Source organism: Bacillus sp. sid0103 (assembly GCF_019219025.1).
In genome coordinates this window covers 115,343-230,685 of record NZ_JAHUWN010000002.1, presented here as the reverse complement: position 1 = coordinate 230,685, position 115,343 = coordinate 115,343, and the positions used below count along the sequence as shown (strand labels likewise).

Sequence of the window (115,343 nt, the reverse complement as noted above, 5' to 3'; positions counted from 1 at the left end):
AAAGGGAGGATTCAGTAATGACATTGACTGTAGGAATAATCGGAGCTGGACGTATTGGGAAAATACATGTTGATAATTTGAGAGGCATTCCACGCCTTAGAGTAAAAAGTGTTTCAGATGTTGCAATCGGACATCTTGAATCATGGGCAAAAGAGAAGCAAATAGAAGTTTTGACAACAAGTTACCTTGACATCCTAAATGATCCGGAAATTAATGCTGTATTTATTTGTTCGCCTACCAATACACATGCAAACATTATTAAAGAAGCTGCAGCAGCAGGAAAACATATTTTTTGTGAAAAACCAGTCAGCTTTACTGTGGAAGAAACGGAAGAAGCACTTGCAGCTGTAGAAAAAGCTGGTGTAAAGCTTCAAGTTGGATTTAATCGCCGATTTGATCCCAACTTCCGTAAAATCCGTGAGCTCGTTCAAGATGATAAAGTTGGCCAACCCCATATTTTACGCATTACATCCCGTGACCCGGAGCCACCAAGTGTTGATTACATAAAGTCGTCAGGCGGATTATTCATGGACATGACGATACATGATTTTGATATGGCCCGTTATATTATGGGCAGTGAGGTTGTGGAGGTTTCTGCAACCGGGGCGGTACTTGTAAATCCAGCTATAGGTGAAGCCGGTGATATTGATACTGCTATTATTACGTTAAAGTTTGCAAACGGCGCTCTTGGCGTTATTGAAAACAGTCGGCGTGCTGCCTATGGATATGACCAGCGCTTAGAAGTGTTTGGTGATAAGGGTGCCGCACAAGCGGATAACAATCGCGCTAACAATGTGGAGCTTTCCACTGCAGAAAGTGTTTTAAAAGAGAAACCACTATACTTTTTCCTAGAACGCTACACACAAGCCTATACCGATGAGGTAACCGAGTTTGTTACTGCCGTTCTTGAAAATCAACCAGTAAGCTGCAGCATTTTTGATGGCCTCCAGGCAGAGCGGATTGCCCATGCGGCTAAAAAGTCACTTGCAATTGGAGCGCCAGTTCAGTTGCAACAGGTTGGTCAATCGGCAACTGTCTAGTATTAGGAAACTAAACGGAAGGATGGAAGTTATATGAACCCGCTCAGATTTAATCAAGACCGCCCCCTCGATCTTATTGCAGTGGGCCGGCTCTGCATTGACTTGAATGCCAATGAGACGAACCGTCCGATGGAGGAAACGCGAACGTTTACGAAGTATGTTGGCGGTTCACCTGCAAATATCGCGATTGGTTCAGCTAGGCTTGGCCAGAAGACTGGTTTTATCGGAAAAGTATCGGACGACCAAATGGGCCGTTTCATTACAAATTACTTAGAAAAGAATTCGATTGATACAACAGGTGTGAAGATTGACTGCACAGGAGCCGTAACGGGCCTTGCTTTTACAGAAATCAAAAGCCCAGTAGATTGCAGTATTTTGATGTACCGAGACAATGTAGCGGATTTGAAGCTGCACCCATCTGAAGTGGATGAAGAGTATATTAAACAGTCAAAGGCACTATTAATCTCTGGAACTGCGCTTGCAAAAAGTCCGTCTCGTGAGGCTGTATTTGTTGCACTAGAATATGCAGTTAAACATGACGTAACGGTCTTCTTTGACCTTGACTACCGTCCGTACACTTGGGCGGATGAAGCAGAAACAGCTGTTTATTACAACTTGGCAGCTGAGAAATGTGATGTCATTATTGGGACTCGAGAAGAGTTTGACATGATGGAAAAACTGTTAAATATTGTGGAATCAGATGATCCGTATACAGCTTCTCGCTGGTTTTCATACCGCGCCGAGCTCGTTGTGATTAAACACGGAGGCGCAGGGTCGATTGCTTACACAAAAGATGGAGCATCCCACAGAAGCGGTATTTACCGGACGAATGTATTAAAAACCTTTGGTGCAGGGGACTCCTACGCATCAGCATTCATTTTCGGACTCATGAATGGGCAAGACGTATCAGAAGCGATGAAAATGGGAAGCGCCTCAGCATCGATTGTCATTTCCCGTCATAGCTGCTCGGATGCGATGCCAACACACGAAGAACTTCTTGGTCATATGGAAACAGCAGTTTATGAACTTGCTTAAAAGTGAGATTAATAGATTTTTAAATAGAAAGGATGATTCTCAGATGACAGTGACTACTGTAAAAACCTTAAAAAACTATATTGGCGGCGAATGGGTAGAGTCAACATCAGAAAAAACAGAGGTAGTTTATAATCCCGCAACGGGAGAAGAGCTTTCTATCGTACCACTTTCTACAAAAGAAGAAGTTGATCATGCTGTTCAGGCAGCAAATGAAGCATTTAAAACATGGTCTCAAGTTTCCGTTCCAAAACGTGCACGTATTCTTTTCAAATACCAGCAGCTTCTCGTGGACAACTGGGATGAACTAGCAAAGCTCGTTACAAAAGAAAATGGAAAAAGCTATTCAGAAGCCTATGGTGAAGTCCTTCGCGGTATTGAATGTGTGGAATTTGCTGCAGGTGCACCGACATTAATGATGGGTAAACAGCTTCCTGATATTGCAACCAATATCGAATCCGGCATGTACCGTTATCCGATTGGTGTTGTTGGTGGTATTACGCCGTTTAACTTTCCAATGATGGTTCCTTGCTGGATGTTCCCGCTAGCGATTGCTTGTGGAAATACATTCGTATTAAAGCCATCAGAGCGAACACCGATTCTTGCAGCCCGTCTTGCAGAATTGTTTGAAGAAGCAGGGCTTCCAAAAGGTGTATTGAATATCGTAAATGGTGCACATGATGTCGTTAATGGGCTTCTTGAACATAAGCTTGTTAAAGCGATTTCGTTCGTCGGTTCACAGCCGGTGGCAGAATATGTATACAAAACGGGTACAGCTAACCTAAAGCGTGTTCAGGCACTTGCTGGTGCAAAAAATCACTCGATCGTATTAAAAGATGCCAATCTTGATATAGCATCAAAAGAAATTACTAGTGCTGCTTTCGGTTCAGCAGGTGAGCGCTGTATGGCTGCGGCTGTTGTGACAGTCGAGGAGTCTATCGCTGATGAGTTGCTTGCGAAACTAAAGAAGGCTGCCGATGAGATTGTAATCGGAAATGGACTTGATGAAGGAGTCTTCCTTGGACCGGTTATTCGTGAATCTCACAAAGAACGTACGCTTGGTTATATTGAATCAGGAGTTGAGCAAGGGGCAACGCTCGTCCGTGACGGTCGTGAAGATGATGCAGTAAAAGGAGAAGGCTACTTTGTTGGGCCAACTATCTTCGATCATGTGACCCAAGAAATGAAAATCTGGCAGGATGAAGTTTTTGCGCCAGTACTTTCCATTGTCCGGGTTCAAGATTTGACAGAAGCAGTTGATTTTGCAAATGCATCGCCATTCGCAAATGGCGCCTGCATCTATACAGACAGCGCATCAGCTGTTCGTCAATTCCGTGAAACCATCGATGCAGGTATGCTTGGTGTTAATGTGGGTGTTCCGGCTCCAATGGCGTTCTTCCCGTTCTCAGGCTATAAGGATTCTTTCTATGGTGATCTACATGCGAATGGAACAGATGGTGTTGAATTTTATACAAGAAAGAAAATGCTGACTGCTCGTTATGTAAAGTAATTCTAGAAATAAAAGGGAAGTGGTGGGATGGAGACAGTCCGTGCTGCATCCCTTTTTCTTTTTTGAAAAAAAGCCATATCTTACTGAATGAGAGGGGATTAAATAGTGGGTACGATTCGATTAACAACAGCACAGGCTCTAGTGAAATTTTTGAACGCACAATATGTAGAATTTGATGGTAAGCAAGAAAGATTCGTAAAGGGAATCTTTACGATTTTTGGCCATGGAAATGTGCTAGGACTTGGTCAGGCATTGGAAGAAAATCCAGGTGAGTTAGAAGTCTATCAAGGCCGGAATGAACAGGGAATGGCGAATGCAGCGATGGCTTTTGCCAAGCAGAAACACCGGAAACAGATTATGGCCTGTACCTCTTCAGTCGGACCGGGAGCAGCCAATATGGTGACGTCTGCAGCAACGGCAACAGCGAACAATATTCCTGTTCTTTTGCTTCCTGGTGATGTGTTCGCCTCTCGACAACCTGATCCAGTATTGCAGCAAATTGAACAGACTCATAATCTATCTATTTCCACGAATGATGCCTTCCGTGCAGTGAGTAAGTATTGGGATCGTGTCAATCGTCCAGAGCAGCTAATGTCTGCACTCTTGAACGCGATGCGTGTTTTAACCAATCCAGCTGATACTGGTGCGGTAACGATTGCGCTGCCACAAGATGTACAGGGAGAAGCATGGGATTATCCAGAACGATTCTTTGATAAGCGAGTTCATCGAATCGAGCGCCGTCAGCCGTCGACTGAAAGTGTCCGTGATGCAGTGAAAATCATTCAAACGAAGAAGAAGCCTTTACTAATATTAGGCGGAGGCGTGCGCTATTCTGAAGCCGCTGATAGTTTCTTACAATTTGCGGAAAAATTCCATATTCCCTTTGGAGAAACACAGGCTGGAAAAAGCGGTGTCGAAAGCACTCATCCCCTAAACCTGGGTGGACTTGGTGTTACAGGTAATTCGGCAGCGAATTCCATTGCACAAGAAGCGGATTTAATTATTGCGGTAGGCACTCGCTTTACTGATTTTACAACAGCTTCTAAGCAATTGTTTGGTGAGGCTGAAATTCTAACCATTAATATTTCAGAATTCCACGCAGCGAAATTAGATGCGGTGAAGGTGGTCGGTGATGCAAAGGCTGGGCTCGAAATGATTGGCTCTGCACTTGGAGACTACGTTTCCGGATATGAAAATGAAATCGTCGAAGCGAAGCGTGTCTGGGGGGAAGAATTAAATCGTCTTTATGGCATTACATATGGAGAAAACTTCATCCCGGAAATCACAGGTCATTTGGATGAAAAGCTGTCTGAATATAAAGAAGTTCTTCATTCCGAACTAACCCAGACACGTGTGATTGGCAAGTTGAATGAGATGCTTGATGACAATGCCGTGATTGTTGGGGCAGCAGGAAGTTTGCCTGGCGACCTGCAGCGGATGTGGGTATCGAAAACACGTAACACCTATCATATGGAATACGGCTATTCTTGCATGGGTTATGAGATTGCCGGCGCTTTAGGTGCGAAGCTAGCGGAACCAGACAAGGAAGTGTATGCGATGACTGGGGATGGTAGTTATCTAATGCTGCATACTGAACTGGTTACTAGCCTTCAAGAAGGTAAAAAAATTAATGTCATCCTGTTTGATAACTCTGGATTCGGCTGTATTAACAATTTGCAAATGGGAAATGGCATGGGCAGCTTTGGTACAGAATTCCGCAAAAGGAATCAAGTAACAGGAAAATTGGACGGCCCGGTCATGGCAATTGATTATGCCAAGGTAGCAGAAGGCTACGGAGTAAAAACGTATTCTGTTAGAACAATGGAAGAACTTGAAGCAGCTGTGAATGATTCGAAAAAACAAGCGGTCAGTACGCTGATTGACATCAAAGTACTTCCTAAAACGATGACAAATGGCTATAACGCTTGGTGGAATATAGGTGTAGCGGAAGTTTCTAAAAAAGAAGGCATCCAAGCCGCCTATGAAAGAAACCAAACAAATCTAAAAAAAGCACGTGCATATTAAGAGGGGGAACGAGGATGTTTGAGGGAGATCAAGTTAAGTTGGCGATTGCGCCAATCGGATGGACAAACGATGATATGCCAGAGCTTGGCGGTGATGTGACATTCGAGCAATGTATTAGTGAAATGGCGCTTGCAGGATTTTCCGGCAGCGAGGTCGGCAATAAATACCCTCGAATTCCAGAGGTTTTACAAAAAGCATTGTCAATTCGGGGCTTAGAAATCGCGAGTGCTTGGTTTAGCAGCTTTTTAACCTCTAAACCATATGAGGAAACAACAAGGGAATTTATCAAACATCGAGACTTTTTACATGAAATGGGTGCGAAAGTCATTGTCGTTTCTGAACAAGGCAATAGCATTCAAGGTCAAATGGAGACAGCGCTATTTGATCATAAGCCTGTTTTTACAGAAGGAGAATGGCAGCTTTTAGTCAAAGGGTTACATCTTCTGGGCGACCTCGGAGCTGAAAAAGGGATGAAAATTGTCTATCACCATCACATGGGTACAGGGATCCAAACGACAGATGAAATTGACCGCTTGATGGCGGAAACGGATCCTAATAAAGTATCACTTCTATACGATACAGGCCATCTTGTTTTTTCCGGTGAAGATCATTTACACGTACTAAATAAACATATGAGTCGTATTCATCATGTTCATTTAAAAGACGTACGAATAGATGTGGCTAATACGATTCGTGAAGGGAAATTGAGCTTTCTACAAGCCGTTAAAGATGGAGTATTTACGGTGCCTGGAGACGGAGTCATTGACTTTAAACCAGTTTTTGAAGTATTAGATACTGCTGGTTATAAAGGCTGGTTTGTTGTAGAGGCTGAACAGGACCCTGCAGTTGCTAACCCATTTGAATATGCATTAAAAGCACGAAAATATATTCGTGAAACGAGTGGACTGTAAAGGAGAACGACCATGACATTAGTAAAGATGAAAGATATCTTGGCACACGCTGAGGAGAATCAATACGGTGTAGGTGCCTTCAGTGTAGCGAGTATTGAAATGGTGAAGGGAGACAATATATATGTATGAAAAACTTGGTGAATTCAAACATGGCTATACTACGATAGCTGATATGGAAAGCAAACATCCCGATATGATGCAGGATATCGGTATTTACACGTTGGCTGAGAGTGAAGTAGAGTCGCTATTTGACGGTAGCAAAGAAACTGCCATCCTTCTTCTTGAGGGAACTGTCCGCATAGAATGGAACGGCGAATCCCGTGAGATTAAGCGCGACAGTGTATTTGAAGAAAATCCGTGGTGTCTGCATATACCAAAAGAGGTAGAAGTGAGGGTCACTGCACTTAAGAGCAGTGAGATACTAGTTCAAAAAACGGATAATGAGAAACGATTTGAAGCGAAGTTATATACTCCGGAGGATTGCGAGAGCACGATTGCTGGAGAAGGAGTTTGGGACGGAACGGCTGAGCGTGTGATCCGTACTATTTTTGATTATAATAATGCTCCTTATTCCAATTTGGTAATTGGAGAGGTTATTTCCTACCCTGGCCGCTGGTCCAGCTATCCGCCGCATCACCATGATCAGCCTGAGGTATATTACTACCGTTTTGATAAGCCTCAAGGCTTTGGATGTGCAATGGTTGGGTCCGAAGCTTATCGTGTCGAACATAACAGCTATATTACGATTCCAGGTGATCTTGACCATCCGCAAGCAACTGCACCAGGTTATGCGATGTACTTTTGCTGGATGATTCGCCATCTCAAAAACAATCCTTGGACTGACCGGATCATGGAGGAAGAGCATAAATGGCTGCTCGAGCCAGACGCGAAAATCTGGCCTGAAAAATGAGATTGTAGCCACCTTTCGTAAAAAAATATATCTTCTATAGATATGGGGCCAGCCCCCTCTGAAAACCGTGAGATAGTTTCTTACGGTTTTTTTGCTCTTATTGTTCATGGATCTATGTGTCCGAACTATCGATGTCCTAAGCTTATGGGTAGATGAAAAGTGAAAGGCCAAGTTTGCAAAATTCCTGCTTAAAAGATATAAATAGGTAAGTTTAGTTAGGAAGATAAAGCATTTAACTACTCGGAGGATATAAAAATGTTAATAGACAAAATAATAAAATTTGAAAATAATTTTGCAGAGGTTCAATCTAAAGTTATAGAAAAACCTTTTGGTAGAATCTTTTATGATAAAAGTAATCCTTTATCATATGATAGCAATCATGCATTCATTAATGATGATTCTGACTATGAATTCGCAATAAATGATATTGTGAATTTTTATCAATCAATAGCTATAACTCCACGAGTGTATACATTTTCAAGAAATATAAGTAAAGTTGGTCAATATTTAGAAAGTAAAGGATTTAAGAAATCACTAGATAAAATTTGTTTCTTTGTCCAAAAAAATAAAAAAATAATAGATATTCCTCAGACCCTTCATGTTAAAAGGTTAATCCATATAGATGAAACAATAAATGAATTACTCTGCTCTGATAAAGAACAAGGTGAGTGGGGGTATAAATCTCTGTTAAAGTCGATAGATAACGAAAATTTTTATTTGTTTGGTGGATACGTTGATGGAGAATTAGTTTGTATAGCTTCCTTGTACCACAAGAATGATATTTCTAGGGTAAATGATGTATTTACTAAAAAAGATAAAAGAGGTAAGGGTTATGGCAGCCAATTAATTAACTTTATTACTGATTTTAATGATAAGACACTAAAAACAGTAAGTTATTTATATGCTCATAATCCTAATGCAATAAAAGTATATAAAAAAGCTGGATATGAGGAAATAAATGCAATTGTGAGAGGCTGTTACTGGTTAGAATAATACCCGTGCCAGTCATGCCCATAGTTTGAATAAAGTGAGGTTTATGAATGATTTTTACCTATGCTATTACACAAGATAACCAGTTGATAATAGATGTAAAGATGGAGGAATTAAGGTCCGATCGATTCAAATTTTATTGGGTGGATTTTGAGGAACCAACTAATGAGGAAACAAAGTTGTTAAGTGAATTTTTCCACTTTCATCCCTTGGCGATTGAGGATTGTCTGCATTTTATCCAGCGCCCCAATATGAATCATTATAATGGCGTCCTTTTCTTTATTTTGCATTCATTAAGTAAAACAATAAGGTGCGAGGAGATAGATGTTTTTGTAGGAGAAAACTACGTCGTGTCTTTTCATAAGGAGAAGGATCAGGCGATAGACATGGTCAAGCAAAAATTATCTGCAAGTAAAGAAATGGAAAAAGTGGGACCGTTATATATTCTTCATAGCATTATTGATGAATTAGTAGATTGCTATTTTCCAATTTTGCATCAAATTGAGGATAAACTAAATGAATATGAAGAGAAGGAAGCAAGCAGCAAAAAAATCATCGAAGAGGTTTATGAGATTCGCAGAGATCTGATTCGTTTGCGGAAAACGATCATTCCGATGAGAGATTTGTTATACCGGATGATAAACTCTAAGCGGATTCAGGACACAAAACAAATTCACCATTATTTTTCCGATATATATGATCACATGCTGAAGTTAACGGATATGATTGCTAATAATCAAGACGTTACTTCGGATATGAGGGAGAATTACATGTCCATTCAATCCAATCGAATGAACTCCATTATGATGACACTAACCGTTATAACAACCATTTTTATGCCACTTACATTTATTGTGGGAGTGTACGGAATGAATTTTGATCATATGCCAGAGTTACATTGGAAATACGGCTATTTTTTCACGCTAGGGGTTATGGCGATAATAGTAACTGTAATGATTTTATGGTTTTACAAAAAAGGCTGGTTATTTAAAAAATAACCAACAACCAATGAAGAATGTTTATGAGGTTGTTAAAAAATATATTTCTACGATGCAAAGTAAATAATCTAGTAAAATAAGCAAACACCCTTGTCCAAGAAGTAGACAAGGGTGTTTGCTTTAAGTGGAAATTAGGTTATTTATTTTTTGGCTGGAACTTTAATTTATTCTTCCCTTTTACCAAATGTCGTTCCAGTTTATAGGATTCACCATTTCCCTTGGCGAATGTGGCGTATTCAACAACTGGTTGAAGGGCTAGATTATCTACTAATAACGCTTCACTGCTGTTGGATTTTAGCGTAAGAGTAACCTTATGCTTTTAGATGTGCCTGGTAACGGAATCTTTGGGGATTGTCTGATTACTGTAAATCCTAATTTTTCCCTTTTATAAAAAGCAACAACTTTTCAGTAAAGTAACTTCAAATCATAGGCCTTTCTTGTAATCGGCGAGGACCTCATCGATTAGGCGGCGGGCTACACCGGCGAACACGGGGTTGCTGTTTTGGTAGTAAGGAAGAGCAATCAGTCCTACTGACAATGCCCAGCCGCGCCCTCGTGCCCAGGTTGAGTCGTCAACTGAATTCGCTGCACGCAACATTTCCCGGCTTTCGACAGAAAGCAAATTCCACGCGAACATCCAGTCAGTTGCGGGATCTCCCACGCCAAGGCCACCGAAGTCGATGACAGCAGTGAGTCTCCCTTGCTCGACAAGCAGGTTCCCAGGAAGGAGATCTCCGTGGATCCAGACGGGCGGTCCGTCCCACACGGGTGTCTGGAGAGCTGCTTCCCACGCTAGGGTTGCCGCATCGGTATCAATCGTGTTGTGCAGATTTGAAATTGCTTCGCGGACACCATCGTCTCTCATTGCCAGTGGCAGGCCGCGTCCAAAGTTGTGATGCCCTGGGGGTGGACCGCCGTCGGGATCGATCTGCTGCAGGGCAGTTACGAATTGAGCCAGTTCGGTCGCCGCTTGGTATGGATTGTCAATGTGCCCTATAATCGCGTTCTCACCCTCGATCCATCGATACACGGACCAGCGCCAGGGATAACCCTCGGCGGGCATTCCAAACGCTAGCGGTTCAGGGATGGTAAGCGGTAGGTGCGGGGCAAGGATTGGCAGCCACCGCTGCTCCTTCTCGACCTGCTGGATGGCCCAATCGCCTCGGGGTAATCGCACGAACATATCCTCACCAAGCCGATAGATAGCGTTCTCCGTCCCGGAGGAGTTGAACGGTTCAAGGGAAAGGTTTGTCCATTGCGGAAATTGCCCGGAAATCAACCGTTTCACGAGAGATAGGTTGATTTCTGGTGCATGATTTGAATTGGTCATGAAGGAACCTCCTAGTGAATGCGTTTCTAAAAAACATATATAAAGCATGCTTTTATCAGAAAGCGGCGTAAAACGTTTATTTAGAAATATCTAAATCAAAATGAGAAGAATTCATAATATCCTTTAAAACTTCAGCCGGATTTTTATGAGTGGTGTCGTAAAGATGTTTCGTATTTGCTGGTGAATTCTCAAGTTGATTTAGCAAAAATAAGGAGCGGTCAATTAAAAATTGATCTCCGCGCTTATTTAAACGTTCAATTAACTTGTTCTCATCTGCTCGTAAGACTATATACTTCATCTTCAGATTCAGATAAGCAAAATGATTGCAGAACCACTCTAACTCATCTTCCACAACAATATCGATAATCACATTGTAATCATGTTGGATCAATGTTTGTGTAACCGAAAGTATGTTTTTCCACATAATGACAAGATTTTCTTCCCAAGGTGGCGCAGAGCCTTCCTCAAACATGGAGAGGAAGTCATCTCCTTTAATAAGGGCACTTTTCTTTACTGTTCGAGTTAGTTCTTTTGCAAGAGTGGATTTACCCACTCCGCAAGGTCCAGAAATAATATAAATGGTTTTCAAATGATTCACTCCGATGATTATTGTTTTTTCTTAGCAGTGGACTCTCTTATGATTAATTTGGTTGGTAACAGGATTTCCTGGATCGGTTCTTCTTTGTTTTCCATTCTCCAGCAAAGTTGTTCGACTGCCTTTTTACCGTAATAATTTAAATCGATATCCATTGTTGTAATCATAGGGGTTGCAATTTGTGACAATTGCCCATTATCAAAGCTACATACAGAGGCATCTTCGGGTACTTTGAAACCTCTTTGCTGCAAAATGGATGTAACTAGGAAACCTTTACCGTCATTCACACAAAACCATGCTGAAGGCATGTCTTGAAGGCCGTTAAGAAATAAATGGATATCATGCTGATTTTCCTGTGTGTTTGTTAATATAAAATCTTCATTAGGGCTTATCCCGTATCTTTTTAAAGCTAGCAGGTATCCTTCTAATCTTTCTTGATAGCTAGGAGAAATGTCCACATTACCTACAAACGCTATTTCGCGATGCCCTAATTGAATTAAATGTTCTACAGCAGTGTAGGCTCCGAACCGATTATTTGTCAGGATCGAATCAGCCTCTAGGTACGGTTCATGATGATCAATTAATACAGTAGGGATACCAGTATTTATTATCGTAGAAATATAGTCGGTACTGATATGAGATAGGATTAAAATGCCATCAATTTCGTGATTTGTTAATAAGGAAGGCAGCGTTAAATTATTTTTGGCTTCGCTATCAATCGATTCAATAAACAAATTCATCCCGCGAGCTCTAAGCTCTTTTTCAACACTTAAGTAAATTTCACCAAAAAAGCTTTTAAGTGAAAAAGCATAATCAGAAGCAATTAGAGCGATGTTTTTTAGTGTCTTTTTTTCAACTTGCTTTTGATTCCTACTATTAGAATAGGAATAACCTAATTCATCGGCAGTATTTTGTACAAGCCTTCGGGTATCTTCACTAACTCCCGGCTTTCCAGATAATGCTTGGGAAACCGAGTTTTTCGAGATATTTAACCGATCAGCTATATCCTGCATGGTCACTTTTTTTTCCATTTCTTTGTTCTCCCTTAATCTATATCTTAATAATAAAGTGTCATTGTTTGTAATTATATTGTAACGTTACAAGGTAACAATTACAAGAGTGGTGTAGATGACAAATATGGTAAGTAATTTACTTTCGACTTTAGAATTCTAGTAATTAATGATTGACATCATGGAAGTAAGGTGTAATAATTACGTTTGTAAGGTAAGTAATAACGTTATTGAATAATTATTTCTAATTTTGTAATTCTATCATTGCTGTTGAGAAATGAGGGATTTCGGTTAAATAGTCTATTTTTGACTGTGATTACAACTATTATACTTTTTTTAAAAGCTCAATGATAGCGCTGTCAAATTAGGTAAATGCATCATGGGATAAAAAAAAAAAAATGAGTGTTTAACATGTTGTTTAGGGCATTACTATTTTTATAGCAAGTGTTTGGATTAGATATTAAACAATGGAGGAATATAAGATGAAAATGAAAAAAGCGGCATCAATCTTATTTGCAGCTTCTCTTACTGTTTCTGGTCTTGCTGCCTGTTCTACAGGTAACAACAAAGAGCAAGAAACAGGAAAAAAAGATGGAGTAACAACAATTGAATTCTGGGCTGCTCCTAACCCAACACAGCAAGTATATTGGAAGGATGTCGCAGCAGAGTTTACAAAGGAAAATCCTAAGATCAAAGTTAATGTAAGTCCGATGAAGGAAAGCCCAACATCTGAAGCGAGTATCCAATCTGCGATTGCTGGTAAAAGCGCGCCTACCATGTCTGAAAATATTAACCGTGGGTTTGCCGCTCAATTATCTGAAAGTAAAGCGCTTGTACCTTTAGATACGTTAGACGGCTGGGATGATGTAAAGAAAAGCCGTAATATGACTGAAACAATGAAGGGCTGGGAATTTGCTGACGGTCACCAATACGTATTGCCAATTTACTCCAATGCCATGTTATTCGGCTGGAGATTAGACATCTTAAAAGAGCTTGGCTACAACGAGCCGCCAAAAACCTATAGCGAAATGCTAGATGTAGCGAAGAAATTAAAAGCAAAATATCCTGATAAATATCTATGGGCAAAAGCAGACCTAGCCGATCCAACAGCTTGGAAAAGATGGTTCGACTTCTTCATGTTGTATGATGCAGCGTCAAACGGTAACAAGTTTGTGGAAGGAACGAAATTCACTGGCGATCAAAAAGCCGGCGAACAGGTTCTTGGTTTAATGGATGATCTTCGTAAATCCAATGCCTTATTAACAAGACAGGCTAAAGATCCGTTTGAAAGTGGCTTAGGAATCTTCGTCGATGTTGGTCCTTGGACTATTCCATACTGGGCAGAAAAATTCCCAGATATGAAATTCAACGAAACGTATACTTTAGCAGCACCACCTGTTCCAGATGGTATGGATACAACCAATGTTAAAACGTTTGCTGATACAAAAGGTCTAGTTGTTTACGCTTCTGCGACAAAAGAAGAACAAAAAGCAGCGATGGAATTCATGAAGTGGGTGTATTCAAAACCTGAAAATGATGTGAAATGGCTTGAAAAGACAAGCTTACCACCTGCCCGTGATGATTTAACATCAAACGATGCGTTTAAAGCGTTCTTTGACAAAAATCCAGCATTACAACCATATGCAGCCGCCGTTCCAAACGGTATCCCGCCGATGGATAACTCAAAATACAATGATATCCAGACTTTAATTGGTCAACATGCTTTCAATCCAGTGGTAAAAGGTGAGAAAGATCCAAAAACTGCCTGGAAGGACATGCAAGAAGCAATTGAGGGGGCTCTGAAATAATGAGCACAAAGCAAGGAAGGATGGGCTGGCTATTTGCCAGTCCTTATCTTATATATGCGGTCGTTTTCTTTCTGATTCCACTAGTGTGGTCACTGTTTTTATCGGTAACTGATTGGAATTTAATTGCTCCAACTTTTACTTTCGTTGGATTTGATAATTACATGCAGGCTTTCAAAAGCCCAGGTGTCCAGAGTGCATTTTTTGTATCCTTTAAATTTATGGCCGTATTTGTACCGTTAGTAGTGGCATCATCGATTATCGTTGCTTTAATCGTTCAAGGACTACCTAAATTTAAAGGATTGTTTTTAATTGGTTTTTTCCTCCCGTATTTAGCATCAGGGGTTGTATCGTCATTTATCGTTAAAGGGATTTTATCTTACAACAGTCCATTGAATGAATTCTTGCGGGGCTCATTTGGATTAGACATTAACTGGCTTGGAACACCGTTTGCGGCACTCTTTGTAGTTGCGATGATTATCGCTTGGAAATTCACTGGCTACTATGCGCTGATTTTAACGTCAGGGTTTGAGAGTATTGATAAGGAAGTTTATGAAGCAGCTAGTATTGATGGGGTAACAGGCTGGCAGCGTTTTTGGAAGATCACCTTTCCGCTTCTGTACCCGGCTTTGTTTACAGTATTAATCCTATCGATCGGTGTTACGTTTGGTATTTTCACAGAGGTATATCAATTAACAGGTGGAGGACCGAATTTTGCAACCAATACATGGCAAATGGAGATTTTTACAAGAGCGTTCTCGAATCTTCAAGCGGGTTATGCTTCAGCGATTGCCATTATTGCGTCAGTAGTAACGTTTATTTCAATATTTATCATTCGAAAACTCTTAGAAATGTGGGGGAAACGAAATGGGTGGAGCTAAGAAAAACGGATTATTGTTTCGTTACCTAATTGCCGTTGTTCTCTTACTGATTATGATCTTTCCGTATATTTATATGGTGCTAAATTCTTTTGCTGTTTGGGATCAAGTAGATCAGAAGCTAATTCCAACAGAGTACAGCTTGAAATCGTATCAATGGCTGCTTGGTGGAGGCGAAGCGGTCATCCCAAGACCATGGCTTAATGCGTTTTTTAACAGTTTTATCGTTTCAGGTGCATCAACCTTTTTAATGATGGTAACTGGGGTAATGGTTGCTTATGCATTAGCGAAAATTCCATTTAAAGGAAGAGATACTGTTAATAACGTTATTTTATTTCAAATGTTTTTCCCGGCGATTATTTTGTTAATCCCTACGTTCCTTGTGATTCAAAGAATCGGCATGTATGACTCTTATTGGGGAATGATTTTACCAAAAGCCCTCAGCTTATGGGCGGTATTTATGTATACGAACTTCTTTAAGGCGATACCAGATACATTTATTGAAGCGGCAAAATTGGATGGTGCGAGTGAATTGCAAATCATGTTTAAAATCGTCCTGCCAATGTCGAAATCGATTACGACCGTTATCTTCTTATTCTTGTTTATGGAAAGATGGACAGAGTTGTTATGGGATATGTTAGTCGCGAAAAGCGATAATATGCTAACGCTGAACGTCCTTTTATCACAAATGTTCGGTCCTTACGGCGGCTATCCAGGGCCGATGTACGCGGCTGCTGTGTTATTAACAATGCCGATCATTATTATCTTCTTGCTCTTCGCGAAAAAGTTCCAAGAAGGTATGCAATTTACACTTAAGTAATAGTATGGGAGTTCTAAAATTATGGTGAAATGGTGGAAACAATCGACTTTTTATGAAATTTATATGCCCAGCTTTAAAGACGGAAATGGGGATGGAATCGGCGACTTTGCTGGAATCACTTCAAAACTAGACTATCTTAAAGAATTGGGGATTGACGGATTGTGGCTGACTCCGTTTTATCCATCACCTAAAGTCGATAACGGCTATGACATTTCCGACTATTATGGGATCGATCCAGATTATGGAACGATGGAGGATTTTGAAACGTTTATTTATGAAGCACATCAAATTGGTATCAAGGTTATTGCCGATTTAGTACTCAATCACACTTCTTCTGATCATCAATGGTTCCAAGAGTCAAAGTCCTCAAAGGATCATCCGAAGCGTGATTGGTATATCTGGAGAGATATGCCGAATAATTGGTTGTCTTTCTTTGGCGGCCCGGCTTGGGAATACGATGCTAGGACGGATCAATATTATTACCATGCCTTTGCGAAGGAACAGGTTGATTTAAACTGGGCCAACCCTGAAGTGAAACAGGCGATGTTTGATGTGATGAAATTTTGGCTTGAAAAGGGAGTCGATGGTTTCCGGCTGGATGTCATCAATTTCTTAAAGGTTAACGATTCGTTTCAGGACAATCCATATGATTTGGAGAAAAAGGAACAAATTCATTTATACGATAAAGACCAAGAAGGAATTATAGCGATTATTAAGGAAATTGCTGAGTTTGTTCATCAATATCCGGATAAATTTCTTGTTGGTGAGGTTGGTTCCGAGGACTTGGAAATTCTAAAACATTATTCGGGCCTTAACAAATTAGATGTGGTGTTTAATTTTAATATCGGGAGTATGGGTGAGTTCGATAGGGATAGGCTCTTTCAGCAATTAGTGGAAACAGAGAAAACCTATGATTCAGCGCAAATTCCAACCTTATTCTTTTCTAGTCATGATATGTCCAGACATATTTCAAGATTTGGCGGCGATGAGGACCGGGCCAAACTGGTGGCTACTTTGATGCTGACAGCCAAGGGTGTTCCGTTCATTTATTTTGGTGATGAAATTGGGATGAGAGATTGGATTACAGACGACCTATCGAAAATGAAAGATGTTCAGGGGATCATGGGCTATACGCTTGCATTACAAGCGGGTAAGTCACCTGAAGAAGCCCTAGTTGTTGCGAATGAAAAATCGCGAGATAAGTCACGTACCCCGATGCAATGGAATTCACATGACAATGTCGGCTTTTCAGAGGGGCAGCCGTGGATTACGGTTCCAAAGGATGCAAACAAAGTGACTGTTGAAGAACAAATTAATAATCCGGAATCGATGCTTTCTTTTTATAAAAAATTGCTGAAGCTGCGAAAGGAACATTCATCTCTACAGTTCGGAGAGTATGAATTTTTACGGAATGAAGACGGAATGATCTATTTCGTCAGAACGGATTCAGTTGAAAAAATATTAGTAGTTTTGAATTTCACTGATCAACCCAAAACGCTTGAAGTAGAAGCTACTATGAAGTTGTTACTTTCGACAAAACAAACAAGGGTGGAACGAGAAAACGTCGTAACAATTTTAGCGAATGAAGCAATAATCCTAAAGGGGGAAATAGGAAATGACCTTGTTAAGGAAAGGTAATGCTCAAACATGTGAACAGCTTTTAGAGGAATATAAATCGAAAACACAACCAATCAATCCGGAAAAAATTGTATTCGCGGGCATTGGGGAAAATGATGTCTATAATATTAGCGCACCGTTTGAAGATGAAGGCGAGCTTGTCATTGCCGGACGAGTGGAATCACGTGACAGTGAACACTCCAATGTATATTTCTTTGTCGAGAGAAACGGCGAGTGGGTAGCTAGAGAAAATGCGCCAGTCCTGGAATTGCAAGATCCATTCTTTACTCGAATCACAGGAGAGCTAGTAGTAGGAGGCGTCCAAATTTTCCCTCACCCGACGAATGAAGGACAACTTGGCTGGAGGACAGTCTTTTATAAAGGTCCATCGATTGCAAGCTTACAAGAATTTGCAAAAGGTCCAGACGGAATGAAAGACCTCAGGCTTGTGGAATTAAAAGATGGGAGCATTGGGGTATTAACAAGGCCTCAGGGTGAAAAAGGCGGAAGAGGAAAAATTGGCTGGACTCGGATCTCTTCATTATCTGAACTGACCATTGATGTCGTCAACGAAGCGCCGTTACTTCAAGGGCAGTTCATTGAGGAAGAATGGGGCGGAGCGAACGAACCGCATCTTTTAGCAAATGGTCTTGTTGGAGTATTGGGGCATGTTGCCTCCTTTGATGGTGAAGGAAACCGCCACTATTACCCAATGGTATTTGCCCTTAATCCGGAAACAGGTGAATTTTCTGATATGGAGTTAATCGCAACTAGAAGCAATTTCCTTCCTGGTCCATCGAAGCGACTAGACTTAGTGGATGTCGTCTTTAGTGGTGGGTTAGTTCGAAAACCCGATGGCACAGCTGATATTTATGCAGGAATTAGTGATGCAGAAGCCCAAAAAATTACCATCGTCGATCCGTTTTTACAATACGAGCGGTAAATCTGATACAACAAAGGAGTCAATAAAATGAATGTATATAGATATGAAGAGAACCCTCTAGTCACTCCAGCAGATGTGAAACCGCATCGAGCTGATTTTGAAGTTATTGGTGCTTTTAATGCAGGTGTTACAACCTATGAAGATGAAATTATCATGCTTCTTCGTGTAGCAGAACGACCAATTAGTGAAGACCCGAATATCGTTAAATCACCAATTTATAATCCCGAAACAAACGAACTTGAGATTTTAGAATTCCGTTTAGATGATCCTACGTATGACTTCTCTGATCCTCGTGTGATTCGAAAAAGCGGGGATATACATTCATGGGACTATTTAACATCTATAGCATACCTGCGGATTGCAAGAAGCAAAGATGGTGGTCATCATTTCACGATTGATGAGAATCCGTTAGTTTACCCATCTAATGAGTTAGAAACATTTGGGATAGAGGATCCAAGGATTACTAAAATTGAAGATACTTATTATATCTATTTTAGTGCTGTTTCACCTGTTGGTGTGGGAGAATCGATGGTTTCCACAAAGGACTTCGTAACTACTGAACATCATGGGATGATTTTTGCGCCGGAAAATAAAGATGTCTTAATTTTCCCTGAAAAAATAAATGGAAAATATTACGCGATCCACCGACCTGTTCCGAAAAGTGTAGGGGAGCCAGAAATGTGGATTGCTGAATCAACTAACCTCCTGCATTGGGGTAATCACAAGCATTTACTAGGTTTACGTGAGGGTATGTGGGATAGTGCTCGTATGGGCGGAGGGGCTGTTCCGTTTAAGACAGAAAAAGGCTGGCTGGAGCTTTATCATGGTGCAACTGAGGATCACCGCTATTGTATGGGAGCTGTTCTCCTAGATTTAGAAAATCCGACAAAAGTTATTGCTCGTTCAAACCAACCAATTTTAGAGCCTGAAGCAGACTATGAAGTAGAAGGGTTCTTTGGAAATGTAGTCTTTTCATGCGGTGCTGTTGTTGAAGGCGATGTAGTTAAAATGTTTTACGGCGTTGCTGATACATCCATGGCATGTGCGGAATTAAGCTTAAAAGAAATCTTGGATTCATTGACTTATCTATAATTTGAAAAATTAAGTGCCAAAATCGCGAGACTGATTTTGGCTTTTTTCCTATGTTTTAAGCTTATATAGGCTTCACTAGTAAAACTGATATATCGTAAGTATTTTTACAATGGCAGGTGACGTACTATGATAATGAATGATAACTGGAAAATAAAACATTTTGATGTAGGGGCTGCACGTGATCTTGAGGTCGCTGCTCCTGATTATATTGATTACTTCTGGATGACAGCATCAGTACCTGGTGATGTGCATTCAACACTGATTAACCGAAACCTGATTGAGGATCCTTTTTACGGACACAATGATTTGAAATGTCAGTGGGTAGAGGAAAAGGTGTGGTGGTATCGCAATACGTTTGAGTTCAACGATGAAATTACGAAAGACCACAAATACGAGCTTATCTTTGAGGGGCTTGATACGTTTGCTACCGTTTATTTAAATGGTGTGGAGCTGGGTTCAACGGAAAATATGTATATTAGCCACAGCTTTGAAGTAACACGGGAGCTGAAGCAAGGGAAAAATGTTCTGGCGGTAAAATTTGATCCAGTCCATGTTCATGTGAAAGACAAGGTTCAATATTATTGGTCAGGATTTAGCAAGAAACGGATCTGGACAAGGAAAGCCCAAAGCCACTATGGCTGGGACTGGGGTCCGCGCTTAGTTGCTGCAGGGATTTGGAAGGAAGTTCATTTAGAGAAGAGAACTTTTGCTAAAATCGACTCTGTATTTGCTAAAACAAAATCTATTTCTCCTGACAAAGCAATTGTCGAGGTCGAAGTGGAAATAGCGTCATTTAGAAAAGATAGAGATTATGTGGTAGATATAAACCTTTCCTATGGTGAAGAGAATTATATAACCAAGGTAAAAGTAGACCGTAAAAAAGCACAAGCTGTGCTCGAAGTGGAAAATCCCAAGCTATGGTGGACACATGACATTGGCACACCCCATCTTTATCAACTAAAGGTTGAATTGCTTGCGGATGGTGTGAAAGTGGATGATCAACAAGAAGACTTCGGGATTAGAACCATTGAGGTACTGCGTAAGGATGAAGAAGGTAATCATTGTTTTACCTTTGTTTTAAATGGAGAAAAGGTATTTGCTAAAGGTGCCAATTGGATTCCAATCGATAGCTTCATCGGAGCCGTTCCAGATTCCCGTTACAAGCACTTAATCAAGATGTCCAAAGATGCGAATATGAATATGCTTCGTGTTTGGGGCGGCGGTATCTATGAAAAAGAGGTTTTTTATGACGAGTGTAATCGGCTTGGCATTTTAGTCTGGCAGGATTTCATGTTTTCCTGTGCGCTCTATCCTGATTACAATAGAAACTTTATGGCCAACGTCAAAGAGGAAATCATTCATGTCGTCAAACGGCTGCGTAATCATCCTTGCTTGGCACTTTGGTGTGGAAACAATGAGAATGATTGGCTGTATGAAGCATTGTTTTCATCAGGTGAAATCACACATCCTTTTTACGGTGAAAAAATCTATCATGAATTAATGCCTGAATTACTTGAAGAACTCGACCCAACTCGTTTGTTTTGGCCAAGTTCGCCATTTGGTGGAAATGATCATAACTCAAGAGAAGAGGGAGACACGCATAATTGGCAGGTTTGGCACGGGAATATTGAGCCTAGAACGTTTGGTGAGCCGCAAACGGTGAATTACAGTGTCGAAGGGCTGTCATTTAAAAATTTTAAAAATGATACGACACTCTTTGCGAGTGAATTTGGCATGCATGCTTCTTCTAATCGCTATACATTAGAACGAAATATCCCGAAGGATCAATTTTACTGGGGAAGCGAAGAAATGGCCTATCGCAATAAAGATATCCATCATCCAAAAGGAATTTTGCTGATGGAAGGTTATACAGGAGTTCCAAAGGATTTAGATGAGTACATTTCCTATTCGATGTTAACGCAAGCAGAAGGTTTGAAGTATGGAATCGAACATTACAGACGCAATAAACCACATACAAGCGGTGCGTTATTTTGGCAGTTAAATGACTGCTGGCCGGGTACAAGCTGGTCAGTTATCGACTATTATTTATTGCCTAAGGCTTCCTATCATTATGCTAGAAAGTTCTATAGTCCAATTCTATTAACGCTTGCTCATGAACCAGGTAAAGATATGGCAATTTGGGTGGTAAATGATCGGTTAGAAACCTATGAGGATGAAATTGAACTGGCCGTTTATCAATTTAATGGTGAAAAAGTATTTTCAAAGCAATGGACGGTTGTGGTGCAAGCCAATGTTTCGCAGCAAGTAGATGTTGTTTTAGAGCAGGAAGCCCTTAGTGGTCTGCAGCCAGAAGAGGCCGTTATCGTCATTCGCTCAAAAAGGAATAAAACCGATGAAAACTTCTACTATTTCCGCGATCAAAAAGACTTGAGATTGGAAGAGTCTGAAGTAACTGTTTCGATTGACCGTGAGAAAAATGAGTTAACTGTTTCCACGAATATGCTCGCGCGAATGGTGACCATTGAAATGGATATGGAGCAGCTTGTAATTGAGGATAATTTCTTTGATTTACTGCCCAATGAGAGCAGAACGATTAAGGTCGGACAGGCTGAGGGGAAAGACGTTCCTTGGGAGACTTTGAGAGTGAAGGCCATTAATAGTGTGAAAACAGAGGGGGCATTAGGATGAAAGCGGCGGTTTTGCAAGGTACAAAGCAAATAGAGGTAATGGATTGGAACTATCGTTCACCATCACCCAAAGAGGTCATTGTAAAGGTAAAAAGCTGTGGGATTTGCGGTACGGATCAGCATATTTATCATGGTCATCCCGGTTCAGCTGAAGTCCAGCCGCCAATTGTCCTCGGGCATGAATTGGCAGGTGAAGTAGTGGAAGTCGGGGCAGAAGTATCAACCCTCCAAAAAGGGGATCGTGTTTCCATTGATCCGAATATCTATTGCGGGACATGTGAGTATTGCAGGAGCAACCGGGCTCATTTATGTAATCATCTTCAGGCGGTAGGCGTAACAAGGGATGGCGGTATGGGCGAGTATTGTGTTGTACCAGATTCCAATTGTTATAAGCTCCCAGACCAAATGACTTTTGAAGAGGCCGCGCTGGTTGAACCTTTAGGCTGTGTTTTACATGGTTTTAAAAAGGTTCAGTTGTCACCCTTAAGGAAGGTACTCATTATTGGCGGCGGCTTTATTGGACAATTGTTTTTGCAATTGGTGAAACAACAAAACGTTGATTCAATCATTGTGAGTGAACCTGCGGAGAATAAAAGAGAGCTTCTTTATAAGCTTGGTGCTGATGAAGTGATCCATCCAATGAATGCGTCTAAGCTAGAGGCAGATGTTGTGATTGAATGTGTGGGCAGAGCGGATAGTATGGAATTGGCAGTTAAATCAGCAGCAAAGGGCGGTCAAGTGTTACTTTTTGGAGTAGCAGCGCCTGATACTGTTATTTCTGTGTCACCATTTGAAATTTTTTCAAAAGAACTTACCATAAAGGGTTCATTCGTGAACCCTTATACCCATGAAGAAGCTATTTCACTTATTGCGAAAAAAGTGGTGAATGTCGAGTCGCTCATTTCTCATCGTTTTACTGTCGAAGAGCTGCCAGAAGCAATGGCAGACTTTCCTAATCTTAAAGTTTCAAAAGCGATTATTAACCACTAGTCTAGTTGCAGGAGTTGTCGATCCTTCTAGGTCGACTCTTCTGCTAAAGGAGATCAAAGAATGCTTCAAATTTTTAAGTCATTTTCTACGGAATTAAAGTTTTATTTACTGATGAATGCCTTATTTTCCTTTGGCGGCGTTTTGTCTGGTGTTTTTCAAAGTGTTTTCTTATGGAAATTGGATAAAACCTATTCACTGCTAGCTTATTATAGCTTGTATTGGTCCATTGCGATCATCTTTTGTTTTGGCCTTTGCGGGTGGCTGGCTAGGAAAACGAGCCCGATGATTACGATGCGTTTAGGATTTGTCTTTTATCTGATTACCTATTTAATTATGCTTATTTTTCATGACACATTAAGCGATCATATCATGTTGTTAGGATTTTCAACTGGATTGGCAATGAGCTTGTATTATGTCGGCATGCATTTGGCCGTATTAGACTTAACAACCAATGATAATCGGGATCAATTTTTATATGTACAAGGAATTCTATTTACCATCGGAGGTGTGCTCGGTCCGGTTCTGTCGGGGATCATCATCTCGCAATTAGAAGGTATGCTGGGTTATTATGTCGTTTTTATTGGAACCTGTGTATTCTTTTTTATTTCTTTTTTAACGTCTCTAAAAGTGAAGGGAAAGCCAATTACAACAAAAAGTTATTTTTGGGATGTCATCAAGAATCCATCACAGGAATGGAAAAAGATGTACAAGGTAATGTTTGCTGATGGGATTGTATCAGGCGTGTACGGAACCTTCTTGGTCACGATGATTACCTTCAAAGTAGCTGGTGGAGAATTGAGTTTAGGAGTTTATAATATGGCTGCTGAACTTGTTGCCATTGCTACATTCTATCTACTTGCTAAGTTCTCTAATCCGAAATATCGTCTCGCCATTTATGCGATCGGTTCGGTAAGTATATTTTTGAGTTCTGTATTGTTATCCGTCCTTCCTGTCCTCATATCATTGATTATATTTGGAATTGTCTCACCATTAGCACATAATATGGTTATCACCTCGATGAGTGCCATGATTTATGAAGCGATTGAGAAGGACCCAGAGTACAAGGTAAAGCGTTTGGATTATATTATTATTCGAGAAATCCCACTCGGTGTTGGAAGAATCATCGGAGTATTTTTGTTTTTAGCGATGAGAAAATACTTTGATTTTGACCTGCTTTTACCTGTCTCGTTTAGTCTTTTTCCGATTATCTATGTCATCATGATTCCAACCCTATATTTTATATGGAGAAAATCAAAAAAGGGATCTGCGCTTAGTTCTAATGAAATGTAGAAATTCGTATTGGGAGGTATTTATGTATGTTGGGTGCAATTGAAGCAGGCGGGACAAAGTTTGTGTGTGCTGTTGGCGATGAAAAGGGTAATATTGTAGACCGTATTCAGATTCCAACTACTGTACCGGCGGAAACGATGCCAAAGGTGGTTGAATTTTTCAATCAATATCCTATAGAAGCAATTGGTGTGGGTTCGTTCGGTCCAATTGATGTGAATCCGGAAAGTGCTACATACGGTAATATTACTTCTACGCCGAAGCCAGGGTGGAGGGATTATCCGTTTGTACAAACATTAAGAGATGCATTTTCAGTACCCATTGGGTTTAATACAGATGTAAATGCAGCAGCATTGGGAGAGGTTACCTTTGGTGCGGCAAAAGGTTTGGATAGCTGCTTGTACATTACAGTTGGTACTGGAATTGGGGCAGGTGCCATTGTTCAAGGGAGGCTTCTTCAAGGACTTTCACACCCTGAAATGGGGCATATTCTTGTGAGACGGCATCCAAATGACGAGTTTCGAGGGAAGTGCCCCTATCACCATGATTGCTTAGAAGGTCTAGCGGCTGGTCCTGCCATTGAAGAGCGCTGGGGAGCAAAAGGAGATCTGCTTGTTGATCGTATGGAAGTTTGGGACCTAGAAGGATACTATATTGCCCAAGCCCTAATGCAATATGTATTGATTCTTTCGCCGAAAAAAATCATCCTTGGCGGGGGAGTGATGAATCAAAAGCAGGTGTTTACTTCTATTTATAAGTATTTGCAGGAATTTTTAAATGAGTATGTGGTATTGCCAGAACTTGCTGGATATATTGTAAGTCCTGGTTTAGGTGATCATGCGGGAATTACTGGCGCGCTCATGCTTGCTCATCAAGCATTTCAAGAGGAAAATCAACAATAAACGTATGCCTGGAGGTAATAATTATGCAACCATTGTTTTTAAGACCAGTCTTTAAAGAGCGAATTTGGGGCGGTACCGCCTTACAAACAGAATTTGGGTACAACATTCCAAATGATCAAACAGGGGAATGCTGGGCGATTTCCGCACATCCCAATGGGCCATCTATTGTGGAAAACGGTCCATTTGCGGGTATGGCATTGGACGATTTATACCGTAAACATCCCGAGCTTTTTGGAAACCCGAAGGAAGAGGTTTTTCCACTTTTAACGAAAATATTGGATGCGAACATGGATTTATCCGTTCAGGTCCATCCAGAGGATTCTTATGCGAAGGTTCATGAAAATGGGGATCTTGGTAAAACCGAATGCTGGTATATCCTCGATTGTAAAGAAGGGGCCGACATGATCTTCGGCCATAATGCGAAAACAAAAGAAGAATTAATCGAGCAAATTAATGATGGGAAATGGAACGAGCTGCTGCGTAGAGTCAAAATCAAGCCAGGCGACTTTTTCTATGTTCCAAGCGGAACCATCCATGCTTTATGTGAAGGAACGCTAGTTTTAGAAACACAGCAAAGCTCTGACACAACCTATCGCGTGTATGATTACGACCGTCGAGATGCGGAAGGGAATTTGCGTGAACTGCATTTAGAAAAAGCAATTGATGTGACAACTGTGCCTCATCAAAATGCTGGAGTTGCTCCTAAAGTCCAGGAAGTTGAAAATGTAACGATTACAACGTTTGTGGAGTCAGACTTTTTCTCCGTTTACAAATGGGAGGTTAACGGAACAGCTGCTTTCTCATTTAATGATCAATATTTGCTGCTCAGCGTCATTAAGGGAGAGGGAACACTTCTTCATAATGGTCAGCCATATGGATTGAAGAAGGGTTCTCATCTGATTATCCCTGTGGGGTTTGGCGAATTTGGAGTAGACGGGAATTGTGAATTGATCGTTTCGCATACTTGATAATTGGGGTTTGGAAACTAAAAAAAGCGTAAAGATTCCGTGATAAGGGTCTTTACGCTTTTTTTATTACCATGAATAAGGATTCAACTAAAAAAGCTATGTGTATAATCCCTCCTACTAGGTTATACCCTGCTACGATTTCACACGTTCTACAAGTTGGAGGAGCTCGCGGTCTGGTCCATAGAATAAAATCATACGCCCGCCTTCCAGTGTCGGCTTTGGTTCCCCGGATGTGAAATGAATTCCTTTTTCCTTGAAATGGTGGATGGCCAGTGAGATATCTTCGACCGTAAAGGCAAGATGATTCACGACTCCAGACTCTGCATAATCTCCGACGGGATTAATATCACGAATCAGCTCAATTTCCATATCGGGCTGTGCCGCAAGATATAAAAACGCCATCTCCCTGTTTGGATTGTCTCCCCGAAGGCGAACGTTAAATCCTAGGATTTTTGAATAAAATTCGACCGACCGGTCCATATCCGAAACAATAATGGCCGTATGTTCCATTTTGGAAATCATGTTTTTTCCCCTTTTCACTTGAATAATATGATTCATTTTAATCTTAAGGTAAAGGAGATTAATAGAAAAGAAAGGGTTAGCCAGAATTAAAAATTAGCACTAAAAGGTCTGAAATATTAGAATTTTCAAACAGGATGATAGATTGTTTATGTTTTATTAATCCCTTAAGATGTGAACATAAGTAAAATATTCAAAAAATTTCAGATAGTACTATATAAGATATAGGGAGGAAAGAATCATGACTGCTGAAATAAAAAGTCAGAACCTGCTCAACCGTGTGTTGACCGAAATCCGCGCCCGACGGGATGAATTTGACGCGAAGCGGCACGTGCCTCGGGACATGGTAGCGCAACTAAAGCAACTGGGCGTTTATCGCGCTCACACGCCGCGTTCCTTTGGCGGCGATGCCCGCTCGCCCTCGGAGTTCCTCAGGCTGATCGAGGCCATCTCCGAGGCTGACGGCTCCGTCGGATGGGTGGCGAGCTTCGGCTCTGCTGCGGTCTACCTTGCGGCCCTGCCGCACAATACGCTCGCACGCCTTTACGCAAATGGACCGGACGTGTCCTTCGCGGGCGGCCTGTTTCCAATCCAGCCCGCAGAGAAGGTCGAGGGTGGTTGGCGCGTGAACGGTCTCTGGAAGTTCGCGAGCGGCTGTAAGGGCGCCGACATTATTGGCGTTGGTATTGGCACCGGGGAAGGCGGCAAGCCGCTCACCGCTGTGCTTAGACCTGAGGACGTGGAAATTGTCGAGAACTGGGAAGTGCTCGGGCTGCGCGGGACGGGTAGCCATGACCTGCTGGTGAAAGACGTCTTCGTCTCTGACGAATGGACCTTTGTCCGTGGCGGTGTGCCTTCTATTGAAGAGCCGATCTACCAGTATCCATCCATCGCTTATGCAGCGCAGGTACTGGCGGTGGTCAACCTTGGCGTAGCCCGCGCCACGCTTGATGAAGTTTCTCAGATGGCCGGTGGCCGTTCTGGCATCACCGGTGCACCGAGGATGGCCGATCGCGCTTACCTGCGAATCGCCGTGGCAAAGGCAGAAGCCTCGCTAAGGTCGGCGCGCGCCTTCTTCTACGAGGCCACCGATTCCGCTTGGGACTCGATCCTGAGGGGCGACGGTGTCTCCGCTGACCAAACGAGCATGTTGCGTCTGGCAGCTGTACAAGCTTCCCGCGCAGGCGCGAGCGCCGTTCAGTCAGCCTACCTGCTTGCCGGCACCGCAGCGATCTACGACGGGCACCCGCTGCAGCGCTATCTGCGCGACGCGATGGTCGTGACCCAGCACGCGTTCCTCAGCGAAGGCATGTACGACGGCGCTGGCTCGGTATTCCTAGGCGTGCCGCCGATGCCCGGCTACATCTGACCCTGCCAATCAATACCTTGATTTCACAAGTAAAGGAGGACATCACCGATGCACGCACTAGATTTGAAGAAATCACCATCCGATTATCAAGTTGAATGTATTGTTCATTTACCAGACAAAGGATTTGTTGATTTTTGTTCAGAAAAATATTCAATCAATCGGGGTGTCTTTAACGTCATTGATCATTGGTTTTTTGTCTATGGTCTGGAGAATATTGTATTACGCCGGAAAGCCATCGTTCAGTTTTTAACGTATCTCTATTCAGAAAATAGTTATACCCATAAGAAAATGTACTTGCAGTTCTGGAAAGGCGGAGTAAAAAAAAGCCTTTATTATTTCGTTGACGAATGTTTAAATAAACAAAAGTCAATATAATGAGGGTGATACCGTGAGCATTAAAGCTAGTGACCTTAATTTAGACCACTTTATGAGTATATCGGAAAAACCGGGCATGAATTTAAAGGAATTACAGTTGTCTCTTACAAGTGCAACGGCATGGGGAGTGCTCCGAAAAGACTTAATTACGGCGCTGGGTGTTCAGCGGGCCAAACGATTTTTACTAAGATATGGTTATCAATGTGGCGTTCACGAAGCACGTATCCTTAAAGAAACGATTAATTGGCAGGATGAACTAGAGTGGCTTATTGCCGGATCCAAAATGCATTATTTGACAGGAAGGGCCTTCTCGTACCCAGAAACATTCAATGTGGACATGAAGAAAGGTTTCTTTGATGTATCTGGTTATTGGATTGACTCGGACGAAGCCAATCAACACCTGCAGCATTTCCCCAAGCATACAGAACCAGTCTGCTTTTATTTAGCTGGATATGCAAGCGGTTACACCAGTGAATGTTTAGGAAAGCAAACCATTTTTAAAGAGGTTAATTGCAAAGGTAAAGGCGATGATCACTGCCGTTATGTAGGTAAAACGGTTGAACAATGGGGCGAAGAAATTGCTGAAGATCTTTTTTTCTTTGAAAACGAAGATATGTCCGGTGAACTTGACCAAATGTATCGGCGAGTGGAACAGCAGAAAGAAAGATTTGAGCTGGGTTCTTCATTAAGTCGTCATTTGACGCAAGCCATGCTTCAAGGAGAAGGTTTTCAGTCCTTTGCCAATTTGCTTGGAAAAAGCCTTCATTGCCAGGTTTTAATAGAAAATAAACTTTTTGAACCGCTTGCTAAATATGGAGATCATCCTGGAATGGATGACTATATGACAGCCCGAAATATTTGGGATAAAAACAAAGAAGCGCTTTTTCGCAACACGATTGTCGAAACCTCGCTCAAGGATAAAACATTTGCCATTTTGACAATACCAATTATTAATAGAAACCAGGTTTATGGGTTTATCACGATAGATTCCGATCAAAAACATGATGATTTTCGAAAAGACTTACTTGAGAGGGTAGCGACAGTTGCCGCCTTACATGTACAGAATGAACGAGTGGCCATCGAAACTGAACAACGGATGAAAGGTGAACTTCTTGAGCAGCTGCTTAACAATAAGGATGTGGACACCAAGGAAATTAACAGCCGTTTTTCCTACATTGGTTATGATTTATCGGAGGCGCATTATATCGTGCACATGGAAATTAATGACCGGAAAATGAAAGAAAAGGGCTCTGTTAATTACGATTATCTGAAAATTAGGAATAAATTAACTAATTTATTCTATCAAAAGCAGCATAAATTTGATGCGCCCCTTATTTTAACCAAATTAAATACCATTCAAGCGATTATTTTGAAGAAGTATATCGACTCTGAAAGAACCACGATTAAAGAGTTTGGTGAGGCGCTTCTGAAGCAAATTGGAAACCAAGAACAGCAGATTTATATTGGAATCAGTAATGAAACCAAGCAACTTTCTGATTTTCATAAAAATGCTGAAGAAGCGAAGAAGGCGGTTGAATTAGCCAAAGTGAGATCCTCGGATTCTCGGGTTATATTAACAAGTGAATTAGGTCATTTAACCTTATTTTTAAATGCTAGAGAACCAATGGAACTGGAACGATTTGCAAATGAAAAATTACATCCCATCCTCGAATATGATAAAAAGAAAAATTCAGAGCTGCTGGTGACACTATTCTATTATTCGCAAAATGAATTTAATTTACATAAAACAGCACGAGAAATGTCGATTTCGATTAGTGGGATGAGATATCGAATACAAAAAATTGAAGACTTGCTTTCTGTTGATCTAGCAAGCTCTAATAGCCGCTTTGAAATTCAGATGTCCCTGCAAATCATGTTAATGCTTGGAAAAATAAAAATGTAAAGGGATGCTGCATATGAAGGCAGCTCATAACCAAAGGAGGAGAATATATGGATTCACGTCAATTTCGAAATACGCTTGGACATTTTGCTACAGGTGTTACAGTCATTACCACAAAAAGTGAGAGTGGTTTTATTGGTTTGACTGCAAACGCTTTCTCTTCTGTTTCATTGGATCCGCCTTTAATTCTTGTTTGTATTGATAAAAAGGCAGGCAGCGTGCATGCGTTTAAAAAAGATCATCCTTTTACGGTTAATATATTACAAGAGAATCAAGAAGAAGATTGCTGGCGCTTCGCGAAAAAATCTGAAGATAAGTTCAAGGGCGCATCGTACTCCCTATCAGAAGATGGCTTACCGATCTTAAACGAGAATTTGGCAACGATTGAATGCCACGTTGATGACTTACTTGATGGTGGTGACCATTATATTGTCACAGGACGTGTGAAGAGTGCCGTATATGATGAGCAGAAAAAACCGCTGCTGTTTTTCCGTGGAAAAATCAGTCACTTATCAGAAGCCGTTGGGATAAAGCAATAATAAATGAGCTGAAGATTCAGGAGGGAATAAAATGTTATCTAGAGAAGATAATCAGTTATTAACGCAAACAGGTCCCGGGACTCCAATGGGTGATATGTTCCGCCGATATTGGATTCCTGTTCTGAAGTCTGAGGAATTAGAATGTGATGGGAAGCCTCAGCGGGTAAAATTATTAAGTGAAGACCTCATTGCTTTCCGTGATACGGTAGGAAAAGTGGGTTTGATTGACGAACGATGTCCTCATCGTGGAACCTCCCTTTATTTCGGGATTAATGCAGGGTGCGGTATCCGCTGTATGTATCATGGCTGGAAGTTCGATTCAGAGGGGAAATGCACGGAAATTCCTTCAGAAGAGAGAGATGGAAAATTCAAACAATCGATCAAGTTGAAAAGCTATCCGACAATAGAAGCAAATGGAGTTGTTTGGACCTATATGGGCCCTGAAGAAGAGCAGCCGCCATTACCAGATTTTTATTGGATGAGCCTTCCGGATGAGAACTTATTGGTGGAACGTGTCTGGCAGGAATGCAATTATGCACAGGTGATGGAAAATGATTTAGATTACGTTCACGCTGCTTTTTTGCATAAAGCTCATCACACACAAGCCGTAGAAGAAGGAATATTAAGCAGTGATTTAGGGATCGATCCAAATCATCCTCTTGTGAAAAATCCACCGGTTAAACAAGCTGTTGAAGATACGAACTATGGAAAGCGTTGTGTTGCGGTCGGAATCGGAACGGAAAAAGAGAATGCTTTCATGGAGATTCATTATATCTTCCCATTTTATACGTATCCACCGAGATTTGGTGGGGAAGATGGCATGTGGCACGCGTTTATTCCAAGAGACGATTATAGTACCTGGTCATGGGATGTACAGTTTGCGCACAACCGAACCATTGATGTCGAAGCGCAGCATCAGCGCCGAGGTTTAAAATTGGATAAGGAATTAAAGAAACAAATTAATCTTGAAAACGAATATGCTCAAGATCGAGAATTACAAAAGACTGGAAATTTCACAGGCATTCGTGGGATTGCCAATCAAGATCATGCCGCCACTGAAACAATGGGACCGATTGTGGACAGGACCATTGAGCACCTTGGTACGAGCGATTTACCTGTTATTCATATGCGCCGGATCTTACTCCAGCAGGTGAAAGCATTCCAAAAAGGAGAAACACCATTGGTCTTAGATAATCCATCACTGAAATCATTGTATAGTGATGGTCTCTACGATGATAACCAAAAATCATGGAAAGATGCTTTTCCTATGAAAGAGCAATTTCAATTGAAAAAAACGGTTGCGAAACTGTGATCCATGATGAATGTAAAGCAATATGACGGTTATCAATCCTTTAGTTATTTAAAAGCGAATCAAGATTATAAACCATATGAGTTATCCTATGAACTTGATCGAGTCCCGGCGTACTCACTTCATTTAACGGAGAATGAGGAAGAGAAGCTGAAAAAAATATTTACCAAATACCCGATCGTTTCATTACGAGATCATGGTTTCATTGTTCCAAAAAAATCTGAACAGATTCTTCCGTATTGCGGTGAGTTTCATACTGCTTTTCATTATGAAGGAATCTCACTGTCAGGAATTGACGTAATATTCGAAAACTTCATGGATGGCATTTCGATTATTGCTTCGAAAAACGGCTTAAAATGGGATGATGTGCTTTATTTGCTTGGTATGCGCTACGCTGATATCCAGCGTCAAAAGACGATTTATGTTGCAAGCACATACGGTGACTTGGTAAAAGCAAAGCGGAACAAACAAGTAGCCATTTTGCCGTCTCTAGAGGCGGCAAGCATTTTAGAAAATGAACTGGATCGTGTCGATATTTTATATGGCTTCGGTATCCGCTGCATGGGAATTACCTATAACGAAGCAAACAGTCTCGGTTCAGGACTTATCGAGAATCGAGATGGCGGCCTAACCAATTTCGGACGTCGTGTGATTGAACGAATGAACCGATTAGGGATGATGATTGATATATCTCATTGCGGGGATCAAACGAGTTTAGATGTGATTGAAACAAGTGAGCACCCTGTTTTCATCACACATGCAGGAGCAAGGGCATTGTGGAACACACCACGAATGAAGCCTGACCATGTTTTACAAGCATGTGCTGAAAAAGGCGGAATCATTGGAATTTGTGCTGCCCCGAATACGACATTAACGAAAAACTCACCTAACCATTCGCTGCAATGCGTGATGGAGCATTTTGAATATATTAGCAAATTAGTAGGCATTGATCATGTTGGTCTTGGACCCGACACTTTTTTTGGAGATCACGTAGCCTTACAGCATGCCTTTGACGATATGTTAGGCATATCCGCTTCTCACAGTGGAGAGGTTTTTAAGGAGTCCACTTATGTAGAAGGGGTAGAAAATCCTGCAGAGGCTATGAAAAATATGATTGGATGGCTGGTGAAACACCAGTATTCAACTAAAGCTATTGCCAAGGCAGCAGGCGGAAATGCCATGCGGGTGATCAAAAGTATTTTAATAAACTAAGAGAGGGGGCGATCACTTTTGAATACGAAGGCAGTAGAACAAGAAGTGGCGATCGTTACGGGTGCTGGGCAGGGTCTCGGTCATGCGATTGCCATAAAGCTCCTTTCAGAAGGAAAAAGAGTTGTGTTTGTTGACGTGAATGAAACGGCCTTAAACGAAGTAAAAGAATCTGATCTTTTGCACCGTTATCATTCTTCCTCTTCGATGTTTTTAACAGTGGATGTATCGGATGTCCATGCTATTAAAAAGAGTGTGGAAACGATCATGGAAAACTGGGGACGCATTGATATATTGGTGAACAACGCTGGTGTTCGTAAAGAAACAGTGATTGAGGAAGTCACGGAAGAGGAATGGAATCTTATCTTATCCGTCAATCTAGGTGGGACCTTTTTCTACTCTCAAGCTGTGCTGAATCCAATGAAACAGCAAAAAAAAGGGCGTATTATTAATGTTTCTTCTTTTGGAGGCCAAGCGGGTCCGCTGACATCAGGTGCCCATTATTGTGCTTCAAAAGCTGGCCAGCTTGTTTTAACAAAAGTATTTGCTAGGTCTCTAGCGGATCAGGGGATCACTGTAAATACAGTTGCTCCCGCTGCCATTGAAACACCAGAAATGGAAAAGATGGATCCAGCTGTGTTAGAAAAAATGAGGGAGAGCATTCCAGTAAAACGCTTTGGTGAAGCGGAAGAAGTGGCAAACATGGTTTCTTTCCTAGCTTCAGATGCGGCTGGTTATATTACGGGCTCAACCTTTGACATAAACGGTGGTTTACTCATGCGTTAAACAGATTTTAAAGGAGATGAATGTAATGGGAGAAATGAAACATGGTGCACCTGAAATACCCAATCCATTGAGAGTGTTTATAACGTTCGAGTCGACAGGGTGGTTTGATACTACTCAGGAGCAAAAGGAAAAAGAAATATTGCCGCAGCTTCATGAAGTTTTAGTGGCGTGGAAAGAAAATGGCTCTGAATTATTAGGCACGTTTGACAGAGATATCTTAACAGCCGGGCATGCAGGACCGGTTAATTGGCATGCGTGTTTTCTATATAATGTCCCTGATTTGCAAACGGTTACAAATATGACACACTCGTTTCGAGCAACAGGCCTCGATCGCTTCTTCCGTCTTGAAGCGTCAATTGGCCGTCCGTTTTTCTTGTTAGAAAACAATCGTTAAACAGTCGAATAAAAGAGATTTGTCATTCAGGAGGAAGGAGGTACCTTCTTGACTTTATATGAATATTTACAGGATATTCTGGAACTCGAAGAGGCAGAGATGTTTATGGTCGACCCTGCTTTTAGGTTGAACCTTGAAGATTTTGAGAAGGAACAAACATGAGTGAACTGCTTTTCGCTTCGATTGATGCCGCTGGGTCTTTAATGGCAAAGAAAAAGATTTCACCTGTGGAATTGACTAAATTAACCTTGGAACAAATTCAAAAAAATGATCCCGCCCTTCGAGCATTTATTACGGTGATGGAAGAAGAGGCCATGGATCAGGCGGTGAATTTAGAAAAAGAAATTCAAAGCAATCAACTGCGTGGCCCGCTGCACGGGATTCCGATTGTGGTGAAGGATTTATTGCAAACAGAAAGGGTACGAACAACAGGCGGTTCAAAAGTTTTTCAAGACTGGGTGCCTTCAAGTGATGCCACGTCTGTTCAAAAGTTAAAGAACGCAGGAGCCATCATCATCGGTAAAGCAAACTTGCATGAATTCGCGATGGGAGCCACAACTGAAAATCCTCACTATGGAAGTACGAAGAATCCATGGGATTTAACAAGAATACCAGGTGGGTCGAGCGGCGGTTCAGCTGTGGCCACGGCAACAGGTATGGCCTTCGGTGCTGTTGGAACAGATACAGCGGGTTCGATACGTCTGCCTGCAGCAATGTGTGGCACGGTAGGATTTAAACCAACGTATGGACTTGTTAGTCGTGAGGGCTGCCTGCCATTTAGCTGGTCTTTAGACCATGTAGGTCCAATGGGGAGAACCGTAAAAGATACGGCCATTATGCTGGAAGTGATGAGAGGATATGATTTAAAAGACCCCTCGACTGTTAAAAGGGATGAGTCTGTTGTATTTCCTGAGTTACAAACTCTTAAAGGAGTTAAGTTAGGCTTCTATGAACCCTATATGTTTTCAGGAATCGATGAGAAGGTGAAGACCGTAATTCAGCGGGCTTTTCAGCGATTAACCGATTTGGGAGCAGAAATCGTTTTCATCAACCTGCCAGGGATAGAAAGGGCCCTTGATGCTTTAAAAACAATTGCGCAAGCAGAAGTGGTATCCTTTCATGAACCGTTATTAAAGAGATTTGGAGATTTATATGGGGATGATTTGAAATATCGCTTTCAATTTGGCCGTAGTATCTCCGCAACCGATTATATAAATGCTCAACGAACGAGAAGACAGTTTATCACCGAAACGCTTAAACAAATGAAAGAGCTGGATGCGTTAGTCGGTCCTACCAATGTTCAGCCGCCGTTTGAGATCGGCACGATGGTTCCAGAACAGGCGATCAGCAATATGTTTACGCTTGGAAAAACACCACTTGCCAATATTCTCGGGTTTCCGTCGCTTTCTGTTGCCTGCGGCTTTACGGCAGACACTCTGCCAGTTGGCCTCCAGTTGATAGGAAAACCTTTTTCAGACAAAAGAGTTCTGCAAATAGGAGATTGCTATGAGAAGTCAGAAAAATGGGTACAGGCCTTGAGAGAGAATAAGCGTTATCTCCATGCAGTTAAATGATATTTTTTTATTTTAGAGGGATAACAAGAAAAGGCAGCCCTTTAAGATGAGGACTTAAAACGTTACTAACTTGTATACAGAAGACAGTATTCCAAATGACAAGTAGGAGGAAAAGGGAATGGAAATTGCGGTAATTGGTGGAGGAAATGGATCTTATGCAGCAGCAGTCGATTTAACGGAAAATGGCCATCATGTAAGGTTATGGAGAAGAGACAAGGATGCTTTTCAAGCAGTTCTCGATAATCAGGCCATCCACGTAAAAGACCATAATGGATCAAGAACTGTTTCTATAAAGCTAGCAAGCACCGATTTGAAGGAGGTGGTTAAAGGAGCCGAATTAATTGTCATTCCATTGCCGGCTGTTTCGCAACAATCGATAGCCAAACAACTAGCGCCTGTGCTTGAAGATGGCCAGGTGATATTCTTGCCGCCTGGAACGTTTGGAAGCTATTTAATGTCAAAGGTTCTAGTGGATGAAGGCTGCAAGGCGAAAGTTGCTTTTGCCGAAACAGGTACATTACCTTATTTAGCAAGAAAATACGATGAACAAACGGTTTCTATTTCTGGAAGGGCAACAAGGCTTCCGACAGGAGTATTCCCTAGTGAACGATCAGAGAAGGCATTTGAAGTGTTAAGAAAAGCATTTCCATCCATTGAACCCATCCAAGATGCTTTGGACGGAGCATTAATGAATGCCGGTCCAGTCATTCATCCTCCGCTTATTTTAATGAACGCTGGTCCGATTGAGCATTTTGACAAGTGGGATATTCACAATGAAGGAACACAAACTTCTATCAGAAATGTTCATAAAGCACTGGATCATGAAAGAATCAGAATCCGTGAGGCTTTAGGATACACTGCACCGCATTTTCCGCTTGATGATCATTATAATCCTGAGGGGGAAGAATGGATGTATGGGAACGGTGCTCATGAAAAGCTAGTTGATGGAGAGGATTGGTTTGAGCCGTTAGAGTTAAAAACGCACCGTTACATGAGAGAGGATGTTGCGTGCGGTCTTGCCTTTCTTGTTTCAGTCGGAGAGTGGCTGGATGTTCCCGTGCCAACGGCAAAAGGGCTGCTGGCCGTCGCTTCCGCTGTAGTCGGAGAAAACCTGCGTGCAACCGGAAGAACGTTGGAGAATCTTCAGCTTGCTTCGAAAACAAAAGCCGAGTTGAAAGAAATACTGGAGAAAGGATTACTCCAATATGAAATCAGCTAAAAAGACCATTTTCATCGCAGGCGCCGGCCGAATGGGGAGAGGGATTGCCTTAACATTTGCTTATCAGGGATTTCCAGTAACACTTATGGATATTAAAGGTCGGAATAAGGAAGAATTCAACCAATTACAATCATCAGCCTTAGCTGAAATTAGGAGCCAACTGGAGATTCTAGCGCGGTCTAATGTTTTTCCCTATGAAATGATCGATCGAATTGTTGATAGAATCGAAGTTCTACATATTGACGATTCTAGTGACATATGGAAAAAAGCAGAAATCGTGTTTGAAGCTGTGCCAGAAATTCTCGCATTAAAAAAAGAAGTTTATAGTCGCATCTGTTCATCCTTACAAAAAGACGCACTGATTGCTTCGACCACCTCTTCCTTTTCAGTAAATGAATTAGCTGAATATGTTTTGCACAAAGATAGATTTATGAATACACATTGGCTAAATCCTGCCTATTTGATTCCGCTAGTGGAAGTAAGCCCAGGTAATGAAACGAGCGATATATCTTTAAAGGAAATGTTTACATTACTTGAGGAAATTGGCAAGGTTCCGATTAAATGTGCACCTTCCCCAGGATTTATTGTTCCAAGGATTCAGGCGCTCGCCATGAACGAAGCATCCAGGCTTGTTGAAGAAGGGGTTGCTTCCATTGAAGATATTGATAAAGCATCAAGGGTGGGCTTTGGGCTGCGATTTGCGGTATTAGGTCTATTGGAGTTTATTGATTGGGGAGGAGCCGATACGCTTTTCCATGCAAGTAACTATCTAAAAGAATCATTAAAGTCAGAGCGATTTGCACCGCCGGAAATTGTGGAAGAGAAAATGAGAAGCGGGAATATCGGATTAAAAACCAAAAAAGGTTTTTATCATTTCGATGAAACGAACTTAGACCAATATCAATTGGAGACTTTTCAAAAATTTATTGATTTATTACAGCATTTAGGGTTTATTACAGCCCCTAAAGAAGATCACTTTGCAATCATGAATGAGGGAACTTATTAAGGTTTTTGATACATGTAGCCATAAAAGTCTGAAGGCTCGTAAAATACTTTATGAGGAAATCACACTTCAACAGGATGCTGTTACCGGTATATTCCTGTTCGTTTATGTTTGGACAATTTTTAGGGGAGTGAGTCTATGAAAATTGAAGGCGTAAAACATAAAAAAATGGGAAGAATTGCAGCCGTTGCTGCGACGATAGGATCAGTTATTGAATGGTATGACTTTTTCTTGTATGCAACTGCCTCAGCATTAATTTTTCCAAAAGTATTTTTTCCCGCTTCCGATCCTTATATAGCAACGCTGCAATCCTTTGGCGCATTGGCAATCGGCTTCTTAGCACGTCCTATTGGAGCAGCTATTTTCGGACATTTTGGGGACCGGGTGGGCCGCAAAACGGCACTGGTTCTTACCATGTTTTTGATGGGAATCAGCAGTCTAGCGATGGGGCTTTTACCAAGCTATGACAACATAGGCATGTGGGCACCTACTTTGCTAATCTTTTTACGATTAATTCAAGGAATTGGAGTAGGAGGAGAATGGGGCGGTGCGGTTCTTCTTTCAATGGAGTGGGGGAAAAAGAAGCGGCAAGCCCTTATGGCGAGTTGGCCACAGATGGGTGTCGCAGCAGGTCTCTTGTTATCTTCCTTTGTCATGTCACTGATTATGAATATTTCAGGTAACTCCTTTTATACATGGGGGTGGCGTATACCTTTTCTATTCAGTGTAGTACTGCTGATTGTTGGCTTAATTATTCGATCAAAGATTACGGAAACACCTTCTTTCCAAAATGTTCAAGAGGAAAAACAAGTATCGCGCATGCCTGTGCTAGAGGTGATCAAAAAGCACCCAAGAGAGATTATTTTAGCAGCTCTGATCAGACTATCTGAAAATGGACCATTTTACGTCTACACTGTTCTTATGATCAATTATGGCATGGAAACATTTAAAATAGACAAGCAATTTTTAGTAAATGGAAACACAATCGGAAGTGTGGTAATGGTATTTTGTATTCCTCTCTTTGGCTATTTGTCAGATCGATTTGGCATTAAGCGTATGTATTTGGTTGGGGTGGCCGCTACCTTCTTATGGGCATTCCCTTACATTGGACTTATTAATACAGGCACTCCGATGATTATTTTACTGGCCACCGCCTTAGCTATGATTCCTCATAGTATGCAGGTGGGTCCACAAGGTGCGCTTCTTGCGAAAAGCTTCCCTGCTAGGTTACGATATAGCGGACTGTCGCTAGGAACACAGCTTGGATCTATCATCGCGGGAGGAATCGCACCGCTTATTTGTACGTTTCTTTTACACAAGTATGGCACGGCATATGCAGTGAGCGGCTATATTATTTTTACTGCCATAGTTACGTTTACAGCCACACTAATGCTTAAAAGTTATCCTGATTCGGAGGATACTCCTGTAGAAGTCAAAGGAACTTCTTCCGCTACTGTTACAGCTCAATGAAACTAATATAAGGATAGTTAACTAAAGAAGGCCCTCTTACCCAGCTGTGAGAGGGCTTTCTTATTGTTTGGGAAAGAAAAATTTCTAATGACTATATAGGTTTTTACTGAAATAAGTAGATAAAATATTGTTCAAAGTGAAAATCCAAACGATTAATACTAAATATTATGAATTTTCAAACCTATTGGTAGATTGTGATAATAATCCACTCGTTTTATCATTAAAACATAGCTAGATTATAAGAACAGAATAGTGAAACCGCTGCCAATTAAGAAACTTTGAGGAGGAAAGAAGCATGAAAAATCAAAAGGTTATCGCTGTTTATCAAGGATTAGTAGGTAAGTTTAAAGAATTAATCAGTGAGCACGAGATTGACCATGACGATTACCAGGCTCTGGTCCATTGGATGGATCAAGTAGGAAAATCAGGTGAAATTCCGTTATTTATGGATGTGTTTTTTGAAACGCATGCGCTGCAAGAGATGTATAAGAGCGTAAAAGGAACGGAACCAACGATTTTAGGACCTTATTATATTGAAAATGCCACTGAAATTCAAAATCCAGGGGTCATTCCACAAAGACAAGAGGAGCCGGGGGACGTATTATTCTTTAGTGGTTCGGTCAAGGATACCGCTGGAAATCCATTAGTAAACACGAAGATTGATCTATGGCAAGCGGACGCTAATGGAGAATATTCTAACTTTGCCGAAGGTATTCCAGCTGATAACCTTAGAGCGGTTTTGTATACAGATGAAAAGGGGAATTTTGAAATTCAAACGGTTGTGCCAGGAAATTATTCGATTCCAGCCGATGGTCCTACTGGTCATTTCTTAAAGTTGATTGATCATCATTCTTATCGACCAGCACATCTTCACTTACTGTTCAAGCCTGAAAATGGAGATAAATTAGTGACCCAAATTTATTTTGAAGGGGATCCATATTTGGATAGTGACGTAGCACAAGGGGTAAGAGGGACCTTAATTACCAAACTTGAAAAACAAGAAGATCCTAATGTCCTGATTGAGAAAGGGTTAAATAAACCATTCTATACCGCCCATTTAGAATTTGAATTGAGACTTCAAGATACGCCTCATCTGAACAAAGCTAGTTTACAAACATTATAGAATCTGTTGCTAAATTGGCTGTAAATACGATAGACATTCTTCCCTAAATAGATAGGATGGTTTAGAAAAGATTGATCAAAACGACGAAAATTCGTGAATGGTCAGTCTTTTTTTTACAAAGGATGGTCGGAGGAAGATTAGTTCAATATTAAAACGATAATAAAAATAGCTACAGGAAAAACAAGGAGTGTCATGGATGCAAAAGTATATCAAAGAAGTGAAGCATCATCATTTTCAAATGGCGGATTATCCAGGGGAAAAAGGGACGATTATTGCGATTCATGGGTTAACAGGAACACATAAAAATATGCACTATTATGCAGAAGCACTAAAAGGGGAATATCGAGTGATTGCGGTTGATTTAAGAGGACGCGGCAATAGTTCTGAACTGGATGAACATCCGTCTATCTTTCAGCATGCAGAGGATATCATTGATTTAATCACGGAGCAGAAATTAGAATCTCCCATCTTAATCGGCCATTCTATGGGTGCATTTATTGCCTCCATTGTCGCAAGTAAATTGGATTCGGTGAAAGGCCTGGTTTTATTAGACGGGGCGGCGAACATGTCTGATCAGCAGCGTGACATCGTTAAACCATCTTTAGGAAGATTAAGTAAAAAATATGAATCGAAAGAAAGCTATTTGGACGAAATAAAAGGGATATATCACCGATTAGGCGTTGAATGGACTCCTATTTTAAAAGAGGTAGTGGAGTATGAAATTCAAGAAGCCGAAGAAATGTGGGAGCCTAAATCGGCAGAGCCCAAAATCCTAGCAGACTTTGAAAGTTTTTATTCCTATGACCCTAAAGACGTGTGTTCCAAGATTAATTGCCCGACTTTATTAGTGTATGCAAAAGGGGAAATTGGTCCATTTCCGCCATTATTTTATGAAAATGCCTATGATGATACGAAGACATATACCCCTCATATTCATACGATTGTCTCGGATTGTAATCACTATACTATGGTGTTTGAGAATAGACCGGAGATTAACCAAGCGATACAAGCATTTTTAAAGGGAATATAAAGGAAGAAAACAAGTTTGAGAGGTGTTCACGATATGAGTCAAGGCTTAGCGTATTTTAAAGAAGTGTATGATGTGGTGCCTGGCTGGGTCCAAAAAATGCATGATTATAACAACAATGCACTGGAGCACTACACAAGCTTACGAAGCGAAATCATGAAAGAAGGGGCTTTAACTAGAAAAGAAAAGGATCTTTTACTAGTAGGTATGAATGCCGCGAGATTGTATGAACGAAGTATGGTGTACCACACCAAAGGAGCCATAGATGGCGGCGCTACTCTGCCAGAGCTTGTGGAGTACCTTATTGTTCCCTACTTATATAACGGGGCAAAAGCATTAAAATCAGGAGTAAAGTCATTAGAATATGCCCTTACTTTAAAAGGCATTGAATTTCAGGCACTAAGTGAAAGCGAAAAAACAACAGAAGAGCATCTTCTTCATATGTGTGAATTATTAGGTGAGGAGAATACATCCTTTGTCACTAAGGTGATCACGCTTGTTCAGTCAGGAGAGCAAGAAATACTTAAAGAGTTGCTGCTAAGTGATGCCACCGTTCCAAAAACGCTGAAACATATTCTAATGGTGGGAATTTTCATTACAGAATTAAAAGGGAAACATGCAGCAGAATGGATGATCGCGGCAAGAGCAAACGGAGCCTCTGAAGAACAATTAGCTGATGTCGGGTTTATTTGTTTATTAACGGCAGGTATCCCTGCTTGGTTTGAAGCCAGTGATTCATTACTAGAATACTAATTTGAGAGGGGAGGGTGAAAAATATGACGAAAATACTTCATGATATAGAGTCTGCCTTATCTTGTGTGAAAAGCGGTCATACGTTAATGGTTGGCGGGTTTGGATTAATCGGTGCCCCCCTTACCTTAATTGAAGGGTTAACAACAAAACAAGTAACTGAACTAACCGTTATCAGCAATAACTTAGGTGAGGCAGGTAAAGGATTAGGAGAACTCCTAAGACAAAGGAAAATCAAAAAAGCGATAGGATCCTATTTTACGAGTAATCGCGAAGTAGGGGACTTTTACCAAAGAGGGGAAATAGAATTAAAGCTATTACCCCAAGGGACCTTATCGGAATCTATTAGAGCTGGCGGTGCCGGTATAGGAGGCTATTATACGAAAACTGGTGTTGGAACAGAGCTAGCAAATGGGAAAGAAGAAAGAGAATTGAATGGAGAAAAATATATATTTGAACCAGCTTTACGAGCGGATGTGGCTTTGATCAGGGCTTGGAAAGCCGATACACTTGGCAATCTCATCTATTACAAGACAGCTCGCAATTTCAATCCACTGATGGCAACAGCAGCAGATGTGGTCATTGCAGAAGTGGATGAGATTGTTGAAGCGGGAGAACTGTCTCCAGAAGCGATTGTCACACCCCATTTATTCGTCGATAACCTGATTATCGCGAAAAAGATTTTGACGAAGGAAGGTGTGATTGATTATGAATGAAAATCATCGAATTCAAGAGATGATCGCAAAACGGGCAGCGAAAGAACTGACAGGCCCGTGCATTGTAAATCTTGGCATTGGAATTCCTACGTTAGTGGCGAAATACATTGAAGAGGAAAATGTCTATTTTCATACAGAAAATGGCTTGTTAGGTGTCAGCGATGTAGCGGAAGGTCAAATCGATCCTAACTTAGTCAATGCAGGAAAGCTGCCAGTTGGGGAGACAATCGGTGCCTCTTTCTTTAATAGTGCAGAATCGTTTGCAATGATTCGCGGCGGGCATGTGGACGTTGCGATCCTTGGTGTTTTGCAGGTAGATCAGTCAGGTCTAATTGCCAATTGGGCTGTTCCAGGTAAGAACATTATGGGTGTAGGTGGAGCAATGGATTTGCTTGTGGGGGCAAGGAAAGTCATTGTAACGACGACACATACATCTAAAGACGGAAAAAGTAAGCTATTAAAAAGGTGTCATTACCCTATTACATCAACAAGAAGTGTAGACATGATTATTACGGAATTAGCTGTCTTTGAAGTAGATGTAGACCAATTAAAATTAATCGAATTAATGCCGGGTGTAACTATTGAAGAAGTAAGAGAAAAGACGGAAGCGGACTTTTCTTATCAAAATCAATAAAGGAGGGAACGAAATGAAAATACATTCTTTAGATGTGTACATAGTGGACCTACCAACCATCAGACCCCATCATTTGGCGATGCATACGATTGTCACCCAGACGATTGTGATGGCCTGTATGAGAAGTGAAGATGGAGTAGAAGGTTGGGGGGAAGTTGCCACCATTGGCGGCGCCTCTTACTCGGAGGAAAGCCCAGAGGCCATTAAAGTAAATGTTGATAAGTATATAAAGCCTTTAATCCTTGGAAAGAACCCGATAAACTTTGATGCCCTTTCCCACCTGATTGGTATACATGTGAAGGGGAATTACTTTGCAAAAGCATTGGTTGAATCAGCGATGGCCGATTTAGTCGCTAAATCCATGGATATTCCAAGTTATCAATTATTCGGGGGACAGTGTCATTCTTCATTACCGGTTGCTTGGACATTAGCGAGCGGAGACACTGCAAGGGATATTGAAGAGGCGCAAAATTGTCTAGAAACCAAAAGGCATAATATTTTTAAATTGAAAATTGGTAAAGGAGATCCAAAGAAAAACGTAGCACACGTCATCAAAATTAAGGAAGCAGTCGGCGATGCAGCGAGTGTTCGTGTGGATGTCAATCAAGCCTGGGATGAAGTAACGTCACTCTATTGTATTGAAGCATTAGAAAATGGCGGCGTAGACTTAATTGAACAGCCTTTAGTTCGATGGAATAGTGAAGGGATGTCGAAATTATCCTCGCGCTTTAAAGTTCCCATTATGGCAGATGAATCACTTGGAACGATTCAAGAAGCTTATCAAATCGCCAAGCATCGATCAGCAGATATTTTCGCTCTAAAAGTTCCGAAAGCAGGCGGACTAACGGCAACGAAGAAAGTAGCGGCTATTGCCGAAGCAGCGGGCATTCCGATGTATGGTGGAACAATGATTGAGTCATCCCTCGGAACGGCTATTTGTGCACAGCTTTATTCAACAATCCCAGAATTAACATTCGGAACAGAACTATTTGGTCCCCTTCTATTTAAAGACAATGTCACGGTCAACCAAATTGAATATGAGAATTTTGAGTTGAAAATTCCAAACGGACCAGGGTTCGGCATGGAAATTGATAAGGAAAAACTGAAACATTATTCGAGAGAATTTGTCACAAGTATTAATTAAGTTGTAAGGATATGAAGAAGGAAAAAATAAAATATGAGGGTGTCGAAAAAGTGACAAATGTCGTTATTATTGACTCTGTTCGAACGGCTATTGGGAAACTAGGGGGAGCATTAGAAAATGTTCCTGCTGACTTTCTAGCAGCTACTGTCCTTGATGAAGTGGTTAAGCGAGCGGATATTTCAAAAGAAATGATAGACGAAGTAATAATGGGACAAGCAAAACAAAGTTCTGATGCATCCAATTTAGCAAGAATCGCTTTGCTCCGTGCAGGTTTTCCGGTTGAAATACCAGGTTATACTGTTCATCGTCAATGTGGATCAGGAATTCAAGCGATACATTCAGCTAGTCAACAAATACATAGTGGTCTAGGGAATGCCATTATTGCAGGTGGAGCAGAATCCATGAGTACAGCTCCGTATTATATGAGAAATATTCGTTTTGGATTGAAATCGGGCAATGGACAGTTATTGGACCCAAATACAGAAAGTCAGCCAGGTTCACAGCCTGTTGAAGATTATGGCCTGTTAACAATGGGGATGACAGCAGAAAATTTAGCGGAAATGTATGCTATTTCAAGAACGGAACAAGACGAATTTGCCTTAAGAAGTCAAGAAAATGCGAAAAGGGCCATTTCGACTGGTATATTCGTACAAGAAATCGTTCCCTATCGAATAAAAACGAAAAAAGGTGTAGCTGAGTTTAAAGTGGATGAGCATCCAAGAGAAACAAGTTTAGAAAAATTAGCTCAGTTAAAACCCGTTTTTAAGGAAGATGGAACAGTAACAGCGGGAAATAGCAGCGGGAGGAATGACGGGGCAGCTGCTCTAGTCCTTATGTCAGAGGAAGAAGCAAAGAGACTCGGTAAAAAACCAAAAGCAAGAGTGATTGCTCAAGCGGCTGCAGGAGTTTCACCAGATATTATGGGAATTGGACCAGTAAATTCAACTTTGAAGGCACTTCAAAAATCAGGGTTGAAATTAGCTGATATTGATTTAATTGAATTAAACGAAGCGTTTGCTGCACAAGCTTTAGCTGTCATAAAAGAATTAAAACTTGATCTAAATAAGGTGAATCCTAATGGTGGTGCTATAGCCATGGGGCATCCGATTGGCGCCACGGGAGCCATTTTAGCAACAAAGGCTATCCATGAACTAGAAAGAACAGGAAAAAGATATGGGCTTATTACGTTATGTATTGCAGGTGGGCTGGGGATTTCAACCATCATTGAAAATGCACAAATTTAAAGTTGTGTTTTGTTTAATTACCTATTCTAATGGCGTTGAAAACTAATAAAGCGTAAAGATTCCTTGGTAAGGGACTTTACGCTTTTTTTAATATCATGAATAAGGATTCACCTAAAAAAGCTCTATGAATAATTTCAGTTGTTTTTTAAAGACTTACCTAATTTTGTGAAGTATAAACCGCTATTTATGCATCACAGCATAAATTATTCAAGATTGCATATTGTACTCCAACCTTGGAAAACACAGTATATTCTGAAATATTATATTGTACTGTAGTTTATTACTTTTGGCATAGGAATTGCATTACTAAGAGTAGATACTTACTAAATATAAAATCAAGGGGGTAAATATGAAAATTACTAAAAAGGTCTCAAAGTTTATGATGGTTCTAGCTGTGTCAACAATGATCCTTTCTGCATGCGGGAAGAGTGATAAGGAAGCCGCTAGTACAGTAAAAGAAACAAAAACCTTAAATCTATTAACTTGGGAGGGTTATGCAGATCCGGAGTTTACAAAAGCATTCTCCGAAAAGTATGGAGTGAAGGTAAACGCTACTTACTTCGGCTCTAGTGATGAGCTGTTAGCAAAACTTAAATCGGGCGGCGGAGATACATATGACATTATCTCTCCTTCATCAGACGTAGCATCCGTGCTTATCGATTCTGGCTTAGTAGAGGAAATTGATACTTCAAAGATTGAGAGTTTCGGAGACTTAAATGAGCGTCTTCGTTCCCTTCAGGATGTGCAAAAGGATGGAAAAACATATGGTATGCCTTTTACATGGGGACCTGATTATTTAATTTATGATGCGGATGTCATTAAAGAAGAGCCAACTTCCTGGAGTACTTTCTGGGATCCCAAGTATAAAGGAAAAGTATCTGTTTGGGATGATATTTCTAATATTTACTTAGTCGGGCAAATTATGGGGTTAGATAAAAAGGATGAAAGCGCCATTTACAATATGTCAGAAGAACAGCTTCAAGATGCGAAGAAGAAATTGTTAGAACTAAAGCCGAATATTAGAAAATATTGGGCAACAGCAGGAGAACTAAATGATTTATTTGCGAATAAAGAAGTAGTCATGGCGGTTGGCTGGCCGCTGACTGTTGAGGCGGTTAATGCAAAGGGCCGTAATCTAAAATGGACCATTCCGCAAGAAGGAGCAACCGGTTGGATTGACCGTTTAATGATAGTAAAAGGAGCTAAAAATAAAGCCAACGCTGAAAAGTACTTGAACTACATTTCAACTCCTGAAGCACAGGCCAAAGTCGCAAAAGTCACCACGTATGGCATTGCAAATCCAAAAGCAGCAGAATTCATGGATCAAAAACTGCAAGAACAGACCTATGTTAACAATATGGACGACATGTTCTCTAAATTAAACTTCTGGCAGCCTGTTAAGGAACGTAACCGTTATAACGAGATATGGACTGAAATAAAAACTCAGTAACCGTTAAAAACTGAATCTTTGAAGAGGGGTTACTATTTTAGTAGCCCTTTTTCTAAAACAGGGGGGAAATAATGAAAGTTACATATAGTAAAGTGACGGTAGTACCGAAAGAGAAAAAAAGATTCCCACTTTCAAGGCTCTTAGTACTCGCCGTCTTTATTCCAACAATTATTTGGCTGTTTTTATTTTTAGTCCTGCCGTATATAAATTTGTTTATCTACAGCTTTTGGCAGGCAGGTCCAATTAATGTGGTTAAAGAATTCTCATCAGCTAATTATTCGAAGTTTTTCACAGCGGTATCTGGGGCAAATGCTCCTTCAGCCATTTTAATAGATACAGTAATATTAGCTGGTACTGTTACGGTTTTTACCGTTTTCTTAAGCTATCCGCTTGCATACTACATCAATTTCCGCGTAACCAAATACAAACAATTTATCTATATGTTAGTCATTATCCCGTTATGGATTAGCTACATCGTTAGGGCTTATTCATGGAAAATCATTTTAGGCACGAATGGAATTTTAAATTCATCTTTAATGTATTTACACATTATCGACAAGCCGCTGGAGTTTTTCTTATATAGTAAAGTTTCAGTTATTATTGGCATGGTACATATTTATACACCGTTTGTATTAATGCCGATTTATACGATTCTCGAACAGATCCCTCGTAATTTAGTTGAGGCTTCCAAGGACTTAGGGGCAAGCCGATTCCAAACGTTCTTTAAAGTCGTATTTCCATTGTCTTTGCCAGGTATGATTGCAGGGGCTACTTTTGCTTTTGTTCTATCAATGGGAGATTTCTTAGCACCTTCATTGCTCGGCGGACCTGATAGCAATACGATGATTGCTAATTTAGTTCAGCTGCAATTTGGTACTTCAAATAACTGGCCATATGGATCAGCAATAGGTGTGATTATCTTTATTTTTGTATTAATCGTCCTGGATCTAACAGGTAGAGCAGAAAAGAAGTTCTCCGCCTTAGATTCAAAGGAAGAGAGGTAACTAGAATGCTGAAGAAGTTTTCATTTATGAATAGTTCGCTTTTAATTATGGCAATGGCTGTCTTAGTATTTCTTTATTTACCCCTAATCGTCGTAACCATTTATTCATTTAACCCGGATAGCGTAAACAGTTTTCCGATGCGTGGTTTCTCTTTGAAATGGTATCATGTCATGGCAGAAAATGAAGTACTGATTGAATCACTGAAAAATTCGGTAGTGGTCGCGCTGATGAGCACCTTTTTTGCGATATGTTTAGGGGTACCAGGAGCATTCTTAGTTGATCGCTTTAACTTTCCAGGAAAGAAGTTATTTGAAAGAATTGTCCTGCTTCCGTTAATGCTGCCTGGTATTTTAACTGGGGTTGCATTGCTTAATTTTTTTCAAGAGTTGGGGATTGGCCAGTCCATGACAGCTGTAGTCATCGGGCATACCACTTTTTTGATTGCCGTCATCATGACCCAGGTGTACGCTCGTTTAAAACGGCTTGACCGTAATCTTGAACAAGCCTCCTATGATTTGGGGGCTTCAAGAATACAAACCTTTTTTTATGTTATTTTACCGTTAATTTCGACATCCCTGATTGGGGCTTCCATGCTTGCCTTTACTCTGTCGTTGGATGAAATACCTGTTACATTCTTTTTAAATGGAGTGTTTTCGACACTGCCACTGCAGATCTGGGGAATGACTCGGAATGGTATTACACCTGAAGTAAACGCGATTTCAACAGTCGTATTTGTATCTTCGATCGTTTTAATCATTATATCGACTATCATAACAAAAGAGGAAGGGCGACGGGCATGAGAGAGAATATCGTTCAATTAAAGTCCATTAACAAATTTTATGGAAAAAATCATATTGTTAAGGATTTAACTTTAGACGTCCACAAGGAAGAGTTTCTAACCTTATTGGGGCCAAGTGGATGCGGCAAAACAACCACGCTTCGTATGATTGGTGGTTTTGAAACCCCAGATACAGGGGAAGTCTACCTAAATGGTATCGATGTTTCTAACTATCCACCCTATAAACGTAATGTAAATACTGTTTTTCAAAATTATGCTTTGTTTCCCCATATGACAGTCAGCCAAAACGTTGGGTATGGTCTGAAAATGAAAGGTATCCCAAAAGATGATAGAGAAAGCCGGGTAAATAAAATTCTAAAATTGGTGCAAATGGAGAACTTTTCAGCAAGAAAACCAAGGGAAATGTCTGGCGGCCAGCAACAGCGGATCGCAGTGGCGAGAGCGATTGTAAATAATCCTTCTGTTTTGTTACTTGATGAGCCGCTTGGAGCATTAGATCTGAAATTACGTAAAGAAATGCAGTTGGAATTGAAGCATCTACAACAGTCCTTAGGAATTACTTTTATATATGTCACCCATGATCAGGAAGAAGCGTTAACAATGAGTGATCGTATTGCGGTCATGTATGATGGCGGCATTGCTCAATTAGATAGGCCTGAAGAAATCTATTATCAGCCGAAAACGGCTTTTGTTGCTGATTTTATCGGAGAAACTAATATGTTGAAAGGTAAAGTATCTAATATTCAAGGAAAAGAGGCCATTATTGATTTATTGGGCCATAGATTTGCTGTTGATCATAAACAAGAGTTTAGCCTGGAAGGGGAAGTTAATGTATCGATCCGTCCAGAAACCTTAGTTGTTTCTGAAGAGGATGCTTTTTTAAGAGGTACGGTGAAAGAAATAATTTTTGTAGGCTCGATTCGTAAAGTTGTATTAGAGTTAAGCGGAGAGCAAGAACTTACTTTAACGATACAAGAGGGATCTTCGTATTTCCCTGGTCAGGAGGTTGGGGTTGCGTGGAGGCGTCAACCAGTAGTTCTTTGTTGATTGATTACAAAATATTTGCCGGTTTAATTTAGTATTTTAAAAGAGGTCTGATCCCTTTTTTACTCTGTATAAATTGATACCTATTTTCATAAGGTTATCTAAAGGGAGTGATCAGAATGAACTATACGAAATTTATAATAAGTGGACTTATTGCGCTGGTGATTATCGTGGTTGGCCTTTTTTCTGGTACTACCGTTGATTCTGGTTATCGAGGGGTTCTTTTACAATTAGGGGCTGTTAAACCGACTATTTTAACGGAAGGATTTCATTTTAAGATTCCATTTATTCAAACCGTTCAACCGATTGAAGTCCGGGTCCAAAAAGAAGAAAGTTCACAGACAGCTGCCTCAAAGGACCTGCAAATGGTCACAGCGATGGTGGCCGTAAACTATTCTGCTGATCCGGAAGCGGTGAATAAGCTCTATCAAGAAATCGGCTTGGATTATCGTACCCGAATCGTTGACCCTGCGATTGCCGAATCACTAAAGGCGATCACCGCACAGTACACGGCAGAAGAATTAATCTCGAAACGGCCGGAAGTATCGGCGAAAGTAAAAGATATGCTGGCAAGTAAATTAACAAAATATTATATGATTCTAGAAGATATTAATATCAAAGAATTTGCCTTTAGTGAGGAATTCAATAAAGCAATCGAATCGAAGCAAACCGCTGAACAAAATGCATTACGAGCAAAAAGAGATCTCGAACGAGTCAAAATCGAAGCCGAGCAAAAGGTTGCCCAAGCAGGAGCAGAGGCCGAAGCTTTACGTTTGAAAAAACAAGAAGTAACAGAGGAATTGATCCAATTAAAGCAAATTGAAGTCCAAGAAAAAGCCCTCGAAAAATGGGATGGCCACCTGCCAAGCGTCACAGGCGGAGCCACGCCTTTTATAGATGTTGAGGGGCTTTCGAAAAAATAAGAAGAGGGACTACAGGGCGGACATAATTACCTGTATTTTAGAATTTATCTATTCTGATGTGTAAAGTTCTTAATGCATACTAAGTTCGTTCTCTTAAGAGCGAGCTGAGTATGCTTTTTTTGTCTAGTACTGTATCTCTTTGGCTGTTAGGTGAAGGACACCGCTTTCAAAGGGAAAATCACATGCATCAAAGCAGTTTTTTGTCCATCGTACCGCTTCCGAAAGACAAAACCCCAGCACCAGAGGAGAATTTTGTCCATCGTGCCGCTCCCGAAAGACAAAACCCCAGCACCAGAGGGGAATTTCGTCTATCGTGCCTCTCCGAAAGACAAAACCCCAGCACTAGATGAGATTTTTGTCCATCGTACCGCTTCCGAAAGACAAAACCCCAGCACCAGAGGAGAATTTTGTCCATCATACCGCTTCCGAAAGACAAAACCCCAGCACTAGAGGAGACTTTTGTCCATCGTACCGCTTCCGAAGGACAAAACCCCAGCACCAGAGGAGAATTTTGTCCATCGTACCGCTCCCGAAAGACAAAACCCCAGCACTAGAGGAGAATTTTGTCCATCGTATCGCTTCCGAGGGACAAAACCCCAGCACCAGAGGAGACTTTTGTCCATCGTACCGCTTCCGAAGGACAAAACACCAGCACCAAAGGAGAATTTTGTCCATCGTATCGCCCTCCTGATAGGGTTATGTCGAAAAGAAGAAATGATAACTTGGTTTTTCAAGCATTTCTATTAACAAAAACTTAACATTCGAATCGTTGAAATCCTTTGAATGTTGTTTTAATATATAAGCAAATAGTTATATGTAGAATAAAACGCGGGTAAAGATCTATGAAGGGTATTATGTTAAAACGATTAAAGACATGGATTATATATAAGTAAATAATTATTTAATTATATGTGGAGGTGTTAATTATGTTGCAATCAAAAGTAGACTTGGAAAAAGCTGCGACTGTTTTAAAATTATTAGGCGATAAAACACGCTTAACCATCGTAGGTATTTTAAAACAACGTGAGTGCTGTGTTTGTGAATTTCTAGAAGTATTTGAGATGAGTCAGCCATCTATCAGTCAGCATCTTCGCAAGTTAAAAGATGCGGGGATGGTGAAGGAAGAACGGAGAGGACAATGGATTTATTATTCCCTGAACCAGCAAAGTGAGCTATATGGACTTATAGAAGATATATTGGAACACGTACCGCTCCAGACAGAGAAAATTACACAGATTGAAAAAAGCAATCCTACGATTCGTTGTGGTTGTTAACTAATTGAATCAACAAGGGGATTAAACAGAATGAAAAAAAAGTTAATCAGTGAATTTTTAGGAACTTATTTTCTTGTTTTTGCTGGAACTGGTGCAGTAGTGATAGATTCGATTACTAAAAGTTTAACTCATGTTGGTGTAGCCCTTACATTTGGGCTGGTCGTTATGGCATTAATTTTTACTTTCGGTCACCTTTCAGGTGCACACTTCAATCCAGCCGTTACCATTGGATTTTTAATTCATGGGGATATAAATAAGAAGGAAGCACTTAATTATATTGTTATTCAAGTCATTGCTGGAATTGCAGCTAGTGCAACGTTATTATGTTTATTTGGAAATGTTGCAACACTTGGTACCACCTTACCAAGAGGTTCATGGGGCCAATCGTTTGTTTTGGAATTTATACTTACATTTTTCTTGATGATGGTTATATTCGGTTCTGCGGTCCATGGTAAAGCGGTAAAATCCTTCGCAGGAATTGCAATTGGTGCAACAGTTGGATTAGAAGCAATGTTTGCTGGTCCAATCTGCGGTGCCTCTATGAATCCCGCAAGGTCCATTGGTCCAGCACTCGTATCAGGAACAACTCAACATTTATGGGTGTATATAGTCGCAACTATATTAGGAGCAGGCTGTGCGGCAATTATTTATAAAATACTACACGAAAAATAAAGGAGAAAACATCATGACTAAAAAAACAATCTATTTCTTATGTACAGGTAACTCATGTCGCAGCCAAATGGCAGAAGGTTGGGCTAAAAAGCATTTAGGTAATGAGTGGGAAGTGAAGAGTGCTGGCCTTGAGGCACACGGATTAAACCCAAATGCCGTAAAAGCAATGAAGGAAGCTAGTATTGATATTTCAAATCAAACATCTGATGTAATCGATCCTGAAATTCTTAATAACGCAGAGTTAGTTGTGACGTTATGCGGACATGCAGCAGATCACTGTCCTGTAACTCCATCGCATGTAAAAAGAGTTCATTGGGGATTTGATGACCCAGCTAAAGCAGAAGGGACTGACGAAGAAAAATGGGCATTCTTCCAACGTGTCCGTGATGAAATCGGAGATCGTATCAAGCGTTTTGCTGAATCTGGTAAGTAAGAAAGAATTTGAAAGCCAAGAGTAAAAATACTCTTGGCATAAATTTTAATATCCATATAAGTAATTACTTATATTTCCTTTTTTATAGGCTGTGTTAAAGCTAAATGTTGATTTTATACACTCTGTTGATTGGAGCGGAATGCGCGAGACTCCTGCGGGAGTACGGGGCAGGGGAGACCCCACAGGCGCGTAGCGCCGAGGAGGCTCCCCGGCACGCCCGCGGAAAGCGAAGCGCATGGAGCGGAAATCAACAGACAAGTTTAACACAGCCTTTTTATATGTATTGGGATTGGCTGGGAATTGTACTGTATTAATAGGACATAACTTTAAAAAATGATAGAATAGGTTTTAAATTAATCATTTAGGAGTAATCATCAACGTGCAAATTAGAATGGACAAGACGGTATCGGTTAATCAGAGGATCAAAACCCTATTACCTTGGGTGTTGGTATTCCTTTGGATGTTTCTCATTTTTAACATGTCTTCTCAACCAGCTACACAGTCTAACTCGCTTAGTTTGGGAGTTACTGAGAAAGTGATCGAAACAGTGAACAAATTCAAGCCAGGTGCGGATTTGAACATTGAGACAGTCAATCACATCGTAAGGAAAAATGCTCATTTCTTTGCCTACTTGGTACTTGCTGTACTAACGCTTAACGCACTGCGGAAAGGTGAAAAGTTAAGTTGGGGGAAATCGTTACTAGCTTTGGGAATTTGCGTCCTGTATGCAGCGTCGGATGAAATTCATCAACTATTTGTTCCGGGCAGGGGACCGCAGGTTAAGGATGTATTCATCGATAGCTCGGGGGCTCTATTGGGAATCGCGATTTTTATGGTAGTGAATAAAATTTTGAATCGGTATTCATAGGTCTGTGTTTGTAGCTGCCAATCAAACTGAAAACCTTTAATAGAAAAAACCAAGGGATCCCCTTGGTTTTTTTATATCTTTTAAGATATTTACTCTTCTTTAAAAAAGTCTACATTTTTTTGTTTTTCGTCATCTGTTCCCCAAAGTATTTCTTTATCCGCATGTTGCAGCTTCGGTATATGCTTTGAACAATGAATATAGGCCTCTTCAACTTCGATGAGCACCCACCGTTCTGCTTTGTTTCCTTCTTTTTCATGTATGTCCATCAAGATATTCTCTGACAAGTCTGACGAGAGTAATTGACTGTTTTCAATAATGGAAGCTTTGCCATTTACATGCAGTCCAATGCAATGCTCAAAAAAATCGATAAACATTAGACCAATTTGAGGGTTTTCTATGATGTTTCCTAGACTGGCCATCACACCATTTCCCTTATATTCCGGATATATGATGGTTTTTTCATCAATAATTCTCACGAAACCTGGTAATCCTGCCCGGAATGAGGAATCACAGCTGCCCCTAGAATCAGCAGTTGAAATAAACATCATACTTTGCTCAGAGATAAACTTCGTCATCATGCCATTTAGATGATCGAGCATTTGCTTATTATAAAAAGAAGCAGCCTTCTTTGTTGTGCTATATCGCTCCTGCAGGATGCACTCCCCTTTTTCTGCTGCCATTGTTTCCAATCCCTTCACCGTTTTAATAACCACATCATTTTACCACACAGTGCCTGTCACCGCTCGAAATTTGTCGATTTAGAAAGTTCTCCAATCATTAGGAATTTTCTGTTATGATAATCTCAAATTTGGAAGGAAGTGTAATAGATTTGAAGAAGCATTACGATGTTGTGATTGTTGGCGCAGGGTCTATGGGTATGGCTGCAGGATATTACCTATCAAAGCTTGGAATAAGGTCGTTATTAATCGATGCAAATGATCCCCCTCATAACTTTGGAAGTCATCATGGAGATACTCGAATCATTCGTCATGCCTATGGAGAGGGAAAGCAATATGTTCCTCTTGCACTTGGAGCTCAAGAATTATGGAGGAAATTAGAGCAGGAATCCGGAATGAAGCTGTTTTCTCCAACAGGTGTTTTGTGTGTTGGAGAAGAGGGGTCTCCTTTTATCGAAGAAGTAATCAAGAGCGCCAAAGAATTTTCTTTACCGCAGGAAATACTATCTAGCGGGGATATAAATGCCCGTTGGCCTGGTTTCTCTCTGCCAGATGGATTAGTAGGATGTTTAGAAAAAAACTCAGGAGTGCTATTTAGCGAGGAATGTCTTCGGGCATATCGCCGGCTTGGGTTAGCGAATGGGATGACCTTGGTGCCGAATACAAAAGTGGAGAAAATAGAGAAGTTTGCTAAAGGTGCCATTGTACATACAAAGCATGAACAATATTCTGCTGATTATGTTGTTGTGTGTTCAGGAGCCTGGTCAGGAAAAATCCTTGAGGGAACAGGAATAGACATTCCTCTTCAGCCAACACGCAAAACAGTCTCATGGTTTGAATGTGATGAACGTCTATATGATTCCTCTTGTTTTCCTGCTTTCAGCATCGACTTAGGAAATGAACATTATTATGGCTTTCCAAGCATGAGTGGAAGTGGTGTAAAGGTTGGAAGGCATGATGGGGGAGAAAAGGTCGATCCGGATCATTTTAATCGGGAATACGGTGCGGGTTCCTCGGATGAGGAGGAATGCCGGCATTTTACAAAGGAGTACCTGCCAAAAGCCAATGGCCGCTTGATGAAAGGGAAATCATGTCTTTATACACTTACGCCTGATGAACATTTTATCATTGACCGTCATCCCGCCTTTTCAAATGTCATGATTGCCGCTGGTTTTTCAGGACATGGCTTTAAGTTTGCAAGTATTATAGGAAAAATTATTTGTGATTTTGTTACGGAAGGTCAAACAAATTATGATATCTCCATGTTTTCGCTTCAGCGATTTACAAATAAATTTAGTAGGAACTAATATTAGTAGAATTGATCAAAAGGGAACCTCTAGTGCGGTTCCCTTTCTTTATTTTTCAGAGAGATTCATTTACAATAGCAATATTGTGCTAATAGTTCGAATTATTGTCTAGAGCCTTCTTTTCTTCCAGCTATTATAATTTAGCTAAGTAAAGTGTAAACGCTTAAATTTTTTGAACGGCAAGTTAGTTATTTTTTTTTGTATTTCCTTATCTGAAAAATCAAAAAAATACTAAAAGGAGTTGTTTTAATGAGCAATCAAACGTATTTGATGGATGATGCCCCGCTGAATAGATTTCATCTTCGAATTACCGCCCTTACTTTCGGTTCTAACTTTTCAGATGGTTATGCTTTAGGGATTATTGGAATGGCGCTTTCTTTATTAGGACCAGAGATGAAACTAGGGCCAATTTGGGAAGGATTAATTGGAAGCTCCGCGTTAATCGGTCTCTTTTTTGGCAGCCTGTTATTAGGAGGATTGTCTGACCGTATTGGCCGACAAAAAATTTTCCTAGCCAACTTTCTCATTATAGGGATTGCCTCTGCCTTGCAGTTTTTTGTAAATGATCCATGGACCCTTTTCATTTTGCGTTTATTGATCGGGATTGCCTTAGGAGGAGATTATGCCGTTGGATCGACATTACTAGCTGAGTTCGCCCCTAGAAAGTATAGAGGATTATTGCTCTCTTCTTTAAATGTGCTATGGACAGTCGGTTATGTTGTTGCGAATATTGTAGGGTTTTATTTACAAAAATCTGGCCCGGATGCTTGGCGCTGGATGCTTATGAGTGCCGCCATTCCCGCTTTCATATTATTAATCTTACGTATTGGAACTCCAGAATCACCACTTTGGCTAATAAAAATGGGGCGTGTGGAAGAGGCCCGCGCCATTGTAAGAAAATATCTTGGACCAAATGCTATCATGGATGAAACGATTAAGACAAGTTCTAAACATGCTTTCCGTATGGTCGATCTTTTCTCTAAACAGCTTTGGAAAAAGACAACATTCGGATCCTTATTCTATGTATGTCAGGTTGTTCCGTACTTCGCCATCTATACCTTCCTTCCGACCATTTTAAGTAAAATGGGATTTGAAGAAACGTTTAGCATTGATATGCAGCTTAACCTATTCCTTCTAGTTGGATCAATTGTTGGGGTTTGGTGTACGGAAAAGCTTACACGAAGGGGATTCACCATTTATACCTTTATCATTCTTACAGCATCCTTGTTTATTTTAAGCGTCTTGCCTAAAGATTCACAAACCATTGCCATTATTGTATTTGCAACCTTCACTTTTGTGATGTCTGCTGCTTCCAACCTTACCTTAATTTATCCTGCTGAACTTTTCCCTACCGAAATTCGCGGAACAGGTGTAGGCGTCACGACAGCTGTCAGCCGGATCGGTTCTGCCATTGGAACATTTTTGCTTCCGATTAGTGTTAGTGCATGGGGAATGGGTACATCGATGATTGCGATGAGTGTTGTATTATTAATTGGAACGATTGTCTCGATTGCATGGGCACCGGAAACAAAGTATCTGTCCATGAGCGATGTCAATGAAGAAGAACTTAAAACGGGGAACTCTCTCATCATCGATTCCCCGCTTTCTAGTAAAAGAAAATTATCCTAAGCGTTATTTTCAGATAAAGAGGTGTGTTAAATGGCCAAGATTGAATATTTACACCCAAGAGATATAAGAGAGGTTATTCTTGGAGATCATGAGCTTTCGATTCATGAGGTGATGGCTGTTGCTCGATATTCAGCAAAAGTTTCCTTTACAGAAACTTTTCGCAGCAGAGTAAAAGCATCACGCGGATTAATCGAAAAGTTTTTACAAGAAGAGCGGGCGATATATGGTGTGACAACTGGATTTGGCAGCAATGTCACTCAAGTCATTTCGAAGGACGATGCAGAAATCCTCCAGCGAAATATTGTTCGGTCCCATGCAGTATCAGTTGGAGAACCGCTGGAAAAAGAAGTGGTCCGAGCGATTCAGCTCATGATTCTGAACCATTTGGGCCATGGATTTTCGGGCGTCAGCTTAGAGGTATTAGAACTTATGGCTGGATTGTTAAACCATGATATCTTGCCGTTTGTGCCAGGTGATGGTTCAGTGGCCTATCTTTCTCCTGAAGCACACATCGCTTTAGTTTTAATGGGAGAAGGTCAAGCTTGGTATAACGGTGAGCTCCTTTCAGGCTGTGATGCTTTAGAAAAAGCCGGATTAAAGCCAGTTGTATTAGGCTGTAAAGAAGGACTCGCCCTTTTAAATGGTACGACTTCTGTTACTGCGTTTGCCGCTCTCGCTTTATACAATGCGATTCAAGCTGTAAAGACAGCAGATATTTCAGGAGCTATTTCGTTTGAATCGTTAAAGGGAACGATAAAAGCCTTTGACCCGCGACTTCATTCCTTAAAAAAACACAAGGAACAGGGGAAAACAGCTCTTAATTTATTAAGAATTCTAAGCGACAGTGAAATTGCCCAACATTACAAGGATTATAGATTACAAGATGCACTAAGTCTGCGCTGTATTCCACAAGTCCATGGTGCTGTTAAAAGGGTATTAAAAAATGCTTTGGAAAACCTGAAGAATGAAATGCAGTCCATAAGTGACAATCCCATCATCTGGCCTGAAGGGGAAGATGGCATTGCCCTCATGGGAGGAAATTTTGATGGCACATACGCTGGAATGGATGCAGATGCCATGTCCATCGCGATGGCGAACTTAGCTAAGATCGCTGAACGCAGGATTGACCGGTTAGTGAATTATCATGTAAGTGAATTGCCCGATTTCTTAGTTGCTAATCCCGGTCTGAATAACGGCTATATGATTCCCCAATATACGGCAGCCGGATTATTAAATGAAATCAGAGTCCTTTCTCATCCAGCTACTATTGATAATGTCCCTACAAGTGCGAATCAGGAGGATGTGGTTAGTTTTGCCTATTTTGCCGCCAAAAAGGCCTATCAGGTTTCAAAGAAGCTACAATATATTTTAGCCATTGAATTGATGCTTGGCGCACAGGCTTTAGATTTCTATGAATCATTGAATCCATCAACAGTAACAGGAAAAGTTCGTCAATTTATCCGAGAGAAAGTACCAACTGTCCAAGAGGACCGATTTTTTCATCCTGATATAGAAATCATTTTCCGCCACATTCAAGAAGGAGAAATTGCAGCGATAGTCGAAAATTTAATTGGTGAAATAGAATATTAGTTGTATTTAGCAGGAAGCCACTGTATCTTTAGAGAAAAGCGGCTTCTTTTTCTTTAACTTAAAAGACTGGATGAACGAGGTGGATGAAAATGAAGCAGGATTCAAATAGTGCAGCTTTTTCATATCTTCTACTCTCTGGGACGCTTGTCCATGAAGGGACATTTGCCGAGTTACAACAAAAGTTTGAGATTTATATTCAGCCGCATTTGGTTATGGTTGTTTCAGTAGATCGTTATCCGGATATAGCAAGCGGGAAATCTTTGGAGTGGAGAAAAAATGTTGGTCAACAGTTAGTGGAAAGAATTGAGGAAACGGTACATATTCCTTTTCTGTGGAATTGGATTGAAGAGGGGGTTCTAGCTCTTCTCTTAGAGCTTGAGGAAAAGGGGTCAGAAACGGAGTTTAATAGAAAAATGGTTGATATGGCAAAAGCCATTCAGCTTTCTGCAACCTCGATTGACCTTTCCGTATCCATAGGGATTGGAAGATATTATCAAGACCCATATGCACTCTACCAATCCTTTTTAGAAGCAAGGAAATCGATGTCAGGCCGCTTTTTTCAAGGAAATCAATTAATCTTTCATTGCGAAATGAAACGAAATCAAAAGGAGCCCGTCATCAATCCGTTTAATGAAGAGAAGGCAGAGTTGCTTGCCCTTGTTAAAATTGGGGATGCTGACGGGATTATACATAATTTGAAACGCCTGATGGAAAAATTGGCGGAAGCTTGTCATTTTAATGAGGATATGTTTAAAACAGAAGTAGTGTCCATCGTATTATTAATGTCTAAAAGGGTAATGGAATCGGGCGCCAATGCCACTACCATTCTTTCAAACAATACCCATTTTATTCAAAACCTTTATCATATCATTCGTTATGATAAATTTGTCAATGCGGTTTGTGAATATGCGATGTGGCTTACAGAGCAATCAGAAGACAGTAATTTAAATGAACTAACCCCGTTAATCCAACAAGCTATTGGCTATATTAAAGAAAACTATCTAAAGGATATTTCTCTGAATGAAATAGCACAGTATTGCTGCGTGAGCCGGTATCATTTTAGCCATTTATTTAAAAAAGAAGTTGGTATCAGTTTGATTGACTATTTAAATCGAATGAGAATAGAGCTGTCTTTATCGTATTTAGAAATGACGGATTTATCAATAAGTGAGATTGCATCCAGAATAGGATTCGATGATGCTAATTATTTTAGCCGCATGTTTAAAAAGTATATGCAATTTAGCCCATCAGCTTACAGAGGTGCCTGTCACCGCCCAAAACTTGTCGAAGGTTGAACTAGTTCGATAAACTTTTTCATTCCTTTTGAAATTTGCTCTTCGTTTGCATAGGAATAACTTAACCTGAGCCATGAGGACGGCTGCTTTAAGGGGTCGCAGATCTGTCCAGGAACAAAGGAAATCGACTGCTGCAGGCTTTTTGCTAATAATTCTTCTGTTGATATGAGGCTTGGAAGCTGTACCCATAAATTCAAGCCGCCGTTTGGGCTGGTCCATTGCCAATCGGTTGCAGATAGTTCTTCCTCCATGATTTCCTTTCGTATTTGCAGGGCAATTCGAAGTTTTTCGATATGCTGCTGCAGCCTCGGTGATGAATAGTAATGGAGGAAAATCTTTTGATTAAGAAGCGGTGAGCCGTTGTCTGTCAATGATTTTACCACCAGCAGTGATTTCATCACAGCTGCTTGCCCGGTCAACATTACGGCAATCCTCAGCCCGGGTGAGATATATTTGCAAAAGCTCCTGATATAAATCACCATCCCGGAAGTATCATAGGTGTAAATGGGCGGCGTCGGTTCCTGGTCAAAATAGATGTCATGATAGGCGTCATCTTCAATTAAGAGACAGCGATATTGCTCTGCTAATTGGACCAATTCCTTTCTTTGTGCAGCGGGAACCGTGTATCCGGTCGGATTATGGAAGGTTGGATTCAGATAAAAGAGACGCGGCTTGTGTTTTTTCATCATGAGTTCAATCTGCTGTAAATCATAACCGCCAGGATGAATGTCCACCGTTACAATATTAGCTCCTTGTGCTCTAAAAATATCAATGGCGGCACTGTAGCTTGGCCGTTCCATTAACACGGTGTCTCTTGATTTGACAAAAGCCTGGGCAATAAGATGAATGGCTTGCTGGGACCCGGTGGTAATTAACAGGTCATCCGCCTTCGTAACCGTTTTATATTGACTGTTAAAGTAGTAGGAGAGTGCTTCGCGCAGCTCCTCGTCTCCCTGAACAGTAGAGTAGGTGGAAAGCACTTTGGGATAGAGGTCAAAAACCTTCTTTACATAATCAGAAAGAAAGGTGTTGGGCAAAAGATTGGGATCAATAAGCGCCTGTGAAAAATGATAGGAAACAGGAACCTGATGGATTTCCGATAAGTGATTTTTTTGTACATACGCTGAAATAATGGGGCTATCAAGGTTTTCAAATTGATGGCCATCACTTGATTGAACATAATAGCCGGATTTATCTATGACATAGATTTTCTTTTCCTGTTTAAGGAGCTGATAGGCTTTTAATACCGTTAAGCGGTTAACCTTCATTTCGGCGGCCAAATTTCTGACAGAGGGAAGCTTGTCATTTTCTTTCCATTCGTTCAGCTCAATTCGATGCAGAACATAATCATATACTTGTTTAAACAGGTACTCACCATTACTCATTTTTTTCCCTCCTTAGTCACTTGATTTTACCATGATTGAATGGAATCTGGTCTATTTATTATCATCTGTTCTATCCTTTGCCCTCTATAATGGAGCAAAAGGAGGAATTTGAATGGTAATGATCGGTTATTTGTTCATGTGTTTAATTTTTGGCACCACCTTTCTTGCGATTAAAATAGGGGTAGATGCTGGCGTGCCGCCGTTTCTCTCAGCTGGATTACGTTTTTTTCTTGCCGGTTTTATTCTATTTTGGATCATGGTTTGGCAAGGAAAAACGAAGGTTGGTTTGTTTTTTCGGAAGGAAATGCTAATTACCGGGATCGGGTTGACGTTTGGTACGTTTGCAACCCTTTATTGGGCAGAACAGTACGTAACGTCAGGGACAGCGGCTGTCTTATCGGCAACCGGTCCGATGCTGATTTTATTGATACAGTCAGTCATTTTGAAGAAGAAGGCGGCCGCAAAATCCTTCATTGGGTGCCTTGTCGGAGTTTTCGGTGTATTCCTGCTGATTTTACCCAGCTTTGATTTTCAAGAGAATGGTATTTGGCTGGTAGGCTGTTTTTTGATTATTATTGGGGAGGTTTTTTATGCATCGGGAAGTCTGTACGCGAAACAGGTGAGCGGAAAATTTACTGCGACTTCGCCTATTGCCTTAAATGCCGTCCAAATGATGCATGGGGGAATCCTGTTAATCTTGTTATCCCTTTTCACGGAAGACATTCGGTTTCATTATTTGATGCGTCCCGAAGCACTTGGTTCTTTTTTTTATTTAGTTGTTTTTGGTTCTATGGCGGGGCATAGTCTCTATTACTGGCTTGTCGCAAAGACGAACCCGGTTTTTCCATCAACGTGGCTCTTTATTTCGCCGATTCTTGCCGTGTCGCTGGGAGCCGTTATCTATCATGAATATCTTTCCTGGCAATCCGGCATAGGGGCCTTGACCATTATTCTAGGAACGGTTTTAGTTCATTTGGAGACATTAAAAGGATTCAACTGGAGGAGGGTTGTGGGGTAGGTCACAGTCACAGCTCGAAATTTGTCTATCGGCGATTTTTATTTCGGTATAGGGTAGGCACCGAACTCAATAATCACTAAAAAACACGCTGAGTAAAAAAAATCAGCGTGTTTTCCATATTTTAATGATTGGCGGCCTTTTCCAGACTGATTGGGGAGCAATTTCAGTATCTAACCACATTTTTAAAATCCTCCTAGCACTCGCAAATGCAAAGGTTTTGGTTGATTAGTTCCGTTTTAGTCTTCTTAGTAAAAGACAACTTCCTAACGATCTTTTGCAAAAATGATTCTTTATTAAAGTTAGCAAATTTCCAAGCCTCGTTTGATATTTTCTCTATTTCTTTCTGTTTTTCCCTTACTAACACTTCGAAATGATACATAAACAACTCCTCCTAATTATTATTATTATTATTATTATTAATCAAAAAATATTGATTTATATGTGAAAAGACTACGCACAAGCACACTGGCAGCAGGGTTCAACTGGGGTTGTAGAAACAGCGGCTAAATCTTTCAGGTCATTTTTATCGGATGTATCAGCGTAACGTTTCCAAGCATCTCTTGCATTCCGTTCCATTTCTTCCTGACGAAATTTCATCATTTGAAATACTTCATATTCATTAAACATCCTGATTTCCTCCTATTGATCAAATTATGTTGATATATTAATCAAAAAAAATTGATTAATACTTTAAAAAAATTTAGCAACAAGTCGGCTTGAAAATGCAACAAAGTTCATGGGATAACAAATGATTGAGTTCTTCTTGATTCAGTTCGTAATAACTCCATGTTCCTCGTGTTTCTTTAGTAATAATGTTGGCATCTAATAAAATCTTTAAATGATAGGATAGCTTTGATTGAGCCATGTCAACCATTGGAGCTAGATCGCAAACACACAAAGAACCTTTTTGAGTTAAAATATTCATGATTTGCAGTCTCTTTTTATCAGCTATGGCCTTAAATTTTAACTCATATTCTTCAAAAACTTTATCTAAGGATATGTCTTGTATTTGTATTTCTTCGTTCACTTTTTTCACCTACTTTATAAATCAAATAAACTTGATACATTCATCATATATCCAATATTTTCAAATGTCAATCTTTTAAATCAAAATACTTTGATTTAGGCTGAAGTCTTATTGTCCTTCCATAAAACAAATTTTTTTGATTTAATGGTTGCAATTAGAAAAAATTGCTAATATACTTAGGTTATAAATCAAAAAAAATTGATTTATCTACTTTAAATCAAATTTATTTGATTTAAAAATCCTACTGTAAAGGAGCTGTGAAACATGAGTTTTACCAAAAGGTTAATAGGTAAAGACGTTTCAAAAGCCTCAAGTTGCTGTAGTGTTGAAATTAAAGAGTTAGAAAAAACAGAAGATGAATCTTGCAGTGGAACATCCCAGGCTAATCCATCATGTTGCTAATTTATCAAAAAAAATAAATCGGTTGGAGGGTTTAAGATGAAAATGCATGTAGGGATTAATGTTACGGATTTAAATAAGTCGATTGAATTTTATACGAAAGTTTTTAATGTAGAGCCTGTAAAAGTAAAGCCAGACTATGCTAAGTTTTTACTTGAGGATCCTGGGCTTAATTTCACTTTAAACTTAAAAGACACAGTTGCAGGAAATCAAGTGGGCCATTTTGGATTTCAGGTAGATAATCACGAAGCGGTCCAGCAACATAAGGATCGACTGGAAAAATTGGGCTTTTTTGCAAGGGAAGAGATGGATGTTACTTGTTGTTATGCTACACAAGATAAATTTTGGGTCACCGATCCTGACCGGAACGAATGGGAATTCTTTTATACAAAAGGCGATGTAGAGACGATGACCGCAAAGTCGGAGTGTTGTCCAGCCAAGCCTGTTAAGGTGGAAATGAAAACTTCATCATGCTGTTCATAGCTTTTATTTCAAAAATGAGTTTGGCGAAATGCTCCAAGCTCATTTTTACTTTTCGGTGGACAGCATAGAAAATAATAATATGTTACACTACAATATGTAATGGTTAGGAGGATGAATAATGCCAATAAACAATTTTCGCTTTGACCAAGAAGGACTTAATCGCTTTTTCGGCCCGCTTGAGTCTAAAATTATGGACATTCTTTGGGAAGGCAATGAAAAGAGTATTAAGGACGTTCAACAAGAATTAGAAAATGAAAAACCGATAAACTTCAACACGGTTATGACGGTTATGAACCGCCTTGTCGATAAAAACATTCTTACAAAAAGATTGGAAGGAAGAACCTCTCTTTTTAAACCAGTAAAAACCAAAGAGGATTTTATTAGCGAACAATCAAAAAAACTAACAGATAACCTTTTGGACGAATTCGGAGGATTAGTTGTTAATCATATGCTGGATTCTTTACAAGAAGTTGATGATCGTTTACTTCAGAAACTGGAACAAAAAATTGAACAATTAAAAAAGGGAAGAAAGTAAAATGGTCTGGAAACATAAATCAACTGCTGTTTTAGGATTAGCCCTTTTCTTTGCGATCATTTTGTTTGTTCAAATAGCGATGTACCTAGTAAATATTCTATTTGGCCCATTAGAGCTATTTAATATCTTTAATTTTTGCGTAAGCTTTTTTGAAAAAGGCACTTTTGCCTATTATGCAGTCCTATTAATCGTGAATGCTTACATTTTTTATACCGTTTTCATCATTTGTAATAAGATCGTTCAGCAAATCCTACTATTACGTTCATTTCAAAATAAAATTCACCTGCTTATTAATAAAGATAAATCCAAACAATTGAATCAAATTTTTAACAGAAAAAATGATGATATCGTTGTTATCAATTATAAAGATCCACTGGCCTTTACATTTGGGTTTTTGAAACCAGTTATTGTCCTTTCGACTACATTTACTGAAATGTTAGATGCAAAGGAATTAGAAGCAGTCATCTACCACGAGACTTCCCATCAAAGGTATTATGATGGAATTAAAGTATTTATTTTACAAATAATTTCAGAAGCTTTATGGTATATCCCGCTTACAATGTGGTCCTACCAGAATTATCGGATTATGATTGAACTAGTTGCTGATGAATATGCAATTAACCGGATGGGTTCAGAACTTGGATTAGGCAGTGCCTTATTAAAGTTAATTAAGAAGCAAGTAAAAATTAATTCAAATCTTACTCCAGCTATTGTTCATTTTGCGGATAGTACAGTCGATTACAGGCTGCAACAATTGATTAATCCGCAACAATCCATTCCAGTTAAAGCACAGTTACGATCCATTGTAATATCATTAAATGTATTTATTTTAATATTAATCCTACTTGTTATTGCCTAACTCATAAATAAAAGGATTGTCCCTAAAGCTAACGGGTTCCGACAAAATCTATTAAGATTTCAGAAGAACTGTCCTTCATAACACTGATGAAGGACAAAATCTATTAAGATTTCAGAAGAACTGTCTTTCATAACACTGATGAAGGACAAAATCTATTAAGATTTCAGAAGAGCTGTCCTTCATAACACTTATGAAGGACAAAACCTTTAAGATTTCTGAAGAACTGTCCTTCACAACACTGATGAAGGACAAAATCTATTAAGATTTCAGAAGAACTGTCCTTCACAACACTGATGAAGGACAAAATCTATTAAGATTTCAGAAGAACTGTCTTTCATAACACTGATGAAGGACAAAACCTTTAAGATTTCAGAAGAACTGTCCTTCATAACACTGATGAAGGACAAAATCTATTAGGATTTCAGAAGAACTGTCCTTCATAACACTGATGAAGGACAAAATCTATTAAGATTTCAGAAGAACTGTCCTTCATAACACTGATGAAGGACAAAACCTTTAAGATTCCAGAAGAACTGTCCTTCATAATACCGATGAAGGACAAAACCAATAAAGATTTCTAAAGAACTGTCCTTCATACCGCCGATGAAGGACAAAATTTAATTACATTCCTGATGAATTGTCTTTCATAAAATTAATGAGGGACAAAAACTACATTGCACCTGATAGGATAGATTATTTTTTACAGATTTTTTATGTTTGAATTTCGAGTGAATTCATAGGTGTTTTTGTATGATTATTAGTCCGTCTGCACCTCAAAACGGAGCCAGTTACCCTAAAAGCACAATCCTTTTATTTATTGATGGTTATTAGAAAATTGATGAAGAAGTATTATCTCTTGACCACTTGTAACACATTACACTACAATGAGTAGTGTAAATTGGATTTTTTTCATGAAAAAGGTAGGAATCTATTACCTTATAACACTACAACATGTAGTGTTATTAAAAAACATTTAGTTTTGAAAGGAGAATGTAAATTGAAAAAGTCAGAAGTCGGGACACTCATTCTAAGAATATTTTTGGGGTTATCTTTCTTTATTCATGGTGTTTCTAAGTTTCAAAATGGTATTGAAAATACTGCAGGATGGTTTGAAAGTTTAGGGATTCCAGGTATTGTAGGGTACATAGTGGCCATTATTGAATTAGTCGGAGGACTGTTGTTAACTGTAGGATTTGGAACGCGATACATTGCAATTCTCTTTTTATTTATCATGATTGGGGCTGTAATAAAAGTAAAATTGGCAGCCGGTTTCATGGGGAATGGACAAGGTGCGGGGTTTGAATTGGATCTAGCCTTTGCCGTCATGGCCGTATATCTGTTCCTAAATTCAAATTCTGCTCTTTCTCTGGATTCAAAATTATTCTCTAAAAATCCAAAGAATTCTTAGAGAGATTAAAAAGCTTAAAATAGAGGGTGAATACGATGTCTTCGGGAAACAAAAAATCAAAAAAATCGAAAAATCAATCATCTAAATTTATTTTTTGGGTGATTGGTTTAATAGCAGTTTGCCTAGTTGGTTTAATTTTTTTATCAAATACGGCCAAAAAAGAAGCAATGGACTATGAGGGACAGCCATTTTTAGGAGAAAAGTCTGCCCCAGTAAAAATAGTTGAATTTGGAGATTATAAATGTCCTTATTGTAAAAATTTTAATGATACACTTCTTCCAAATATCCAAAAGGATTTCATCGATACAGGAAAAGCTTCGTTTTATTTTATGAATTATTCGTTTATCAATGTTGATTCAACCCGTTCTGCAAAATTTGCGGAAACAGTCTTTAAAGAACTAGGGAATGAAAAGTTTTGGAAATTCCATGAACTATTATATGAAAAACAGCCTGATGATACTAAAGCCGAGCAAATGGATATATATTCAAAGTCTTTTCTTAAGGACACTTTAAGTGAAATTGTCTCTGAGGCAGAGGTGAAAAGAGTGGTCAATACGTTTAATAATGACCAATCAAAAGAGGCATGGGAAAAAGATATGAGTGCTGCTAATAAGTTAAGTATTACAAGTACCCCTTCGATTTTTATTAATGGTGTGAAATTTGAAGGGAACACCTATAATGATTTCAAGAATAGAGTAAAAGAGGCAGCAAATGAAGAGTGATTTCTAGAATGAAATAATTGCCTAAATAGAAGTTAACAGTAGAACCATGTCTGAAAATACAAATGAATAAGGAATACATCAAAAAAGGTGGTACATCGTCTTATCCGATGAGCCACCTCGTATTATTTTATTTATTTTTCTTATCATGATTATCATCCATTATTCCTTTTGTGGACTGTTTAAATTCTCTAAGTGTAGATCCCACGGCACGACCGAGTTCTGGGAGTTTTTTCGGCCCAAAAATAATTAATGCAATCACAAAAATCAATAATGCACCACCAATTCCTATATTAGCCATTTCAAATTCCCCCTGATTATTTTACGAAAAAAGCCGTAAAATACATGATTAATATTCCAAGCGTAAATCCTGTAAAATTCATCCATGATACAACTGGTTCAGTATTCTTTTTGTGTTCTTCGATCAGCATTTTGGAAATAACGAATATTACCTGTAAAATGGCACCTGCACCAACTCCTAAAAATACTGCACCCCAAATCGGTGAAAAGATAAAGCCTCCGAACCAAGTTCCTAATATTGCAGGTGCACCAGCAATGGCTCCTAATAAAACAAATGTATTAATTTTTGGCCTACTCTTTAATAATGGAGCAGCGATCCCAATGCCCTCAGTAATATTATGCAAAGTAAATCCAATTACTAAAAATGTACCTAATGCAGCCTCACCAAGTGCAAATGATGATCCAATAGCCAATCCCTCACCAAAATTATGAAGACCGATTCCTGTTGCCATCAATAATGAAATTCCTAGTGGAGAATAACCCGTTCGTTTTTGTCTTTGATGTTGATATTGATCAAAACCAACCAGTAAAAGAAACGAAAGAACCGTGCAAATGATCACAACCATGTTGCCCTGAAATACAGACGGTGCTTCAGCGCCTATTTCAAATCCATCAAATAATGTGCCAAAAAATAAGAATAATAGAAGTCCTACTGTGAGGGCAAGAATGGCATTAATCCAGCTTTTTTTCAAACGCTTCATAAATGGAAACCATAGTAATCCTAAAGTAATAGGAACAATCCCTACGTAAAAACCAATAAATCCGTAATTCAACACATTATCCCATGAAAATTCAGGAGTCAAAGTTGCTGCATCAATCACCGCTTCCGTTATGATTCCATTTTCAGATATTAACAAAATAGTATGGGGGTCGCCTTCAACCCACGGATAATTTATGGTTACCATTCCATCTTGAAACCTTTTTAGCTTTGAACTAGGGGTCATCGAAAAATTCCATATAGAATCATCAACAATCACTTGAGATATGGTCAATGTCTCTGGGCCAGTATTGCTGACATCGAGTTCAAAGCCTGATGGTTTTATTTTAATTTGATCAACATTAAGCACTTCGATGGGAGCAGCAGGATCTCGTTCTACTCCAGCCCCATTTTTAAATACCCATCCCAAAACAAGCATTAAAAGAAAAAGTGGTATAAGACCAGTAATCAGCCATTTTAATTTCATTATTTACACCTCCTTTTTATTCAACTTCAAAGAATCCCATCCAGCCAAGCTCAGCAAATTCACTAACATGAGCGTGAAACATATATTTTCCCTTATATGGAAAACGAACTTCAATAATCCCACGTTCCCCTTGGCATTGCATGATGGTATCAGTAAATTGTGAAGGATTGTCATTTCTCCCAGTTGGAATATAGGTAAAATAGTTGGCATGTAAATGGAAGGAGTTCAGTAAGTCAAACTCGGTTAAATTGCTTAAGTAGATACGGACAAGCTCATCCTTCTTGATTTTAATTGGATGATTCATAAAGGCAAACGCATAACCATTCACCGTATAAAACTCGTTTGCACCATCTAAATCTAAATCAAATGCATTCATGACCATATTTAATTCAAGTGCAGGTTCCCTTGGTGTTTTTGGATCAATAATAAAATTTCCATATAATCCTTTATGAATATGTCGGCGTAAAGGTAAAACATGGCAATGATAAAGCTGTAATCCATATGGCTTTGCTTCAAATTCATACGTAAAGGATTGACCTGGAGCGATAGGGTCTAATCCATCCATATCTGGTGGATGAATACCATGAAAATGAATAGAGTGAGGATGACTTCCTTGGTTAATAAAATGAAATCGTAGTAGATCCCCCTCAGTACAACGGAATGTTGGTCCTGGAATCGTTCCATTATAGGTCCAGCCAGGAAACTTTATTCCATGTGCAATTTCAATTTCCTTGTCAATAGCTACTATTTCGTATTCACGCAATGTCCGACCGTCTAATTTTTTGGTGACTTTTCCATAATCAAACTCGGTTAAAAGACGTTTAGCCATCTTAAATCCTTCCGAATTGGTTGAATCATGCTTATTGGTGTGATTGCTAGAATGATTATTGTGACTTGATGCATGATCCTCAGCATGAACTACTTTAGAAAAAGGTGCCACTTTATTTAAATAAATACTTCCTGCAATTCCTATTGCACCCGTCGTTCCAATTTTTAAAATATCCCTTCGAGAAATCTTATTGTCTGACATGCTTTTACCTCCCTCTAAAAAAGTTTCCCTAATGCAACTTTATTGTCCTTGTCAATACTTTATGTTATGGACATTCTTCTTGTCAATACAGAATTTGAAAAACATTCAAATAATTATTTGACCATTTAAATGTATTTACATATACTGATAATCAAATAGGCGTTTGAATAAGGAGGTATGGGATTTTTGAAGCACGATGATATATGTGAAGTAACCTGCGTGGATGAAGAAAAAGTAGAAAGGGTAAAAGAATCGATTTCCCAACAAAATACAAGGGCAGTTTCACAAATATTTAAAGCATTATCTGATGACACTAGAATAAAAATTGCTTATTCGTTAAGTGAAGAAGAGGAATTATGCGTATGTGATGTAGCAAATATTGTTGGATGTACCACGGCAACGGCCTCTCACCATTTGCGGCTTCTTCGGAATTTAGGATTAGCAAAATATCGTAAAGAAGGAAAATTAGTGTTTTATTCACTGGATGATGATCATGTTAAGCAACTGATACAAATCGCTTTTACACATCAACAGGAGGTGAAAACTCATGAGTAACTCCTTAGAAAAAACAAGTGAAAAAACCGTTTACCGAGTACAGGGATTCACCTGTGCGGGCTGTGCCACTAAGTTCGAAAAGAACGTACAACACCTGGATGGTGTTGCTAATGCAAGTGTAAATTTCGGTGCGTCAAAACTTACAGTTTATGGTGAAACAACAATAGAGGAATTAGAGAAAGCAGGAGCTTTTGAAAATATAAAAGTTATCCCTGAAAAACAACGATTTGAGGAGAAAAAAGAGCCGTTTCTGAAACAACATTCAACGGTTATCGCCTCATTTGTTTTCTTGTTAATTGGATGGCTTTCAGCACAAATCAATGGTGAAGAAAGTATATCTTCGATACTAGCCTATGGAGCTGCCATCTTAGTAGGTGGTTATCGCCTTTTTTCCACGGGGTTGAAAAATTTATTCCAACTAGAATTTGATATGAGAACATTAATGACGATAGCTGTAATCGGAGCAGCTATTATCGGTGAGTGGGGAGAAGGTGCAACGGTTGTCATCCTGTTCGCCATTAGTGAGGTTCTAGAGTCGTATTCAATGGATAAAGCGAGACAATCCATTCGTTCCTTAATGGATATTGCCCCAAAAGAGGCCTTAATTCGTAGGGGGAATAAAGAGTTTACAGTAGAAGTGGACGATATTCGAATTGGCGATATATTAATCGTAAAACCTGGACAGAAAATCGCCATGGATGGAACGGTGGAAAAAGGACTATCGTCTGTAAATCAAGCTGCGATTACAGGGGAATCTGTTCCAGTTTCCAAAACTGTTGATGATGAAGTATTCGCTGGAACTCTTAACGAAGAAGGACTTCTTGAAGTGAAGGTTACCAAACATGTGGACGACACCACCATTGCAAAAATCATTCATCTTGTAGAAGAAGCTCAAGCGGAAAGGGCCCCGTCTCAAGCATTTGTTGATCGCTTTGCGAAGTATTATACGCCTGTCATCATGTTGATCTCGCTGTTAGTAGCCGTACTCCCGCCACTTTTATTTGATGGGGATTGGAGTAAATGGATTTATCAAGGTCTAGCTGTATTAGTAGTGGGATGTCCTTGTGCACTTGTCATTTCCACTCCTGTTTCGATAGTGACAGCAATTGGGAATGCTGCTCGAAATGGAGTATTGATTAAGGGGGGAATTCATTTAGAGGAAATGGGAGCCATTAAAGCCATCGCCTTTGATAAGACAGGGACTTTAACAGAAGGAATTCCCGTTGTAACGGATTATCTTCCTCAAGAGAATACAAATCCGAATGAACTTTTTTCCATTATTGCTGCATTAGAAAAAGGTTCTCAACATCCCCTAGCTTCAGCGATCATGAAAAAGGCTGAACAAGAAAATTTACCTTATCAAGATCTTGCTATTGAGGACTTCTCTTCAATTACAGGTAAAGGTATCAAAGGTATAGTCAAAGAAGAAATGTATTATGTGGGTAGTCCTAATTTATTCGATGAGATCTTAACAAATGGAATTCCATCGAACCTAAAAGCGACTATAACTGATCTACAAAATAAAGGGAAAACAGTCATGGTAGCTGGTAATGAATCAGAAATATTAGCCATACTTGCAGTTGCTGACAAAGTGAGAGGGAACAGCAAATTAGTTATCCAAAAACTTCACTCATTAGGTATTCAAAAAACCATCATGTTAACGGGCGATAATAAAGGGACTGCAAATGCAATTGGCCAACAGGTAGGAGTTTCTGATATTCAGGCTGACCTTTTACCTCAAGATAAACTTACTTTTATTAAAGAATTAAGAAATAAATACGACCGTGTGGCCATGGTTGGGGACGGTGTGAATGATGCACCTGCTCTTGCAGCATCGACTATCGGTATTGCCATGGGAGGAGCTGGAACGGATACGGCTCTTGAAACTGCGGATATTGCTTTAATGGGTGATGATTTAGGTAAACTGCCATTTACGTTGAAACTAAGTAGAAAAGCTTTATTTATCATTAAGCAAAACATCACTTTTTCATTAGGAATTAAACTTTTAGCACTTTTATTGGTGATTCCAGGTTGGTTAACCCTATGGATTGCGATATTTGCGGACATGGGAGCCACACTTATCGTGACGCTTAATGGTTTACGACTTCTCCGAGTTAGAGACAAATAATAGTGGGCTTCCCATAATGGGGAGCCTTTTAGTGGGAGAGGACAAACGTGAATAATGGTTGGAATCGACTCATTATTAAATTAACTCGGTACCGATATAGGATTCAATTTTTATAATATGTACAAAGTAGTAGAAAACCAAAGCGTTTTGATTCAAGATGAAAATGTTGTGCTGAATGGAATGTATAGAAAAATAATGGTTACCAAGAAAGGACATTCAAAATGAAAAAATTACTTTTATTACTAATTAGCATGTTGGTGATGATTCCTACAATCGCAAGTGCACATACGGAAATAACTTCGTCCAATCCTGCAGCGAATCAGGTGGTTAAAGAGGACCTAAAAGAAATAGTCATTACATATGAAGGTAAGATTGAATCCTTAAGCACTATGAAATTAGTAAAAGATGGGCAGGAAAAACCTTTAGTTAGTGTTACTCCAAAAGCTAATCAACTAGTGGGTACATTATCAACACCTCTTGAAAATGGTTCATATACGATCAAATGGAATATAGCTGGAGAAGATGGACATACCTTAAAAGGTGAAATCCCTTTTACTGTACAAAAAGAAGTAAAGTTGGACCAAAAGACAGAAACGAAAGAGCCAGTAAAAAAAGAAGAAACTAAAAAAGAAAACGCAAAACAGGTTCAAACCAATAAGCAAGCGGAAGATTCCTCAACAAATATGAAGACTATTATTACTGTGGCAATTGTTGTAATTTTAGTTATTGGGTTGTTCCTCTTGTTTAGAAGGAAGCGTTAATTATGGGATTCGTAATTCCTTTTGCTGAGTTTGGAAATTACCTTCTCTATTCTATCCTAATAGGACATGTCGCCTTACAATTTGTTCCTCAAAGGAATAAGCCTAAAATTGTTATTGGTAAACCCGTTTTACTTCTCTCTACACTTGGAATCATTATATTTTCGTTAGGACCCATTGTTCAAACTATTTCCTATTTTCAGGGTGGTGTAGGTCTTGCTCTAGCAACAAAATCTGTTTTGTTAGACTTTGAAGTAGGAAAAGCATGGCTCTTTATAGGGTTTATGGCCACATTCTTATGGATTACCATAATTCTAAATGCTTCAAAATATGTACAAGCAATTTTGCTTGTATTAATGATATTAGCGGTCGGTTACTCAAGTCATGTTGCATCATTGTCATTTTGGGCGGGTTTATGGTTTCATAGCATTCATTTTTTTATCGTAACATTATGGACAGGAATTCTGATTCATGTGGCCTGGTTTTCAAAGGAACAGTCAAATTGGTCTGAATTTTTAAAGTGGTTTACTCCATTTGCTGTTTTGTGTTTAATAACCATCATCCTTAGTGGTATCTATCTGATGTTATTTATTGTTGAACCAAAGGACTATGTAAAAGCCTGGGTCTTGCCATACGGACAAATGCTTCTTTTAAAGCATATTAGTATTATCCCTGTTTTGGTATTTGCTTTTATTAATGGAGTGCTTACCAGAAAATCGTTAAAACTTCCTTCCTTCAATCCTAGACCATGGATAAGAGGAGAAAGTATTATTTTATTTATCATTTTTTATTTGACTGCTGTGATGGGAACGTTATCGCCACCACATGAGGTTGAATTTACTGTAAAGTCGGAGGGAGCATCGAAATGGGTGGAGTCGTTACTAGGGAAAGATATTCTTACAACCGTATCTGTTCACTTATTACCTTCCTTCCAATCCATCTTACTACTCAGTGTTTCTATACTATTTTTGATACTAATTTTAATCAGTTTTAAAAGGGTAAAGCCTGTTATCGGAGTCGTTTTTGGCGTTTGTTTTATCGCAGCATTGTATATTGGATTAATGCTGTCCTTAGCAATATAAGAGGTTTCCAGACAATAGAACAAAAACCATAAAGCGGCTGACGTACGATATAACTACTAAGACAAAAACAGCGATTTCCACTAGGGAATTGCTGTTTTTTATCGTTGTGAGGAGGATTTTGAATGCACAAATTCATATATTCTTTAGAATAAGGTATGGTTTATCAAGTATCATCGATACAAATCAGAAGATTGTCCCAATCAAATTTTGCTTCTAAGCCTAATATACTGCTAAATGGCATATGTTAGTATGAATAATTTTTAAGCTATATTAAAGCTTATTGTTGATTTTGGCACCCTGTTGATCTACGTTCCAGGCGCGAAGACTCCTGCGGGAGGACGGGGCAGGGGAGACCCCGCAGGAGCGCAGCGACGAGGAGGCTCCCCGGACCGCCCGCGGAAAGCGAAGCGCCTGGAGCGGAAATCAACAGGCAAGTTTAACAGAGCCAATTTTTAAGCAAAAACGGTTTGTATAGGGAGGATCTTATAATTGAAGAAATAAAGTTAAGCAGTTTGGTAACTTTACTTATTTTTGGGGCTATGTTTTTGGGTGGATCCTCCATTCGACTTATGATTCATTTTTTTAATAAGAACTCTTTATATTTACAAATCCTTTGCGGAGGATTATTAACAGGCATTTTTTCGTTGGAATTACTTCCTGAAGTATTTAGCCATTTTCACACAATCGTATTCTTACGGGAATTTCAATCGGTATTTTTATTATGATAACAATGGAAGTTTTCTTGCATAAAAAGTCTCAACTTCATCAAGGAGATCAAGAGACGCTTTATCTTTTATTTATTGCTTTAATCATTCACAGTATTCCTACGGGGGTCACCTTTGGAATTAGCCTCCAACAGGGTCAACTGATAAACTATGGACTTTTGGCTGCTTTTATTCTCCATCATATCCCCGAAGGCATGATTCTTATGTCATTAATACCAATTACAAAAATGAAGAATAAATTATTTACCATTTTTTGCTCAATACTATCGATTGCGATTGGAATGAATATATTTATGGGACTGAATATGAGATTGGATTCAATAAAATGGAACACTGTCATGATGGGCATGACAATTGGAACAATGGGTTACGTTACACTTTATGAACTGCTGTGGAAGAAATCGAAAAATCTACCGAAAGGAAAAGTAGCTTTAATCGTTCTTTTGGGTATGAGTGGGATTCATTATTTCTTACGATTATTCCCTTCGCATCAATAAAAGGAGAAAAGTAAATCCTAGAAGATCTATTGAATAATTTAATTGATGTGTCATTATCTAGATGCAGATGGAGTACATGTGGCACTTAATTATGGAAATACTATTGTATGATTACTTTGATCAAAAAAGAGGACAGATACAAATATACTCACTTTTAAATAATTCAAAATTTACATTAAATTCACTGTACATTCATCCTTCTCTAACAATACTACATTACTATTATAACTGTTGAATAATATTGAAGGGGGAAAGTAAACATGAAATCTCGTTTTAAAAAGAAGGCGATTCCTTTAATCGCAACCACTGTTCTTGCAACGACTGCTTTTACAACCCAAACCATATTTAATCAGGGAGGGAATCAAAAGGCAGAAGCGCAAGCCTTCTCAAATGAAGAAATGAAAAAGAAAGATGCTACATGGCTTGCCGGTGATCATCATATACATAGCGAATGGAGTGTTGGCTGGGATAATTCAACAAACCCTCCAACGGCAATTCGAGGCGGAGATGCCATTTATCCAACACAAAAAAATGCGGAAAATGCCAGGAAGTACGGACTCGATTGGATGGTTACAACGGATCACGGCGGTCCCAACCATTCTAAAGTGAATTTAGAACAAGCATACCCTGAGTTGTTGAAATCACGTCAAGCAGTTCCTGAAGTTCTACAGTTCTACGGAATGGAATTCGATACACCTGCTGCTGACCACAGTTCCTTAATCATTCCAAATGGTAATAATGAATCGCAAACTCTTTATGACATTGAAACCAAGTTCAATAAGCGTGAGCCTCATCCGAATGATGGCAGTCGTGATAATGAGTCCAATATGATAGCAGCTCTTAACTATATGAAACAATTAGAAGAGCAGCCCGTTCTTTTTGCCAACCATCCTTCTCGTTCTGCAAGCGAGGATGCAAAGTGGGGGCAGGATACACCAGAAGAATTCCGTAATTGGAATGATACAGCTCCGAATGTTTCTGTGGGAATGGAAGGTGCTCCAGGCCATCAAGCTGGTGCTATCAATCCAGATGGTTCTCTTGATCCTAAAGGAACGCGTGGTGGATACGGTAATTATCCGACAATGGGCGGGTTTGATCAAATGACAGCTAAAGTTGGCGGTTTATGGGATTCGATGCTAGGAGAAGGAAGACACTGGTGGATTACCTCTACTTCTGACTCGCACGTAAACTGGCGTGATGGTGGCAGCGACTTCTGGCCAGGTGAATATTCGAAAACGTACGTAAAATCAGAGAAGAACTACAAAGATATCATGGAAAACCTTCGTAATGGTCATGTATTCGTTACAACTGGGGACTTAATTTCAGAACTTGATGCGAAAGCACAAGCTGTAGGCAATACTCCGATGCATGCTAACGCGAAAGGAAATACAGCATCATTTGGTGAAACTCTAACTCTTCCAGGGAAGAAATCAAGCGATGTAACCGTAACAATTCGCTTGAAAGATCCAAATGCTGCCAACTCTCATGGAGATAAGCCAAATGTAAAACGTGTAGACTTAATTATGGGAGAGGTAAATGGAAAAGTGGAAGACCGTTCAACTGCTGCAAACCCTACCACAAAAGTCGTGAAGCGTTTCACGGAGGGTGACTGGAAACAAGACGGTGAATATATCACGATTTCCTATACGTTAAAAGATGTGGATAAAGATAGCTATATTCGCTTACGTGGTACGAACACAGACCAATTAGAACCAGCAGCAGACCCTAAAGGTGAGAACCCATGGACTGATCTTTGGTTCTATTCAAACCCAATTTTCATCAATGCTAGTAAATAAGTGGGAAAAAACAGAAAAATGACGAGGGGCATAAAAACTCCTCGTCTTTCCTATTATCTTGGGTTAGACATCATGGAAAATAACAAAGAAATGGACGTGAATATAATGAAAAAGTTTTTGTTCCCAATTTTGCTCATCGTTCTTTTAATAAGTTCTTTCATTCCAATCTCTGCATCTGCTCATACCAATAATAGTGAAGGTTTTTCCAATATTGAAGTCAAAGAGAAATCATTGGATTACGAGTTGAAGCTCGATTTGGAGGAACTAGGGCATGCACTGAATAAGGAAACCGATCAAAAGGAGTTAATAGACCACAAAGTTGTGCAGCGATATATTAATTCCCATATCAAACTTTTCGCTGACAGCGAACTGATTGAAGGCAGCGTGGTAAAAACGGATATAGAGATGATAAAGGAGCGTCCGTTTGCGGTCATTAATTTGGCTTATAACATTAAGCATAAACCAGAAAAACTAATGGTCGAGTATAATATGTTTATGGATGATTCCGATCCAAGCCATGCCAATTTTGCGACGATAAAAATGGATGGGAAACAACAAGAAAAGATTCTTACATTTGAATCGAGAGAGATAGAGATTGGAGAAATAAGTTTCTTGCAGAATGCGAAACAGTTTTTTGTCCTTGGCTTAAAACATATTTTTACAGGTTATGATCATATTCTATTTGTCATTAGTTTACTTTTTGGGGCAAAAACAATCCGTCACATTCTATCCTTAGTAACAGCTTTTACTATTGCACATAGTATCACATTGGCTCTGGCAACTTTCGATATTGCTCATCTACCAAGTAGATTTGTAGAGTCCGCTATTGCTTTAAGCATTATTTATGTAGCACTTATTAATATATTTAACCAGGAATCCAAACACCGCCCGTGGCTTGCATTTGGTTTTGGATTAATTCACGGCTTCGGTTTTGCAGGAATCCTATCTGAAATGAGATTAGACACAAATCATATGGCTGCATCCCTTGTATCCTTTAATATAGGAATTGAAATAGGTCAACTATTAATCGTCTCCCTAGCATTTCCGATTATTTTATGGATAAAAAAATTAACCTTAAAACCAATAAAATGGGTTATTCCTGGTACCTCAGCAGCCATTTTAGCATTTGGTCTGGTATGGTTTATTCAGAGAGCATTTTAAATGGGAAGGCATATAAACAAGAGGTGACCACGATCCATCCTTTTTTTGACTGATATCACTGAGTTTTAACATCTTGAATTATACGGAAAATCGTAGAGAGATAAATAATAAAAAAGCAGGAGAACTCTAAGGAGCCCTTCTGTTTTTTTGTAATCATTTATAAAGATTCCAGTAACGTCTGAAAATTCAGTTGACTTATTTTCTAGTTGTTTTAATATAGAAATAATAAAACAATGTTTTACTAATAAAACAAGAGGGTGCAGGTGGGGAAATATGCCATTTTTAAAAGTAGAAGATTTACAAATTCATTATGAAATCGAAGGAGAGGGACCTCCATTAATTATCTTACATGGAATGGGGAACAACTCGCAGTCATGGAAAAAACAATTACAGAACTTATCTAAGCTAAACACTGTGATTGCGTGGGATGCGCCCGGATACGGGAAAAGTTCGGATCCAAAAGAGGAATTGAAAGAATTCAAGCTGTTCGCTGATGTTTTAAAAGGATTTATCGAAAAATTAAACTATAAATGCGTCACGCTTTTAGGACATTCAATGGGTTCGGCAATTGCACTTGATTTTTGTTACCGCTTTCCCGAAATGGTTGATGCGTTAATTATTTCAGATGCCACAAGGGGGGCTGCGGCCCTAAGTAAAGAAGAAAATGAACTGAGATTAAAGAATCGTCTAAATAACATTGAAACAATGGAGCCAAAAGAACTAGCACAACTACGTGTAAAGGAACTACTGTCTCCACAGCCAGACCCTGAAATAAAGAAAGAAGCAGAAAGAATCTATTCGCAAATCAGACCCATGGGTTTCCGCTCTGTTGCGTATTCGCTTTATTCTTTGAATCAAAGGGAGATCCTATCTTCCATTTCTGTTCCTACCCTGGTTATTTGCGGTGAATTAGATCGAGTGACACCAGTCAGTGAATCGCGGATTTTTCATGAAGCTATTAAGGATTCAAAATTTGTTACGATCCCAGGGACTGGACATTTATGTTATCAGGAAGATCCTACTAGTTTTAATGGAATCGTCCAAGATTTTTTAACCAGAGAATATCCTTCTTTACGTAAACTTTGATATGATTGTAGAATAAGTAAATTAATAACAATGAGATGGTGAAATGCGGATGGCAAATGATGAAAAGGAACGGTATAATGCCAATGCCTTAGTAAGGGGATTGGAAATTTTAAAGTTATTTAGTGAAGAGCGCCCGACATTATCTTTGGTGGAAATCGCGAAAGAACTGGATGTGAGCCGGACGGTTCCGTTCCGATTATTGTATACGCTCCAAACACTTGGGTATCTCTATCAAGATGAACATACGAAACGCTATAGTTTAACTCCTAAGGTGTTGGAATTAGGTTTTGCCTACTTAAGTACACTAAAACTCCCGGAAATTGCGCAGCCTTATTTAGAAAAATTAAGGGATGAAACAGGGGCTTCTTGTCATTTATCTATTTTGGATGGTCAAGAAGTGGTTTATGTCGGCAGTGCACCTGTCCGAGGAGTATCAGCGGTGAATGTGAATATTGGACTCCGACTACCCGCCCATGCGATCGCCAATGGAAAAGTGCAGCTTGCCTATCAACCACAAGAAAAATTAAACCAACTATTATTTGGTTCCAATTTAAAACCCTATACAGAACGAACGCAAACTGATTACATGGATTTTCAGAAAGAATTAACTGAGATCCGGCAAAATGGGTATGCGATTACTAAAGGTGAATTTCACCATGGAATTCAATCTGTTGCTGCGCCCATCTTTGAGCGAACGGGTCAAGTTATGGCAGCGATCAATGTGGTTGCAACAGAGGCTACCTTCAATCAAGAGTTTATTGAAAAAATAGCCTTACCTAAAGTGTTGGAAGTTTCCAAGATACTCTCCGGCTTTATGGGCTACCATTCAACAATGAATTAGAAAGCTTGCGAAATATCGCAAGCTTTTTTATTTATGTGTTTTGTATATAAAACTAGTTTTAAATTGTAAAACAAAATACATGTTTTTTGTTGACACAATTTTCTCAAAACTTTAAAATAAACTTAGTAGTAAACTATGTTTTGTATATAAAACACGCTCTGTATGCTACAGATAATAAAAAAGGAGGGATAAAAGTTCGTTTGGGGCTATGAAGCATTGTATACTAGATTATAAAATTTATTGGAAGCGTATTCATCTATTAAAATCAAAAAGGGGGCTTTTTAATGCTGAGAACGAATAAACGATGGATTTATATTGCCATGCCTATTTTCTTTTTTTGGTTTTTTGGTCAAATTGATAAATTAGGTATTTCGATTATCCAAACGGATCAAGGTTTCTTAAATGATCTTGGATTAACTGGTGCAGATAAAAATGCGAAAATTGGGATGATTACTTTTATCTTTACCATTTCTTATGCCTTATCCAATATCTTTTGGGGCTTTATAATTGACAAGCTTGGAGCAAGAAAGACAGGCATCATCGGTCTCGCGGTATGGGCCATTACCATGGTTATTGGCGGGTTATCTACTTCCTATGAAATGTTTATCTTAAGCCGTGTCATCCTTGGGATTGGTGAGGGGATGATGATTCCGATTTGCGGAAAGTTTATCTCCAACTGGTTTAATCAGCGTGAACTCGGCCGGGCGCAATCCTCTTGGCTCGCAGGAAACTATTTAGGACCTGCATGTGGCGCGATTATCTTAACTCTAGTGATTACTACCTTCCATTGGCAAGCTGCCTTTTTTGTTTTAGCAGCGTTTAATATTTTAATCGTTCTACCAATGTTTATCTTCCTTACGCGCGATACTCCTGAAGAACATCCACGATTAGACCAAAGGGAATTAGCGTATATTCGACAATCAGATTCTAACGTATCAACGAAAAAACAAAGCTTTGTTCAAGACTACCGTTATTGGATCGTTTGGTTCGGAATGTTAGTGTCATCGTTCTTATTTTTTGGTATCAGTATCTGGCTTCCTACTTATTTAGTCGGAGCGAAAGGTTTCACAAGGGAGGCCATGACTGGAATTACCTCTTTATCTTGGCTCTTTGCTTTAGGCTTCGTTTTAATTTGTGGATATTTAGCGGATAAAACCAAGCGTCCTAGTTTGATGGCGACGATCCTCTTTCTTTTGACGGCATCATTTTTAACTGCAGCTATTCTTTCTCCACAACCAGTTTTGGCCGGGGTATGCATGGGCTTAGCGATGGGAACCCAAGGGGGCGTATTCCACTTAAGTAATTTATTTATGGTTAAATTTTCGACACCTGAAACGGCTGGTCGTGCCGCTGGATTGATGGGTTTTACAAACATTCTTGGCGGGTTTTCTAGCTATATTATGGGTTGGATGGTTGATATTGCTGGCGGGGACTTTGGACCTTCCATTGTCATGTTAATTATTGCCGCGGGGCTTGGTTTTGCTGCTTATCTGTTTACATTGAAAAGAGAAGCAGCTGAGCTAAAGATTGAGAATGCCCCTCCACAACAGGTGATATTTTAATATGTTAATCGAATCTTGTGTTTCAAATATAAAACATAGTTTTGTATATTAAATTTTCTCAATATTTTTAATTGACAATTATAATATTGGGATTTATTATTGGTTTATAAAGAAAACAATGTTTTGCATATAAAACAATATAAAGGAGTGTTGTACATGTCAAAAGAAAAATTCTCCGTTGAAGCGTTTGAAAAAAAGTATGTTGCGAGGTTAACGAATCGTACTCTTGATTGGAATGTGTTGAAGTTTCAGGAAGAAATTGATCCAGCTTATCGCAGGGCACAGATGAGATATATCGGTCGAGGTGCAACCGCGAATAATGATTCAAATGTAATTGCAGCGGAACACTTTACTTTAAGCACCATGGTTTTACCAGCAGGATGTATGGGACCACTTCACTTACATGATGATGTCGAAGAAGTTTTCTTTGTGATCAAAGGCAGTGTCACAGCCCTTATCCAAGAAGAGGGTGAAAGTGAAGTCCATGAAATCGTTTTAAATGAAAGGGATTGCATCAGCTCCCCTCCAGGCGTCTACCGCGGACTCCGTAATGATACCGAGGAAGAAGCATTAATGCTTGTCATGTTAGGAGCAGTGAAGCCGAATTTACCGACCTATCCTAAAGATAGTCCGTTAGAAGAACTTCGTATTAAACGGGCAAAAGAAAGAGAAGCAATTATTAACGGAAAGTAATTTTAAAATTAGGAAGATGTTTCAGAAATAAACATTCTCCCTGATTAATTCTTTGACAGGGATGGTCCTCTTACTATTTAACAGGATCATCCTTGTTGACTTTCAAACGGCTATAAAAAAGTGGAGGTGGCGAGATGTTAGGAATTACTCACTTACGGCATATCAGCTTAATTACCCCCGTTCTCCAAGAACAAGCTGATTTTTATGAAAAAATTTGGGGTTTAGATAAGGTTGCTCAGGATGATACTTCTGTTTATTTTCGTGGGGCTGGTCCTGAAAATCATATATTAAGCCTACATGCTGGCAAAGAAAGAGGACTGCACCATATCGCGTTCGGAATGGTGGATAAAAATGCAGTCGATCGAGCAGCTGAAATCCTTACTTCAAAGGGAGTGAAGATTGTTTCACCTCCAGGTTATTTGGATGAAGAGGGAAAAGGGTATGGTTTGCGCTTCGTCGATCCTGAGAATCGCTGTATTGAATTATCTGCGTGGGTGGAAATTCATACCTCGATTTGGAATAAGAAAAATGTTGATCCTGTCAAACTGAACCATGTCGTTATGAATACGAAAGACCTTGATATGATTACTGATTTTTATACGAATGTCTTGGGTTTTAAGGTGACCGACTGGAGCGAGCACCAAATGTCCTTCTTGCGTTGTAACCGGAAACACCACTCAATTGCCTTCAATCAGGATCAACACGCTTCCGTTAATCATATCGCCTATGAAGTCGATACAGTCGACGAGGTGATGAGAGGAATCAGTAATGTAAGAAAATCAGGCTACCAAGAGATTTGGGGCCCCGGGCGCCACGGTCCTGGAAATAATGTTTTTTGTTATTTTCAAGATCCAGGGAAGTTTGTGATGGAGTATACCTGTTATTTAGAAACGATTGAAGATGAGTCCGAATGGAGAGCACGTGTTTGGAAGCGGGTACCACATTTAATGGACCAATGGGGAATTGCCGGCCCTCCTAAACCGGAAACACGGGCAGCGATGGGTGGAGAGCCAGACCCAGGATGGGTAGATATAAAAGCATTGGTATAAGCAGGAAGGGGTGTCAGGATGGATTTAGGATTAAAGGATAAAGTAGCGGTCATTATGGGGGGAACCTCTGGTGTTGGCTTAAAAACAGCAGAAATGTTTCTACAGGAAGGTGCCTGCGTCGCGGTTTGTGGAAGAAATAGCGAGCGCAAAGAAAAAGCCTATGATCACCTGCTGAAATTTGGTACATCCGATTCGATTTATGCTGCAACATGCGACGTAACCAATAAGGAGGATGTCAACGAATTTATTGGCGGCGCTGCTTCCTATTTTGGCGGGATTGATATTCTTGTGAATGCGGCAGGACAAAGTGTGATGGGACATTTCTTTGATGTAACGGATGAACAATGGCAACAGCAAATTCAGTTAAAATACTTCGCGATTATTTATGCGGTAAAGGCGGTTCATCCTTACTTGGTCAAACGCGGCGGCGGCCGAATCGTTAATATTAATGCGACCTTAGCGAAAGAGCCGGAAAGGCATATGATTGCTACTGCGGCAACGAGAGCAGGATTATTGAATTTAAGTAAGACGCTATCGCAAGAACTTGCTTCCGATAATATTTTAGTCAACTCGGTGAGCTTAGGGTTGATTCGTACTGATCAATGGGAGCGGCGAAGATTGAAGAACGCTCCCGATATGAAAGCAGAAGATTATTATGCTGATTTAGCTAAAAAGCGAAATATTCCGTTAGGAAGAGTTGGCGAGGCAGAGGAAGTAGCCAGTGTGATTTTATTTTTAGCCTCAAATAAAGCAAGCTATGTATCGGGTTCAACAATTGAAACAGCTGGAGCGCTGGGGAAAGCGCTTTAAATATAAATAAAGGCAGGAATAAACGATGAGTGAACGAAAGCAAATGGAATTTACAACAGCTGACGCAGTGGTCCAAGAACTTGTTCGTGCAGGCGTGGAAGTAGCCTTTGGAATTGTGAGTATCCACAATATGCCGATTTATGATGCAATTCAGAGGGAAGGAAGCATTCATTTAGTCTGTTCCCGCGGTGAAAGCGGAGCGGCAAATATGGCAGATGGCTATGCAAGAGCAACTGGTAAATTGGGCGTCGTGATTACGAGCACGGGAACAGGAGCTGGAAATGCAGCAGGTTCTTTAATTGAAGCATGGGCAGCAGGCGTACCCGTTCTTCATCTTACCGGTGAGGTTGCTTCCCCTTACTTAGGAACGGGCAGAGGCTATATCCATGAATGTAAAGACCAGTTGTCAATGATGGAAGGTTCCTGTAAAAAAGCCGTTCGGTTAAGAAGGCCTGAGCAAGCATCCGCAGTCATCAGACAAGCGATCCAAGACGCGTTTGCTTATCCAGCAGGACCTGTAACACTAGAAATCCCCATTGATTTTCAATCTGCTATTATCCCAAAACATTCGATTGAAGAAATTAGCCTAGTAGCTCCAATCAATCAAACCATTTCAACCATTCCTGAAGAGGTATTAGTCAAAATTAGTCATGCTCGCCGGCCAGTCATTTGGGCAGGAGGAGGAGTGATTACCTCAGGTGCATCAAAAGAGGTCCAAGCGTTGGCAGAAAAGATTGGGGCGGCCGTGATCACAAGCCAATCTGGAAAAGGAAGTATACCCGAAAATCATCCACAATGTATCGGTCACTTTGCCGCTAATGAATTAACGAGAAGCTTACTGAAAGATGCTGATTTGTTGATCAGTATTGGCGTTCGATTTAGAGGCAATGAAACAGCTAACTGGAAAGTCACTGTACCAAAAGAACATATATCGATTGATGTAGACTGGCAAGCGATTAATCGTAACTATGAAGCTACCTTTGGACTTGTAGGGGATGCCAAACAAATTTTACAAGGATTAAATCAAGCATTAGCGAAAGTTTCAGTGATTCCGGATCCATCCTATCTTGATGAAGTACAGTCTGTTCGGGAAGAATTGCGAACCCAGTTACGAGCGACACTTGGTCCATATGAACAATTCCTTGATGGAATGCGAGAAGTGTTGCCTAAAAACACAATTTTAGTCCGAGATGTAACCGTTCAAGCCAATGTGTGGGGTAGCCGTTTATTTGAAATCTATGAACCTAGGACATCGATTCACGCATCTGGCGGAGGAATTGGTCAAGGGCTGCCAACGGCGATTGGTGCGCAAATGGCCAATAAGGATCAGTCGGTTGTATTAATGGCAGGAGATGGCGGATTTATGGTCAATGTCGGCGAAATGGCGACTGCGGCCCAAGAAAAACTGCCGCTGATTGTGGTCCTATTTGATGATGCTGGCTACGGGGTGCTCCGGAATATTCAGAGTGCAGCCTATGGTCGTCAGGTGGCGGTTGATTTAATGAGTCCTGACTTTGTGTTATTAGCGCAATCGATGGGATTTGATGCCGCGCGTATTGGTTCAGCCACAGAATTTGTCACTGAGCTAGAGAAGGCCGTTGCTAGCAAAAAGCCAACGATGATTGTAGTGGATATGGAAGCGGTCGGACCGATGGCGAAACCATTTGGAGGTCCTCCAGGTGCAGCCGATGCTTTCAAACCGAAAAAGTTGTAGGGGGGAATGAACGTGATTTCAACACATCCATATGTTTCAGGAAAATACTTAATTGGCGGACAGTGGATTCAAGCCGAAAATACAGTGAAGGTCATCAATCCAGCACAGACGAGTGAAGTGGTCGGCGAAGTTGCTTTATGTTCAAAAGCGGATGTAGACCAAGCGGTGGGAACCGCTGCTAAAGCCTATGAAAGCTGGTCGCAAAGTGACATTGTGGACCGGGCTAACCGGATGAGGCTCGCAGCTGAGGAGATTAAAGCAATTGTTGAAGAGAATGTTAGTTTACTAGTTCGGGAGAATGGTAAGGTTCTTGTTGAGGCGAAGAAAGATTTGCTTCGTTGTTTTGATATTATGAAACAAGGGTCAGACGAGTTACTAGAATGGTGGCAACCTGAAAGCCTTCCAGGAGGTCAAAAGGTGCAGATCCGCAAGCGTCCGCGTGGGGTGGCAGCCATCATCTCTCCTTGGAACTCACCATTAATTCTTACCTTTAAACGAGTAATACCTGCAGTGTTGGCAGGAAATACCGTCGTCGTGAAGCCAGCAACCAGCTGTCCTTTATCCATTATGACCTTCTTAAAAGTGGTCGCCTCTTATTTTCCAGATGGGGTCATCAATGTGGTGACGGGGTCAGGCAGTGTAATTGGGGATGCGCTTTGTTCGGACCCGCGGGTTCGCACGATTGCTTTTGTTGGTAGTACGGAAACGGGGAAAGAAATCATGCGTGCCGCTGCTGGGACAGTCAAAAAGCTGTACATGGAACTGGGGGGAAATGATGCAGCCATTCTTCTTGCAGATGCGAACTTAGATGACGAAGCTATCAAACGCCTGCGTTTCGGTGTCCTTCGTGCAGCGGGTCAGGTGTGCTCCGCTATAAAAAGGATCTATGTTCACGAATCTCGATATGAAGAAGTGGTTGAAAAATTAACGAAGGAATTCAGCCGCATTCGGGTTGGGAATGGCATTCAACCGGATGTGGAGATGGGTCCTTTAAATAACAAGTCACAGTATGACTATGTGAACGGCTTGATCAACCGAGCTGCTGAAGCAGGTGCTCATGTGATTACGGGCGGAATTCAACTCGATCCGGAATCATGGGAACAAGGTTATTTTATTCAACCGACCATCATTACAGGAGTAGACCAAACCAGTGAAATTGTTCGTGCCGAACAATTCGGTCCGGTGATTCCGATTTTACCGTTTTCTGAAGTGGATGAAGTTGTGGGGCTTGCCAATGACAGTGAATTCGGTTTGAGGGCGTCTGTTTGGACAGAGGACGAAGCGTTGGTCGTGAAGTTAGCGGACCGTTTGGAAGCAGGAGCTGTTTTTCATAATAATCATACGGTTTTCCAAGACCTCCATCTTGATTTCCCAGGATTAAAGGAAAGCGGTCTATCGCGGGAAACGAGACATTGCGGGCTCGAGTATTTCGCAGATTCATATGGTTTGGCTAACTAAGGGAGGAATCCAAATGAAAATAGGGTTAATTGGGGGAGGAAATATTGGCAAGTTCCTTCTTCAACGCATCAATATCGAAGGATTTCTTCCTGGGTGTAATATTGTTGGCCTCTATACACGGAATAAACAAACGGCGGAGCAGATTGCTGCTGAGTTTGAGACAGAACACTATGGTGATATTCAATCACTCATCGAGAATCCTACGATTGACGTTGTGATTGAAGCTGCGACCATTGAAGTGGTGAAAGACTATGCGGCTGCTATTTTAGCAAGTGGAAAAGATCTCGTGTTAAGCAGTGTGGGTGCCTTAGCCGATGTAGAATTTTACCGGGAACTTGAAGGAATCTGTCAAGCAAGCGGTACGAAAATTCATTTACCGTCAGGGGCCATCGGTGGATTAGATGTCCTGAAAGCGGCTAAATCGATTGGCGAACTAGAATCCGTTTCGATAATTACTCGAAAGCCTCCCCAAGCATTGCCAGGGGCTCCTGCTGATCGAGAACAAGTGATGTTCGAAGGCTCGGCAAATGAAGCGATCGAGTTATTCCCGAAAAATATTAATGTATCGATTATTTTATCTTTGGCGGGGCTGGGGCCAGATAAAACAAGGGTGAAAATTATCTCTGATCCAAAGGTAAGAAAAAATAGTCATTCGATTAAGGCCAATGGGTCTTTCGGTAAATTGTCGCTTCAAGTCGAAAATGATCCGATGCCGAATAATCCGAAAACTAGTTACTTGGCTGCGCTAAGTGTGCTGTCAGCACTGAAAAATAAAGATGCAGTTGTAAAATTGGGATAAATAGTAGAATGAAAATGGGGATGTTCATTCAGTATAATGGGGTAAAAGGGGAAACCCAAGGATTTTTGATTTCATTCTCCTATAAAAATGAAGAAAAAATTTAGTACTTTGGGGTGAAGGCTTATGCTTAAAACAAACATCAATCTTGAAGAAATGTCGCAAAAAGATGCCATTGAATACTTAATAGAATCCGTTCGACCAGAAGAAGGTTCCATTCCTGCCTCGCTTTTAGGTGACCCAAAGATTTATGACATTGAACACAAGAAGGTATTTTTAAAAACCTGGTTGTTTATTGGTCATGAATCAGAAATCCCCAATAAAAATGATTTCATTACTAGAGATGTAGCTGGTTATTCTGTCATTCTTACACGCGGTGCTGATGGTGAAATACGTGGTCTATATAATATGTGTACCCACCGCGGTATGAAGCTTTGCCGCGCAGATGCCGGCAATAAATCTTCCTTTACATGCCCATATCATGGCTTTAATTTTAAAAACAATGGCGATTGTGTCGGCGTTCCGCTGCAAAAGGATATTTACGGTGAAGGCTTTGATAAATCGGGTTTAGGGCTTCATAAAGTCAGAATTGAAACCTACAAAGGCCTGATCTTTGGTACATGGAATGACGAAGCTGAATCATTAGAAGATTTTTTAGGTGACTTTAAATGGTATCTAGATATTTTAGTAGGACGGGCTGAAATGGAAGTAGTCGGGCCGCCGCAACGATTTATTATTCAATCGAATTGGAAAATTGGTGCCGATAATTTTGTCGGTGATTCCTATCATACCATGGTGACGCATGGCTCGATTGTTAAATTAGGAATGGTTCCAAGTGCAACTTATTCCAAAAAAGGGTATCAAATCCATACAAACCATGGACATGGTTTAAATCTTGGGACGCCTAATCCTGATTTTGCTTTTCCTGAAGAACTCAAAGATGAGTTTAAGTCCAATTTAACCGAAGAACAATATGATGTCTTGTCTAATCTAAAAAATATGATTGGGAATATTTTTCCGAATCTTTCCTTCTTAATTTCTCATACAAAGGTAAAAGGCCAGTTGATCTCGAATACTTCGGTTCGTCTATGGAGACCGGTTGGGGTCGACAAAATGGAGGTCATTACTTGGTTTTTAGTCGAGAAAAATGCTTCACTCGATTGGAAAAAGCGTTCTCGTGAATCGTTTATTTTAACCTTCAGCCCGTCTGGAATTTTTGAACAGGATGACACAGAGGTATTTACGGATATTACTGCTGCGGCCTCCGGTACGATGCCATTAGTGAAACAGTTGACCTTTAATTATACGATGGGTTTACATCGTCAACCTGTCGAGGATTTTGTTGGTCCTGGTGTGGTTTTTGATGATAAGTTCACGGAGGCCAATCAAAGGAACTTTTATCGTTACTGGCTCGATCTAATGACTACCTAGTGTGGGAGAGCCTTTTTGAAATATGTGTGAATGATGGGAGGAGTCAAGATGAGTTTAGAGAAGATGCTGGCAACCTATGAATTTGAACAATGGCTGTATACAGAAGCAAAGTTTCTGGATGATATTGATTTTGATAGTTGGTTTAGTCTGCTGCATTCGAACATTTCCTATCAAATGCCGGTTCGGGTCAATAAGGAAGGGATCGAGCGTCCCGATTATTCTCTAGATATGTTTGCATTTGATGATGATATTGAATTATTGAAAATCCGCGTAGACCGGTTAAAAACCGATTACGCCTGGGCAGAAATACCGCCTTCTCGGACACGGAGGTCTGTCAATAATGTGCGGTTGCTCGAGTACGTTCCCAATGAAAAAGCGGTAGTCCACAGTTATTTAACGATTTACCGCAGCCGCAGTACCGATATCCATCATGATTTAATTTCAGGGGAACGCCAAGATGAGTTTACCTATGTTGATGGGGAATGGAAGCTATCTAAGCGGGTTTTTATTGTGGACCAAACGACATTAAATACTAGGAATTTAGCTATTTTTGTATAAAAAATAGGTTTTGTCTGTTCTACGTGCCCGAAAAGAGTGAGGACAAGAGAACCCGGTAACGTAAAAGAGTTCTACGTGCCCGAAAAGAGTGAGGACAAGAGAACCCGGTAACGTAAAAGAGTTCTACGTTCCCGAAAAGAGTCAGGATTAGAGAGTCCGGTCACTTAAAAAGGTTCTACGTGCCCGAAAAGAGTGAGGACAAGAGAAGCCCGTCACGTAAAGGAGTTCTGCGTGTTCGAAATTAAAACCAGTAGCAAAAATAGAAAGGAGCACCATGATGGCTCAACTTACAGGAAAATCCATTTATTTGACCGGAGGTGCCTCCGGAATCGGAAAGGCTGTCACCGAGGCATTTGTGAAAGAGGGTGCTGTTGTCACCATCCTTGACCGGTCTGCAGCTGGACTAAATGATCTCAAACAACAATTTGGTGAACAGGTTCAATGCATTGAAGGCGACGTGACCATCTATGAAGACCATGTGCGAGCAGTACAAACAGCTGTCGAAACATATGGGAAATTAGACGTCTTTGTGGCTAATGCGGGTGTATTCGACGGATTCGCCAAATTTGAGTCTGTCACCCCGGAAGCGATGTCAGACGCCTATGACCTTCTATTTAATATCAATGTAAAGGGCTATTTTAATGGGGCCAAAGCAGCCACTGCGGAACTTAAGAAAACAGCCGGGAATATGATTTTCACTGTCTCAGGTGCAGGATTTTATCCGGATGGCGGAGGGGTTTGGTATACGGCAAGTAAGCATGCGCAAATTGGACTCATGCGCCAACTGGCGTTTGAATTAGCACCGGACATTCGAGTGAATGCGGTGGCACCTGGAGGAACCTTAACAGCACTCCATGTCATTCCTCCACTGCAGCCTTTTGTAAAAATGGTCGATAATGAAACGAAAGAGAAAAGCATAAAAAAACGGAACCCACTGCAAATTGCGATGAAATCGGAAGACCATGTGGGGGCTTATATTCTACTTGCTTCCGATCAGGCCCGTGCAATTACGGGTGAAGTGATTTCAAGCGATGGAGGATTAGCTGTTCGCGGGCTTGGTTGATGAGGAAAAAATATCTGGGGGAATATACATGACCGAATCATTGACGGAAAAAAAGCCGTTAGCTGGAAATAACGTCATTAATCAAATTGCATTCGTTGTTCGTGATTTTGAGCAAGCATCCGAGGCATTTGCGAAGCTCCTCGGGATACCGACACCTCAATGGTTTTTAACAGGCGACAGTGAAGTTTCTAGAGTGGTCTTTCGCGGTCAGCCAACTGATTCCCGTAGTAAATTAGTATTTTTAAATACCCCAACAGTGCAAATTGAATTGATTGAACCGAACCAAGAGACTGGCACGATGCGCGAATTTTTGGATTCGGTGGGGGAAGGAATCCATCATATCGCCTTTGATGTGGACTCTATTAAAGAGAAGCTGCCTGTTTTTGAGGAGAACGGATTTCCGTTGCTGCAGAGTGGCGAATTTACATCTAGTGAGGGAAGATATGTTTATGTGGATACGTTAAATAGTCATAAAACACTATTGGAACTGCTAGAAAGTGCTGAACCGAGGGATACGGTACCTAAAACAGGTGTCTTCACTCCCTTACTGGGAACCAATAAAGTCGAGCAGCTGGCAATTGTCGTAAAAAATCTTGATGCAGCAGCCGAGGCGTACTGCAAGTTGTTAGGTGTCGAAATGCCTCCAGTGATTCAATCTGGCCCAAGTGAACTTACACAGGTTATTTTTGAAGGAAAGCCAACGGAGGCGGACTCTAAATACATGTTTATAAATACCCCGTTACTCCAACTTGAATTAATTGAGCCGGGTGATTCACCAAGCACGTGGAAAAAGCACCTTGAAACACAAGGTGAAGGGGTCCACCATATTTCCTTTGTGGTCAATAATATGGAGGAAAAAGTGAAATTACTAGAGGGCATGGGTTATCCCGTTATTCAACAAGGAAACTTTTGGAACGGTAAAGGCAGATATGCATATATGAATACAACCTCTACATACAAGGTAATCATCGAATTACTTGAAAGATTTTGATTTTAACACCGGGTATGAACTCTATAAAAGTGGCAGACTTTTTCGCATTAGGAGAAAGTCTGTTTTTTTAATCAAAAACATATTTTTTTGATTTAAGGGAAACTGTGTCAGCTTGCTGTGCAACCCAACCAGTAAAAGTAGAAATCAAAACCTCTTCATCATGTTGTTGATAAGTTTGGAGACCAATCAGATGCCTACGACCCTTTGTTCAATATCAATGTTGGGTGCAGCAAAATAAAAAAATTTTAAATCTACTTAGTTGATTGCTTTAATAGGAATGGAAGCGCTTTTTCATAGAAAATTACTATTTTCTGATGATTGACAATATAAAAATTGATTAGTAATATCAACCTAACTTAAAAAACGATTATAAACTTATCGAGAGCGACCGAGGGACTAGGCCCTATGACGTCCGGCAACCCCCTTTTAGGGAAGGTGCCAATTCCTGCAGAATGACTTTCATTCTGAAAGATAAGTCGAAATATCCATTTGTATTTCGATGCCCCTTTCAGTTGAGAGGGGCATTTTTGTTTGGAAGCTATCATTATTTTAAAATATAGAATTTGAAAAAAGAGGTAATCATATGATTGGGATTCAGAATCTTTCAAAGGTTTACACAACGAAAAATGGCACGGTGAAAGGTGTTGATGAGGTTTCGCTAACTGTTCAAAGTGGCGAGATTTATGGAATTGTCGGGTATTCCGGTGCCGGAAAAAGTTCGTTGCTGCGCTGTATCAATCTGTTGGAGCGACCCACAAAAGGAAGCATTACCGTTGATGGCATTGATCTTACTTCGCTAAAAGGTGAGAATCTGCGTTTGGCCCGGTTAAAAATTGGCATGATTTTTCAACACTTTTATTTAATCAGTCAAAAAACAGTGTTTGAGAATATTGTGTTTTCCTTGAAAGCTGCCAACTATCCAAAGAGCCAAATAAAAGAACGAGTGGAAGAATTGCTTGAAACAGTAGGACTTGCGGATAAACGAGATGTGTACCCTGCACAGCTGAGCGGTGGACAAAAACAACGGGTGGGGATTGCACGAGCCCTTGCTAATAATCCGAAGGTGCTATTATGCGATGAAGCGACCTCAGCACTTGATCCGACCACAACCAAGTCAATCTTAAATCTTTTAAAAAAAATCAACAAGGAACTGGGCATTACCATTGTATTAATCACGCATGAGATGAATGTTGTCAAGGAAATTTGCCACCGAATGGCGATCATGCAAGAAGGAAAGGTCATTGAAGAGGGAGCGGTATATGATATTTTTGCCAACCCTCGGGCCGAACTCACCAAAGAGTTTATTGATAGTGTTGTTTCTTATGACATTCCGGAGGCGATTTTATCTACTTGTGATGGATCGATCATCAAGGTGATGTTCAAGGGGAAAGTTGCGGGAGAGGGTGTTATTTCCGATACGCTCAAGCAATTTAACGTAAAAGGTAACTTTCTGCATGGTTCGATTGAATATATTCAAGAATTGCCGCTTGGCATTTTTATAATGGAACTGAAAGGACCAAAGGAGGAAGTGAAGACGGCGCTTCAGTATATTGAAGACCGGGCAGCACAAGTGGAGGTGTTACGTAATGGGCTTTGATTTTAATCATCTTTTAGAGCTTATTCCTGATATTAATACAGCTTTTGTACAAACCATTTATATGATTCTTATCTCATTAGTCATCTCCATTGTAATTGGGTTGCCGGTAGGGATTCTCTTATATATTACGGACAAGGGCTTGTTTTTGCAAAATCGCTCGGTCCAGCTTTCCGTTGGATTTATTGTAAATCTTATCCGATCTATTCCTTTTATCATTTTATTGGTTGCGTTAATTCCATTAACAAAATTTCTAGTTGGGACAACTATTGGACCGACTGCCGCGAGTGTTTCGCTTTCCGTTGCTGCGATTCCCTTCTTTGCTCGGATTGTCGAGACGGCATTAAGGGAAATCGATAAAGGCGTCATCGAGGCCGCGATTGCCGCTGGTGCTACCCCATGGATGATCATTAAAGATGTCCTGCTCCTTGAGGCAAGGTCGGGGATTATCTCTGGGATTACCCTAACACTCATAAGTTTGGTTGGATTTTCTGCGATGGCCGGTACAGTTGGGGGCGGCGGAATCGGCGATTTAGCGATTCGCTTTGGTTATTATCGCTACGACAACACAATCATGGTTGCCACGGTTGTCATTTTAATTGTTTTAGTTCAGTTTGTTCAGCTTTTTGGCGATTTCATCGCCAAAGTTGTCGATAAAAGAAAATAAACAGAAAGAGGGAAAAAGTCATGAAAAAGTGGTTTTTAGCAATCAGTTTACTTTTAGTCGTAGCTGCTTTAACAGCGTGCGGCAGTTCAGGTGAAAAGGAAAAGGCAAGTGCTAATTCAAAGAATATTAAATTGGGTGCCACAGCGGGTCCTTATAGTGATATGTTGAAGAAAGCGATTATACCAGGATTAGAAGAAAAGGGCTACAAAGTAGAGTTGGTTGAATTTAGTGATTATATTCAACCAGACAAAGCCTTAGATAATGGTGATATTCAAGCCAACCTCTTCCAACACTCTATTTACCTTAGTAGTTTTGCAAAGGAAAATAACATGGATTTATCTGCTTTGATTTCCGTTCCAACTGCACCAATGGGGATTTTTTCAAACAAGTATAAATCACTTGATGAGATTAAGGATGGGGCAACGGTTACCCTTCCTAATGATCCGACGAATGCGGCTCGCGCCTTGAATACTCTCCGCGATGAAGGTTTGATTAAAATCGATGAAAATGCCGATCCGATTACAGTTTCAGAAAAGGATATTACTGAAAATAAGAAAAACTTAAAGTTTCAGTCGATTGAAGCAGGTCAACTGCCTCGTTCTGTGGACAGTGCTGATTTAGCTTGTGTACCTGGAAACTTCGCTCTTGCTGCTAAGATGGACCTGCTTAAAGCACTAGCGCTTGAGAATATGCTTGATCCTTACCGCAATGTGGTTGCCGTCAAAACAGAAAATAAAGATTCTCAGCTGGCGAAGGATATTAAAGCCGTTGTCGAATCGGATAATTTCGAGAAAATCATTGATGAACAATTTAAAGGCTTCGGAAAACCGGAATGGATGACTAAGTAACAGGAATTTTAACCTACTAATAACGGGATTCCCACAGTCACTTAAAGGAATCATTTCGTTTAACTAATGCTTACATCCAATGAATGTATCTTTCATTGAATGTAAGCATTTTTATTGATGTTTTCTATGAACTTGTCCAGGATTTTGGTGCCTGGCACCCAAGTGAAATATTGTGGTTCTTGAGATTATCATTTTTTTGTATAATAGAATTATAGGTAGTTTTTTTACATAAGGCTGTTTTCGCATAAATTGTTGTTTAAACAGATAATGTGAATGAGGAGTGTTGCGTTTATGGCTATTTTAGTAACAGGTGGTGCTGGATATACTGGTAGTCATACGTGTGTGGAATTACTAACGGCTGGCTATGAAATTATTGTTCTAGATAATTATGCAAATAGTAAACCGGAATCACTGAAACGCGTGAAAGAGATAACGGGTAAGGACTTCCCTTATTACAAAGTTGACCTGCTTGACCGTATTGGCCTTAAGGCTGTGTTTTCAAACCATCCCGTCGAAGCGGTGATCCATCTTGCCGGATTAAAAGCCGTTGGTGAATCGATTTCTCTTCCTCTTCATTATTACCATAATAATATTACTGGTACGCTTATTCTTTGTGATGTCATGAAAGAATTTGGTGTGAAAAATATGGTCTTTAGTTCATCGGCCACCGTGTATGGGATGCCTGAACGGATCCCGATTTTTGAAGATTTCCCGCTAAGCGCGACCAATCCATATGGCCGGACCAAGCTGATGCTTGAGGAAATTTTACGCGATTTAAATGTGGCAGATCCTAGTTGGAGCATTGCTTTATTGCGGTACTTTAATCCGATTGGCGCCCATGAGAGCGGCAGGATTGGCGAGGACCCAAGCGGAATCCCCAATAATTTAATGCCGTTTATTACGCAGGTGGCGGTTGGGAAATTGAAAGAGCTGCATGTGTTTGGAAACGATTACCCGACGGTTGATGGAACGGGAGTAAGGGATTATATACATGTTGTTGACCTTGCTCTGGGGCATGTAAAAGCACTGGAACGCGTCCTGTCTTCAAAAGGGGTAGAAGCGTTTAATCTTGGGACGGGAACTGGTTATAGTGTATTAGAAATGATAGCTGCATTTGAAAAAGCAGCATGGGTTAAAATCCCATATACGATTGTGGAGCGGCGCCCAGGAGATGTGGCTGTCTGTTATGCAGACCCGTCAAAGGCGAAAAAAGAACTAGGCTGGACAGCTGTCAGAGGAATAGAAGCCATGTGTCAAGATTCATGGCGCTGGCAGGAGAAAAATCCTAATGGATATGATGCGGAAGTCATCTTAAAATAAAAACAAGGAAACAGAAACATTCCCGAGAAGGATGTGGCTGTTTCCTTTTTATTTTGTCAATCAACAGCAAAAAATTTCTAATTTATGTTAATTAATTATGTAAAATAAGGAAGTGGTGAATGGGTAACAATAACAAGATGAAAGGGGTATGAGTATGGAGTTAACAATCAACTGGAAAGAGAAAATGGCCTTTTCGGGGGTGTCACCGTCCGGGCATGAATTTACCATGGATGCTGCACCTGAAGTTGGCGGAGAGAATTCCGGTCCAAGACCGACAGAACTGTTGCTGCAGGCGGTTGCCGGCTGCACAGGGATTGATATAATCTCAATCCTGCAAAAAATGCGCCTCGAGCCTACCGCATTTCAAATGGATGTGAAAGGAGAACGTGCTGAGGAGCATCCGAAGCGCTTTACAACGATTAATATTCATTATGCCTTAGACGGAGAACTGCCTGAGGATAAGGTAGTCCGGGCAATTCAATTGTCGAAAGACAAATACTGTTCTGTCTCCCATTCCTTGAATGCAGAAATCACCGTAAGCTATTCGATCAATGGGGTTAAAGGGGAAAAAGCGATATAAGCATAAAAAGAAGTAACAGCCAATTGGTGTTACTTCTTATTTATATATGTTGTAAAAAATTTGATTGAGAGGTTCTACGTGCCAGAAGTCAGGCAATATCAGAGAGAACGGTCACGTAGAGGGGTTTTACGTGCCAGAAGTCAGGCAATATCAGAGAGAACGGTCACGTAGAGGGGTTTTACGTGCCAGAAGTCAGGCAATATCAGAGAGAACGGTCACGTAGAGAGGTTTTACGTGACCGAAGCCAAGCAATATCAGAGAGAACGGTCACGTAGAGAGGTTTTACGTGCCCGAAGCCAAGCAATATCAGAGAAAATGGTCACGTAGAGGGGTTCTACGTGCCCGAAGCCAAGCAATATCAGAGAAAATGGTCACGTAGAGGGGTTCTACGTGCCCGAGGCAAAGCAATATCAAAGAGAATGGTCACGTAGAGAGCCCCCTACGTGACCGAAACCATGTAATATCAATGCGAACGGTCACGTAACGTGGTACTATCCCCGCCTTTTAAATCCATAATAAACAATTACCGATTATCCGTGATTACCATATACCGCAATATCGCGGCGAGTCCTGCACCATGCTTGAATTCGCCCTTTTCGATTAAGGTCTTCACTTCTTGCATCGTTAATTTATGTAATTCAATCTGTTCACTGGATTCCAATCTTTGCTCTGTGGCGGTGAGGCCTGTGGCTGCGAATAAATAAATCTCCTCGCTTGTGGAGCCAGGGGAAGGATAAAAGCTTCCTAAATCCAGCCAAAATTCAGCTTTATTTCCGGTCTCCTCTTCGAGCTCTCTTTTGGCGGTTTCAAGGGGAGCATCGCTTTCGTTGTCAATCATCCCGGCCGGCAGCTCCCATTCCCAGCTTTTGATTGCGTGACGATATTGTTTTATACAAATGATTTCTCTTTCAGCCGTTATCGGAAGGATACACACTCCTTTGGCAAAATCTAAATAGGAAAAGTTCCTTTCCTCCCCGTTCGGGACAATAACTTTTTCGATGACCACCCCAAAACGATCCACCTTTTCTTTCCGTGAACTACTAATCTTCCATACCATCTTCCTTCACCTCATCGTTTCTTCATCATAAACCTATTGTACACACTTTTTTCTAATTGGCGAATTCTAGCCATCCACGGATAATAATCCCATTATTTGTAAACAATAACCAAAGACGAATCATGATAGTAAGGGAAGGTAGAACAAGTGAATCAAATACCTCCGTTTCGCAGGCAAAGATCGTATCTATCCCAATTTACAACGGGACAATTTCATTTAAAGAATCCATGGATTTCCGCTTTTTTTTCGTTTTCCTATCCAGGGTTTGGACATATCATGCTCCATCGATACATGGTTGGGTATATTCTCATTCTTTGGGAGACCTTTATTAATGAAAAGGCGCAAGTAAACCTTGGCATTTTATATACATTAACAGGCGAATTTGAAAAGGCGAAGGACGTTCTCGATGATCGGTGGTTAATTCTGTATCTGGCTATATACATGTTTGGAATATGGGATAGTTATCGGACAACGATTGATATCAACAAACAGTATATCTTGGCGGACCGTGAAGACGCACCTATGCTACTCATGAAAATGGGAACATGGGATGCCAACTTTTTAGATAAACGAAAACCAGTCACTGCGCTGATCTGGTCAGCTTTATTCCCAGGTTTGGGTCATCTCTATCTCCATCATGTCATTACTGGATTCTTTATTTTTGTTTATGCCGTGGCCATCACTTACTTGGGGCATATTCCACATGCCATACATCTCTCAATGGTTGGTGATTTTGCTAAAGCTAAACATGTAATAGATATGCAATGGGCCCTTTATTTTCCTTCTATTTACTTTTTCATTATCTATGATTCTTATGCTTCCTCCATTGAACACAACAAATTGTGTGAAAAAGAAATGTCAAAATATTTACGGCAAAAATATCAAAATAAAAACTTTATTTTTCCTTTATAGAAAGTGAGTGTTCTCAATTTGTATGTCATAGCCACTTTCGAGAATTCTTTATTTATTGAGTTAGCAATTACTGAGATTGAACAAAAGGGAATACCTAAAGAAAAAATCTTAGCGGCCCCGCTTGATAAACGTTCGGAACCAAGACAGTTATTCGATACAATCCATCGAGCAGATGGTCTGAGCTTGTTTGATGGAGCCGCGATGCTGGGAACTTGTTTCATGCTGCTCGGTGCCATTTACGGATATGTTCTAAAATGGGGTCCGATTATCTGGGGCATTATTGGTGCGGTCAGCGGGTTACTGTTAGGCTTTTTAATCAAAATGCTCCTGGTTAAAAATAAGCAAAGAGCGGCAAAGAGCATCACCGCAGAAATTGTATTAATGATTCGATGTGAAGAACATCAATGGGAAACGATTGAAAAGATTTTATGGGAAAATACAGCTCTGGGGATAACCAGAATAAATAGTGGGATTAGTCCCCCTTCGGCTTAAATTTTAAACGTTAAAGCAAGTATGCGAGTCGAGGTGGGGATTTTCCTATGTATTCCTGATAATTTAGCAGGAATGTGAATGATTTAGCACAAAGTAATCCAGTATTCGCCATATTCCGAGTAACCCAGAAAAATTAATTGTCATAAGCATTATGAAGGTGGAAATTACTGTCGATATTTGATGACGAAAACTAGTTACTTGTATCCGCTTTCAATTGGTAAACTCGTATGTACCTAGTTAAAAAATATAAGGAGTTAATTGATAATGAATAACGAGGATCTTTTTGTGCAAATAGAAAATCTAAGAATAAAAATGATAAGTGTGGGCCTAGCGAAAGGTTTTACTTCAGTGGAAACGGTAAGGTTAAGTGAAAGACTTGATAAGTTAATTAACTTACAAATGGGGTTACTGTCGAAAATTTCTGCCTGAATACATACTATGTATTTATCGATATATTAATAGAAAAAGTATGACACCACTATCATCGTAATCAAAGACAGTCAAATTGCGTAAAAGTCCTGTGTGGAGGACCTTTACGCTTCTTTCAGCCATTGAGTTTTTAATAATACGGATAGCCTCCAGATGGATAGGCAGTTGGGTATGGTGCTGGATAAGGGGTTGGATATGGAGCGGGGTATGCTGCCGGATAAGGGTAACCTCCTCCAGGAGTCAAAGCCCCCGCTGTAAGACCTCCTATCAATCCGCCAAGAAATGGTGTACCGTAGCCGCCGTGATAACCTCCATGAGAACCGCCATGATACCCGCCGTGATGCCCGTCATAGTGCCCGCCATGATACCCGCCGTGATGCCCGTCATAGTGCCCGCCATGATGCCCGTCATAGTGCCCGTCATAGTGCCCGCCATGATGCCCGTCGTAGTGTCCGCCGTGATGTCCGTCATAGTGCCCGCCATGATGCCCGTCGTAGTGCCCGCCATGATGCCCGTCATGGTGCCCGTCGAAGTGTCCGCCGTGATGTTCCCCGTAGTGTCCACCACCGTGAAATCCGCCCATCATTTTCATACATCTCCTTTTTCATTCATAACGAATGTTACCTTCAGGGTACCTTTGCAAATAAGAATATTACCTTTAGTACTGTATGCATGATATTCGTCCAAAGAATGGGCTCACCACGAATTTCATGCCATTAGATACAATAGCTAAGCTGTTTCTTGCTATAATATCTGGTAGATAGTGTGAATTTGAGGGAGGGGGATTCCCGCCATATGAAAATAAAGGTCATCATCGCGGATGATAATTCATTTATTCGAGAGGGTCTGAAGATTATTTTATCAACTTATGAGGAATTTGAAGTGCTCGACACCGTGAGTGATGGAAAGGAAGCTGTTGATTACTGTCTTGCACATGAAGTCGATATTGCCTTGCTCGATGTCCGCATGCCCAATATGAACGGAGTGGAAGCGACCAAGTTGATTGCATCTCAAACGAGCACCAAGCCCATTATTTTAACGACCTTTGATGATGATGAATACATTCTTACCGCTATCAAAAATGGGGCCAAAGGCTATTTATTAAAAAATAATGACCCGGAACAGATCCGTGATGCGCTGAAGAGTGTGTTCCAAGGAAGCAGCATTCTTCAGGATGTTATTCTTGAAAAAATAAAGGCCAATTTGTCGGCGGCGGCAAATAAAGAACCTGAAACAAAAATGGATCTCACCCAGTTTACTGAACGAGAACGAGATATTCTGTCTTTGATTGCGAAGGGGTATTCCAATAAAGCCATCTCCAAGGAATTATTTATCTCCGAGGGGACGGTGGCAAATTACATCTCGTCTATTTTAGGAAAGACCGGACTTGAGCACCGAACCCAAATCGCCATTTACTATCTCACGGGGAAAGTCGACTAAGATGGAGATTTGGATCATTTTTATGAAGATGGTATTGCTTGTGTATATTGCTATTCAATGTGCACAAGCAAATGCCAGCCAAATCTCTTGGGTGGTTCTCGCGTTTCTGGTTTATTTCTGTACAAACATTACCCTTTATCTTTTTAAAAATAAAACTATCAAAAGGATCCTGCATGTCCTGTCGATCGGTATTTCGACCGTGGCCTATTACTACGTAAATCCTTTGTTTTGTTTGCTATTACCACTTTCGATTATGGAACTGGCTTCCGGCTTCATAGAAAAGAAAATAACGATTTTGCTTCTTTCTTTGCTTCCAATTTTATATTTGAATGAATCGGTGCAGCCCGAGTATGGCTTAGTAGCTTTTTTTTCTTATTTGATCTTTTCAATCACGTCCATCTATGGCGAAAAACTGGTAAAAAACGAAGCGCAGATTGATTCGATGCGAAAGCAGCTTCAGAAGCTGACTAAACATATTAATGAAAATACCGAATACATACGGCAGTCCGAATACACGTTTAAATTAGAGGAACGCAACCGAATTTCACAGGAAATCCATGATAAAATCGGTCACTCGATGACGGGTGCTCTTTTTCAAATGGAAGCAGCAAAACGGTTGATGGAGACCAATCAGCAAAAGGCAAACGAACTCCTCCAAAATGCGATCAACATTTCAAAGGAGGGGATTGAAAACATTCGCCTGACGTTAAAGAATATGAAACCCCCGACGGAGCAGGTGGGAATTCACCGTTTGAAGTTGTTGATTGATGATTTTAATGCAAAGCAACAAATCAAAACGGTTCTCACACATGAAGGCAATTTAGACATTATTGAGCCAATTCATTGGAAAATTATCCATGAAAATGTAACGGAGGCACTGACGAACGCAATGAAATATTCCCATGCGACGCAGGTTTCGGTCGATCTAAAAGTGCTAAATAAAGTGATCCGAGCCGAAGTGAAGGATAATGGGGCTGGAACAGAAATGATTAAAAAGGGATTAGGAATCCTTGGCATGGAGGAGCGGACTGCCTCAGTGAATGGAAAGATGATTGTGGACAGTACCCTTGGTTTTTCTGTCACCACGCTCCTGCCCTTGTGTTCATGAAAATCTCACGCAAACAATATGAATATTCTCATGTCAAAAGAATGAATGATTGCACTTATGCGCGTTCATTCTTTTTCTATATACTGGAAATATAAAAAAGATTTAGGGGTGAGAGGATGAACGTTTTAGAAATTAAGAACTTAACGAAAAAATTTGCGGACTTTATTGCGGTTGATAATATGAGTTTATCTGTTGCAGAAGGAGAAATCTTTGGCTTTCTTGGTGCCAATGGGGCTGGAAAAAGTACGACGATTAATATGATTGCTGGTCTGCTCCGCAGCAATGATGGGACGATTAACATTCTGGGAAAAAATAGTTCCAAACAAAGCCGCTTTGCCAAAATGAATATTGGTATGGTCCCGCAGGATTTGGCCATTTATGAAGATATGACCGCCTATGAAAATGTGAAATTCTTTGCCGGTCTTTACGGTCTGCGCGGCTCCGAATTAAATGAGCGTGTCGAGGAGGCCCTTCAATTCGTCGGCCTCCAGGATAAGCATAAAAGCTATCCAAAAGGTTTTTCCGGCGGGATGAAGCGACGACTAAATATCGCTTGTGCGATTGCCCACCGCCCGAAGTTGATCATCATGGATGAACCAACCGTCGGGATTGATCCGCAATCCCGGAATTATATCCTTACTTCCGTCCGCAAGTTAAATGAGATGGGCTGTACGATTATTTACACGAGCCACTATATGGAGGAAGTCGAGGAAATCTGTTCACGGATCGCCATCATTGATCATGGGAAAATTATTGCCGAAGGAACGAAGGAACAGTTGAAATCAATCATTACCAATACGAAGGATGTCTGGATTGAGGTCAAATCGACCGAAAATGTGAACATTCAATTGATTAAAGGAATCAATGGCGTCGAAGCCGTTTCTGTCGATGAAAACCTCATTAAAATCAACTCAGATACTGGAGTAAATAATCTAAACAAAATCATTGAGCATTTTATGAGTAATCATATCGAAATCCGCTCCTTACATGAAAAAGCACCGAACCTGGAGACGGTATTCCTAACATTAACCGGAAGAAATTTGCGTGACCAATAAGGGGGGATTACCATTGAACATTCTCAATATCGCGTGGAAAGGAATTAAAACGGACTTTCGGGATACCCGAACCTTATTTTTTATGTTAGCTTTCCCGATAGTGTTAATGCTTGTCCTTGGAACAGCTCTGTCAAACACCTTTACAACGAGTCTGCCTGTTGATGATATTGATGTCTTATATAAAGATACAACGAAGGGAGAGTCCTTTCCTAAGTTTATCTCTGAGGTTGAAAAATCAGGAATTCATTTTAAACAAGCGACAAAATCGACCGATGCCCAAAAAGAAGTGAAGCAAAATAAATACGATGGCTATGTCGAAGTAACCGATAAAGGGATTCAGCTCTACGTCAATAATGGCAGTAGCATTGAAGGAAACATTCTGCAAGGCATGCTCACTTCCTTTGTCGATCAATACAATATCGCCTCCGAAATTATTAAGGTAGCACCAGAGAAACTGGAACCTGCGTTCTCGCGTGAAAAGAAGGATGATTTTATTAAAGAAACCTCACTTCTTCCTGATAAACAGCCCGGTTCGATGGATTATTATGCGATTGTCATCACAACGATGATTATTCTGTACGGTGCGATGTCTTCAAGCTCGTTAATCGTGAGTGAACGTGTGCGAAAAACAGGCGACCGCTTGATTGCTTCCCCGGTTAGGAAAAGTGAAATTTTCATTGGAAAGGTGTTCGGAAGTCTCGTCAGTAATAGCATCTGTATCTTGCTCGTCATCCTTTTTAGCAAGCTTATTTTCAAAGCTAATTGGGGCGATCATTTAGGCTTGGTCTTCCTTGTATTGCTGACCGAAGTGGTGTTTGCGGTGAGCATGGGGATTGGAGTCAGCTTCTTGTCAAAAACAAGTGCGGGTCCAAAAGTGATCATCATGTTGTTCGTGCAGTTATCATCCTTTTTTGGCGGTGCTTATTTTAAAATTGACAATCCCCAAGGCATCTTTAAGTTGATTACGGAACTTTCACCGCTAACATGGATGAATACAGCACTGACGAAGATTATTTATGCAAATGACTTTGCGGCAGCAATCCCTGCGCTGTCGATCAACCTGGCTGGAGCGCTCGTATTCTTGCTGGTGTCAATCATCTCATTGCAAAGACGGGAGGGGTTATAATGAAGGATATCCTCTGGTTAATTCAGAACACGTTGCGTGTGACGTTTCAAAAAAAGAAAAACATTATCATGTACCTGTGTATGCCCTTAGTCGGGATCTTTATTTCCCTGCTCGTCTATGGCGGTGATCAAAAAATGAACCTGCATGTTGGGATCGTTAACGAGGATAAAAGCGAGATTACCTCTGATACGATCGAATTTTTAAAGGGCTTAGAGAATGTCGAGATTTCGACGATTTCGGCTGGGCAGGTCCAGGATAAAATCTCTTCTGGCAATCTAGACAGTGTGATTACCTTTGAAAAAGGGTATGCTGACAGTGTCTTGGCCGGGGAGCCTGACCATATCGAGATGACCTCGATCAAGGGTGCAGCGATAACTGCTTATGTGAAATCTTATTTATATCAGTATATCGATAATATCGCAACCATCAGTTATGTGGCCGGAGGGAAGCAGCAGGTCTTTGAGCAGATGTATAGAGATTATCAGCAAACGAACTACATGTTAGCGACTCATTCCTTAGAAGACACAGCCAAAAACAAGAACATGACGAATCAAACAATTGGTTTCCTGATTATGATCATGCTGATGTCAGCTGGGAATATGGCTGAGATTATTCTGTTGGAAAAAGAAAACCGCACCTATTTTCGCTTACTATCAACACCGATTAACGCACGAAAGTACATCTTCTCTAATATAATGGTCAACATGATTGTGATGACGATTCAGGTTTTCATTACATTAACGATCATGAAAAACGTCTTTCATATTGGTATGGGCATGTCGTTTTGGTCCGCAGCGTTTGTGATGTTACTGTTTTCCTTGATTTCAGTCGGGATCTCTCTAGTCATTGTTTCTTTTTCAAACAGCCGCAGTGCCGCGGGTGCTTTGCAGAACTTAATTATCACGCCGACTGTGATGCTTTCTGGTTGCTTCTGGCCAGTAGAAGTAATGCCGAAATCATTACAAAAAATCGCCGATTTCCTGCCGCAGCGTTGGACTTTGGATACCTTAACTAAGTTGCAAGAAGGAAATGCGTTTAGCGGGTTATACTTGAATTTCACGATTCTATTCGCCTTTGCTGCCGCCTTTTTCTTAATCGCCGTCTATCGATTCGGCAGAAACAATTCCACACAAAATTTTGTCTAAAACCGTTTACTATAAAAGATGACTATCAATTCGATAGTCATTTTTTTGTAAGGTGCATGAGATTAGGATGCACTTGGATTCGGACAACTTTGATCAATCTTGACCCGCTCTGTCCGAATTGGCCGCGCATTCGGACAACCATGTTCAAATCTGAGCTCAAGCTGTCCGAATAGACCCTGCATTCGGACAACTATGATCAAAATCCAGCCCAAGCTGTCTGAATCATCCCTGCATTCGGACAACAATGAACCAATTCCAGTCCAGGCTGTCCGAATAGACCCTACATTCGGACAACTATGATCAAATTCGAGCTCAAGCTGTCCGAATCAGCCCTGCATTCAGACAGCAATGAACCAATTCCAGTCCAGGCTGTCCGAATAGACCCTACATTCAGACAGCAATAAACAAAATCCAGTGCAAGCTGTCCGAATCAGTCCCTCATTCGGACAACCATGATCAAAATCCATCCCAAGCTGTCCGAATCAGCCTCGCATTCATAAAAGAAGGAATTTTTTATACAAATATTTAAATCTTTTACTATAGATTAAAGTTTTTAAAGGAGTTATTTCAATGACAGGTTAATCTATCCTATCATCTCCTTTAACTGATATAGGAACCCTTAACAAGATTATAAATGCATTGGAGGAAAGAAATGCGGACAGAACACGAAATGATGAAATTAATTTTAACAGTAGCAGAAAAAGATGATCGAATTCGTGCAGTGGGAATGAATGGTTCACGAACAAATCCGAATGTTCCTAAAGATATGTTTCAGGATTTTGATATTGTTTATCTCGTAACCGATTTGGATTCTTTTTTATGTAACCACGATTGGATCGATGTTTTTGGTGAACGAATCATTATACAAATGCCTGAAGTGATGTCGATGTTTCCACTAGGATTGGGAAGGCGGTTCACCTATTTAATGCAGTTTACAGATGGAAATCGGATTGATCTAATGTTAATTCCCTTAGATGAGGCAGACATATATTATAAAGAGGATAAGCTAACGGTTATTTTAATGGATAAGGATCATTGCCTTCCTTCAATCCCCCCACCGATCGATGAGGATTACTGGGTAAAACGTCCATCTGCTGAATTCTTTGCTGATTGTTGCAATGAATTTTGGTGGGTCGCCACTTATGTAGCCAAAGGTTTGTGGAGAAGGGAAATTCTTTATGCACAAGAGCATCTTAATCAACACGTCAGACCAATGCTAATGAAAATGCTTGAATGGAAGGTAGGAATACAAACGGACTTTTCCATCAGCGTAGGTAAATGCGGTAAATATTTAGAGAGATTTCTCTCAGAACAGAGTTGGCAGGAGCTTCTTTCCACTTATGCCAAAGGAAGTTATGAAGATGTATGGAGAGCATTATTTACTATGGCTCATTTGTTTCGTACTACAGCAATGGATGTTGCAGAGAGTTTAAATTTTGAATACCCATATGAAGAAGATAAGCGTGTCACGGCATATCTAAAGCATATAGAAACCTTATCGCCAAATGCTAATGAAATCTATTAATCTACTTAAAGATAGGTGTAATTCTTTTTAAACAAAATCCAGTACCAAACTCGAAGTCCGTATTCTTCGAGTTTTTTTATGGGCATTTAGACCCTCTATATAAAAGATGAATGACGAAAGATAAGATACTTTCACGAAAAATATGTAATTTATTCGACTCTTTCTATGAAGTTTCTACATAACATTACAAATTCATTACATTTTCACCAGTACCATTGTTATTATTCTCTTGGAAATTTAAACTATAAATATATAAATCGGAAAAATTTTCTTGAAGAAAAGGTGAGAATGGAATGAAAAAGAAATTATTAATATATTCGGTATCAGTTGCTCTATTGACTTCGATCTTTCAAGCAACTCCTACTTTTGCAAGTCCAACTATTACGCAAGAACAGATCAATGAGACAAAAGGAAAAATAACAGAAACACAAAATCAAATTGAAGACATAGAAAATAAGATTCAACAACTAGACGACCGAATCATCATTGGAATGGAAAAGAGCAAACAACTAAACGATGATATTAAAGCACAACAAGGTCAGATCGTAAAAACAAAGGCTGAAATTGAAAGAGCAAAAAAAGACTTAGAAACAAACAAAACCTATTATTCTGCAAGACTAAAAACTATGCAGGAACAAGGTCAACAGCCGATGATCACATACGCAGAATTTATCCTTTCATCTAAAAGTTTTTCCCAGCTATTAACTCGCTCTACTGCGATTATGCAAATTCTTGATAGTAATACAGATATCATGAAGGCTCTTGCTAAAAAAGAAGAAAACTTACTAGGTGCAGAGGAAAAGCTTGAAAACGAATTAGGCCAATTAAAAAAGAGCCAGGATGACTTAGTTTCTGAACAGAAGCAGATTGAAGCAGATAAAGAAGAAATTAAAACCGTATTGGCAGAATCAAAAAATACCTTAAAGCAACAACAAACGCAACTAGCTCACCAACAAACAGAAAAAAATGCTCAAGATAAAGCACGACAAGAAGCACTAGAAAGAGCACAACGTGAAGCACAAGAAAGAGCACGTCAAGAGGCGCAAGAAAGAGCGCAGCAACAAGCACCAGAAAGAGCACAGCAACCAGCACCAGAAAGCCCAAGCCAACCGAAACAAGATTCTCCAGCAAAAAAACCATCCAAATCCGATACACCGGAGGAAACAGTCACTAACTCTGGAGATGCAAATGAGTTAATAGCATTTGCTAAAAAATATTTGGGTGTTCCTTATGTATGGGGCGGAACATCTCCAAACGGGTTTGACTGTTCAGGGTTCACCCAATATGTGTTCCGTTCTGTTGGGATTTCTCTTCCGAGGGTCTCTCGTGACCAACAGGATGTTGGAACCCAAATTTCTCCGTATAATGTACAGAAAGGTGATTTGGTATTTAGGGGCAACCCTGCGCACCATGTCGGCATCTATATTGGAGGCGGCAAATATATTCATGCTCCGCAAACGGGAGATGTTGTAAAAATTGCTACATATAATCCATCTAGATTTACAACAGCAGCACGAGTATTGCATTAAAATATAAATGAATCGCAAAAAGGGCTTGGAGGAAAACTCCAAGCCCTTTTTGGGTTATTTAATAAGTTAAGCGACCAACTAGCTTACTTTCGGTCTAGGGTTGATGCTTTTTTGCTCGGATGGATCCCTCTGAATAAGGAAGGAGGTTAGTAACGCTAAGATACTGCCAATGAACCCGAATAGGAACAGATGATGGATGCCGTGCATGAAATCGGAGCCGCTAGTTAATAACGCACCCATGACGGTGACGCCGATTGCCGTCCCCATATTCCGGCAGAACATGAAGAAGGAAGTTGAGATTCCACGTTCATGGGCACCGACGAGCTGCTGAACGCCGATCATTCCGACCGTGGTTAGTAAGCCGAACGCGAGTCCTTGCACGAACATGACAAGAAACACAAACCAAAAACCATGGCTTGGATTGAGTTGGGTCAACAATGCCCCTGATCCGAATAGTAACGCATTTCCGATGATTAACAAGGTCCGATATCCGTACTTGAGAATCCATTTACCCGCAGGTACGGCAGCAGCCATCCAGCCAACCGCCGTGCCGAGTAAGGCCACACCGCTCAAGAATAATGAAAGTCCAGCGATATTCTGTAAAAACAGTGGGATGAAACTAGCGGTTCCGAATAAGGCGGTTGTTCCAATAAAGGCGTTGATGTTAATCCGTGAAATCATCTTATTTTTAAACATAGAGAGCGGAACAATTGGTGATGTTTGTTTTTTCTCGTAAAAATAAAACACAACGAGAAAGACAAGTCCGATCAACAAGTAAAGAATGCGATTTTCTTTTACGATGGTATCTAATAGAAGGAACGTGACACCGACGGCGAATAGAATTGCGCCAATGTAGTCGACCTTCGCTTTTTTGGGTTGGTAGTTTTCTTTGTAAGGAAGAAGCGTCACAAATGCGATTAAACAAACCGGTAAGTTCACAAAGAAAATCCATCGCCAAGTCATAAACTCAACGAAAAAGGATCCGAGTAATGGCGCAAGGACAGCAGATAGCCCCCACATCGCCGTAAATAACGCTTGGATTTTTCCTCGTTTTTCGACTGAAAACAGGTCACCGGCAATAATGGCAGGGAACGGCATCATAAATCCTGCTCCAATTCCCTGGACAGCGCGGAAGATGACTAATTGAATCATATTGGCCGACATCCCGCACATAAGCGATCCCATTAAAAATAGTAGAATGCCAGAGCCGAATACTTTTTTTCGGCCGAATAAATCTGATAATCTCCCAGCCACAGGAGAAAGGATGGTACTGGTAATCATATAGGACGCAAACGACCACGCATACAAGTCAAATCGCCCTAACTCTTTGGCAATGATCGGCATCGTTGTATTCATAATCGTCGCATCAATCGACGCAACCAGCATCGCAAGAACGATGCTAATCATAACGGTGGTTCTGCTCTTCATATATCCACTCCCCTTTTGTTTCGTACGGTAAAAGTCTTGAACTTGAGAGATATTATAGCAAATTCGGTTATGTGTCAAGAGGGATGATTTTCCCATGAAATTGGAGGGATTGTAGATATCCTCAAAGATATCCACTTAAAATCTGTAGATATCTTTGTAATAATGCAAATATCCACTTAAGATCTGTAGATATCTTTGAAAAAATTAAAATATCCACTTAAAATTGTAAATATCTTCGAAAAATTGTAGATATCCTCTTTAATTTTGTAGATATCCACTTTAAATTGTAGATATCCCCTCAACTTTGTTGATATTCTCTTGAAAATTGTAGATATCCTCTCAAATTTGTAGATAAACGATAAATGTTTGTAGATATCTTTAGAGAATATATAGAGTTGCAATAATATAAGACCAATCACAAAATTTGTCCCCAATTGCACCGTCAAAAATAGGATCACTGTTTTAGCATTTTTGGGGAAAATAACAATATAGATTAGAAAAGGTGAAATGAACATTTTTCTAAGAAGGTGTTAAACATAACCACAACCGAGGAGATTGCTGAAATCCTTGCCAGTATTGATCATCAACTGGCACCTAATTGGCTGCATAACGACCTAATCAAAAAAACACTGGCCAATAGCTATGATTATTGGTTAGAAGATACAGGTATCGCGATGTCATTAACAGACTTTGTGATCCAATATCTCGAACATGCCGAGTATCTAGGCGGAATTTTTTTACCTGATGCAGAAACAAATGATCCCAGTTGCTGACTGCTGGGATTTTTTTGTTGGTGTCAGGCACCACACTTTTGGAATAGGTCAAAGGGGAGTTATTTTTAGGGACTGTTCCCCATAAAAATGGACTTCCTGAAGTCGTCCAAAAGTTCGTCAAAACATTTCAAACAAACTGTGAACTTGACACTATACCCATGTTGTTTAATAGAAAAAAGGAATATAGTGTAATCATAAAGAACAAATAAATATTGAAGGGCGGAATGAAATCATGTTTAATACGTTTTTAAGAGAAAACAAAATTGCAGCGGCTATCTTAACTGTCTTACGATTATACCTTGGCTATTCTTGGTTCACAGCAGGTTTTCATAAATTAACCGGTGGCTTCGATGCTTCTGGATTCTTAAAAGGAGCCATCGCCAACCCGGTAAAGGGTCCAGATGGGGCCATGGTATTTAGCTGGTATGTAGACTTCTTAAAACACTTTGCACTGCCAAATGTAGATGTCTTCAACGTCATCGTTCCTTGGGGCGAAACATTAATCGGCTTAGGGTTAATTCTCGGATGCTTAACAACAACAGCGATGTTCTTTGGTCTAGTGATGAACTTCAGTTTCTTCTTAGCAGGTACCGTATCTCACAACCCAAGAGACATTTTCCTTGGTTTCATCATTCTAACTGCTGGTTACAATGCAGGTCGAACGGTTTAGACCGCTGGGTGATTCCTTTCATCAAAAAGACTAGCAAAAAAGGACCTGGTCACGAAAAAGCACAAGTAAGTGCATAAATAATTACCAATCAAAAGACGATTCGGGCTATAATCTGAATCGTCTTTTGCATTTAATTCGAAAAGTACATAGAGAATTAAGTAGAATAGAGTGTGCATAGGTATATGAATAAGATTGAGAAATGATTCGAGTAACCTGTATGTTGACTGAACATTGAGGAGGAATGGGAATGGATGTGAGATACCCAATTGGAAGGTTTGAATTTGATGGTGAGATTACCTTTGGTGAGATTGATGGTTGGATCAAGGAGATGGAGGAATTACCGAGTCTACTAAGGGATGCGGTGAAGGATTTGAATGATGAACAACTCGATATCCCCTATCGCTCAGGCGGGTGGACGATTCGCCAAGTTGTACATCATCTTGCCGATAGTCATATGAATGCCTATATTCGTTTTAAATTGGCACTTACCGAGGATAACCCTGTGATAAAGCCTTACGAAGAAGGGCAGTGGGCTGAGTTATCTGATTCCAACTTGTCTGTGGACACTTCGCTGTCATTACTTGAGGCACTGCATATCCGTTTGGTCAACCTTTTGCGCTGCCTATCACCTGAGGATATGAAAAGAACCTTTATCCATCCAGAATCGGGTCAAGTTTCTGTCGGAAGAAATATCGGAATTTACGCATGGCATGGCCGGCATCATTTTGCACATATTACTAATTTACGTAAGAAAATGAACTGGTGAATGACGGGGCTGCTCCAAAAAGTTAAAACCAAGGGATTATCCCTTGGTTTTTATTGATATTATGGATTGAACTAGTTCTAGCCATCCGAAGTGGTTTCCACATTGGTTACAGTTGAACTCAATAATTCTTCCGTGATCCCTTTTTTCTCGAAGTAACTATATATGTTGAAAAAACTATAAAAATGTAGATAATTAGACGTTTTTTTTA

109 protein-coding genes, 2 pseudogenes and 1 riboswitch are annotated in these 115,343 nt (G+C 40.2%); of the genes and pseudogenes, 98 read left to right on the top strand and 13 right to left on the bottom strand.

Annotation, left to right across the window (positions count from 1 at the left end):
* Positions 1 to 17: 17 nt before the first annotated feature.
* The 9 genes and pseudogenes from iolG to corA all read left to right on the top strand — a co-directional run bounded on the left by iolG (position 18) and on the right by corA (position 9,416).
* The gene (gene iolG / locus KW850_RS03235) at positions 18 to 1,040 is read left to right on the top strand and encodes an inositol 2-dehydrogenase (RefSeq protein ID WP_218346133.1); all 1,023 of its coding nucleotides are present in this window, start codon (positions 18 to 20) and stop codon (positions 1,038 to 1,040) included.
* Between the two features lie 33 nt (positions 1,041 to 1,073).
* The gene (gene iolC, locus KW850_RS03230) at positions 1,074 to 2,075 is read left to right on the top strand and encodes a 5-dehydro-2-deoxygluconokinase (RefSeq protein ID WP_218346132.1); all 1,002 of its coding nucleotides are present in this window, start codon (positions 1,074 to 1,076) and stop codon (positions 2,073 to 2,075) included.
* 43 nt (positions 2,076 to 2,118) lie between these two features.
* On the top strand, positions 2,119 to 3,582 hold the full coding sequence (locus KW850_RS03225; RefSeq protein ID WP_218346131.1) for a CoA-acylating methylmalonate-semialdehyde dehydrogenase: 1,464 nt from the start codon (positions 2,119 to 2,121) through the stop codon (positions 3,580 to 3,582).
* Between the two features lie 105 nt (positions 3,583 to 3,687).
* Positions 3,688 to 5,607, top strand: coding sequence for a 3D-(3,5/4)-trihydroxycyclohexane-1,2-dione acylhydrolase (decyclizing) (iolD, locus tag KW850_RS03220; RefSeq protein WP_218346130.1), 1,920 nt, complete (start codon positions 3,688 to 3,690; stop codon positions 5,605 to 5,607).
* Between the two features lie 14 nt (positions 5,608 to 5,621).
* Complete coding sequence (iolE, locus tag KW850_RS03215; protein ID WP_218346129.1) at positions 5,622 to 6,518, top strand: myo-inosose-2 dehydratase; 897 nt, start codon at positions 5,622 to 5,624, stop codon at positions 6,516 to 6,518.
* 12 nt (positions 6,519 to 6,530) lie between these two features.
* Positions 6,531 to 6,629, top strand: a pseudogene (locus tag KW850_RS33080) (class II aldolase); the annotation flags it as partial.
* A gap of 10 nt (positions 6,630 to 6,639) precedes the next feature.
* Positions 6,640 to 7,428, top strand: a complete 789-nt coding sequence (locus KW850_RS03210) for a 5-deoxy-glucuronate isomerase (protein WP_218346128.1) — start codon at positions 6,640 to 6,642, stop codon at positions 7,426 to 7,428.
* Between the two features lie 255 nt (positions 7,429 to 7,683).
* The gene (locus tag KW850_RS03205) at positions 7,684 to 8,421 is read left to right on the top strand and encodes a GNAT family N-acetyltransferase (RefSeq protein ID WP_218346127.1); all 738 of its coding nucleotides are present in this window, start codon (positions 7,684 to 7,686) and stop codon (positions 8,419 to 8,421) included.
* A 47-nt stretch (positions 8,422 to 8,468) separates the two neighbouring features.
* Positions 8,469 to 9,416 carry a magnesium/cobalt transporter CorA gene (gene corA, locus KW850_RS03200; RefSeq protein ID WP_218346126.1) on the top strand — a complete coding sequence of 316 codons (948 nt, stop codon included), beginning with the start codon at positions 8,469 to 8,471 and terminating at the stop codon, positions 9,414 to 9,416.
* Between the two features lie 424 nt (positions 9,417 to 9,840).
* On the opposite strand, the gene KW850_RS03195 is transcribed toward corA, so the two are convergent.
* From KW850_RS03195 to KW850_RS03185, 3 genes are all read right to left on the bottom strand, one after another.
* Positions 9,841 to 10,746 (bottom strand): aminoglycoside phosphotransferase family protein, encoded by a 906-nt coding sequence (locus KW850_RS03195; RefSeq protein WP_218346125.1) that lies wholly within the window; start codon positions 10,744 to 10,746, stop codon positions 9,841 to 9,843.
* A gap of 76 nt (positions 10,747 to 10,822) precedes the next feature.
* Positions 10,823 to 11,344, bottom strand: a complete 522-nt coding sequence (locus KW850_RS03190) for an AAA family ATPase (RefSeq protein ID WP_308128743.1) — start codon at positions 11,342 to 11,344, stop codon at positions 10,823 to 10,825.
* An 8-nt stretch (positions 11,345 to 11,352) separates the two neighbouring features.
* Entirely contained in the window at positions 11,353 to 12,372 is a 1,020-nt protein-coding gene (locus KW850_RS03185; RefSeq protein ID WP_026564183.1) for a LacI family DNA-binding transcriptional regulator, read from the bottom strand.
* Between the two features lie 467 nt (positions 12,373 to 12,839).
* Here KW850_RS03185 and KW850_RS03180 point away from each other — a divergent pair, with 467 nt between their 5' ends.
* The 11 genes from KW850_RS03180 to manA all read left to right on the top strand — a co-directional run bounded on the left by KW850_RS03180 (position 12,840) and on the right by manA (position 26,301).
* Complete coding sequence (locus KW850_RS03180; RefSeq protein WP_218346284.1) at positions 12,840 to 14,159, top strand: extracellular solute-binding protein; 1,320 nt, start codon at positions 12,840 to 12,842, stop codon at positions 14,157 to 14,159.
* Entirely contained in the window at positions 14,159 to 15,037 is an 879-nt protein-coding gene (locus tag KW850_RS03175; RefSeq protein WP_218346124.1) for a carbohydrate ABC transporter permease, read from the top strand. The genes KW850_RS03180 and KW850_RS03175 overlap by 1 nt, the downstream gene beginning before the upstream one ends.
* Positions 15,024 to 15,854 carry a carbohydrate ABC transporter permease gene (locus KW850_RS03170; RefSeq protein WP_218346123.1) on the top strand — a complete coding sequence of 277 codons (831 nt, stop codon included), beginning with the start codon at positions 15,024 to 15,026 and terminating at the stop codon, positions 15,852 to 15,854. The genes KW850_RS03175 and KW850_RS03170 overlap by 14 nt, the downstream gene beginning before the upstream one ends.
* Positions 15,855 to 15,878: 24 nt before the next feature.
* Positions 15,879 to 17,492 carry a glycoside hydrolase family 13 protein gene (locus KW850_RS03165; protein ID WP_218346283.1) on the top strand — a complete coding sequence of 538 codons (1,614 nt, stop codon included), beginning with the start codon at positions 15,879 to 15,881 and terminating at the stop codon, positions 17,490 to 17,492.
* Positions 17,470 to 18,414, top strand: a complete 945-nt coding sequence (locus tag KW850_RS03160; protein ID WP_218346122.1) for an MTP-1 family protein — start codon at positions 17,470 to 17,472, stop codon at positions 18,412 to 18,414. Before KW850_RS03165 ends, KW850_RS03160 begins: the two co-directional genes overlap by 23 nt.
* Positions 18,415 to 18,441: 27 nt before the next feature.
* Positions 18,442 to 19,506 carry a BtaManbiosPhlase gene (locus KW850_RS03155; protein ID WP_218346121.1) on the top strand — a complete coding sequence of 355 codons (1,065 nt, stop codon included), beginning with the start codon at positions 18,442 to 18,444 and terminating at the stop codon, positions 19,504 to 19,506.
* Between the two features lie 126 nt (positions 19,507 to 19,632).
* Positions 19,633 to 22,155 (top strand): beta-mannosidase, encoded by a 2,523-nt coding sequence (locus tag KW850_RS03150; protein WP_218346120.1) that lies wholly within the window; start codon positions 19,633 to 19,635, stop codon positions 22,153 to 22,155.
* Positions 22,152 to 23,144, top strand: a complete 993-nt coding sequence (locus tag KW850_RS03145; RefSeq protein ID WP_218346119.1) for a zinc-dependent alcohol dehydrogenase family protein — start codon at positions 22,152 to 22,154, stop codon at positions 23,142 to 23,144. Before KW850_RS03150 ends, KW850_RS03145 begins: the two co-directional genes overlap by 4 nt.
* A gap of 60 nt (positions 23,145 to 23,204) precedes the next feature.
* The gene (locus tag KW850_RS03140; protein WP_218346118.1) at positions 23,205 to 24,434 is read left to right on the top strand and encodes an MFS transporter; all 1,230 of its coding nucleotides are present in this window, start codon (positions 23,205 to 23,207) and stop codon (positions 24,432 to 24,434) included.
* A 26-nt stretch (positions 24,435 to 24,460) separates the two neighbouring features.
* Positions 24,461 to 25,333 (top strand): ROK family protein, encoded by an 873-nt coding sequence (locus tag KW850_RS03135; protein WP_218346117.1) that lies wholly within the window; start codon positions 24,461 to 24,463, stop codon positions 25,331 to 25,333.
* A 20-nt stretch (positions 25,334 to 25,353) separates the two neighbouring features.
* The gene (gene manA, locus KW850_RS03130; protein WP_218346282.1) at positions 25,354 to 26,301 is read left to right on the top strand and encodes a mannose-6-phosphate isomerase, class I; all 948 of its coding nucleotides are present in this window, start codon (positions 25,354 to 25,356) and stop codon (positions 26,299 to 26,301) included.
* Positions 26,302 to 26,433: 132 nt separating this feature from the next.
* Here manA and KW850_RS03125 read toward each other — a convergent pair whose 3' ends face one another.
* Positions 26,434 to 26,823, bottom strand: coding sequence for a VOC family protein (locus KW850_RS03125; protein ID WP_218346116.1), 390 nt, complete (start codon positions 26,821 to 26,823; stop codon positions 26,434 to 26,436).
* A gap of 238 nt (positions 26,824 to 27,061) precedes the next feature.
* Between KW850_RS03125 and KW850_RS03120 the strand changes: the two genes are divergently transcribed.
* From KW850_RS03120 to KW850_RS02985, 28 genes are all read left to right on the top strand, one after another.
* Positions 27,062 to 28,189 (top strand): acyl-CoA dehydrogenase family protein, encoded by a 1,128-nt coding sequence (locus tag KW850_RS03120; RefSeq protein ID WP_218346115.1) that lies wholly within the window; start codon positions 27,062 to 27,064, stop codon positions 28,187 to 28,189.
* A gap of 48 nt (positions 28,190 to 28,237) precedes the next feature.
* The gene (locus KW850_RS03115) at positions 28,238 to 28,564 is read left to right on the top strand and encodes a hypothetical protein (protein ID WP_218346114.1); all 327 of its coding nucleotides are present in this window, start codon (positions 28,238 to 28,240) and stop codon (positions 28,562 to 28,564) included.
* 13 nt (positions 28,565 to 28,577) lie between these two features.
* A complete protein-coding gene (locus KW850_RS03110) occupies positions 28,578 to 30,467 on the top strand; it encodes a XylR N-terminal domain-containing protein (protein ID WP_218346113.1) in 1,890 nt (629 codons plus the stop codon).
* Positions 30,468 to 30,514: 47 nt separating this feature from the next.
* Positions 30,515 to 31,003, top strand: coding sequence for a flavin reductase family protein (locus KW850_RS03105; RefSeq protein ID WP_218346112.1), 489 nt, complete (start codon positions 30,515 to 30,517; stop codon positions 31,001 to 31,003).
* 31 nt (positions 31,004 to 31,034) lie between these two features.
* Positions 31,035 to 32,315, top strand: coding sequence for a Rieske 2Fe-2S domain-containing protein (locus tag KW850_RS03100; RefSeq protein WP_218346111.1), 1,281 nt, complete (start codon positions 31,035 to 31,037; stop codon positions 32,313 to 32,315).
* 6 nt (positions 32,316 to 32,321) lie between these two features.
* A complete protein-coding gene (locus KW850_RS03095; RefSeq protein ID WP_218346110.1) occupies positions 32,322 to 33,524 on the top strand; it encodes a dipeptidase in 1,203 nt (400 codons plus the stop codon).
* Between the two features lie 18 nt (positions 33,525 to 33,542).
* On the top strand, positions 33,543 to 34,307 hold the full coding sequence (locus KW850_RS03090) for an SDR family NAD(P)-dependent oxidoreductase (protein ID WP_218346109.1): 765 nt from the start codon (positions 33,543 to 33,545) through the stop codon (positions 34,305 to 34,307).
* Between the two features lie 25 nt (positions 34,308 to 34,332).
* On the top strand, positions 34,333 to 34,701 hold the full coding sequence (locus KW850_RS03085) for a hypothetical protein (RefSeq protein ID WP_218346108.1): 369 nt from the start codon (positions 34,333 to 34,335) through the stop codon (positions 34,699 to 34,701).
* A 158-nt stretch (positions 34,702 to 34,859) separates the two neighbouring features.
* Positions 34,860 to 36,275: an amidase gene (locus tag KW850_RS03080; RefSeq protein WP_218346107.1), complete on the top strand. Its 1,416-nt coding sequence runs from the start codon at positions 34,860 to 34,862 to the stop codon at positions 36,273 to 36,275.
* 118 nt (positions 36,276 to 36,393) lie between these two features.
* Positions 36,394 to 37,494, top strand: coding sequence for an NAD/NADP-dependent octopine/nopaline dehydrogenase family protein (locus KW850_RS03075; protein WP_218346106.1), 1,101 nt, complete (start codon positions 36,394 to 36,396; stop codon positions 37,492 to 37,494).
* Entirely contained in the window at positions 37,481 to 38,500 is a 1,020-nt protein-coding gene (locus KW850_RS03070; protein WP_218346105.1) for a 3-hydroxybutyryl-CoA dehydrogenase, read from the top strand. Before KW850_RS03075 ends, KW850_RS03070 begins: the two co-directional genes overlap by 14 nt.
* A 135-nt stretch (positions 38,501 to 38,635) precedes the next feature.
* Positions 38,636 to 39,967, top strand: coding sequence for an MFS transporter (locus tag KW850_RS03065; RefSeq protein WP_218346104.1), 1,332 nt, complete (start codon positions 38,636 to 38,638; stop codon positions 39,965 to 39,967).
* Positions 39,968 to 40,262: 295 nt separating this feature from the next.
* A complete protein-coding gene (locus KW850_RS03060; protein ID WP_218346103.1) occupies positions 40,263 to 41,090 on the top strand; it encodes a dioxygenase family protein in 828 nt (275 codons plus the stop codon).
* A 196-nt stretch (positions 41,091 to 41,286) separates the two neighbouring features.
* Positions 41,287 to 42,120: an alpha/beta fold hydrolase gene (locus KW850_RS03055; protein WP_218346102.1), complete on the top strand. Its 834-nt coding sequence runs from the start codon at positions 41,287 to 41,289 to the stop codon at positions 42,118 to 42,120.
* Positions 42,121 to 42,153: 33 nt separating this feature from the next.
* Positions 42,154 to 42,870, top strand: a complete 717-nt coding sequence (locus KW850_RS03050; RefSeq protein WP_218346101.1) for a carboxymuconolactone decarboxylase family protein — start codon at positions 42,154 to 42,156, stop codon at positions 42,868 to 42,870.
* Between the two features lie 23 nt (positions 42,871 to 42,893).
* Complete coding sequence (locus KW850_RS03045) at positions 42,894 to 43,583, top strand: CoA transferase subunit A (RefSeq protein ID WP_218346100.1); 690 nt, start codon at positions 42,894 to 42,896, stop codon at positions 43,581 to 43,583.
* A complete protein-coding gene (locus tag KW850_RS03040) occupies positions 43,576 to 44,217 on the top strand; it encodes a 3-oxoacid CoA-transferase subunit B (RefSeq protein ID WP_218346099.1) in 642 nt (213 codons plus the stop codon). The genes KW850_RS03045 and KW850_RS03040 overlap by 8 nt, the downstream gene beginning before the upstream one ends.
* Before the next feature lie 13 nt (positions 44,218 to 44,230).
* Positions 44,231 to 45,361, top strand: a complete 1,131-nt coding sequence (locus KW850_RS03035; protein ID WP_218346098.1) for a muconate cycloisomerase family protein — start codon at positions 44,231 to 44,233, stop codon at positions 45,359 to 45,361.
* A 50-nt stretch (positions 45,362 to 45,411) separates the two neighbouring features.
* A complete protein-coding gene (locus KW850_RS03030) occupies positions 45,412 to 46,605 on the top strand; it encodes a thiolase family protein (protein WP_218346281.1) in 1,194 nt (397 codons plus the stop codon).
* Between the two features lie 349 nt (positions 46,606 to 46,954).
* Complete coding sequence (locus KW850_RS03025) at positions 46,955 to 48,055, top strand: ABC transporter substrate-binding protein (RefSeq protein WP_218346097.1); 1,101 nt, start codon at positions 46,955 to 46,957, stop codon at positions 48,053 to 48,055.
* Positions 48,056 to 48,126: 71 nt separating this feature from the next.
* Entirely contained in the window at positions 48,127 to 49,059 is a 933-nt protein-coding gene (locus KW850_RS03020; RefSeq protein ID WP_218346096.1) for an ABC transporter permease, read from the top strand.
* A 5-nt stretch (positions 49,060 to 49,064) separates the two neighbouring features.
* On the top strand, positions 49,065 to 49,859 hold the full coding sequence (locus tag KW850_RS03015) for an ABC transporter permease (RefSeq protein ID WP_218346095.1): 795 nt from the start codon (positions 49,065 to 49,067) through the stop codon (positions 49,857 to 49,859).
* On the top strand, positions 49,856 to 50,905 hold the full coding sequence (locus KW850_RS03010; protein WP_218346094.1) for an ABC transporter ATP-binding protein: 1,050 nt from the start codon (positions 49,856 to 49,858) through the stop codon (positions 50,903 to 50,905). The genes KW850_RS03015 and KW850_RS03010 overlap by 4 nt, the downstream gene beginning before the upstream one ends.
* 116 nt (positions 50,906 to 51,021) lie before the next feature.
* Entirely contained in the window at positions 51,022 to 51,825 is an 804-nt protein-coding gene (locus tag KW850_RS03005) for a prohibitin family protein (protein WP_218346093.1), read from the top strand.
* A gap of 926 nt (positions 51,826 to 52,751) precedes the next feature.
* Positions 52,752 to 53,099 (top strand): ArsR/SmtB family transcription factor, encoded by a 348-nt coding sequence (locus tag KW850_RS03000; RefSeq protein ID WP_218346092.1) that lies wholly within the window; start codon positions 52,752 to 52,754, stop codon positions 53,097 to 53,099.
* A 30-nt stretch (positions 53,100 to 53,129) separates the two neighbouring features.
* Entirely contained in the window at positions 53,130 to 53,771 is a 642-nt protein-coding gene (locus KW850_RS02995; RefSeq protein WP_218346091.1) for an MIP/aquaporin family protein, read from the top strand.
* 13 nt (positions 53,772 to 53,784) lie between these two features.
* Positions 53,785 to 54,204, top strand: a complete 420-nt coding sequence (arsC, locus tag KW850_RS02990) for an arsenate reductase (thioredoxin) (protein ID WP_218346090.1) — start codon at positions 53,785 to 53,787, stop codon at positions 54,202 to 54,204.
* A gap of 379 nt (positions 54,205 to 54,583) precedes the next feature.
* A complete protein-coding gene (locus tag KW850_RS02985) occupies positions 54,584 to 55,072 on the top strand; it encodes a VanZ family protein (RefSeq protein ID WP_308128742.1) in 489 nt (162 codons plus the stop codon).
* An 89-nt stretch (positions 55,073 to 55,161) separates the two neighbouring features.
* Here the strand turns inward: KW850_RS02985 and KW850_RS02980 are convergent, their stop codons facing one another.
* Entirely contained in the window at positions 55,162 to 55,785 is a 624-nt protein-coding gene (locus KW850_RS02980) for a pyridoxamine 5'-phosphate oxidase family protein (RefSeq protein WP_308128741.1), read from the bottom strand.
* 116 nt (positions 55,786 to 55,901) lie between these two features.
* On the opposite strand from KW850_RS02980, the gene solA reads away from it, so the two are divergent.
* The 4 genes from solA (at position 55,902) to KW850_RS02960 (ending at position 61,570) form a co-directional block, all read left to right on the top strand.
* Complete coding sequence (solA, locus tag KW850_RS02975; protein ID WP_256358049.1) at positions 55,902 to 57,056, top strand: N-methyl-L-tryptophan oxidase; 1,155 nt, start codon at positions 55,902 to 55,904, stop codon at positions 57,054 to 57,056.
* Positions 57,057 to 57,305: 249 nt separating this feature from the next.
* Positions 57,306 to 58,685: an MFS transporter gene (locus KW850_RS02970; protein ID WP_218346088.1), complete on the top strand. Its 1,380-nt coding sequence runs from the start codon at positions 57,306 to 57,308 to the stop codon at positions 58,683 to 58,685.
* Between the two features lie 30 nt (positions 58,686 to 58,715).
* Complete coding sequence (gene hutH / locus KW850_RS02965; RefSeq protein ID WP_218346087.1) at positions 58,716 to 60,275, top strand: histidine ammonia-lyase; 1,560 nt, start codon at positions 58,716 to 58,718, stop codon at positions 60,273 to 60,275.
* 89 nt (positions 60,276 to 60,364) lie between these two features.
* Positions 60,365 to 61,570 (top strand): helix-turn-helix domain-containing protein, encoded by a 1,206-nt coding sequence (locus KW850_RS02960; RefSeq protein ID WP_218346086.1) that lies wholly within the window; start codon positions 60,365 to 60,367, stop codon positions 61,568 to 61,570.
* Here KW850_RS02960 and KW850_RS02955 read toward each other — a convergent pair.
* The gene (locus tag KW850_RS02955) at positions 61,543 to 62,955 is read right to left on the bottom strand and encodes an aminotransferase-like domain-containing protein (protein ID WP_218346085.1); all 1,413 of its coding nucleotides are present in this window, start codon (positions 62,953 to 62,955) and stop codon (positions 61,543 to 61,545) included. The genes KW850_RS02960 and KW850_RS02955 overlap by 28 nt on opposite strands.
* 112 nt (positions 62,956 to 63,067) lie before the next feature.
* Here KW850_RS02955 and KW850_RS02950 point away from each other — a divergent pair, with 112 nt between their 5' ends.
* Positions 63,068 to 63,973 carry a DMT family transporter gene (locus tag KW850_RS02950; RefSeq protein WP_218346084.1) on the top strand — a complete coding sequence of 302 codons (906 nt, stop codon included), beginning with the start codon at positions 63,068 to 63,070 and terminating at the stop codon, positions 63,971 to 63,973.
* Between the two features lie 450 nt (positions 63,974 to 64,423).
* Here KW850_RS02950 and KW850_RS02945 read toward each other — a convergent pair whose 3' ends face one another.
* The gene (locus tag KW850_RS02945; RefSeq protein WP_218346083.1) at positions 64,424 to 64,600 is read right to left on the bottom strand and encodes a hypothetical protein; all 177 of its coding nucleotides are present in this window, start codon (positions 64,598 to 64,600) and stop codon (positions 64,424 to 64,426) included.
* Between the two features lie 73 nt (positions 64,601 to 64,673).
* Complete coding sequence (locus KW850_RS02940) at positions 64,674 to 65,000, bottom strand: ArsR/SmtB family transcription factor (protein ID WP_218346082.1); 327 nt, start codon at positions 64,998 to 65,000, stop codon at positions 64,674 to 64,676.
* A gap of 438 nt (positions 65,001 to 65,438) precedes the next feature.
* Here KW850_RS02940 and KW850_RS02935 point away from each other — a divergent pair, with 438 nt between their 5' ends.
* The 5 genes from KW850_RS02935 to KW850_RS02915 all read left to right on the top strand — a co-directional run bounded on the left by KW850_RS02935 (position 65,439) and on the right by KW850_RS02915 (position 69,406).
* Positions 65,439 to 65,882: an ArsI/CadI family heavy metal resistance metalloenzyme gene (locus KW850_RS02935; protein WP_218346081.1), complete on the top strand. Its 444-nt coding sequence runs from the start codon at positions 65,439 to 65,441 to the stop codon at positions 65,880 to 65,882.
* 118 nt (positions 65,883 to 66,000) lie between these two features.
* The gene (locus KW850_RS02930) at positions 66,001 to 66,417 is read left to right on the top strand and encodes a BlaI/MecI/CopY family transcriptional regulator (protein WP_218346080.1); all 417 of its coding nucleotides are present in this window, start codon (positions 66,001 to 66,003) and stop codon (positions 66,415 to 66,417) included.
* Position 66,418: 1 nt separating this feature from the next.
* Complete coding sequence (locus KW850_RS02925; protein WP_218346079.1) at positions 66,419 to 67,276, top strand: M56 family metallopeptidase; 858 nt, start codon at positions 66,419 to 66,421, stop codon at positions 67,274 to 67,276.
* Positions 67,277 to 68,273: 997 nt separating this feature from the next.
* Positions 68,274 to 68,684 (top strand): DoxX family protein, encoded by a 411-nt coding sequence (locus KW850_RS02920; RefSeq protein WP_218346078.1) that lies wholly within the window; start codon positions 68,274 to 68,276, stop codon positions 68,682 to 68,684.
* Positions 68,685 to 68,719: 35 nt separating this feature from the next.
* A complete protein-coding gene (locus KW850_RS02915; protein WP_218346077.1) occupies positions 68,720 to 69,406 on the top strand; it encodes a DsbA family protein in 687 nt (228 codons plus the stop codon).
* Positions 69,407 to 69,533: 127 nt separating this feature from the next.
* Here KW850_RS02915 and KW850_RS02910 read toward each other — a convergent pair whose 3' ends face one another.
* Genes KW850_RS02910 through KW850_RS02900 form a run of 3 tightly spaced genes read right to left on the bottom strand, consistent with a single transcriptional unit; the run spans position 69,534 to position 71,917 of the window.
* On the bottom strand, positions 69,534 to 69,704 hold the full coding sequence (locus KW850_RS02910) for a twin-arginine translocase TatA/TatE family subunit (RefSeq protein ID WP_218346076.1): 171 nt from the start codon (positions 69,702 to 69,704) through the stop codon (positions 69,534 to 69,536).
* A 16-nt stretch (positions 69,705 to 69,720) separates the two neighbouring features.
* Entirely contained in the window at positions 69,721 to 70,887 is a 1,167-nt protein-coding gene (locus KW850_RS02905) for a ZIP family metal transporter (protein WP_218346075.1), read from the bottom strand.
* A gap of 16 nt (positions 70,888 to 70,903) precedes the next feature.
* Positions 70,904 to 71,917 carry a multicopper oxidase domain-containing protein gene (locus KW850_RS02900; protein ID WP_218346074.1) on the bottom strand — a complete coding sequence of 338 codons (1,014 nt, stop codon included), beginning with the start codon at positions 71,915 to 71,917 and terminating at the stop codon, positions 70,904 to 70,906.
* 186 nt (positions 71,918 to 72,103) lie between these two features.
* Between KW850_RS02900 and KW850_RS02895 the strand changes: the two genes are divergently transcribed.
* The 26 genes from KW850_RS02895 to KW850_RS02770 all read left to right on the top strand — a co-directional run bounded on the left by KW850_RS02895 (position 72,104) and on the right by KW850_RS02770 (position 99,680).
* Positions 72,104 to 72,472: an ArsR/SmtB family transcription factor gene (locus tag KW850_RS02895; RefSeq protein ID WP_256358048.1), complete on the top strand. Its 369-nt coding sequence runs from the start codon at positions 72,104 to 72,106 to the stop codon at positions 72,470 to 72,472.
* The gene (locus tag KW850_RS02890; protein WP_218346072.1) at positions 72,465 to 74,600 is read left to right on the top strand and encodes a heavy metal translocating P-type ATPase; all 2,136 of its coding nucleotides are present in this window, start codon (positions 72,465 to 72,467) and stop codon (positions 74,598 to 74,600) included. Before KW850_RS02895 ends, KW850_RS02890 begins: the two co-directional genes overlap by 8 nt.
* 221 nt (positions 74,601 to 74,821) lie before the next feature.
* Positions 74,822 to 75,361, top strand: a complete 540-nt coding sequence (locus KW850_RS02885; RefSeq protein ID WP_218346071.1) for a copper resistance CopC family protein — start codon at positions 74,822 to 74,824, stop codon at positions 75,359 to 75,361.
* 2 nt (positions 75,362 to 75,363) lie between these two features.
* Positions 75,364 to 76,440, top strand: a complete 1,077-nt coding sequence (locus KW850_RS02880; protein ID WP_218346070.1) for a copper resistance D family protein — start codon at positions 75,364 to 75,366, stop codon at positions 76,438 to 76,440.
* A gap of 300 nt (positions 76,441 to 76,740) precedes the next feature.
* On the top strand, positions 76,741 to 76,896 hold the full coding sequence (locus KW850_RS02875) for a hypothetical protein (protein ID WP_218346069.1): 156 nt from the start codon (positions 76,741 to 76,743) through the stop codon (positions 76,894 to 76,896).
* Between the two features lie 265 nt (positions 76,897 to 77,161).
* Entirely contained in the window at positions 77,162 to 77,662 is a 501-nt protein-coding gene (locus KW850_RS02870; protein WP_218346068.1) for a ZIP family metal transporter, read from the top strand.
* Positions 77,663 to 77,922: 260 nt separating this feature from the next.
* On the top strand, positions 77,923 to 79,458 hold the full coding sequence (locus KW850_RS02865; RefSeq protein WP_218346067.1) for a CehA/McbA family metallohydrolase domain-containing protein: 1,536 nt from the start codon (positions 77,923 to 77,925) through the stop codon (positions 79,456 to 79,458).
* Between the two features lie 72 nt (positions 79,459 to 79,530).
* The gene (locus tag KW850_RS02860; RefSeq protein ID WP_256358047.1) at positions 79,531 to 80,619 is read left to right on the top strand and encodes a HupE/UreJ family protein; all 1,089 of its coding nucleotides are present in this window, start codon (positions 79,531 to 79,533) and stop codon (positions 80,617 to 80,619) included.
* Between the two features lie 273 nt (positions 80,620 to 80,892).
* Positions 80,893 to 81,705: an alpha/beta fold hydrolase gene (locus tag KW850_RS02855; RefSeq protein ID WP_218346066.1), complete on the top strand. Its 813-nt coding sequence runs from the start codon at positions 80,893 to 80,895 to the stop codon at positions 81,703 to 81,705.
* 49 nt (positions 81,706 to 81,754) lie between these two features.
* Positions 81,755 to 82,546, top strand: a complete 792-nt coding sequence (locus KW850_RS02850) for an IclR family transcriptional regulator (protein WP_218346065.1) — start codon at positions 81,755 to 81,757, stop codon at positions 82,544 to 82,546.
* Between the two features lie 284 nt (positions 82,547 to 82,830).
* On the top strand, positions 82,831 to 84,108 hold the full coding sequence (locus KW850_RS02845; RefSeq protein WP_218346064.1) for an MFS transporter: 1,278 nt from the start codon (positions 82,831 to 82,833) through the stop codon (positions 84,106 to 84,108).
* 156 nt (positions 84,109 to 84,264) lie between these two features.
* Positions 84,265 to 84,801 carry a cupin domain-containing protein gene (locus KW850_RS02840; RefSeq protein WP_218346063.1) on the top strand — a complete coding sequence of 179 codons (537 nt, stop codon included), beginning with the start codon at positions 84,265 to 84,267 and terminating at the stop codon, positions 84,799 to 84,801.
* 134 nt (positions 84,802 to 84,935) lie between these two features.
* Positions 84,936 to 85,850, top strand: a complete 915-nt coding sequence (locus KW850_RS02835) for a VOC family protein (protein WP_218346062.1) — start codon at positions 84,936 to 84,938, stop codon at positions 85,848 to 85,850.
* Between the two features lie 18 nt (positions 85,851 to 85,868).
* Positions 85,869 to 86,660 (top strand): SDR family oxidoreductase, encoded by a 792-nt coding sequence (locus tag KW850_RS02830; RefSeq protein ID WP_218346061.1) that lies wholly within the window; start codon positions 85,869 to 85,871, stop codon positions 86,658 to 86,660.
* Between the two features lie 25 nt (positions 86,661 to 86,685).
* Positions 86,686 to 88,374, top strand: coding sequence for a thiamine pyrophosphate-binding protein (locus tag KW850_RS02825; RefSeq protein ID WP_218346060.1), 1,689 nt, complete (start codon positions 86,686 to 86,688; stop codon positions 88,372 to 88,374).
* Positions 88,375 to 88,386: 12 nt separating this feature from the next.
* Positions 88,387 to 89,832 carry an aldehyde dehydrogenase family protein gene (locus KW850_RS02820; RefSeq protein WP_218346059.1) on the top strand — a complete coding sequence of 482 codons (1,446 nt, stop codon included), beginning with the start codon at positions 88,387 to 88,389 and terminating at the stop codon, positions 89,830 to 89,832.
* A gap of 13 nt (positions 89,833 to 89,845) precedes the next feature.
* Positions 89,846 to 90,631, top strand: coding sequence for an aspartate dehydrogenase (nadX, locus tag KW850_RS02815; protein ID WP_218346058.1), 786 nt, complete (start codon positions 89,846 to 89,848; stop codon positions 90,629 to 90,631).
* A gap of 123 nt (positions 90,632 to 90,754) precedes the next feature.
* Positions 90,755 to 92,059 carry an aromatic ring-hydroxylating oxygenase subunit alpha gene (locus tag KW850_RS02810; protein ID WP_218346057.1) on the top strand — a complete coding sequence of 435 codons (1,305 nt, stop codon included), beginning with the start codon at positions 90,755 to 90,757 and terminating at the stop codon, positions 92,057 to 92,059.
* A gap of 48 nt (positions 92,060 to 92,107) precedes the next feature.
* The gene (locus KW850_RS02805) at positions 92,108 to 92,617 is read left to right on the top strand and encodes an aromatic-ring-hydroxylating dioxygenase subunit beta (protein WP_218346056.1); all 510 of its coding nucleotides are present in this window, start codon (positions 92,108 to 92,110) and stop codon (positions 92,615 to 92,617) included.
* A 277-nt stretch (positions 92,618 to 92,894) separates the two neighbouring features.
* Positions 92,895 to 93,680, top strand: coding sequence for an SDR family NAD(P)-dependent oxidoreductase (locus KW850_RS02800; protein WP_218346055.1), 786 nt, complete (start codon positions 92,895 to 92,897; stop codon positions 93,678 to 93,680).
* A gap of 28 nt (positions 93,681 to 93,708) precedes the next feature.
* Positions 93,709 to 94,671 carry a VOC family protein gene (locus tag KW850_RS02795; protein WP_218346054.1) on the top strand — a complete coding sequence of 321 codons (963 nt, stop codon included), beginning with the start codon at positions 93,709 to 93,711 and terminating at the stop codon, positions 94,669 to 94,671.
* 372 nt (positions 94,672 to 95,043) lie between these two features.
* A riboswitch (SAM riboswitch) is annotated at positions 95,044 to 95,149 on the top strand.
* A 105-nt stretch (positions 95,150 to 95,254) separates the two neighbouring features.
* Positions 95,255 to 96,268 carry a methionine ABC transporter ATP-binding protein gene (locus KW850_RS02790; protein ID WP_218346053.1) on the top strand — a complete coding sequence of 338 codons (1,014 nt, stop codon included), beginning with the start codon at positions 95,255 to 95,257 and terminating at the stop codon, positions 96,266 to 96,268.
* On the top strand, positions 96,258 to 96,932 hold the full coding sequence (locus KW850_RS02785; protein ID WP_218346052.1) for a methionine ABC transporter permease: 675 nt from the start codon (positions 96,258 to 96,260) through the stop codon (positions 96,930 to 96,932). Before KW850_RS02790 ends, KW850_RS02785 begins: the two co-directional genes overlap by 11 nt.
* A 20-nt stretch (positions 96,933 to 96,952) precedes the next feature.
* The gene (locus tag KW850_RS02780; protein ID WP_218346051.1) at positions 96,953 to 97,780 is read left to right on the top strand and encodes a MetQ/NlpA family ABC transporter substrate-binding protein; all 828 of its coding nucleotides are present in this window, start codon (positions 96,953 to 96,955) and stop codon (positions 97,778 to 97,780) included.
* A gap of 291 nt (positions 97,781 to 98,071) precedes the next feature.
* Positions 98,072 to 99,100 carry a UDP-glucose 4-epimerase GalE gene (galE, locus tag KW850_RS02775; RefSeq protein WP_218346050.1) on the top strand — a complete coding sequence of 343 codons (1,029 nt, stop codon included), beginning with the start codon at positions 98,072 to 98,074 and terminating at the stop codon, positions 99,098 to 99,100.
* A gap of 154 nt (positions 99,101 to 99,254) precedes the next feature.
* Positions 99,255 to 99,680 carry an OsmC family protein gene (locus KW850_RS02770; protein ID WP_218346049.1) on the top strand — a complete coding sequence of 142 codons (426 nt, stop codon included), beginning with the start codon at positions 99,255 to 99,257 and terminating at the stop codon, positions 99,678 to 99,680.
* Positions 99,681 to 100,203: 523 nt separating this feature from the next.
* Here the strand turns inward: KW850_RS02770 and KW850_RS02765 are convergent.
* Positions 100,204 to 100,737 carry an NUDIX hydrolase gene (locus KW850_RS02765; protein WP_218346048.1) on the bottom strand — a complete coding sequence of 178 codons (534 nt, stop codon included), beginning with the start codon at positions 100,735 to 100,737 and terminating at the stop codon, positions 100,204 to 100,206.
* 147 nt (positions 100,738 to 100,884) lie between these two features.
* On the opposite strand from KW850_RS02765, the gene KW850_RS02760 reads away from it, so the two are divergent.
* The 11 genes from KW850_RS02760 to KW850_RS02710 all read left to right on the top strand — a co-directional run bounded on the left by KW850_RS02760 (position 100,885) and on the right by KW850_RS02710 (position 111,498).
* Entirely contained in the window at positions 100,885 to 101,649 is a 765-nt protein-coding gene (locus tag KW850_RS02760; RefSeq protein WP_218346047.1) for a hypothetical protein, read from the top strand.
* A gap of 18 nt (positions 101,650 to 101,667) precedes the next feature.
* A complete protein-coding gene (locus tag KW850_RS02755; RefSeq protein ID WP_218346046.1) occupies positions 101,668 to 102,141 on the top strand; it encodes a SoxR reducing system RseC family protein in 474 nt (157 codons plus the stop codon).
* 264 nt (positions 102,142 to 102,405) lie between these two features.
* Entirely contained in the window at positions 102,406 to 102,570 is a 165-nt protein-coding gene (locus tag KW850_RS02750) for an aspartyl-phosphate phosphatase Spo0E family protein (RefSeq protein WP_218346045.1), read from the top strand.
* A gap of 282 nt (positions 102,571 to 102,852) precedes the next feature.
* On the top strand, positions 102,853 to 103,290 hold the full coding sequence (locus tag KW850_RS02745; protein WP_218346044.1) for a hypothetical protein: 438 nt from the start codon (positions 102,853 to 102,855) through the stop codon (positions 103,288 to 103,290).
* Between the two features lie 75 nt (positions 103,291 to 103,365).
* On the top strand, positions 103,366 to 104,010 hold the full coding sequence (locus KW850_RS02740; protein ID WP_218346043.1) for a response regulator: 645 nt from the start codon (positions 103,366 to 103,368) through the stop codon (positions 104,008 to 104,010).
* Between the two features lies 1 nt (position 104,011).
* Positions 104,012 to 105,118 (top strand): sensor histidine kinase, encoded by a 1,107-nt coding sequence (locus KW850_RS02735; RefSeq protein ID WP_218346042.1) that lies wholly within the window; start codon positions 104,012 to 104,014, stop codon positions 105,116 to 105,118.
* A gap of 116 nt (positions 105,119 to 105,234) precedes the next feature.
* Positions 105,235 to 106,173: an ABC transporter ATP-binding protein gene (locus tag KW850_RS02730; protein WP_218346041.1), complete on the top strand. Its 939-nt coding sequence runs from the start codon at positions 105,235 to 105,237 to the stop codon at positions 106,171 to 106,173.
* 13 nt (positions 106,174 to 106,186) lie between these two features.
* On the top strand, positions 106,187 to 107,299 hold the full coding sequence (locus tag KW850_RS02725; RefSeq protein ID WP_218346040.1) for an ABC transporter permease: 1,113 nt from the start codon (positions 106,187 to 106,189) through the stop codon (positions 107,297 to 107,299).
* Positions 107,299 to 108,444 (top strand): ABC transporter permease, encoded by a 1,146-nt coding sequence (locus KW850_RS02720; RefSeq protein ID WP_218346039.1) that lies wholly within the window; start codon positions 107,299 to 107,301, stop codon positions 108,442 to 108,444. Before KW850_RS02725 ends, KW850_RS02720 begins: the two co-directional genes overlap by 1 nt.
* Before the next feature lie 652 nt (positions 108,445 to 109,096).
* Positions 109,097 to 109,969 (top strand): aminoglycoside 6-adenylyltransferase, encoded by an 873-nt coding sequence (locus tag KW850_RS02715; protein WP_218346038.1) that lies wholly within the window; start codon positions 109,097 to 109,099, stop codon positions 109,967 to 109,969.
* Between the two features lie 293 nt (positions 109,970 to 110,262).
* Positions 110,263 to 111,498, top strand: coding sequence for a C40 family peptidase (locus KW850_RS02710; RefSeq protein WP_218346037.1), 1,236 nt, complete (start codon positions 110,263 to 110,265; stop codon positions 111,496 to 111,498).
* Positions 111,499 to 111,576: 78 nt separating this feature from the next.
* On the opposite strand, the gene KW850_RS02705 is transcribed toward KW850_RS02710, so the two are convergent.
* A complete protein-coding gene (locus KW850_RS02705; protein WP_218346036.1) occupies positions 111,577 to 112,926 on the bottom strand; it encodes an MFS transporter in 1,350 nt (449 codons plus the stop codon).
* Positions 112,927 to 113,453: 527 nt separating this feature from the next.
* Between KW850_RS02705 and KW850_RS02700 the strand changes: the two genes are divergently transcribed.
* From KW850_RS02700 to KW850_RS02690, 3 genes and pseudogenes are all read left to right on the top strand, one after another.
* Positions 113,454 to 113,699: a hypothetical protein gene (locus tag KW850_RS02700; protein ID WP_218346035.1), complete on the top strand. Its 246-nt coding sequence runs from the start codon at positions 113,454 to 113,456 to the stop codon at positions 113,697 to 113,699.
* Positions 113,700 to 113,931: 232 nt separating this feature from the next.
* Positions 113,932 to 114,446: pseudogene (locus tag KW850_RS02695) on the top strand (DoxX family protein).
* Between the two features lie 170 nt (positions 114,447 to 114,616).
* A complete protein-coding gene (locus KW850_RS02690; protein WP_218346034.1) occupies positions 114,617 to 115,135 on the top strand; it encodes a YfiT family bacillithiol transferase in 519 nt (172 codons plus the stop codon).
* Positions 115,136 to 115,343 lie beyond the last annotated feature (208 nt).

Coding starts and splice junctions, on each gene's coding strand:
- iolG (WP_218346133.1), top strand. CDS start 18: ATGACATTGACTGTAGGAATAATCGGAGCTGGACGTATTGGGAAAATA.
- iolC (WP_218346132.1), top strand. CDS start 1,074: ATGAACCCGCTCAGATTTAATCAAGACCGCCCCCTCGATCTTATTGCA.
- KW850_RS03225 (WP_218346131.1), top strand. CDS start 2,119: ATGACAGTGACTACTGTAAAAACCTTAAAAAACTATATTGGCGGCGAA.
- iolE (WP_218346129.1), top strand. CDS start 5,622: ATGTTTGAGGGAGATCAAGTTAAGTTGGCGATTGCGCCAATCGGATGG.
- KW850_RS03210 (WP_218346128.1), top strand. CDS start 6,640: ATGTATGAAAAACTTGGTGAATTCAAACATGGCTATACTACGATAGCT.
- KW850_RS03205 (WP_218346127.1), top strand. CDS start 7,684: ATGTTAATAGACAAAATAATAAAATTTGAAAATAATTTTGCAGAGGTT.
- corA (WP_218346126.1), top strand. CDS start 8,469: ATGATTTTTACCTATGCTATTACACAAGATAACCAGTTGATAATAGAT.
- KW850_RS03195 (WP_218346125.1), bottom strand. CDS start 10,746: ATGACCAATTCAAATCATGCACCAGAAATCAACCTATCTCTCGTGAAA.
- KW850_RS03185 (WP_026564183.1), bottom strand. CDS start 12,372: ATGGAAAAAAAAGTGACCATGCAGGATATAGCTGATCGGTTAAATATC.
- KW850_RS03180 (WP_218346284.1), top strand. CDS start 12,840: ATGAAAAAAGCGGCATCAATCTTATTTGCAGCTTCTCTTACTGTTTCT.
- KW850_RS03175 (WP_218346124.1), top strand. CDS start 14,159: ATGAGCACAAAGCAAGGAAGGATGGGCTGGCTATTTGCCAGTCCTTAT.
- KW850_RS03170 (WP_218346123.1), top strand. CDS start 15,024: ATGGGTGGAGCTAAGAAAAACGGATTATTGTTTCGTTACCTAATTGCC.
- KW850_RS03160 (WP_218346122.1), top strand. CDS start 17,470: ATGACCTTGTTAAGGAAAGGTAATGCTCAAACATGTGAACAGCTTTTA.
- KW850_RS03155 (WP_218346121.1), top strand. CDS start 18,442: ATGAATGTATATAGATATGAAGAGAACCCTCTAGTCACTCCAGCAGAT.
- KW850_RS03150 (WP_218346120.1), top strand. CDS start 19,633: ATGATAATGAATGATAACTGGAAAATAAAACATTTTGATGTAGGGGCT.
- KW850_RS03145 (WP_218346119.1), top strand. CDS start 22,152: ATGAAAGCGGCGGTTTTGCAAGGTACAAAGCAAATAGAGGTAATGGAT.
- KW850_RS03140 (WP_218346118.1), top strand. CDS start 23,205: ATGCTTCAAATTTTTAAGTCATTTTCTACGGAATTAAAGTTTTATTTA.
- KW850_RS03135 (WP_218346117.1), top strand. CDS start 24,461: ATGTTGGGTGCAATTGAAGCAGGCGGGACAAAGTTTGTGTGTGCTGTT.
- KW850_RS03125 (WP_218346116.1), bottom strand. CDS start 26,823: ATGATTTCCAAAATGGAACATACGGCCATTATTGTTTCGGATATGGAC.
- KW850_RS03120 (WP_218346115.1), top strand. CDS start 27,062: ATGACTGCTGAAATAAAAAGTCAGAACCTGCTCAACCGTGTGTTGACC.
- KW850_RS03115 (WP_218346114.1), top strand. CDS start 28,238: ATGCACGCACTAGATTTGAAGAAATCACCATCCGATTATCAAGTTGAA.
- KW850_RS03105 (WP_218346112.1), top strand. CDS start 30,515: ATGGATTCACGTCAATTTCGAAATACGCTTGGACATTTTGCTACAGGT.
- KW850_RS03100 (WP_218346111.1), top strand. CDS start 31,035: ATGTTATCTAGAGAAGATAATCAGTTATTAACGCAAACAGGTCCCGGG.
- KW850_RS03095 (WP_218346110.1), top strand. CDS start 32,322: ATGAATGTAAAGCAATATGACGGTTATCAATCCTTTAGTTATTTAAAA.
- KW850_RS03085 (WP_218346108.1), top strand. CDS start 34,333: ATGGGAGAAATGAAACATGGTGCACCTGAAATACCCAATCCATTGAGA.
- KW850_RS03080 (WP_218346107.1), top strand. CDS start 34,860: ATGAGTGAACTGCTTTTCGCTTCGATTGATGCCGCTGGGTCTTTAATG.
- KW850_RS03075 (WP_218346106.1), top strand. CDS start 36,394: ATGGAAATTGCGGTAATTGGTGGAGGAAATGGATCTTATGCAGCAGCA.
- KW850_RS03070 (WP_218346105.1), top strand. CDS start 37,481: ATGAAATCAGCTAAAAAGACCATTTTCATCGCAGGCGCCGGCCGAATG.
- KW850_RS03065 (WP_218346104.1), top strand. CDS start 38,636: ATGAAAATTGAAGGCGTAAAACATAAAAAAATGGGAAGAATTGCAGCC.
- KW850_RS03060 (WP_218346103.1), top strand. CDS start 40,263: ATGAAAAATCAAAAGGTTATCGCTGTTTATCAAGGATTAGTAGGTAAG.
- KW850_RS03055 (WP_218346102.1), top strand. CDS start 41,287: ATGCAAAAGTATATCAAAGAAGTGAAGCATCATCATTTTCAAATGGCG.
- KW850_RS03050 (WP_218346101.1), top strand. CDS start 42,154: ATGAGTCAAGGCTTAGCGTATTTTAAAGAAGTGTATGATGTGGTGCCT.
- KW850_RS03045 (WP_218346100.1), top strand. CDS start 42,894: ATGACGAAAATACTTCATGATATAGAGTCTGCCTTATCTTGTGTGAAA.
- KW850_RS03040 (WP_218346099.1), top strand. CDS start 43,576: ATGAATGAAAATCATCGAATTCAAGAGATGATCGCAAAACGGGCAGCG.
- KW850_RS03035 (WP_218346098.1), top strand. CDS start 44,231: ATGAAAATACATTCTTTAGATGTGTACATAGTGGACCTACCAACCATC.
- KW850_RS03025 (WP_218346097.1), top strand. CDS start 46,955: ATGAAAATTACTAAAAAGGTCTCAAAGTTTATGATGGTTCTAGCTGTG.
- KW850_RS03020 (WP_218346096.1), top strand. CDS start 48,127: ATGAAAGTTACATATAGTAAAGTGACGGTAGTACCGAAAGAGAAAAAA.
- KW850_RS03015 (WP_218346095.1), top strand. CDS start 49,065: ATGCTGAAGAAGTTTTCATTTATGAATAGTTCGCTTTTAATTATGGCA.
- KW850_RS03010 (WP_218346094.1), top strand. CDS start 49,856: ATGAGAGAGAATATCGTTCAATTAAAGTCCATTAACAAATTTTATGGA.
- KW850_RS03005 (WP_218346093.1), top strand. CDS start 51,022: ATGAACTATACGAAATTTATAATAAGTGGACTTATTGCGCTGGTGATT.
- KW850_RS03000 (WP_218346092.1), top strand. CDS start 52,752: ATGTTGCAATCAAAAGTAGACTTGGAAAAAGCTGCGACTGTTTTAAAA.
- KW850_RS02995 (WP_218346091.1), top strand. CDS start 53,130: ATGAAAAAAAAGTTAATCAGTGAATTTTTAGGAACTTATTTTCTTGTT.
- arsC (WP_218346090.1), top strand. CDS start 53,785: ATGACTAAAAAAACAATCTATTTCTTATGTACAGGTAACTCATGTCGC.
- KW850_RS02970 (WP_218346088.1), top strand. CDS start 57,306: ATGAGCAATCAAACGTATTTGATGGATGATGCCCCGCTGAATAGATTT.
- hutH (WP_218346087.1), top strand. CDS start 58,716: ATGGCCAAGATTGAATATTTACACCCAAGAGATATAAGAGAGGTTATT.
- KW850_RS02960 (WP_218346086.1), top strand. CDS start 60,365: ATGAAGCAGGATTCAAATAGTGCAGCTTTTTCATATCTTCTACTCTCT.
- KW850_RS02955 (WP_218346085.1), bottom strand. CDS start 62,955: ATGAGTAATGGTGAGTACCTGTTTAAACAAGTATATGATTATGTTCTG.
- KW850_RS02950 (WP_218346084.1), top strand. CDS start 63,068: ATGGTAATGATCGGTTATTTGTTCATGTGTTTAATTTTTGGCACCACC.
- KW850_RS02945 (WP_218346083.1), bottom strand. CDS start 64,600: ATGTTTAATGAATATGAAGTATTTCAAATGATGAAATTTCGTCAGGAA.
- KW850_RS02935 (WP_218346081.1), top strand. CDS start 65,439: ATGAAAATGCATGTAGGGATTAATGTTACGGATTTAAATAAGTCGATT.
- KW850_RS02930 (WP_218346080.1), top strand. CDS start 66,001: ATGCCAATAAACAATTTTCGCTTTGACCAAGAAGGACTTAATCGCTTT.
- KW850_RS02925 (WP_218346079.1), top strand. CDS start 66,419: ATGGTCTGGAAACATAAATCAACTGCTGTTTTAGGATTAGCCCTTTTC.
- KW850_RS02915 (WP_218346077.1), top strand. CDS start 68,720: ATGTCTTCGGGAAACAAAAAATCAAAAAAATCGAAAAATCAATCATCT.
- KW850_RS02910 (WP_218346076.1), bottom strand. CDS start 69,704: ATGGCTAATATAGGAATTGGTGGTGCATTATTGATTTTTGTGATTGCA.
- KW850_RS02905 (WP_218346075.1), bottom strand. CDS start 70,887: ATGAAATTAAAATGGCTGATTACTGGTCTTATACCACTTTTTCTTTTA.
- KW850_RS02900 (WP_218346074.1), bottom strand. CDS start 71,917: ATGTCAGACAATAAGATTTCTCGAAGGGATATTTTAAAAATTGGAACG.
- KW850_RS02890 (WP_218346072.1), top strand. CDS start 72,465: ATGAGTAACTCCTTAGAAAAAACAAGTGAAAAAACCGTTTACCGAGTA.
- KW850_RS02885 (WP_218346071.1), top strand. CDS start 74,822: ATGAAAAAATTACTTTTATTACTAATTAGCATGTTGGTGATGATTCCT.
- KW850_RS02880 (WP_218346070.1), top strand. CDS start 75,364: ATGGGATTCGTAATTCCTTTTGCTGAGTTTGGAAATTACCTTCTCTAT.
- KW850_RS02870 (WP_218346068.1), top strand. CDS start 77,162: ATGATAACAATGGAAGTTTTCTTGCATAAAAAGTCTCAACTTCATCAA.
- KW850_RS02865 (WP_218346067.1), top strand. CDS start 77,923: ATGAAATCTCGTTTTAAAAAGAAGGCGATTCCTTTAATCGCAACCACT.
- KW850_RS02860 (WP_256358047.1), top strand. CDS start 79,531: ATGGAAAATAACAAAGAAATGGACGTGAATATAATGAAAAAGTTTTTG.
- KW850_RS02855 (WP_218346066.1), top strand. CDS start 80,893: ATGCCATTTTTAAAAGTAGAAGATTTACAAATTCATTATGAAATCGAA.
- KW850_RS02850 (WP_218346065.1), top strand. CDS start 81,755: ATGGCAAATGATGAAAAGGAACGGTATAATGCCAATGCCTTAGTAAGG.
- KW850_RS02845 (WP_218346064.1), top strand. CDS start 82,831: ATGCTGAGAACGAATAAACGATGGATTTATATTGCCATGCCTATTTTC.
- KW850_RS02840 (WP_218346063.1), top strand. CDS start 84,265: ATGTCAAAAGAAAAATTCTCCGTTGAAGCGTTTGAAAAAAAGTATGTT.
- KW850_RS02835 (WP_218346062.1), top strand. CDS start 84,936: ATGTTAGGAATTACTCACTTACGGCATATCAGCTTAATTACCCCCGTT.
- KW850_RS02830 (WP_218346061.1), top strand. CDS start 85,869: ATGGATTTAGGATTAAAGGATAAAGTAGCGGTCATTATGGGGGGAACC.
- KW850_RS02825 (WP_218346060.1), top strand. CDS start 86,686: ATGAGTGAACGAAAGCAAATGGAATTTACAACAGCTGACGCAGTGGTC.
- nadX (WP_218346058.1), top strand. CDS start 89,846: ATGAAAATAGGGTTAATTGGGGGAGGAAATATTGGCAAGTTCCTTCTT.
- KW850_RS02810 (WP_218346057.1), top strand. CDS start 90,755: ATGCTTAAAACAAACATCAATCTTGAAGAAATGTCGCAAAAAGATGCC.
- KW850_RS02805 (WP_218346056.1), top strand. CDS start 92,108: ATGAGTTTAGAGAAGATGCTGGCAACCTATGAATTTGAACAATGGCTG.
- KW850_RS02800 (WP_218346055.1), top strand. CDS start 92,895: ATGGCTCAACTTACAGGAAAATCCATTTATTTGACCGGAGGTGCCTCC.
- KW850_RS02795 (WP_218346054.1), top strand. CDS start 93,709: ATGACCGAATCATTGACGGAAAAAAAGCCGTTAGCTGGAAATAACGTC.
- KW850_RS02790 (WP_218346053.1), top strand. CDS start 95,255: ATGATTGGGATTCAGAATCTTTCAAAGGTTTACACAACGAAAAATGGC.
- KW850_RS02785 (WP_218346052.1), top strand. CDS start 96,258: ATGGGCTTTGATTTTAATCATCTTTTAGAGCTTATTCCTGATATTAAT.
- KW850_RS02780 (WP_218346051.1), top strand. CDS start 96,953: ATGAAAAAGTGGTTTTTAGCAATCAGTTTACTTTTAGTCGTAGCTGCT.
- galE (WP_218346050.1), top strand. CDS start 98,072: ATGGCTATTTTAGTAACAGGTGGTGCTGGATATACTGGTAGTCATACG.
- KW850_RS02770 (WP_218346049.1), top strand. CDS start 99,255: ATGGAGTTAACAATCAACTGGAAAGAGAAAATGGCCTTTTCGGGGGTG.
- KW850_RS02765 (WP_218346048.1), bottom strand. CDS start 100,737: ATGGTATGGAAGATTAGTAGTTCACGGAAAGAAAAGGTGGATCGTTTT.
- KW850_RS02750 (WP_218346045.1), top strand. CDS start 102,406: ATGAATAACGAGGATCTTTTTGTGCAAATAGAAAATCTAAGAATAAAA.
- KW850_RS02745 (WP_218346044.1), top strand. CDS start 102,853: ATGGTGTACCGTAGCCGCCGTGATAACCTCCATGAGAACCGCCATGAT.
- KW850_RS02740 (WP_218346043.1), top strand. CDS start 103,366: ATGAAAATAAAGGTCATCATCGCGGATGATAATTCATTTATTCGAGAG.
- KW850_RS02735 (WP_218346042.1), top strand. CDS start 104,012: ATGGAGATTTGGATCATTTTTATGAAGATGGTATTGCTTGTGTATATT.
- KW850_RS02730 (WP_218346041.1), top strand. CDS start 105,235: ATGAACGTTTTAGAAATTAAGAACTTAACGAAAAAATTTGCGGACTTT.
- KW850_RS02720 (WP_218346039.1), top strand. CDS start 107,299: ATGAAGGATATCCTCTGGTTAATTCAGAACACGTTGCGTGTGACGTTT.
- KW850_RS02715 (WP_218346038.1), top strand. CDS start 109,097: ATGCGGACAGAACACGAAATGATGAAATTAATTTTAACAGTAGCAGAA.
- KW850_RS02710 (WP_218346037.1), top strand. CDS start 110,263: ATGAAAAAGAAATTATTAATATATTCGGTATCAGTTGCTCTATTGACT.
- KW850_RS02705 (WP_218346036.1), bottom strand. CDS start 112,926: ATGAAGAGCAGAACCACCGTTATGATTAGCATCGTTCTTGCGATGCTG.
- KW850_RS02690 (WP_218346034.1), top strand. CDS start 114,617: ATGGATGTGAGATACCCAATTGGAAGGTTTGAATTTGATGGTGAGATT.